The sequence below is a fragment of the Streptomyces sp. BYX5S genome (assembly GCF_054724165.1).
Genome location: NZ_CM138829.1, coordinates 1,538,327 through 1,650,704, shown reverse-complemented (window position 1 = coordinate 1,650,704; position 112,378 = coordinate 1,538,327). Strand labels below are relative to the sequence as shown.

General features: G+C 72.3%; 101 protein-coding genes and 1 pseudogene (2 of these 102 cut by a window edge). 62 read left to right on the top strand and 40 right to left on the bottom strand.

Going from position 1 to position 112,378, the window contains the following annotated elements:
• From ACYBSK_RS07405 to ACYBSK_RS07395, 3 genes are all read right to left on the bottom strand, one after another.
• Window positions 1–983: the 5' portion of a sensor histidine kinase gene (locus tag ACYBSK_RS07405; protein WP_460245563.1), read on the bottom strand. Its footprint begins 295 nt before the window's first position; the window shows 983 of its 1,278 coding nt (coding positions 1–983); the start codon lies at window positions 981–983; the stop codon falls past the left edge of the window.
• 143 nt (window positions 984–1,126) lie between these two features.
• Window positions 1,127–1,405 (bottom strand): PspA-associated protein PspAA, encoded by a 279-nt coding sequence (gene pspAA, locus ACYBSK_RS07400; RefSeq protein WP_457476061.1) that lies wholly within the window; start codon window positions 1,403–1,405, stop codon window positions 1,127–1,129.
• Window positions 1,406–1,421: 16 nt separating this feature from the next.
• Window positions 1,422–2,225, bottom strand: a complete 804-nt coding sequence (locus ACYBSK_RS07395) for a PspA/IM30 family protein (RefSeq protein ID WP_457476060.1) — start codon at window positions 2,223–2,225, stop codon at window positions 1,422–1,424.
• Between the two features lie 224 nt (window positions 2,226–2,449).
• Between ACYBSK_RS07395 and ACYBSK_RS07390 the strand changes: the two genes are divergently transcribed.
• Window positions 2,450–3,076 (top strand): DUF3043 domain-containing protein, encoded by a 627-nt coding sequence (locus ACYBSK_RS07390; protein ID WP_457481676.1) that lies wholly within the window; start codon window positions 2,450–2,452, stop codon window positions 3,074–3,076.
• Between the two features lie 146 nt (window positions 3,077–3,222).
• Window positions 3,223–3,930, top strand: a complete 708-nt coding sequence (locus tag ACYBSK_RS07385; protein ID WP_457481675.1) for a class I SAM-dependent methyltransferase — start codon at window positions 3,223–3,225, stop codon at window positions 3,928–3,930.
• Window positions 3,931–4,292: 362 nt separating this feature from the next.
• Here the strand turns inward: ACYBSK_RS07385 and ACYBSK_RS07380 are convergent, their stop codons facing one another.
• Window positions 4,293–4,517, bottom strand: a complete 225-nt coding sequence (locus ACYBSK_RS07380) for a hypothetical protein (RefSeq protein WP_460245562.1) — start codon at window positions 4,515–4,517, stop codon at window positions 4,293–4,295.
• Window positions 4,518–4,610: 93 nt separating this feature from the next.
• Between ACYBSK_RS07380 and ACYBSK_RS07375 the strand changes: the two genes are divergently transcribed.
• A complete protein-coding gene (locus tag ACYBSK_RS07375; RefSeq protein ID WP_460245561.1) occupies window positions 4,611–5,816 on the top strand; it encodes a bifunctional adenosylcobinamide kinase/adenosylcobinamide-phosphate guanylyltransferase in 1,206 nt (401 codons plus the stop codon).
• A gap of 10 nt (window positions 5,817–5,826) precedes the next feature.
• Here ACYBSK_RS07375 and ACYBSK_RS07370 read toward each other — a convergent pair whose 3' ends face one another.
• Both ACYBSK_RS07370 and ACYBSK_RS07365 read right to left on the bottom strand, forming a co-directional pair.
• Entirely contained in the window at window positions 5,827–6,930 is a 1,104-nt protein-coding gene (locus tag ACYBSK_RS07370; protein WP_460245560.1) for a class I SAM-dependent methyltransferase, read from the bottom strand.
• 8 nt (window positions 6,931–6,938) lie between these two features.
• Complete coding sequence (locus ACYBSK_RS07365; RefSeq protein WP_457476056.1) at window positions 6,939–7,637, bottom strand: beta/alpha barrel domain-containing protein; 699 nt, start codon at window positions 7,635–7,637, stop codon at window positions 6,939–6,941.
• A gap of 199 nt (window positions 7,638–7,836) precedes the next feature.
• On the opposite strand from ACYBSK_RS07365, the gene ACYBSK_RS07360 reads away from it, so the two are divergent.
• The 10 genes from ACYBSK_RS07360 to ACYBSK_RS07315 all read left to right on the top strand — a co-directional run bounded on the left by ACYBSK_RS07360 (window position 7,837) and on the right by ACYBSK_RS07315 (window position 21,436).
• Window positions 7,837–8,916, top strand: a complete 1,080-nt coding sequence (locus tag ACYBSK_RS07360; protein ID WP_457476055.1) for a nicotinate-nucleotide--dimethylbenzimidazole phosphoribosyltransferase — start codon at window positions 7,837–7,839, stop codon at window positions 8,914–8,916.
• 175 nt (window positions 8,917–9,091) lie between these two features.
• Entirely contained in the window at window positions 9,092–9,865 is a 774-nt protein-coding gene (locus tag ACYBSK_RS07355) for an adenosylcobinamide-GDP ribazoletransferase (protein WP_460245559.1), read from the top strand.
• A gap of 143 nt (window positions 9,866–10,008) precedes the next feature.
• Window positions 10,009–11,529: a leucyl aminopeptidase gene (locus ACYBSK_RS07350; RefSeq protein ID WP_457476053.1), complete on the top strand. Its 1,521-nt coding sequence runs from the start codon at window positions 10,009–10,011 to the stop codon at window positions 11,527–11,529.
• A 272-nt stretch (window positions 11,530–11,801) separates the two neighbouring features.
• Window positions 11,802–13,190 carry a dihydrolipoyl dehydrogenase gene (lpdA, locus tag ACYBSK_RS07345; RefSeq protein ID WP_457476052.1) on the top strand — a complete coding sequence of 463 codons (1,389 nt, stop codon included), beginning with the start codon at window positions 11,802–11,804 and terminating at the stop codon, window positions 13,188–13,190.
• Between the two features lie 102 nt (window positions 13,191–13,292).
• On the top strand, window positions 13,293–15,065 hold the full coding sequence (gene sucB, locus ACYBSK_RS07340) for a 2-oxoglutarate dehydrogenase, E2 component, dihydrolipoamide succinyltransferase (protein WP_460245558.1): 1,773 nt from the start codon (window positions 13,293–13,295) through the stop codon (window positions 15,063–15,065).
• A gap of 245 nt (window positions 15,066–15,310) precedes the next feature.
• On the top strand, window positions 15,311–15,934 hold the full coding sequence (locus ACYBSK_RS07335; RefSeq protein ID WP_457476050.1) for a GntR family transcriptional regulator: 624 nt from the start codon (window positions 15,311–15,313) through the stop codon (window positions 15,932–15,934).
• A gap of 236 nt (window positions 15,935–16,170) precedes the next feature.
• On the top strand, window positions 16,171–18,876 hold the full coding sequence (aceE, locus tag ACYBSK_RS07330; protein WP_460245557.1) for a pyruvate dehydrogenase (acetyl-transferring), homodimeric type: 2,706 nt from the start codon (window positions 16,171–16,173) through the stop codon (window positions 18,874–18,876).
• Window positions 18,877–18,986: 110 nt separating this feature from the next.
• Window positions 18,987–19,751: a VOC family protein gene (locus ACYBSK_RS07325; protein WP_460245556.1), complete on the top strand. Its 765-nt coding sequence runs from the start codon at window positions 18,987–18,989 to the stop codon at window positions 19,749–19,751.
• A 64-nt stretch (window positions 19,752–19,815) separates the two neighbouring features.
• Window positions 19,816–20,808 (top strand): helix-turn-helix transcriptional regulator, encoded by a 993-nt coding sequence (locus tag ACYBSK_RS07320; protein WP_457476047.1) that lies wholly within the window; start codon window positions 19,816–19,818, stop codon window positions 20,806–20,808.
• Window positions 20,809–20,920: 112 nt separating this feature from the next.
• On the top strand, window positions 20,921–21,436 hold the full coding sequence (locus ACYBSK_RS07315) for a DUF4240 domain-containing protein (RefSeq protein WP_460246974.1): 516 nt from the start codon (window positions 20,921–20,923) through the stop codon (window positions 21,434–21,436).
• A gap of 117 nt (window positions 21,437–21,553) precedes the next feature.
• Here the strand turns inward: ACYBSK_RS07315 and ACYBSK_RS07310 are convergent, their stop codons facing one another.
• Window positions 21,554–22,441, bottom strand: coding sequence for a TIGR01777 family oxidoreductase (locus ACYBSK_RS07310; RefSeq protein ID WP_457476046.1), 888 nt, complete (start codon window positions 22,439–22,441; stop codon window positions 21,554–21,556).
• Between the two features lie 32 nt (window positions 22,442–22,473).
• Here ACYBSK_RS07310 and ACYBSK_RS07305 point away from each other — a divergent pair, with 32 nt between their 5' ends.
• The 4 genes from ACYBSK_RS07305 (at window position 22,474) to ACYBSK_RS07290 (ending at window position 26,960) form a co-directional block, all read left to right on the top strand.
• A complete protein-coding gene (locus tag ACYBSK_RS07305; protein WP_457476045.1) occupies window positions 22,474–22,977 on the top strand; it encodes a GNAT family N-acetyltransferase in 504 nt (167 codons plus the stop codon).
• Between the two features lie 162 nt (window positions 22,978–23,139).
• Window positions 23,140–24,288: a PP2C family protein-serine/threonine phosphatase gene (locus ACYBSK_RS07300; protein ID WP_457476044.1), complete on the top strand. Its 1,149-nt coding sequence runs from the start codon at window positions 23,140–23,142 to the stop codon at window positions 24,286–24,288.
• 17 nt (window positions 24,289–24,305) lie between these two features.
• A complete protein-coding gene (locus ACYBSK_RS07295; RefSeq protein ID WP_460245555.1) occupies window positions 24,306–25,643 on the top strand; it encodes a hypothetical protein in 1,338 nt (445 codons plus the stop codon).
• 102 nt (window positions 25,644–25,745) lie between these two features.
• The gene (locus ACYBSK_RS07290) at window positions 25,746–26,960 is read left to right on the top strand and encodes a M20 metallopeptidase family protein (protein WP_460245554.1); all 1,215 of its coding nucleotides are present in this window, start codon (window positions 25,746–25,748) and stop codon (window positions 26,958–26,960) included.
• A gap of 188 nt (window positions 26,961–27,148) precedes the next feature.
• Here ACYBSK_RS07290 and ACYBSK_RS07285 read toward each other — a convergent pair whose 3' ends face one another.
• Entirely contained in the window at window positions 27,149–27,943 is a 795-nt protein-coding gene (locus ACYBSK_RS07285) for a peptidoglycan recognition protein family protein (protein ID WP_460246973.1), read from the bottom strand.
• A gap of 108 nt (window positions 27,944–28,051) precedes the next feature.
• On the opposite strand from ACYBSK_RS07285, the gene ACYBSK_RS07280 reads away from it, so the two are divergent.
• Window positions 28,052–29,248 (top strand): MarP family serine protease, encoded by a 1,197-nt coding sequence (locus ACYBSK_RS07280; RefSeq protein WP_460245553.1) that lies wholly within the window; start codon window positions 28,052–28,054, stop codon window positions 29,246–29,248.
• 33 nt (window positions 29,249–29,281) lie between these two features.
• Here ACYBSK_RS07280 and ACYBSK_RS07275 read toward each other — a convergent pair whose 3' ends face one another.
• Complete coding sequence (locus tag ACYBSK_RS07275) at window positions 29,282–29,875, bottom strand: cysteine hydrolase family protein (RefSeq protein WP_457476039.1); 594 nt, start codon at window positions 29,873–29,875, stop codon at window positions 29,282–29,284.
• A gap of 48 nt (window positions 29,876–29,923) precedes the next feature.
• Between ACYBSK_RS07275 and ACYBSK_RS07270 the strand changes: the two genes are divergently transcribed.
• Window positions 29,924–30,952 carry a GlxA family transcriptional regulator gene (locus ACYBSK_RS07270; RefSeq protein ID WP_460245552.1) on the top strand — a complete coding sequence of 343 codons (1,029 nt, stop codon included), beginning with the start codon at window positions 29,924–29,926 and terminating at the stop codon, window positions 30,950–30,952.
• A 21-nt stretch (window positions 30,953–30,973) separates the two neighbouring features.
• Here ACYBSK_RS07270 and ACYBSK_RS07265 read toward each other — a convergent pair whose 3' ends face one another.
• Complete coding sequence (locus tag ACYBSK_RS07265; protein ID WP_457476037.1) at window positions 30,974–31,831, bottom strand: SDR family NAD(P)-dependent oxidoreductase; 858 nt, start codon at window positions 31,829–31,831, stop codon at window positions 30,974–30,976.
• 135 nt (window positions 31,832–31,966) lie between these two features.
• On the opposite strand from ACYBSK_RS07265, the gene ACYBSK_RS07260 reads away from it, so the two are divergent.
• The gene (locus ACYBSK_RS07260; RefSeq protein ID WP_460245551.1) at window positions 31,967–32,605 is read left to right on the top strand and encodes a TetR family transcriptional regulator; all 639 of its coding nucleotides are present in this window, start codon (window positions 31,967–31,969) and stop codon (window positions 32,603–32,605) included.
• Between the two features lie 193 nt (window positions 32,606–32,798).
• Window positions 32,799–34,124 (top strand): NAD(P)/FAD-dependent oxidoreductase, encoded by a 1,326-nt coding sequence (locus ACYBSK_RS07255; RefSeq protein WP_460245550.1) that lies wholly within the window; start codon window positions 32,799–32,801, stop codon window positions 34,122–34,124.
• Between the two features lie 776 nt (window positions 34,125–34,900).
• On the opposite strand, the gene ACYBSK_RS07250 is transcribed toward ACYBSK_RS07255, so the two are convergent.
• Window positions 34,901–36,364: a regulator gene (locus ACYBSK_RS07250; RefSeq protein ID WP_460245549.1), complete on the bottom strand. Its 1,464-nt coding sequence runs from the start codon at window positions 36,362–36,364 to the stop codon at window positions 34,901–34,903.
• A gap of 299 nt (window positions 36,365–36,663) precedes the next feature.
• On the opposite strand from ACYBSK_RS07250, the gene lipB reads away from it, so the two are divergent.
• The 4 genes from lipB to ACYBSK_RS07230 all read left to right on the top strand — a co-directional run bounded on the left by lipB (window position 36,664) and on the right by ACYBSK_RS07230 (window position 39,802).
• Window positions 36,664–37,467 carry a lipoyl(octanoyl) transferase LipB gene (gene lipB / locus ACYBSK_RS07245; protein ID WP_460245548.1) on the top strand — a complete coding sequence of 268 codons (804 nt, stop codon included), beginning with the start codon at window positions 36,664–36,666 and terminating at the stop codon, window positions 37,465–37,467.
• A 122-nt stretch (window positions 37,468–37,589) separates the two neighbouring features.
• On the top strand, window positions 37,590–38,555 hold the full coding sequence (gene lipA, locus ACYBSK_RS07240) for a lipoyl synthase (RefSeq protein ID WP_460245547.1): 966 nt from the start codon (window positions 37,590–37,592) through the stop codon (window positions 38,553–38,555).
• Between the two features lie 280 nt (window positions 38,556–38,835).
• The gene (locus tag ACYBSK_RS07235; protein WP_457476031.1) at window positions 38,836–39,033 is read left to right on the top strand and encodes an SCO2195 family GlnR-regulated protein; all 198 of its coding nucleotides are present in this window, start codon (window positions 38,836–38,838) and stop codon (window positions 39,031–39,033) included.
• Window positions 39,034–39,091: 58 nt separating this feature from the next.
• On the top strand, window positions 39,092–39,802 hold the full coding sequence (locus ACYBSK_RS07230) for a DUF4191 domain-containing protein (RefSeq protein ID WP_457476030.1): 711 nt from the start codon (window positions 39,092–39,094) through the stop codon (window positions 39,800–39,802).
• An 85-nt stretch (window positions 39,803–39,887) separates the two neighbouring features.
• Here the strand turns inward: ACYBSK_RS07230 and ACYBSK_RS07225 are convergent, their stop codons facing one another.
• Window positions 39,888–40,355 (bottom strand): RDD family protein, encoded by a 468-nt coding sequence (locus tag ACYBSK_RS07225; protein WP_457476029.1) that lies wholly within the window; start codon window positions 40,353–40,355, stop codon window positions 39,888–39,890.
• 200 nt (window positions 40,356–40,555) lie between these two features.
• Between ACYBSK_RS07225 and glnA the strand changes: the two genes are divergently transcribed.
• The 3 genes from glnA (at window position 40,556) to ACYBSK_RS07210 (ending at window position 43,242) form a co-directional block, all read left to right on the top strand.
• The gene (gene glnA / locus ACYBSK_RS07220) at window positions 40,556–41,965 is read left to right on the top strand and encodes a type I glutamate--ammonia ligase (RefSeq protein ID WP_457476028.1); all 1,410 of its coding nucleotides are present in this window, start codon (window positions 40,556–40,558) and stop codon (window positions 41,963–41,965) included.
• Window positions 41,966–42,224: 259 nt separating this feature from the next.
• On the top strand, window positions 42,225–42,548 hold the full coding sequence (locus ACYBSK_RS07215; RefSeq protein WP_457476027.1) for a DUF6968 family protein: 324 nt from the start codon (window positions 42,225–42,227) through the stop codon (window positions 42,546–42,548).
• A 181-nt stretch (window positions 42,549–42,729) separates the two neighbouring features.
• Complete coding sequence (locus ACYBSK_RS07210) at window positions 42,730–43,242, top strand: DUF1269 domain-containing protein (protein ID WP_460245546.1); 513 nt, start codon at window positions 42,730–42,732, stop codon at window positions 43,240–43,242.
• Window positions 43,243–43,254: 12 nt separating this feature from the next.
• Here ACYBSK_RS07210 and ACYBSK_RS07205 read toward each other — a convergent pair whose 3' ends face one another.
• The 7 genes from ACYBSK_RS07205 to ACYBSK_RS07175 form a co-directional block, all read right to left on the bottom strand.
• Window positions 43,255–44,046 (bottom strand): ANTAR domain-containing protein, encoded by a 792-nt coding sequence (locus tag ACYBSK_RS07205; protein WP_460245545.1) that lies wholly within the window; start codon window positions 44,044–44,046, stop codon window positions 43,255–43,257.
• A gap of 12 nt (window positions 44,047–44,058) precedes the next feature.
• The gene (locus ACYBSK_RS07200) at window positions 44,059–44,721 is read right to left on the bottom strand and encodes a GAF domain-containing protein (protein WP_460245544.1); all 663 of its coding nucleotides are present in this window, start codon (window positions 44,719–44,721) and stop codon (window positions 44,059–44,061) included.
• Between the two features lie 213 nt (window positions 44,722–44,934).
• Complete coding sequence (locus ACYBSK_RS07195) at window positions 44,935–46,803, bottom strand: CheR family methyltransferase (protein ID WP_460245543.1); 1,869 nt, start codon at window positions 46,801–46,803, stop codon at window positions 44,935–44,937.
• 11 nt (window positions 46,804–46,814) lie between these two features.
• A complete protein-coding gene (locus ACYBSK_RS07190; RefSeq protein WP_457476022.1) occupies window positions 46,815–47,423 on the bottom strand; it encodes a chemotaxis protein CheB in 609 nt (202 codons plus the stop codon).
• A 57-nt stretch (window positions 47,424–47,480) separates the two neighbouring features.
• A complete protein-coding gene (locus ACYBSK_RS07185; RefSeq protein WP_460245542.1) occupies window positions 47,481–48,827 on the bottom strand; it encodes a DUF2252 domain-containing protein in 1,347 nt (448 codons plus the stop codon).
• Window positions 48,828–48,844: 17 nt separating this feature from the next.
• The gene (locus ACYBSK_RS07180) at window positions 48,845–49,345 is read right to left on the bottom strand and encodes a hypothetical protein (RefSeq protein WP_460245541.1); all 501 of its coding nucleotides are present in this window, start codon (window positions 49,343–49,345) and stop codon (window positions 48,845–48,847) included.
• 209 nt (window positions 49,346–49,554) lie between these two features.
• Window positions 49,555–49,836: a hypothetical protein gene (locus ACYBSK_RS07175; protein WP_457476019.1), complete on the bottom strand. Its 282-nt coding sequence runs from the start codon at window positions 49,834–49,836 to the stop codon at window positions 49,555–49,557.
• Between the two features lie 137 nt (window positions 49,837–49,973).
• Here ACYBSK_RS07175 and ACYBSK_RS07170 point away from each other — a divergent pair, with 137 nt between their 5' ends.
• From ACYBSK_RS07170 to ACYBSK_RS07155, 4 genes and pseudogenes are all read left to right on the top strand, one after another.
• Window positions 49,974–50,336 carry an arsenate reductase family protein gene (locus ACYBSK_RS07170; protein ID WP_457476018.1) on the top strand — a complete coding sequence of 121 codons (363 nt, stop codon included), beginning with the start codon at window positions 49,974–49,976 and terminating at the stop codon, window positions 50,334–50,336.
• 157 nt (window positions 50,337–50,493) lie between these two features.
• Complete coding sequence (gene glnII, locus ACYBSK_RS07165; RefSeq protein ID WP_460245540.1) at window positions 50,494–51,525, top strand: glutamine synthetase; 1,032 nt, start codon at window positions 50,494–50,496, stop codon at window positions 51,523–51,525.
• Window positions 51,526–51,887: 362 nt separating this feature from the next.
• Window positions 51,888–52,175, top strand: a pseudogene (locus ACYBSK_RS07160) (winged helix-turn-helix domain-containing protein); the annotation flags it as partial.
• Between the two features lie 55 nt (window positions 52,176–52,230).
• Complete coding sequence (locus ACYBSK_RS07155; protein WP_460245539.1) at window positions 52,231–53,748, top strand: DUF1996 domain-containing protein; 1,518 nt, start codon at window positions 52,231–52,233, stop codon at window positions 53,746–53,748.
• A gap of 37 nt (window positions 53,749–53,785) precedes the next feature.
• Here ACYBSK_RS07155 and ACYBSK_RS07150 read toward each other — a convergent pair whose 3' ends face one another.
• Entirely contained in the window at window positions 53,786–54,247 is a 462-nt protein-coding gene (locus ACYBSK_RS07150) for a hypothetical protein (protein WP_457476015.1), read from the bottom strand.
• A 72-nt stretch (window positions 54,248–54,319) separates the two neighbouring features.
• On the opposite strand from ACYBSK_RS07150, the gene ACYBSK_RS07145 reads away from it, so the two are divergent.
• From ACYBSK_RS07145 to ACYBSK_RS07120, 6 genes are all read left to right on the top strand, one after another.
• Window positions 54,320–57,448 (top strand): alpha-N-acetylglucosaminidase, encoded by a 3,129-nt coding sequence (locus ACYBSK_RS07145; RefSeq protein ID WP_460245538.1) that lies wholly within the window; start codon window positions 54,320–54,322, stop codon window positions 57,446–57,448.
• Window positions 57,449–57,505: 57 nt separating this feature from the next.
• On the top strand, window positions 57,506–58,012 hold the full coding sequence (locus tag ACYBSK_RS07140) for a tetratricopeptide repeat protein (protein WP_457476013.1): 507 nt from the start codon (window positions 57,506–57,508) through the stop codon (window positions 58,010–58,012).
• An 89-nt stretch (window positions 58,013–58,101) separates the two neighbouring features.
• Complete coding sequence (locus ACYBSK_RS07135; RefSeq protein WP_460245537.1) at window positions 58,102–60,030, top strand: hypothetical protein; 1,929 nt, start codon at window positions 58,102–58,104, stop codon at window positions 60,028–60,030.
• Between the two features lie 170 nt (window positions 60,031–60,200).
• Window positions 60,201–61,094, top strand: a complete 894-nt coding sequence (locus ACYBSK_RS07130) for a metal-dependent hydrolase (RefSeq protein WP_460245536.1) — start codon at window positions 60,201–60,203, stop codon at window positions 61,092–61,094.
• Window positions 61,091–62,176: a PDR/VanB family oxidoreductase gene (locus ACYBSK_RS07125; protein WP_460245535.1), complete on the top strand. Its 1,086-nt coding sequence runs from the start codon at window positions 61,091–61,093 to the stop codon at window positions 62,174–62,176. The genes ACYBSK_RS07130 and ACYBSK_RS07125 overlap by 4 nt, the downstream gene beginning before the upstream one ends.
• Window positions 62,177–62,254: 78 nt before the next feature.
• Entirely contained in the window at window positions 62,255–62,959 is a 705-nt protein-coding gene (locus ACYBSK_RS07120) for a TetR/AcrR family transcriptional regulator (protein ID WP_457476009.1), read from the top strand.
• A gap of 313 nt (window positions 62,960–63,272) precedes the next feature.
• On the opposite strand, the gene ACYBSK_RS07115 is transcribed toward ACYBSK_RS07120, so the two are convergent.
• Together ACYBSK_RS07115 and ACYBSK_RS07110 are read right to left on the bottom strand one after the other, a co-directional pair.
• Window positions 63,273–63,620 (bottom strand): 5-carboxymethyl-2-hydroxymuconate Delta-isomerase, encoded by a 348-nt coding sequence (locus tag ACYBSK_RS07115; protein ID WP_460245534.1) that lies wholly within the window; start codon window positions 63,618–63,620, stop codon window positions 63,273–63,275.
• Between the two features lie 125 nt (window positions 63,621–63,745).
• On the bottom strand, window positions 63,746–65,362 hold the full coding sequence (locus ACYBSK_RS07110) for a SpoIIE family protein phosphatase (RefSeq protein WP_460245533.1): 1,617 nt from the start codon (window positions 65,360–65,362) through the stop codon (window positions 63,746–63,748).
• Between the two features lie 215 nt (window positions 65,363–65,577).
• Here ACYBSK_RS07110 and ACYBSK_RS07105 point away from each other — a divergent pair, with 215 nt between their 5' ends.
• Window positions 65,578–66,624 (top strand): LacI family DNA-binding transcriptional regulator, encoded by a 1,047-nt coding sequence (locus ACYBSK_RS07105; RefSeq protein WP_457476006.1) that lies wholly within the window; start codon window positions 65,578–65,580, stop codon window positions 66,622–66,624.
• A gap of 75 nt (window positions 66,625–66,699) precedes the next feature.
• Window positions 66,700–67,536 carry a phosphatase PAP2 family protein gene (locus ACYBSK_RS07100; protein WP_460245532.1) on the top strand — a complete coding sequence of 279 codons (837 nt, stop codon included), beginning with the start codon at window positions 66,700–66,702 and terminating at the stop codon, window positions 67,534–67,536.
• A gap of 39 nt (window positions 67,537–67,575) precedes the next feature.
• Here ACYBSK_RS07100 and ACYBSK_RS07095 read toward each other — a convergent pair whose 3' ends face one another.
• Entirely contained in the window at window positions 67,576–69,150 is a 1,575-nt protein-coding gene (locus ACYBSK_RS07095) for an amidohydrolase (RefSeq protein WP_460245531.1), read from the bottom strand.
• A 144-nt stretch (window positions 69,151–69,294) separates the two neighbouring features.
• The gene (locus tag ACYBSK_RS07090; protein ID WP_460245530.1) at window positions 69,295–70,761 is read right to left on the bottom strand and encodes an APC family permease; all 1,467 of its coding nucleotides are present in this window, start codon (window positions 70,759–70,761) and stop codon (window positions 69,295–69,297) included.
• Window positions 70,762–70,910: 149 nt separating this feature from the next.
• Between ACYBSK_RS07090 and ACYBSK_RS07085 the strand changes: the two genes are divergently transcribed.
• Window positions 70,911–71,519, top strand: coding sequence for a TetR/AcrR family transcriptional regulator (locus tag ACYBSK_RS07085; RefSeq protein WP_460245529.1), 609 nt, complete (start codon window positions 70,911–70,913; stop codon window positions 71,517–71,519).
• A gap of 289 nt (window positions 71,520–71,808) precedes the next feature.
• Here the strand turns inward: ACYBSK_RS07085 and ACYBSK_RS07080 are convergent, their stop codons facing one another.
• Complete coding sequence (locus tag ACYBSK_RS07080; RefSeq protein ID WP_457476001.1) at window positions 71,809–74,835, bottom strand: bifunctional [glutamine synthetase] adenylyltransferase/[glutamine synthetase]-adenylyl-L-tyrosine phosphorylase; 3,027 nt, start codon at window positions 74,833–74,835, stop codon at window positions 71,809–71,811.
• 147 nt (window positions 74,836–74,982) lie between these two features.
• Here ACYBSK_RS07080 and ACYBSK_RS07075 point away from each other — a divergent pair, with 147 nt between their 5' ends.
• Window positions 74,983–75,414, top strand: a complete 432-nt coding sequence (locus tag ACYBSK_RS07075; protein ID WP_457476000.1) for a VOC family protein — start codon at window positions 74,983–74,985, stop codon at window positions 75,412–75,414.
• 38 nt (window positions 75,415–75,452) lie between these two features.
• Window positions 75,453–75,887 (top strand): VOC family protein, encoded by a 435-nt coding sequence (locus tag ACYBSK_RS07070; protein WP_460245528.1) that lies wholly within the window; start codon window positions 75,453–75,455, stop codon window positions 75,885–75,887.
• Here the strand turns inward: ACYBSK_RS07070 and ACYBSK_RS07065 are convergent.
• The gene (locus tag ACYBSK_RS07065; RefSeq protein ID WP_460245527.1) at window positions 75,872–76,399 is read right to left on the bottom strand and encodes a DUF4231 domain-containing protein; all 528 of its coding nucleotides are present in this window, start codon (window positions 76,397–76,399) and stop codon (window positions 75,872–75,874) included. The two genes, ACYBSK_RS07070 and ACYBSK_RS07065, sit on opposite strands and share 16 nt — an antisense overlap.
• A gap of 96 nt (window positions 76,400–76,495) precedes the next feature.
• Window positions 76,496–77,857, bottom strand: coding sequence for a glutamine synthetase family protein (locus ACYBSK_RS07060; protein WP_457475998.1), 1,362 nt, complete (start codon window positions 77,855–77,857; stop codon window positions 76,496–76,498).
• A gap of 235 nt (window positions 77,858–78,092) precedes the next feature.
• Between ACYBSK_RS07060 and ACYBSK_RS07055 the strand changes: the two genes are divergently transcribed.
• From ACYBSK_RS07055 to ACYBSK_RS07045, 3 genes are all read left to right on the top strand, one after another.
• Window positions 78,093–78,800, top strand: coding sequence for a DUF3105 domain-containing protein (locus ACYBSK_RS07055; RefSeq protein ID WP_460245526.1), 708 nt, complete (start codon window positions 78,093–78,095; stop codon window positions 78,798–78,800).
• On the top strand, window positions 78,797–79,435 hold the full coding sequence (locus tag ACYBSK_RS07050; RefSeq protein ID WP_460245525.1) for a DUF305 domain-containing protein: 639 nt from the start codon (window positions 78,797–78,799) through the stop codon (window positions 79,433–79,435). Before ACYBSK_RS07055 ends, ACYBSK_RS07050 begins: the two co-directional genes overlap by 4 nt.
• A gap of 186 nt (window positions 79,436–79,621) precedes the next feature.
• Window positions 79,622–81,565, top strand: coding sequence for a S53 family peptidase (locus ACYBSK_RS07045; RefSeq protein ID WP_460245524.1), 1,944 nt, complete (start codon window positions 79,622–79,624; stop codon window positions 81,563–81,565).
• Window positions 81,566–81,616: 51 nt separating this feature from the next.
• Here ACYBSK_RS07045 and ACYBSK_RS07040 read toward each other — a convergent pair whose 3' ends face one another.
• On the bottom strand, window positions 81,617–83,059 hold the full coding sequence (locus ACYBSK_RS07040; protein ID WP_460245523.1) for an APC family permease: 1,443 nt from the start codon (window positions 83,057–83,059) through the stop codon (window positions 81,617–81,619).
• Between the two features lie 70 nt (window positions 83,060–83,129).
• Here ACYBSK_RS07040 and ACYBSK_RS07035 point away from each other — a divergent pair, with 70 nt between their 5' ends.
• Window positions 83,130–83,558, top strand: coding sequence for a DUF6153 family protein (locus ACYBSK_RS07035; protein ID WP_460245522.1), 429 nt, complete (start codon window positions 83,130–83,132; stop codon window positions 83,556–83,558).
• A gap of 58 nt (window positions 83,559–83,616) precedes the next feature.
• On the top strand, window positions 83,617–85,233 hold the full coding sequence (locus ACYBSK_RS07030; protein ID WP_460245521.1) for a multicopper oxidase family protein: 1,617 nt from the start codon (window positions 83,617–83,619) through the stop codon (window positions 85,231–85,233).
• A 43-nt stretch (window positions 85,234–85,276) separates the two neighbouring features.
• Here the strand turns inward: ACYBSK_RS07030 and ACYBSK_RS07025 are convergent, their stop codons facing one another.
• The 3 genes from ACYBSK_RS07025 to panB all read right to left on the bottom strand — a co-directional run bounded on the left by ACYBSK_RS07025 (window position 85,277) and on the right by panB (window position 88,918).
• Window positions 85,277–86,494, bottom strand: a complete 1,218-nt coding sequence (locus tag ACYBSK_RS07025; protein WP_460245520.1) for an MFS transporter — start codon at window positions 86,492–86,494, stop codon at window positions 85,277–85,279.
• Between the two features lie 124 nt (window positions 86,495–86,618).
• Entirely contained in the window at window positions 86,619–87,626 is a 1,008-nt protein-coding gene (locus ACYBSK_RS07020) for an endonuclease/exonuclease/phosphatase family protein (protein WP_457475990.1), read from the bottom strand.
• 422 nt (window positions 87,627–88,048) lie between these two features.
• On the bottom strand, window positions 88,049–88,918 hold the full coding sequence (gene panB / locus ACYBSK_RS07015; RefSeq protein WP_457475989.1) for a 3-methyl-2-oxobutanoate hydroxymethyltransferase: 870 nt from the start codon (window positions 88,916–88,918) through the stop codon (window positions 88,049–88,051).
• A 183-nt stretch (window positions 88,919–89,101) separates the two neighbouring features.
• Between panB and ACYBSK_RS07010 the strand changes: the two genes are divergently transcribed.
• The 4 genes from ACYBSK_RS07010 (at window position 89,102) to ACYBSK_RS06995 (ending at window position 93,506) form a co-directional block, all read left to right on the top strand.
• Window positions 89,102–90,709, top strand: a complete 1,608-nt coding sequence (locus ACYBSK_RS07010; protein ID WP_460245519.1) for a DHA2 family efflux MFS transporter permease subunit — start codon at window positions 89,102–89,104, stop codon at window positions 90,707–90,709.
• Between the two features lie 84 nt (window positions 90,710–90,793).
• Entirely contained in the window at window positions 90,794–91,462 is a 669-nt protein-coding gene (locus tag ACYBSK_RS07005) for a TetR/AcrR family transcriptional regulator (protein WP_460245518.1), read from the top strand.
• Window positions 91,463–91,641: 179 nt separating this feature from the next.
• A complete protein-coding gene (locus ACYBSK_RS07000) occupies window positions 91,642–92,670 on the top strand; it encodes an ATP-binding cassette domain-containing protein (RefSeq protein ID WP_460245517.1) in 1,029 nt (342 codons plus the stop codon).
• Window positions 92,667–93,506 carry an ABC transporter permease gene (locus tag ACYBSK_RS06995; RefSeq protein ID WP_460245516.1) on the top strand — a complete coding sequence of 280 codons (840 nt, stop codon included), beginning with the start codon at window positions 92,667–92,669 and terminating at the stop codon, window positions 93,504–93,506. The genes ACYBSK_RS07000 and ACYBSK_RS06995 overlap by 4 nt, the downstream gene beginning before the upstream one ends.
• A gap of 51 nt (window positions 93,507–93,557) precedes the next feature.
• Here ACYBSK_RS06995 and ACYBSK_RS06990 read toward each other — a convergent pair whose 3' ends face one another.
• The gene (locus ACYBSK_RS06990; protein ID WP_460245515.1) at window positions 93,558–96,872 is read right to left on the bottom strand and encodes an AfsR/SARP family transcriptional regulator; all 3,315 of its coding nucleotides are present in this window, start codon (window positions 96,870–96,872) and stop codon (window positions 93,558–93,560) included.
• Window positions 96,873–97,040: 168 nt separating this feature from the next.
• Between ACYBSK_RS06990 and ACYBSK_RS06985 the strand changes: the two genes are divergently transcribed.
• Window positions 97,041–97,841: a site-2 protease family protein gene (locus ACYBSK_RS06985; RefSeq protein ID WP_460245514.1), complete on the top strand. Its 801-nt coding sequence runs from the start codon at window positions 97,041–97,043 to the stop codon at window positions 97,839–97,841.
• On the opposite strand, the gene ACYBSK_RS06980 is transcribed toward ACYBSK_RS06985, so the two are convergent.
• From ACYBSK_RS06980 to ACYBSK_RS06970, 3 genes are all read right to left on the bottom strand, one after another.
• Complete coding sequence (locus ACYBSK_RS06980; RefSeq protein WP_460245513.1) at window positions 97,831–98,022, bottom strand: hypothetical protein; 192 nt, start codon at window positions 98,020–98,022, stop codon at window positions 97,831–97,833. The two genes, ACYBSK_RS06985 and ACYBSK_RS06980, sit on opposite strands and share 11 nt — an antisense overlap.
• A gap of 91 nt (window positions 98,023–98,113) precedes the next feature.
• On the bottom strand, window positions 98,114–98,854 hold the full coding sequence (gene npdG / locus ACYBSK_RS06975) for an NADPH-dependent F420 reductase (protein WP_460245512.1): 741 nt from the start codon (window positions 98,852–98,854) through the stop codon (window positions 98,114–98,116).
• Window positions 98,855–98,867: 13 nt separating this feature from the next.
• On the bottom strand, window positions 98,868–99,989 hold the full coding sequence (locus ACYBSK_RS06970) for a sialidase family protein (RefSeq protein WP_460245511.1): 1,122 nt from the start codon (window positions 99,987–99,989) through the stop codon (window positions 98,868–98,870).
• A gap of 155 nt (window positions 99,990–100,144) precedes the next feature.
• Between ACYBSK_RS06970 and ACYBSK_RS06965 the strand changes: the two genes are divergently transcribed.
• Window positions 100,145–100,759: a hypothetical protein gene (locus tag ACYBSK_RS06965; RefSeq protein ID WP_460245510.1), complete on the top strand. Its 615-nt coding sequence runs from the start codon at window positions 100,145–100,147 to the stop codon at window positions 100,757–100,759.
• Window positions 100,760–100,859: 100 nt separating this feature from the next.
• Here ACYBSK_RS06965 and ACYBSK_RS06960 read toward each other — a convergent pair whose 3' ends face one another.
• A complete protein-coding gene (locus ACYBSK_RS06960; protein WP_457475978.1) occupies window positions 100,860–101,081 on the bottom strand; it encodes a hypothetical protein in 222 nt (73 codons plus the stop codon).
• 57 nt (window positions 101,082–101,138) lie between these two features.
• On the opposite strand from ACYBSK_RS06960, the gene map reads away from it, so the two are divergent.
• Both map and ACYBSK_RS06950 read left to right on the top strand, forming a co-directional pair.
• The gene (map, locus tag ACYBSK_RS06955) at window positions 101,139–102,011 is read left to right on the top strand and encodes a type I methionyl aminopeptidase (protein ID WP_457475977.1); all 873 of its coding nucleotides are present in this window, start codon (window positions 101,139–101,141) and stop codon (window positions 102,009–102,011) included.
• 159 nt (window positions 102,012–102,170) lie between these two features.
• Window positions 102,171–102,821, top strand: a complete 651-nt coding sequence (locus ACYBSK_RS06950) for a biliverdin-producing heme oxygenase (RefSeq protein ID WP_460245509.1) — start codon at window positions 102,171–102,173, stop codon at window positions 102,819–102,821.
• Window positions 102,822–103,061: 240 nt separating this feature from the next.
• Here ACYBSK_RS06950 and ACYBSK_RS06945 read toward each other — a convergent pair whose 3' ends face one another.
• Window positions 103,062–103,706, bottom strand: coding sequence for a PhzF family phenazine biosynthesis protein (locus ACYBSK_RS06945; protein ID WP_460245508.1), 645 nt, complete (start codon window positions 103,704–103,706; stop codon window positions 103,062–103,064).
• Window positions 103,707–103,863: 157 nt separating this feature from the next.
• Here ACYBSK_RS06945 and efeO point away from each other — a divergent pair, with 157 nt between their 5' ends.
• Genes efeO through ACYBSK_RS06925 form a run of 4 tightly spaced genes read left to right on the top strand, consistent with a single transcriptional unit; the run spans window position 103,864 to window position 108,185 of the window.
• A complete protein-coding gene (efeO, locus tag ACYBSK_RS06940) occupies window positions 103,864–105,006 on the top strand; it encodes an iron uptake system protein EfeO (protein ID WP_460245507.1) in 1,143 nt (380 codons plus the stop codon).
• Window positions 105,007–105,036: 30 nt separating this feature from the next.
• Window positions 105,037–106,305: an iron uptake transporter deferrochelatase/peroxidase subunit gene (efeB, locus tag ACYBSK_RS06935; RefSeq protein WP_457475973.1), complete on the top strand. Its 1,269-nt coding sequence runs from the start codon at window positions 105,037–105,039 to the stop codon at window positions 106,303–106,305.
• A gap of 6 nt (window positions 106,306–106,311) precedes the next feature.
• On the top strand, window positions 106,312–107,157 hold the full coding sequence (gene efeU / locus ACYBSK_RS06930) for an iron uptake transporter permease EfeU (protein WP_457475972.1): 846 nt from the start codon (window positions 106,312–106,314) through the stop codon (window positions 107,155–107,157).
• A gap of 47 nt (window positions 107,158–107,204) precedes the next feature.
• A complete protein-coding gene (locus ACYBSK_RS06925) occupies window positions 107,205–108,185 on the top strand; it encodes a hypothetical protein (RefSeq protein ID WP_457475971.1) in 981 nt (326 codons plus the stop codon).
• Between the two features lie 79 nt (window positions 108,186–108,264).
• Here the strand turns inward: ACYBSK_RS06925 and ACYBSK_RS06920 are convergent, their stop codons facing one another.
• The gene (locus ACYBSK_RS06920) at window positions 108,265–109,014 is read right to left on the bottom strand and encodes a bifunctional DNA primase/polymerase (protein ID WP_460245506.1); all 750 of its coding nucleotides are present in this window, start codon (window positions 109,012–109,014) and stop codon (window positions 108,265–108,267) included.
• A 139-nt stretch (window positions 109,015–109,153) separates the two neighbouring features.
• A complete protein-coding gene (locus ACYBSK_RS06915) occupies window positions 109,154–109,825 on the bottom strand; it encodes a TetR/AcrR family transcriptional regulator (protein ID WP_460245505.1) in 672 nt (223 codons plus the stop codon).
• 136 nt (window positions 109,826–109,961) lie between these two features.
• On the opposite strand from ACYBSK_RS06915, the gene ACYBSK_RS06910 reads away from it, so the two are divergent.
• Both ACYBSK_RS06910 and ddaH read left to right on the top strand, forming a co-directional pair.
• A complete protein-coding gene (locus ACYBSK_RS06910; RefSeq protein WP_457475968.1) occupies window positions 109,962–110,147 on the top strand; it encodes a DUF6243 family protein in 186 nt (61 codons plus the stop codon).
• Between the two features lie 151 nt (window positions 110,148–110,298).
• On the top strand, window positions 110,299–111,081 hold the full coding sequence (ddaH, locus tag ACYBSK_RS06905) for a dimethylargininase (protein ID WP_460245504.1): 783 nt from the start codon (window positions 110,299–110,301) through the stop codon (window positions 111,079–111,081).
• Between the two features lie 305 nt (window positions 111,082–111,386).
• Here the strand turns inward: ddaH and ACYBSK_RS06900 are convergent, their stop codons facing one another.
• Window positions 111,387–112,378 carry the 3' portion of a small ribosomal subunit Rsm22 family protein gene (locus tag ACYBSK_RS06900; RefSeq protein ID WP_460245503.1) on the bottom strand. Its footprint extends 22 nt past the window's final position, so only the last 992 of its 1,014 coding nucleotides appear in the window; the start codon falls outside the window, past its right edge — the gene reads right to left on this strand; the stop codon is at window positions 111,387–111,389.

Sequence of the window (112,378 nt, the reverse complement as noted above, 5' to 3'; positions counted from 1 at the left end):
TCGGCTTTCGCGTCGGCGCCCGCGTGCTTCTGCACGTTCGTCAGGGCTTCCTGCACGACGCGGAAGGCGGCGAGGTCGACGGCGGCGGGCAGGGCCGGGGCGTCCTTCGCGCGGGCCACCTCCACCGGGAGGCCCGCGTGCCGGAAGGTGTCGACGAGGTCGTCGAGGCGGTCGAGGCCGGGAGCCGGTTCGGTGGGCGCCTCCGGATCCCCGGTCTGCCGCAACAGGCCGACGGTGGCGCGGAGTTCGTTGAGGGCGGAGCGGCTGGCCTCGCGGACGTGGGAGAGCGCCTCCTTGGCCTGGTCGGGCCTGCGGTCCATGACGTGGGCGGCGACACCGGCCTGCACGTTGACCAGGGCGATGTGGTGGGCGACGACGTCGTGCAGATCGCGGGCGATCCGCAGCCGCTCCTCGGCGACGCGGCGCCGGGCCTCCTCCTCGCGGGTGCGTTCGGCGCGCTCGGCGCGTTCGCGGATCGCGGTGACGAAGGCGCGGCGGGAGCGGACCGCGTCGCCCGCGGCCGCGGCCATCCCGGTCCACGCGAAGATCCCCAGGTTCTCCTGGGAGTACCAGGGCAGCGGGCCCGCGAACATGGCGACGCAGGTCAGCACCGCCATCGTCGCGAGTCCCACGCGCCACGTGGTGGGGCGGTCCGTGGTGGCGGCGACCGTGAAGAGCGCGACGACCGCGCACATCACGACGGGGGCGCGGGGGTCGCCGACGACGAGTTCCACGAGGGAGACGGTGGAGGTCGCGGCGAGCACGGGGAGGGGGGCGCGGCGGCGGAACACGAGGGCGGCGGCGCCGAGCAGCATCAGGACGAGGCTGAGGGCGTCCGGGGTTCTGGCACCCCAGGCGTACGTGCCGTCCGGGCCGTGCGGGTCGACGAAGGAGCCCGCGACCATGCAGGTCAGGACGCCCAGCGCGAGGGTGGCGTCCAGGGCCAGCGGATGCGACCCGGCCCACCGTACGAAGGGATTCACCGTCTTCACGCTACCGCGTCCCCCTCCGGCCCCGACCCGGACCGGCGGGAGGGCTGAATCAAGCCTCTGCGGCGATTGAGCAGCGGGGTCCGGGGCGGAGCCCCGCGGCGTCCACCACGGTGGGTGTGCCAGGGGCCGGGACGTTACCCCGGGATCAGGCCGTCGTCGCTGAGCATCTCCCGCACCTCTTCCAACGTCGCACCCGGCGCCGGAAGAATCAGCTCCGACGGCTCCAGCGCATCGTCGGGAAGCGGAGCGCCCAGGCGGCGCACCGCGTCCAGGAGAGCCGTGAGCGTCCGGCGGAACCCCGCCTCGTCACCGCTCTCCATCTCCGCGAGGAGCTCGTCGTCGAGCTTGTTGAGTTCGGCGAAGTGGTCGTCCGCCAACCTCACCTGGCCCTCCCCCATGATCCGGACGATCATGTCGGCCTCCAGCCTTCTACTGCTTGTCGAAGCGCGGCGTACTGGTGTCCTGGGGCTGCTGCGCCTGCTGACCCTGGCCCTCGCCGCCCTCGATCGCCGTCTGCGACGAGGACGGGCCACCGGACAGCTCCGCCTTCATGCGCTGCAGCTCCAGCTCTACATCCGTACCACCGGAGAGCCGGTCCAGCTCGGCCTGGATGTCGTCCTTGGCCATGCCGGAGGGGTCGTCGAGCGCGCCGGAGGCCAGCAGTTCGTCGATCGCGCCGGCCCGCGCCTGCATCTGCGCCGTCTTGTCCTCGGCCCGCTGGATCGCCATGCCGACGTCGCCCATCTCCTCGGAGATGCCGGAGAACGCCTCACCGATCCGGGTCTGCGCCTGCGCCGCGGTGTAGGTGGCCTTGATGGTCTCCTTCTTCGTGCGGAAGGCGTCGACCTTGGCCTGCAACCGCTGGGCCGCGAGGGTGAGCTTCTCCTCCTCGCCCTGGAGCGTCTGGTGCTGCGTCTCCAGGTCGGTCACCTGCTGCTGGAGGGCGGCCCGCCGGGACAGCGCCTCACGGGCCAGGTCCTCCCGGCCGAGCGCGAGCGCCTTGCGGCCCTGGTCCTCGAGCTTCGACGACTGGGACTGGAGCTGTCCCAGCTGCAGTTCCAGCCGCTTGCGGGACGTCGCGACGTCCGCGACCCCCCGGCGTACCTTCTGGAGCAGCTCCAGCTGCTTCTGGTACGAGTAATCGAGGGTTTCGCGCGGGTCCTCGGCCCGGTCAAGGGCCTTGTTCGCCTTCGCGCGGAAGATCATCCCCATACGCTTCATGACACCGCTCATGGGCTTCGCGCGCCCCCTTCTGACAGATCCAGCCGATGGTCCAGCTCCAGCACTGCGACAGAAACCACAGTACGGGTCCTGCCTCTATTACCGCACTGTTCAGGTACGGATGCGCTCATCCCCGAGGACGACTGCTTCCGGCCCCGCTCCGGCGCAAGGAGTAGATGACCCCTGACGAAGGGACGCAGGGTGTTGCCGGATCGTTCCCCACGGGCCTGTGGTGCATGCATGTCCACCACGTACCCTTGGCTTTTGTGTTCCGTAGCCGATCCAAGGACGACAAGGCCCAGGCCGCCCAGGCCCCGGTGAGCCAGTCCAAGCAGCCCCGAGACCCGCAGGCGCCCAAGGGCCGCCCCACGCCGAAGCGCAGCGTGGCCCAGACGCAGCGCCGCAGCGTGGCCAACACCAAGATGTCGCCGAAGGAGGCCCGCGCCCGCTCGCGCGACGAGCGTCGCGCCGCGATGCAGCGCCAGCGCGAAGCGTTGGCCAACGGTGACGAGCGCTACCTGCCGGCCCGTGACAAGGGCCCGGTGCGCAAGTACGCGCGCGACTTCGTCGACTCGCGCTTCGCGATCGCCGAGTACTTCCTGCCGATGGCGGTGATCATCCTCGTCCTGAGCATGATCCGTGTCGGTTCGCTCCAGAACATCGCGCTGCTGCTGTGGCTGTTCGTGATCGTCGCGATCGTGATCGACTCCGCCGTGACCGGTCTGCGTCTGCGCAAGATCCTCGCGGAGAAGTTCCCGAACGAGCGCCGCAAGGGTGCCGTGGCGTACGCACTGATGCGCACGCTGCAGATGAAGCGCCTTCGTCTGCCGAAGCCGCAGGTCAAGCGCGGAGAGCGGCCCTGAGCGCGAACGTCGTGGGCGATCCGTCCGGTGCGGCGGGCCCGGCCGGCGTGCCGGACGCGGCCGGTACGGAGCCCTTCGCCGGTGATGCCGTGCACTCCTGGCTGGACAAGCTGGGCGGGCTGCGCAACATCGTGCGGCAGGAGCTCGTGGCCCGGCAGCTCGACGAGCAGATAGCCGGGCGGTTCCCCGTCGGTCAGCGGCTGCGGGTGCTCGACGTGGGGATGGGCCAGGGCACGCAGGCGCTGCGGCTGGCTCGGGCCGGGCACAAGGTGACCGGTGTGGAGCAGGACCCGGACATGGTGGCCGTGGCGGGCCGGGCGCTCGCCACGGAGCCCGCGGGGGTGCGCGATCGGGTGCGCCTCGTGCAGGGCAGCGGCATGGACACCGGTGTCCACTTCCTGCCGGGCAGCTTCGACGTCGTGCTCTGTCACGGCGTGCTGATGTACGTGGAGGATCCCGACGCGCTGCTCGCCGGTCTTGCGCGGATGCTGGCGCCGGGCGGCCTGCTCTCGCTCGTCGTGCGCAATGGGGACGCGCTCGCGATGCGGCCGGGGCTGGGCGGTGACTGGATCACCGCGTTGGGCGCCTTCGAGACGACGAAGTACACGAACCGGCTCGGGCTCGACGTGCGCGCCGATCGGCTGGGCGCGCTCACGGAGACCCTCGCGGGGATCGGGGCGCCGTTGCACGCCTGGTACGGGGTGCGGGTCTTCACGGATCAGGCTGGGGACGATGCGGGGGTGCCGGAGCGTGGGGAGTTGCAGACGTTGCTCGCCGCGGAGGAGAAGGCAGGCCGCCTCGACCCGTACCGCCGGGTGGCGGCGCTCCTCCACCTCTGCGGAGTCCGCGGCTAGGCGTATCAAGCCCGTGGGGCCCCGACCAACGGTGGCTCGGCCCCATTAAGCCCGTGGGGCCCCGACCAACGGTGGCTCGGCCACATTAAGCCCCTGCGGCGATTGAGCAGCGGGGTCCGGGGCAGCGCCCCGAGGCGTCACCCACGGCACGGTGGTTACGGCCTCGGGGCTCCGCCCCGGACCCCGCGCCTCAAACGCCGGCGAGGCTGGATTTGCCCCCGGCGAAGCTGCATCGCCCCTGCAAGGCTGAAGTGCCCCCAGCACAGCTGAGTCGCCTCCGCGAGGCTGAAGCGCCTCCGGCGAGACTGGAGTGGCACTCCGACCGGGGGGGGGGAACCCGGGGGCGCCTCAGGAGTCGGAGGTCACTCCGGCGCGGACGCATCCTCCGCATGGAGGCTCATCGGGCCGTAGATCTTGGTGTCGTCCTCGAAGAGGGACACCTGGTCCGCTCCCCCGTCGGCCAACTGCTTCCAGTACTCCCCGACCCACGACTCCGCATCGCCCTGCGTGGTGAACTCCTCCGGCTGCACCGCGGGAGACACCTCCGTCCCGTCGGACTTCTCGAACCGCCACGTCCACGCCGCCATGTCAGCCTCCCGGTCTCGGATGTCCGATGTGCCGCTGTCCCCGGAAGCCTATCCGGGCGAGCGTCGATCAAGACGGCGCGGGAGGATCTTCCTGTGGAACTGACACTGCTCGGCACCGGTGGCCCCGAAGGGCTGCCCCGCCCCGACTGCCCCTGCGCCGCCTGCGCGACCGCGCTCGGCCGCGACGCCCGTGCCGCGACGGCGGTCCTGATCGACGGGACGCTGCTGCTCGACCTGACACCGGGCGCCGCGTTCGCCGCCGCCCGTTCGGGCCACAGCCTGGGCGGCGTACGGCAGGTGCTGCTGTCGCATCCGCACGACGGGCCCGCCGTCGAGGTGCCCGCGGGGCTGCCGCAGCCCGGCCGGGTGCCGGACGGCCGGGAGCTGGCGCTGCTGACCGGGCACCGGGTGCGCGCCCTGGCCCTGGACGCGCCGGGCACCGGTTACGAGGTGACGGGTCCCGAGGGCGAGCGGCTGCTGTATCTGCCGCCGGGCACCGCGCCCGCCGGGTTCGAGGAGGTCCGGGCGCCGTACGAGCTGGTGCTCGCCGGTGTCGTCGGGCGGCCGGACGCGCTGGCCAGGCTGCGCTCGGCGGGGGCGATCGGGCCGACCACCGATGTCGTCGCCGTGCACCTCGACCACGACGTGCCGCCGGGTCCTGAGCTGGCGCGACGGCTCGCGGCCGCCGGGGCGCGCGCCGTCCCGGACGGGACGACGCTCGTCGTCGGGGCGTACGAGGACGTGCCCGACGTGCCGCGCAGGACGCTGGTGCTCGGCGGGGCCCGGTCCGGGAAGTCGGTGGAGGCGGAGCGGCGCCTGGAGGCGTTCCCCGACGTGCTGTACGTGGCGACCGGCGGGACGCGCGGCGGGGACACGGAGTGGGCGCAGCGGGTGGCGACGCACCGGGAGCGGCGGCCCGGCTCGTGGCGGACGGCCGAGACCTGCGATCTCGTACCGCTCCTCGACGACCCGGAGGACTCCGCCCCGCTGCTCGTCGACTGTCTGTCGCTGTGGCTGACGTACGCGATGGACGAGGTCGGTGCCTGGGACGACGCCGAGTGGGCGGGCGGCGGGGAGAAGGCGCTGCGCAGGAAGGTGGCGGAGCTGGTCGAGGCCGTGCGGCGCACGCGGCGCACAGTCGTCGCCGTGTCCAACGAGGTGGGTTCGGGGATCGTGCCGGCGACCGCGTCGGGGCGCCGCTACCGGGACGAACTCGGCCGTCTGAACGCGGCGTTCGCGTCCGAGTGCGAGCACGTGCTGCTGGTCGTCGCGGGCCAGGCGCTCGCCCTGCGCGGCTGACGGCGCGGGGTCACGCGTCGGGGTCGCGGCGGGCGATCACCTGGTACGCGTTGGAGAAGCGGCTGCGGCGGACCAGCGGGGCGAGCAGCCGGTCGGCCGCGTGGGCGGCGAGGAGGCCGGGGACCGCCGCGCAGGACAGGGCCTTGCGCAGGACGCGCTGGAGGCCGGTGGGGGCCTTGGTGCGCCAGGGGGCGTCGCCGTCGGGGAGGATCTGGCTCACCAGGAGGGCGACGGCGGCCGTCAGGTCGAGCGGCACGTGCGGCGCGCGGCGGTCGACCGCGACGACGGTGAAGCCGAGGGCGCGCAGTTCCGTACGGAGGTTGCCGAGCGGCACGAAGTGCAGGTGCTGCGGCTGGAAGTACGGCATCCACCACTTGCCGAGGAGCGGCGCGAACCGGCTCTCGGGGTCGGGGAGTTCGATCACCAGATGGCCGCCGGGGCGCAACGCCCGGTGGGCGGCCTTCAGTTCGGCGCGCGGGTCGAGGGAGTGCTCCAGGTGGTGGAACATGCTGAGCACGTCGTACCGGCCTTCGAGGCGCGGCGCGAGGTCGGTGAGGCGGCCGCGGTGGGCCTCCTCCACGCGGCCCGCGCGGCGGGCCTCCTCGACTCCGGCGCCGGTGTCAAGGCCGTCGAACGCGGTGTACGGGAGGACCTCCTTGGCGACGGCGGGGAAGCCGCCGTGGCCGGTGCCGACGTCCAGCCAGCTCTCGGGTTCGAGGCGGGAGGCCAGGGCGCGGACCCGGGCGCGGTGCCGCCTGCCGGAGGGCCGGTCGCCGACGGGCGCGGCGAAGGGCTCGCCGAGGAGCTTTCCGACGAGCGTGTGCACTCCCTCGGTGTGGAGGCTCTCGTGGAAGTCGCGGCCGTAGAAGTCCAGTCCTTCGGTGGTGAGCCGGGGGTTCTGGAACGCGTGGGTGCACGACCCGCACTGGTCGAGGGTGAAGCTGCCGGGCTTGCCCTGGAAGAGGTCGGTGGTCCGCAGCCGGGTGCGCAGCCGTTCGGCCCCGCACCAGGGGCAGTCGGTGCGGCGCGGCTCGTGGAAGCGTTCGGTGCCCCGGGCGAGTTCGGTGAGGTAGGCGGGCCGGCGCTCGGCCACGGCCTGTGCGGTGGATGACATGCGTACGTTCAACTCCTGGCGCTGTGGGGCGAGTTCGTGCTCGGCGTGCGGAGCGGGGGCCTGCCGCTCGCGGTGATCGCGTCCCGTACGGCGCCGACGGCGCGCGCCACGGTCCCGTACCGCTCGGCCAGCAGCGGCAGTCGGTCGTCGAGGACGACGCCGACGGCGCCCGCGAGGGCGGCGGTCGCGGCGGCGCGCGGTCCGGCGCCGCCGCCCGCCCACACCGGGACGGCGTCCCCCGCGCCTTCGACCTCGTCGAGCACGGCGCGCAGCAGCGCGAACGTCGGCAACTCCCCTTCGCCATCGCCCGGTTCACCGTCCCGTACGACGAGTCCCGCGGCGCCCTCCGCGACCGCGTCGCGCGCCTGTCGTACGTCGGTCACCTCGGCGAACACGCACGGGACCTGGACGTCGCCGACGCGCCAGGGGGCGACGGGGCCGAGGAGGACGGTGTGCGGGCCGGTGCCCTCCGGGTCCTGAAGGTCGTCGGGGTGCAGCGCGCACCCGGCGGGGACGCGGACGCCGAAGGCGGCCGGGCACCAGGAGCGCAAGCGCCCGAGGGCCTCGCGGGCGGCGCGACCGCCGCGCCCCAGGTCGAGGACGCCGAGCGCGCCGGCCCTGCTGACGGCGGCGGCGAGCCGGGCGTCGGGCTCCGCGAACGGGGTGACGCCGAGGACGGGCGGGGGCGTCGCGGTGAGCACGGTCAAGGGAGGGAACTCCTGTGGGATACCCGACAATCCTGAACGAATGCGAACGTAAACGATCTGTCGCCCCGTCACCCGTGACACTCCGACGCCGCGTCACCGCATGGCGTAAATCCCCGACGGCGGGCCGCTCGCGGAACACCTTCGTGACGGACGGTGCAGCTGAGGCCAAGCCCCTCCACCGGCCGGTACTGTTCGGCGAATGAGCTCGCTGAATCTCGACGACTTCACCGATCTGATCGAGCGCCCGGACGGCGGGACCCGCCGTGACGCCGAGGAGCGCAGGGCGCGCTTCGCCGTGCCGCCCGGCGCGCTCGGCCGCCTCGACGAACTGGGCGAGTGGCTGAGCGCCGCCCAGGGCGCGGTGCCCGTGCGCACGGTCGCGCGTCCGCGCGTGGTCCTCTTCGCGGGCGACCACGGCGTCGCCGGACTCGACGTGTCGAAGCGGGCGGCCGGTACCGCGGCCGGGCTCGTGCGGGAGGTCGTCGAGGGCGCCTCCACGGGTGCGGTGCTCGCGCGCCAACTGGGTGTCGGCGTACGCGTCGTGGACATGTCCCTGGACTGCGAGCCCGACGCGCTGCCCGAGTCGGTCGACGCGCGGCGCGTGCGGCGTGGCTCCGGCCGCATCGACATCGAGGACGCGCTCACCCTGGAGGAGGCGGAGGCGGCGTTCCGCGCCGGGATGGCGGTCGCCGACGAGGAGGCCGACTCCGGTACGGACCTCGTCGTCCTCGGCGACATCAGCGTGGGCGGTACGACCGCGGCATCGACGCTGATCGCGGCGCTGTGCGGCACCGACGCGTCGGTCGTCACCGGGCGGGGCGGCGACCCGATCGACGACCTCGCGTGGATGCGCAAGTGCGCGGCGGTCCGTGACGCGCTGCGGCGGGCCCGGCCGGTCCTCGGCGACCAGCTCCAGCTGCTCGCCACGGTGGGCGGGGCGGATCTCGCGGCGGCGACGGGGTTCCTGCTCCAGTGCGCGGTGCGCAGGACGCCGGTGCTGCTGGACGGGGTGGTGTCGGCGGCGTGTGCGCTCGTCGGGCAGCGGGTGGCGTTCCGGGCGCCGGACTGGTGGCTCGCGGCGCACGCGAGTGGCGAGCCGGCGCAGGCGAAGGCGCTCGACCGCATGGCGATGGAGGTGCTGCTCGACCAGGACGTGCGGGTCGGCGGGGGTGCGGGTGGGTTGTTGGCGTTGCCGTTGGTGCAGGCGGCGGGGGTGCTGGCCGCGGAGTTGCCGGAGGCGACCAAGCCTGCGGCGGAGGAGCCGCCGGAGATCGTGTGACCTCGGCCTCCGGCCCGGTGCGCCCTCCGTTGCCCACGCCGCGGGGCTCCGCCCCGGACCCCGCTCCTCAATCGCCGGAGGGGCTTGATTGGGCCCCGCTCCTCAATCGCCGGAGGGGCTTGATTGGGCCGGACCGGCGCCGGAGCCGATGGAGTGGGGCGGGTAATCTCGCCCGGTGTCCGAAACAAGTTCTCGCGCCTCCGTGCCGGACGGCATACGTTTCGCGTTCGGGACGTTGACCGTGATCCCCGTGAAGGTCGGGCGCTGGGACCGGGGCGCCGCCCGCGTGGGGATGTTGTGCGCGCCCGTGGCCGGGCTGGTCGTCGGGGTCGGCGCCGCCGCGGTCGGCACGCTGCTGACGGTTCTCGGCGCGGGTGCGCCGCTCGCCGCCGTGGCCGCCGTCGCCGTGCCCGCCGCGCTCACCCGCGGTCTGCACCTGGACGGGCTGGCCGACGTCGCCGACGGCCTCGGCAGCGGCAAGCCCGCCGAGGACGCGCTCAGGATCATGAAGCAGTCGGACATCGGGCCGTTCGGGGTGGTGACCCTGGTCCTGGCGCTGCTGGCCCAAGTCGCCGTACTGGCGCAGCTGTTCGCCGAGTCGTGGGCGCGCGGCGCGCTCGCCGCCGTGCTGTCCGCCGTCACCGCCCGCCTCGCCCTCACCTTCGCCTCCCGCACCGGCGTCCCGGCCGCCCGCCCGGAGGGCCTCGGCGCGGCGGTCGCGGAGACCGTGTCCCGGCGTGCCGCGCTGATCGCGGGCGCGGTGGTGGTCGCGGTGGCCGCCGCGTTCTCGGTGCCGGGCGCCCTGGCCGTCGTCCTGGGCTGCGGCGCCGCCGAACTGCTCGCGCGCCGCTGCGTGGCCCGCTTCGGCGGGGTGACCGGCGACGTCTTCGGCGCCGTCGCCGAGACCGCCGCGACGGCCGCCCTGGTGGCGCTCGCCGTCCTCGGCTGACCCCGGCCCGGCCCCGGGGCGGCAGGGCGTACCTGGACGGAGCAGTACAAGAACGACGGGCGTAGGCTCGCCCCGGGCGGGCCAACTACCCCCGGCCCCGGCGAAGAAGCCGGTACACCCGATGAAAGAGAGACCTCACCACCGTGACTGCTCTGACTCTCAGCACCGCCGCCGCGGCCGGCCTGCGCGCCGACGCGATCGTCGTCGGCGTCGTGAAGGGCGCCAAGGGCCCGGTCGTCGCGCACGGCGCGGAAGCCGTGGACAAGGCGTACGACGGCAAGCTCGGCACCGTCCTGGAGACCCTCGGCGCCAGTGGCGGCGAGGGCGAGGTGACCAAGGTCCCGGCGCCGTCCGGCTTCAAGGCGCCCCTCGTGCTGGCGGTCGGTCTGGGCGGCGAGCCGGAGAAGGACGCCGCGTACGACGCCGAGGCGCTGCGCCGCGCCGCCGGTGCCGCGGCCCGTGCCCTCGCCGGTGCGAAGAAGGCCGCGTTCGCGCTGCCCGTCGACGACGCCGAGGACGCCGGTGCGATCGCGGAGGGCGCGCTGCTCGGCGCGTACTCCTTCGACGCCTACAAGGAGTCCGCGAAGGACCCGAAGAACGGCAAGGCGCCGCTCGCCGAGGTCGCGATCCTCGGCGGCAAGCCCCGCGACAAGGCGTACAAGGCGGCCGTCGAGCGCGCCCTCGCCCTGACCGAGGAGCTCAACCGCGCCCGCGACCTGATCAACACCCCGCCGAACGACCTGAACCCGGAGTCCTTCGCCGCCGTCGCCCAGGCCGCGGCCAAGGAGCACGGCATCAAGGTGCAGGTGCTCGACGAGAAGGCCCTGGAGAAGGGCGGCTACGGCGGCATCCTCGGCGTCGGCGCCGGTTCCGCCTCGGGCCCGCGTCTGGTGAAGCTCTCGTACAAGAGCTCCAAGGCGAAGAAGCACCTGGCCTTCGTCGGCAAGGGCATCACGTACGACTCGGGCGGCATCTCGCTGAAGCCGGCCGGTCACAACGAGACGATGAAGTGCGACATGGCCGGCGCCGCCGCCGTGTTCGCCGCGGTCGTCGCCGCCGCCCGCCTCGGCCTGGAGGTGAACGTCACCGGCTGGCTGGCGCTCGCCGAGAACATGCCGTCGGGTTCGGCCACCCGCCCCGGCGACGTGCTGCGCATGTACTCGGGCAAGACGGTGGAGGTGCTGAACACCGACGCCGAGGGCCGCCTCGTGCTCGCCGACGCCATCGCCAAGGCCTCCGAGGAGACCCCGGACGCGATCGTCGACGTCGCCACGCTGACCGGCGCGATGATGCTGGCGCTCGGCTCGCGCACCTTCGGCATCATGGCCAACGACGACGCCTTCCGCGGCTCGGTCCACGAGGCCGCCGAGGAGTCCGGCGAGCCGGCCTGGCCGATGCCGCTGCCGACGCACCTGCGCAAGGGCATGGACTCGTCGACCGCCGACATCGCCAACATGGGCGAGCGGATGGGCGGCGGCCTCGTCGCCGGTCTGTTCCTGAAGGAGTTCGTCGGCGAGGGCATCACGTGGGCCCACCTCGACATCGCGGGCCCGGCGTTCAACGAGTCCGCCCCGTTCGGTTACACGCCGAAGGGCGGCACGGGCACGGCGGTCCGTACGCTGGTCCGCCTCGCGGAGCGGACGGCCGCCGGAGACCTCGGCTGACCTGAGGTCGTCACTGTTCAGCCCCCGGTGCCCGGCACCGGGGGCTGTTCGCTTTGGACGAAATCCGCGGGTTCGTCCTCGCTTGTCACAGCTGTTTCCGGTGTAACAGCCGTCTCACCCACCAGCCCGACGTCCCGCCCGCCTCCGACAAGTGCGAGGATGGGGTACGGCAGGACAGGGCCCTGACCCAGGGCCGAAGAACGAGCGGCCGAACACCCCGCCGCCCGGTCGTCGGAGACCGGCGTACGGCGCACATGCATGGAGGACGTGACGTGGCGAACGACGCCAGCACTGTTTTCGACCTAGTGATCCTCGGCGGTGGCAGTGGCGGTTATGCCGCGGCCCTGCGCGGAGCGCAGCTGGGCCTGGACGTCGCCCTGATCGAGAAGAACAAGCTCGGCGGCACCTGCCTGCACAACGGCTGCATCCCGACGAAGGCCCTGCTGCACGCCGGCGAGATCGCCGACCAGGCGCGCGAGGCCGACCAGTTCGGCGTGAAGGCCACCTTCGAGGGCATCGACATCGCGGCCGTCCACAAGTACAAGGACGACGTGATCTCCGGCCTGTACAAGGGCCTCCAGGGTCTCGTCGCCTCCCGCAAGGTGACGTACATCGAGGGCGAGGGCAAGCTCTCCTCGCCGACGTCCGTCGACGTGAACGGCCAGCGCGTCCAGGGCCGCCACGTCCTCCTGGCGACCGGCTCCGTGCCGAAGTCGCTGCCGGGCCTGGAGATCGACGGCAACCGCATCATCTCCTCGGACCACGCGCTGAAGCTGGACCGCGTCCCGCAGTCCGCGATCGTCCTGGGCGGCGGCGTCATCGGCGTCGAGTTCGCGAGCGCCTGGAAGTCCTTCGGCACCGACATCACGGTCGTCGAGGGCCTCAAGCACCTCGTCCCGGTCGAGGACGAGAACAGCTCGAAGCTGCTGGAGCGCGCGTTCCGCAAGCGCGGCATCAAGTTCAACCTCGGCACCTTCTTCGAGAAGGCCGAGTACACGCAGGACGGCGTCCGCGTGACCCTCGCCGACGGCAAGACCTTCGAGGCCGAGGTCCTCCTGGTCGCCATCGGCCGCGGCCCGGTCTCCCAGGGCCTCGGCTACGAGGAGCAGGGCGTGGCCATGGACCGTGGCTACGTGCTCGTCGACGAGTACATGCAGACCAACGTGCCGACCATCTCGGCCGTCGGTGACCTGGTCCCGACCCTCCAGCTCGCGCACGTCGGCTTCGCCGAGGGCATCCTGGTGGCGGAGCGGCTGGCCGGCCTGAACCCGGTGCCGGTCGACTACGACGGCGTGCCGCGCGTGACCTACTGCCACCCGGAGGTCGCCTCCGTCGGTATCACCGAGGCCAAGGCCAAGGAGATCTACGGTGCGGACAAGGTCGTCGCTCTGAAGTACAACCTGGCGGGCAACGGCAAGTCCAAGATCCTGAAGACCGCGGGCGAGATCAAGCTCGTGCAGGTCAAGGACGGTGCCGTGGTCGGCGTCCACATGGTCGGCGACCGTATGGGCGAGCAGGTCGGCGAGGCCCAGCTGATCTACAACTGGGAAGCGCTGCCGGCCGAGGTCGCCCAGCTCGTCCACGCCCACCCGACGCAGAACGAGGCGCTCGGCGAGGCCCACCTGGCCCTCGCGGGCAAGCCGCTGCACTCGCACGACTGAGCAGCCTCGCCCCGCCCGTCGCGACTGGGCGCGACGACCGACCACACAGACTTCCGCACTGCGTTGCCGCGCATTGCACATCGTTAAGGAGCAACAGAAACCATGGCGGTTTCCGTATCCCTTCCGGCGCTCGGTGAGAGCGTCACCGAGGGCACTGTCACCCGCTGGCTGAAGGCGGAGGGCGAGCGCGTCGAGGTCGACGAGCCGCTGCTCGAGGTCTCGACCGACAAGGTCGACACCGAGATCCCCTCCCCCGCCGCCGGCGTTCTGGCCTCCATCAAGGTCGCCGAGGACGAGACGGTCGAGGTCGGCGCCGAGCTGGCCGTCATCGACGACGGCTCGGGCGCTCCGGCCGCCGAGTCCGCCCCGGCCCAGGAGGCCCCGGCCGCCGAGGCCGCTCCGGCGCAGGAGGCCCCGGCCCCCGCCGCCGAGCCGGCTCCGGCCGCTCAGGAAGCCCCCGCCGCCCCGGCCGGTGGCGCCTCCGGCACCGACGTCGTGCTGCCCGCGCTGGGCGAGTCGGTCACCGAGGGCACCGTCACCCGCTGGCTGAAGGAGGTCGGCGAGGAGGTCGCGGAGGACGAGCCGCTGCTCGAGGTCTCCACGGACAAGGTCGACACCGAGATCCCGTCGCCGGTCGCGGGCGTGCTGCTCGAGGTCGTCGTGGGCGAGGACGAGACCGCCGAGGTCGGAGCCAAGCTCGCCGTCATCGGTGCCCCCGGTGCCGCCCCGGCCGCCGCCGCTCCCGCCGCCCCGGCCGCTCCGGCCCCGGCGCAGGAGGCCCCGGCCCAGCCCGCTCCGGCGCCGCAGGCCCCCTCGGCCCCGGCTCCGCAGCAGCAGGAGACCCCGGCGCCCGACCCGGCTCCGGCCGCCCCGGCCCCGGCTCCGGCCCCGGCCGCCCCGAAGGCCCAGCCCGCCCCGGCCGCTCCCGCCGCGCCGGCCGCCCCGGCCGACGAGGGCGCGTACGTGACCCCGCTGGTGCGCAAGCTCGCCGCCGAGCACGGCGTGAGCCTGTCCACCGTCAAGGGCACCGGCGTCGGCGGTCGCATCCGCAAGCAGGACGTCATCGCCGCCGCCGAGGCCGCCAAGGCGCAGGCTCCGGCCGCCGCCGCCCCGGCCGCCGCGAAGGCCGCGCCGACCCTGGAGGCCTCGCCGCTGCGTGGCCAGACGGTGAAGCTGCCGCGCATCCGCAAGGCCATCGCGGACAACATGCACAAGGCGCTCCAGGAGCAGGCTCAGCTGTCCTCGGTCATCGAGGTCGACATCACCAAGCTGATGAAGCTCCGCAACAAGGCCAAGAACGGGTTCGCCTCGCGCGAGGGCGTCAAGCTCTCCCCGATGCCGTTCTTCGTCAAGGCGGCCGTCCAGGCGCTGAAGGCCCACCCGGTCATCAACGCGCGCCTGAACTACGACGAGGGCACCATCACCTACTTCGACTCCGAGAACGTCGGCATCGCCGTCGACTCGGAGAAGGGCCTGATGACCCCGGTCATCAAGGGCGCGGGTGACCTCAACATCGCGGGCATCGCGAAGAAGACCGCCGAGCTGGCCGACAAGGTCCGCACCAACAAGATCGCCCCGGACGACCTGTCCGGCGCGACCTTCACGATCTCCAACACGGGATCGCGCGGCGCCCTCTTCGACACCGTCATCGTCCCGCCGAACCAGGTCGCCATCCTGGGCATCGGTGCCACGGTCAAGCGCCCGGTCGTCGTCTCCGACCCCGAGCTCGGTGACACGATCGCCGTCCGTGACATGACGTACGTGACGCTCTCCTACGACCACCGTCTGGTGGACGGCGCGGACGCCGCCCGCTACCTGACCACGGTCAAGCAGATCCTGGAGGCCGGCGAGTTCGCCGCCGAGCTGGGTCTGTAAGCACGACCCGCACCACGAAGGCGCCCCCGTCCGGAGCAACTCCGGGCGGGGGCGCCTTCGTGTGCCCGGGTGCGTAGCCGTACGCTCCGCCGGGCACGCCCTTCTGTAGCCGACACCCGACAACCGCTCTCTGTAACCGGCATCACCCGGCGCAAGCACGACCGCACCCCGTCTGGCCAGGGCCGCGGCCGTATTGTCTAAGGGTCCCCGCCGACCCACCGGGTCCACCCTGCCAAGGAGCCCCCATGACCGCGCCCGTCGTCCACTCGCTTCGCGATCAGATCCGCGAGCACATCGTCGAGGGGATCGTCAGCGGCCGCTGGAAGCCGGGCGAGCGCATCGTGGAGCGGCGGATCGCGACCGAGCTGGAGGTCTCGCAGACCCCGGTGCGGGAGGCGCTGCGGGAGCTGGAGTCGCTGCGGCTGATCGAGTCGGCGCCGAACAAGGGCGTGCGTGTACGGAATCTGAGCGCGGCGGACCTGGAGGAGTCCTACCCCGTCCGAGCGGGCCTGGAGGCCATCGCCGCCGAGCTGGCGGCCGACCGCCTCGCCGCCGACTGCTCGGCCCTGGAGCCCCACGTGGAGGCGCTCTACCGGGCCGACCAGGAGGCGGACGGGACCGCGCAGGTGCGGCACACGGTGGGCTTCCACCGGGAGCTGGTGCGGGCGGCGGACAACTCGGTGCTGCTGCACACCTGGGAGGGCCTCGGCATCGAGGTGTTCACGGCGCTGTCCATCCGCTGGCTGGGCACGGTCCAGCAGTCGTACGCGGAGGAGCACGCGGACCTCGTCGCGGCGTTCCGGCGCCGGGACCCGGAGATCGCGGCGCTGGTGAAGGCGCACGTCCTGGGGTGTGCGCCCCGCGCATGAGGCGTCACAGCGCGCAGCCCTTGACCAGGCACTGCGTGCCCTGAACTGCGAAATCAAGCGACACCCTGTGCCGACTTTCTCGATCTGAAGAGATTTTGCAGGTGAATCCTTTGATCGATCATCGATCAGGGAGTTACAGTCGCCGACGGGCCTCCACAGAGACCCAGCCCTGTCCTGCCAAAGACAAAGGGCACCCCCACCCCACCCCCTTCGACTCAGGAAGGCGTGCGGCGACTATGACCGACCCCATGCGCATCCAGCCGAGCGAGCTCGACCAGCTCCCGGACCGCGACCCCGAGGAGACCGCCGAATGGCGGGCCTCCCTGGACGCCGTCACCAAGGCGGCCGGGCCGCACCGTGCCGCGTACCTCATGCGGCGCACCCTGGAAGGCGCCGAAGCGGGCGGCCTGGCGCTGCCGAAGCTTCTTGAGACGGACTACCTCAACTCCATCCCCACCGCCGCCGAGCCGGAGTTCCCGGGCGACGAGGAGATGGAAGCGAAGATCACCGCGTACAACCGCTGGAACGCGGCCGCGATGGTGACCCGTGGTTCGAAAGCCGGCGTAGGCGGCCACATCGCCACCTTCGCCTCGGCCGCCTGGCTCTACGAGACCGGCTTCAACCACTTCTTCCGCGGCAAGGAGGGAGACGGCTCGGGCGACCAGCTCTACATCCAGGGCCACGCCTCGCCCGGCATCTACGCCCGCGCGTTCCTCGACGGCCGCCTCTCCGAGCAGCAGCTCGACAACTTCCGCCGCGAGGCGGGTGGCAACGGCCTGCCGTCGTACCCGCACCCGCGCCGCCTGCCCTGGCTGTGGGAGTTCCCGACGGTGTCCATGGGCCTCGGCCCGCTGTCCGCGATCTACCAGGCGCGGTTCAACCGCTACCTGTCGGCGCGCGGCATCAAGGACACGTCGAACTCGCACGTCTGGGCGTTCCTCGGCGACGGCGAGATGGACGAGCCCGAGTCGACCTCGGCGCTCACGCTCGCCGCCCGCGAGGGTCTGGACAACCTGACCTTCGTCATCAACTGCAACCTGCAGCGCCTGGACGGCCCGGTCCGTCCGAACTTCCGCGTGGTGCAGGAGCTGGAGGCCCAGTTCCGCGGCTCCGGCTGGAACGTCATCAAGTCCATGTGGGGCAACGCCTGGGACGAGCTCTTCCAGCTCGACACCACCGGCGCCCTCCTGCGCCGCCTGCGCGAGGTCCCGGACGCCCAGTTCCAGACGTACCAGACCCGCGACGTCGCCTACATCCGCGAGAACTTCTTCGGCACCGACCCGGCGCTGGTCGAGCTCGCGAAGGTCCTGTCCGACGACAAGATCTCCGAGTGCTTCCACATCTCGCGCGGCGGCCACGAGCCCCGCAAGGTGTACGCGGCGTACAAGGCGGCCGTCGAGACCAAGGGCAAGCCGACCGTCATCCTGACGCAGACGGTGAAGGGCTTCACGCTCGGCAAGGGCTTCGAGTCCAAGAACGCCAACCACCAGATGAAGAAGCTGACGATCGACGAGTTCAAGGACATGCGTGACCTCCTTGACCTCCCGATCCCGGACAGCAAGTTCGAGGACGGCGTCGTCCCGTACGCCCGTCCCGCCGAGGACTCCCCCGAGCTGCGCTACCTCGCCGAGCGGCGCGCCGCCCTCGGCGGCCCCGCCCCGGCCCGCCGTACGCAGCCGCTCACGCCGCTGCCCGCCCCCGCCGACAAGGCATTCGCCTCGTTCGACAAGGGCTCCGGCTCGCAGTCCGTGGCCTCCACGATGGCGCTCGTACGCCTCCTGAAGGACCTCGTACGGGACAAGACGTCCGGCAAGCGCTGGGTGCCGATCATCCCCGACGAGGCGCGCACCTTCGGCATGGAGTCGCTGTTCCCGTCGCTCGGCCTGTACTCGCCCAAGGGCCAGACGTACGACCCGGTCGACCGCGACCAGCTCATGTACTACAAGGAGTCCGAGTCTGGCCAGATCCTCAACGAGGGCATCAACGAGGCCGGCTCCCTCGCGGACTTCATCGCCGCCGCCACGTCGTACGCGACGCACGGCGAGCAGATGATCCCGCTGTACATCTTCTACTCGATGTTCGGCTGGCAGCGCACCGGCGACCAGTTCTGGCAGCTCGCCGACCAGATGGGCCGCGGCTTCGTCGTCGGCGCCACCGCCGGCCGCACCACGCTGACCGGTGAGGGTCTCCAGCACGCGGACGGCCACTCGCCGATGATCGCGGCCACCAACCCGGCAGCCCTCTCCTACGACCCGGCGTTCGCCTACGAGATCGCGGTCATCATGAAGGAGGGCCTGCGCCGTATGTACGGCGAGGCCAAGCCGGGCGAGGACCAGGACGTCTTCTACTACCTGACCGTCTACAACGAGCCGATGCCGCAGCCCGCCAAGCCGGCCGTCGACGGTCTCGACGAGGCGATCGTCAAGGGCCTCTACCGCTTCAACACGGCGGAGACCGCGGGCGTGAACGTGGCGGCGGCGAACGCCCCGCGCACCAACCTCATCGGCTCCGGTACGGCGATCCACTGGGCGCTCAAGGCGCAGCAGCTGCTCGCCGAGGAGTGGGGCGTGGCCGCCGACGTGTGGTCCGCGACCTCCTGGACCGAGCTGCGCCGCGACGCGCTGGAGGCCGACGAGGCGCTGCTGAACGGCGAGGAGCGGATTCCGTTCGTCCGCCAGGCGCTCCAGGGCGCCGAGGGCCCGGTGCTCGCCGTGTCCGACTACATGCGCCAGGTCCCCGACCAGATCGCGCAGTGGGTCGAGCAGGACTACACCTCGCTCGGTGCGGACGGCTTCGGCCTCTCCGACACCCGTGAGGACGCCCGCCGCTACTTCGGCGTCGACGCCGAGTCGATCGTCGTCGCGGCCCTCGCCCAGCTCGCCCGCCGCGGCGAGGTCAAGGCGACGGCCGTGAAGGAGGCGCGCGAGCGCTACGGCCTGTAGCACCCGCACGTTCACGGGCTCAGCGTGCCCCGTCCCGATTGCCGGGGCGGGGCACGCGTGCGTGAATGGACGCGTCGTCGCCGAGGCCGTCCGCAGGAGGCGCAGTTCCCGTGAAGATCTCCAAGACTCCGTCCGCGCCCTGCTGGGCCGATCTGTCGACCACCGATCCGGAGGCGGCCCGGTACTTCTACGAGGCCCTGTTCGGCTGGCGCACGCGCCCCAGCGACGACCCCGCGGTGGGCGGGCACGGCACCTTCAAGCTCGACAGCCCGGACGGGCCGAAGGTGGCCGGGGTCGGCCCGGTGCTGCGCCCCGGACAGCCCGCGGCCTGGCTGCCCTACTTCCAGTCCAGCGGCATCGACGCGGTCACCGCGCGCGTGAGCGGCAACGGCGGCCGGGTCGTCTCGGGCCCGATCGGTGTTCCCGACGAGGGCCGGCTCGCGGTCTGCCAGGATCCGGCGGGCGCGGCGTTCGGGCTGTGGGAGCCGCGGGAGCACGCCGGGTTCGAGGTGGTGAACGTGCCGAGCAGCTTCTGCTGGTTCGAGCTGCTCACCCGGGACGGGCCGGGCGCGGTGGACTTCTACCAGTCGGTGCTCGGCTGGGGCACGAAGGCCGACGAGGGCTACACGGAGTGGTCGGTGGCCGACGAGCCCTTCGGCGGCATGGTCGACATGTCGACCGGCGACTTCCCGCCCGAGGTGCCCTCGCACTGGAACCTGTACGTGGCCGTGGACGATCCGGACGCGGTGGCGGAGCGCTGCGCGGAGCTGTCGGGGCAGGTCCTGGTGGCGCCCACGACGATCGCGCCGGGCCGGTTCGCGATGCTGGCGGATCCGCAGGGCGCGGCGTTCTCGGTGATGCGGTTCGCGGCGTGACGGGTCGCGCGTCGCGCGGACCGGGGGCAGGTGCGTTGTCAGTGGGGCGGTTCATGATGTCGGTATGCGTGCCGCCCGCCTGATCAAGATGGTGCTGTTGCTCCAGTCCCGGCCGTCCATGACCGCGGCCGAGCTGGCGCGCGAGCTGGAGGTGTCCGAGCGGACGGTGACGCGGGACGCACAGGCGTTGTCGGAGGCCGGGGTTCCGGTCTACGCGGACCGGGGGCGGGCCGGCGGGTACCGGCTGATCGGCGGGTACCGCACGCGGCTGACGGGGCTGGCGCGCGGCGAGGCGGAGGCGCTGTTCCTGTCGGGGGTGCCGGGGGCGCTGCGGGAGATGGGCCTGGAGGACGCGGCGTCGGCGGCGCACCTGAAGGTGTCGGCGGCCCTCCTCCCGTCGCTGCGGGACGCGCCGCGGGCGGCGGCGCAGCGGTTCCATCTGGACGCGCCGGGCTGGTTCCAGGAGCCGGAGACACCCGAGCTGCTGCCCGCGGTCGCGGAGGCGGTGTGGGACGACCGGGTGGTGCGGGTGCGGTACCGGCGCTCGTCGCTCGGCCGGGCGGAGGACGTGGAGCGGGAGCTGGAGCCGTACGGGCTCGTGCTCAAGGCGGGGGTCTGGTACCTGGCGGCGGCGGTGCGCGGGGCGGACGCCTTCCGGGTGTACCGGGTCGACCGGTTCACGGCCGTGGAGCCGGGCGACGAGCGGTTCGAGCGGGGCGAGGGCGAGGACGCGTTCGACCTTCCGGCGTTCTGGGAGGAGCGGGCGGAGCAGTTCGCGCGGGCACTGCTGCGGGCGGAGGTGGTCCTGCGGCTCACGCCCGCCGGAATACGTCAGCTGCCGTACGCCACGGACGCGGCGTCCGCGCGGGAGGCGCTGGAGTCGGCGGGGGCGGCGGACGCGGAGGGGCGGGTGACGGTGACGCTGCCGGTCGAGTCGGAGGGCGTGGCGTACACGCAGCTCATGGGGCTCGGGCCGGAGGTGGAGGTGGTGGCTCCGGAGGCGTTGCGGCAGCGGTTCGCGCAGGCCGCGCGGCGGATGCGGGAGTGGTACGGGTGAGGGGGCCGGTGCCGGGCGAGGGGTGCCGTCGGCATGTGCATGCATAACGAAGTGGAGCACCTCGCGCGCTCGGCGTGCGCCCCATCGGTCCAGGGCCGATGCTGGTCCCGTGATGGACGAGACGGAGTTCTGGGAGATCGTGGACAGCACGCGTGAGGCCGCGGGTGGCGACCCCGAGGACCACGCCGAGCTGCTCGTCGAGCGGTTGCTGCGCACCGACCCCGACTCCGTGCTCGACTTCGCCCGCCACTTCGAGTTCCGCTACAACCGGGCGTACCGGTGGGATCTGTGGGGTGCGGCCTGGGTGCTGCTCGGCGGGGCGAGCGACGACGCGTTCGACTACTTCCGGTGCTGGCTGATCGGTCAGGGGCGGGAGATCTTCGAGGGCGCGCTCCACGACCCCGACTCCCTGGCCGAACTCCTCGACGACTTCGACGACGAGGTCGACGGGGACGGCGAGGAGATCGGCTACGCGGCGGACGAGGCGTACGAACAGCTGACCGGGGTGGTGGCCCCGGACCTCGACATCCCCCCGCCCCCGCCGGAGCCCCAGGGCACCCCCCTGGACTTCGAGAACGAAACCACCATGCACCACACCTACCCCCGCCTCACCGCCCGCTTCACCTGACCAGCTTGAGCTGCGGCTTTTCAGCCCCTCCGGCGCTTGAGGAGCGTCTTTTCAGCCCCTCCGGCGCTTGAGGAGCGGGGTCCGGGGCGGAGCCCCGGGGGTTGGGAGCGGGTGGCGTCAGGCCGCCCGGATGGCCTCGGCCACGCCCGGGTGGGCGAAGTCGAACCCCGCCTCAAGGAGCCGCGTCGGCACCGCCCGCGTCGACCCGAGCACGTCACCCGACATCTCGCCGAGGGCCACCCGCAGCGCCACCGCCGGCACCGGCACCACCGCGGGCCTCCGCAACACCCGCCCCATCGCCTCCGTCACCTCCCGGTTCGTCGCCGGCTGCGGCGCCGTGAGGTTGACCGCCCCGGACACCCCCTCCGCCTCCAGGAGGAACCGCAGCGCCGCCACGTGGTCGTCCAGCGCGATGAACGACCAGTACTGACGCCCGTCCCCCATCCGCCCCCCGAGCCCCGCCTTGAACAACGGGAAGAGCTTCGCCCACGCGCCCCCGCCCCGCGCCACGACGAGCCCGGTGCGCGCGAGGACCGTACGGATGCCCGCCTGGTGGGCGGGCGCGGCCGCGGCCTCCCACTCGACGCACACCGACGGCAGGAACCCCTCCCCCGCGGGCGCCGTCTCGTCGACGGTCCGGCTGCCCGTGTCGCCGTAGTAGCCGATCGCGCTGCCGTTGAGGAAGACCCGCGGCGGGGTGTCGAGTCCGGCCGCCGCCCGCGCGAGCGTCTGCGTACCGAGGACCCGGCTGTCCCGGATCTCCCGCTTGTACGCGGCCGTCCACCGGTGGTCGCCGACCCCCGCCCCCGCGAGGTTGACGATCGCCTCGCAGCCCGCGAGCCCCGCCGCGTCGACCCGCTCGGCCTTCGGGTCCCAGCGCACCTCGTCGGAGGCCCGTGGCGCCCGCCGCACCAGGCGCGCCACCTCGTGTCCGTCGTCGGTCAGGGAACGGACGAGCGCCGTTCCGATGAGTCCTGAGGCACCGGCCACCGCAATACGTGTCATGGGCCCATCCTGCCGCTCGTACAGTGAGCCGCATGTCAGACTCCAACAGCTCGGGGCCCCGGATACGGTTCGCGGTCGCCGGGGACGAGGCGGCGCTGGGCAGGCTCGACCGGGAGACCTGGTCGTATCTGCACGCGGTGAAGCCGCTGGACCCGCCGCCGTACCCGCCGTTCTTCAACGAGCGTTTCGGCCCGCGCGACCATCTCGTCGCCGAACTCGACGGCCGTCTCGTGGGCTACATCCGCATCGGCTTCCCCACGCCCCTGGAGTCGAACGCGCACGTGCGCCAGATCCTCGGCCTCGCCGTCGCCGACGCCGCCCGCGGGCGGGGCGCGGGCCGCGCCCTGGTGCGCGGCGCGATCGACGTGGCGCGGCGGCAGGGCGCCCGCCGGATCACGCTGCGCGTCCTCGGGCACAACACCCCGGCGCGGACGCTGTACGAGGCGGAGGGCTTCGCCGTCGAGGGCGTGCTGCCCGAGGAGTTCCTGCTCGACGGGGCGTACGTGGACGACGTGCTGATGGGGCAGCCGCTGTAGCCGGGGCCGGGGCGCGGCCGTGTGGCGGCGCGGTCACGGCGTGCGACACGCGGCGACTCGTAGCAGGGTGATTCGGTACCCCCATCCACCCTCATCCACCTCGATCCACTCGATTCACCTCCATCCACCCCCGTCGCGGTACCGAGAGGAGCCGAGGCCCGCATGTCCTGGCCCGTGTCGCGTCGCAGGGACGAGGCGCAGCGCGCCTGGCTGCGCGGCGCGCCGCCGCCGCGCTGGGTGCGCTGGCTGCCGGTCGTGCTGCTGGTGGCCCTGTACGCGTTGCAGGCCGCCACGCGGCACCGTTTCGAGCTGGCGTTCCTGCTGGGCGCGATCCCGCCGCTCGCCGCACTGACGTACGGGCCCGCGGTCACGGCCCTGTTCGGCGGCTGCGTCGTCCTGCTCCTGAACCTGCCGCGGATCGGGTTCGGTCGGCCCGGCAACAGCGATGTGCTGACCGTGGCGTTCGTCGCCGTCCTCAGCGTGATCATCGCGTGGGCGCGCAGCCGCAGGGACGAACAGCTGGTCACGGTGCGCACGGTCGCGGAGGCCGCCCAGTTCGCGGTGCTGCCGCCGCTGCCGGAACGGGTGGGCGCCGTGCGCTGCGCGGGCCTGTACCGGGCGGCGCACCGCGGCGCCCTCGTCGGCGGCGACCTCTTCGACGTGCGCCGGGGCCCGGCCGGGGTGCGGGCGGTCGTCGGCGACGTCCAGGGGCACGGGCTCTCGGCGGTGGGCACCGTGGCGGGGCTGCTCGGCGCGTTCCGGGAGGCGGTGCTCGACCAGCCGGACCTGGAGGGGGTGGCGGCCCGGCTCGACCGCCGGCTCGTCGTGGACACGTCGGAGGACCAGCACGCGGAGCTGTTCGCGACGGCGGTGCTGCTCGAATTCCCCGACCCCGCCCCCGGCGAACCGCCCGTGGTGCGCGTCGTCAGCTGCGGTCACCCGCATCCGCTGCTGCTGCGCGAGGGGCGGGTGACCGAGCTGGACGTGCCGTCGGGGGCGCCGCTGGGGCTCGGCCTCGCGGAGGTGGCGCCGCCGGAGCCGCTGACGGTCGAGCTGCGCCCCGGTGACCGGCTGCTCGCCCTCACCGACGGGGTGACGGAGGCGCGGAACCCGGCCGGCGAGTTCTATCCGCTGGCGGAGCGGCTCCCCCAGTTCGCGGGCGAGGACCCGGCCGGGCTCACGGACGCGGTGTGGCGCGACGTGATCCGGTTCGCCGGGTCGGTGCGGGACGATCTGACGCTGCTGGTCTTCGCACCGCTCACTCCCGTCGCGGGCGCCACACCGACCCCGGACGTGCCTCGCGGGACGTGAGGTGTGAACGTAGGCGCATGAAGAACCCGGGACTCCCGCGCCGCCAGGGACACCGCCGCGCCGTGGCCACCGCCTCCGCACTGCTGCTGCCGCTCGTGCTCTCCGCCTGTTCCGACGACGACGGGGCGACCAATCCGCCCCCGACCGCCTCGCCCGCCGCGACGGCGAGCGGTGCCCGCTGTGCGACGCAGCGGCCGGCCGAGGACCGCGGCGCGGACGCCGAACCGCGCGCGAAGGCCGCGTACACGGTCGCCGACGAGACCGTGCGGGCGACGGCGAAGAAGCAGTTCAAGACGGTGGAGCCGGACGAGTCCGCGCTGCTCGTGGAGGGCTCGGGGAAGCTGTCGACCCGCGACGGGAAGTTCATCAAGCACGGCGGCACGTCGTCCCTGACGGCCTCCGAGGGGCACGGCCTGAACGCGGCGGCCCTCGCCCGCGACGGCGGCACCCTCACGATGTCCGGCGGCCGGATGTCCACCACGGCCAGGGGCGCGACCGCCGTCTTCGCGTCGGGCGAGGACGCGCGGGCCGTGCTCAGCTCGGGCGGCATCAGGACGCACTCCGCCTCCTCGCACGGGGTGGCGGCCGCGCACGGCGGCGAGCTGGAGCTGACGTACGTGGAGATCGACACGGCGGCCGCGCAGGCGGCACCGGTGGCGGTGGGGCCCGGCGGCGGGAAGGTCACGGTGTCCGGCGGCACGATGACCTCGGCGGGCTGCGGGTCCCCGGGGGTGCAGACGGCGGGCGACGTGTCCCTGTCGCAGACGCTGTTCGACCTGGCCAACTCGGAGGCGTTCTCCGTGGAGGCCGACGGTTCGCTGTCCCTGAAGGACGTACGGGCGTCCGCGGCGGCGGGCGGGGTGGTGCTGCGCGGCGACGGCGACACCGCGTTCCGGATGACGGACGGGGCGCTCCAGGTCTCCGACGGGGACATCTTCTCCGTACGGCAGTCCGACGCGGACATCGAGCTGAGCGGGGGCGCCGAGGTCAAGACGAAGGACGGCAAGCTGCTGCGCGTCAAGGACGGCGGGACGGCGACGTTCACGGCGGACGGCGAGAAGCTGAAGGGCAGCGTGGCCGTGGCGAAGGGGTCCACCGCCGACCTCGACCTGAAGGGGTCCACCAAGCTGGACGGGAAGATCGTGGGCGCGGCGACGCTGAAGCTCGGCCCGAGAACGCAGTGGTCCGTGTCCGGGGACTCGGCGCTGAAGAGCCTGACGCTGGCCGACGGCGCGAAGGTCTCCGACGTGCTGGTGGGCAACGGCCACACGGTGACGTACGACAAGGCGTCCAGTCCGGACCTGCGCGGCAAGAAGTACCGGCTGGAGGGCGGCGGCACACTGAAGCCGGCGTAGCCCCCGGCGGGGCCGCGCCGGTGCTGTTCGTACGGCGGCGCACGACGGACCGACCGCACGCACCACACGTACGACTCGCTTACGCGGAAAGGGACTTCACGCATGCTGAACGCATTCCGGGAGCGCGCCGAGGCCATCGCCCCCGAGCTGACCGCGCTGCGGCACGCACTGCACCGCGAGCCGGAGACCGGCCTCGCGCTGCCGCTGACGCAGGCGAAGGTGCTCACCGCGCTCGACGGGCTGCCGCTGGAGATCACCAGGGGCAGGGCGCTCGGCTCGGTCACGGCGGTCCTGCGCGGCGGCCGCCCCGGCCCGGCGGTGCTGCTGCGCGGCGACATGGACGCGCTGCCGCTCCAGGAGCTGGCGGACGTCCCGTACCGGTCCCGGATCGACGGCGTGATGCACGCGTGCGGCCACGACCAGCACACGGCGATGCTGGTGGGCGCGGCGCGGCTGCTGTGCGAGCGGCGGGCGGAGCTGCCGGGGACGGTCGTCTTCATGTTCCAGCCCGGTGAGGAGAGCCACGACGGCGCCCGGCACATGATCGAGGAAGGGGTCCTGGAGGCGGCCGGGCAGCCGCTGGTGGGCGCGTACTCGGTGCACGTGGGGTCGAACGGGCCGGAGTGCGGCACGTTCAGCGCCCGCGTCGGCACGCAGACCGCGGGCAACGCGGAGCTGAGGGTCGTCGTGCGCGGCAGGGGCGGCCACGGCTCGGCCCCGCACTCCGCGGCCGATCCGGTGCCGGTGGCGGCGGAGATGGTGCTGGCGCTGCAGAACCTGGTGACGCGCGCGGCGTCCGTCTTCGACCCGGTCGTGCTGACCGTCGGCGTGTTCCGGGCGGGTACGAAGCTCAACATCATCCCCGGCACCGCCGAGTTCGAGGCGACCGTCCGCTCCACCTCCCCGGAGGCCATGGCCGACTTCCTGCCGCGCGCGGTGCGCCTGGTGAAAGGCATCGCGGAGGGCTGGGGCATGGCGGCGGACGTCGACGCGCACGAGGGGTACCCGGCGCTGATCGCGGCTGAGGAGGCGGTGGAGCTGGGCCGCGAGGTCGTCGACGAGCTGTACGGGAACGACAGCTGGCGCTACGACGAGCACCCGATCATGGCGTCGGAGGACTTCTCCCGCGTCACCGCGGTCGCCCCCGGCGTCCAGCTCGGCCTGTCCGCCCGCCCCGCCGAGGTCCCCGAGGAGACGGCCCCCTTCAACCACTCCCCGTACGCGGTCTACGACGACGCGGCGCTGCCGCGCGGGGCGGCGGTGCTGGCGGGGATGGCAGCGAGACGGCTCACCCGGTCGACTCCCAGCGGCACTTGAGCAGCCTTTTAGCCCCTGCGGCGCTTGAGCAGCAGGGTCCGCCCTTCCACCTGCGGCGATTGAGCAGCGGGGTCCGCCCTTCCACCTGCGGCGATTGAGCAGCGGGGTCCGCCCTTCCAGCCCCTGCGGCGCTTGAGCAGCGGGGTCCGGGGCGGAGCCCCGCGGCGCAGGACACGGGGCCGGCACGCTCAACGGCGCTTTTGCAGCGCCGCCGCCCGCTCCCTGATCTCCGGGAGCTTCCCCATCAGGGCGAGGCCGGGACAGAACGTCTCGTAACCGTCCCGGTGCCCGGAGATCGCGAAGAACTCGTGGGCCGTGCCGGACCGGAAGCGCGCCAGGTCGTTGCTGGACACCAGCCGCACGCGGGAGCGCGCGTCGACCCCGGCCAGGCCCAGCTTCCACGCGGCGACGGCGGCGATCGCGTCGGTCATCTCCTTCGGCACCGGCGTGCCCTCGGTGAACGTGCCGATCGCGGCGATCCCCGCCGTGTCCTGGTTGAAGCCCTGCGTGTGCGCGCCGACGACGGGCCGCTCGGCGCCGCCCGCCCGCCCCTCGTAGACCGTTCCGCAGCGGTCGACGAGGAAGTTGTAGCCGATGTCGTCCCACTCCTTGCCGCCCGCCGCGCCACCGCCGGCCTGCCCCGCGTACAGGTGGCGGACGATGCGCGGCGCGTCCGCGCAGTCGTAGTCGTTCGGCGAGTCGGTGTGGTGCAGGAAGACGGCCCGGACGCGGTCGCCGTAGCGGACCGGGTCGCGGTGGTACGTGTCCGCGCCCGCGAGCCACCGCGCGCGCGGCACGATCCGGGGGCGCGCCACCGGCGCGTGCCGGGCCACCGCGGCGGCCCGCTTCACCGGCACGGCCGCGGCCGGCAGCTCGCCGCGGGCCGTGGCGCCGAACCGGTCGGGCCCCGGCCGGTCGACCGCCACGGCGCACACCGCGACGAGCCCGAGGGCCAGGGCCACGGGCAGCCAGCGCAACACCATCCGCACGACACGCACGCCTCCCACCCTGGGGCCGCTCAGGCCTGTGCGGTCAGCCACAGTGGGCCAGGTGGCGGAACCATCGGGGACCGGTGGGCGTTTCTTACCGGTATGGACCTCCACATACTCGACGTGCTGCTGCTCGTGGTGGCCCTCGCCTACGCCGTCTCCGGCTACCGGCGCGGTCTGCTCGCGGGCTGTGTCTCGCTGGCCGGGTTCGTGGGCGGCGCGGCCGTCGGCGTGTGGCTGCTGCCGTATCTGATGGAGACGGTGACGCCGGGCACCACGTCGGCGACGGTCGTCGCGGTGCTCACGGTGCTGGTGCCGGCGGTCGCCGGGCACGGGCTCGCCGGGCTGCTCGCGGCGCGGGTGCGCGGCGGGATGTCGCACGCGCCGGGGCCTCTGCGGGTGGCCGACGGGGTGGGCGGCGGCGCGGCGAGCGCGGTGGCCGTCCTGGTGGTGGCGTGGGTCGCGGGCAGCGTCCTCGTCGCCTCCTCCTCCACGGTCCTCAACCAGGCGATCCGGAACTCGTCGGTGCTCGGCGCGGTGCAGGACACCATGCCGTCGACGACCCCGTCCTGGTTCTCGCAGGCCACGGGCGCGCTCACGTCGGCGGGCTTCCCGCAGGTCTTCGACCCGTTCGCGAGCGAGCCGTCCGCCAGGGTGGCCAAGCCCTCCGGGGACAACGTGACGGCGAAGGCGACCAGCGCCGCCCAGCGCAGCAGCGTCAAGGTGGAGGGCGCCGCGGGCACCCAGGGCCGCGAGGGCAGCGGCTTCGTCTACAGCTCCGAGCGCGTCATGACCAACGCCCACGTGGTCGCGGGCATCGACGACCCGACGGTCCGGGTGGGCGGCACGGGCCGCGCGTACGAGGCGAAGGTCGTCCTCTTCGACCCCGACAAGGACGTGGCGGTCCTCTACGTCCCCGGCCTGACCGCCCCGACCCTCCGCTTCGACGACTCCGCGCGGCGCGGTGACGCCGCCGTCGTCGCGGGCTATCCGCAGGACGGCGGCCTCGACCTCCAGGCGGCCACGGTCGACGACACGATCAAGGCGGCGGGCCAGGACATCTACGGCTCCGGCAACGTCACCCGCGACATCTACTCGATCCGCTCCACGGTCCTGCCCGGCAACTCCGGCGGCCCGCTGCTCGACACCGACGGCGAGGTCTACGGCGTGGTGTTCGCCCGGTCCACGACGGACGACGGGACGGGGTACGTCCTGACGGCGGACGAGGTGTCCTCCGACGCGCGCCGCGCGGCCACGGCGACGACGCCGGTGGACACCGGGTCGCTGGTCTCCTCGTAGCCGTACGAGGGCGGGGCCGGGGCCGCGCGCGGGTCAGGCCAGGGACTTCCCCGTCGGGACGACCACCCCGTACAGGTCCCCGATCGTCGCCATCGCCCCGAGGTGCAGCTGCTCGGCGGGCACCTCGGCGCCGCCGACGGAGGCCAGCGGCCGCGTCGCGCAGGCGTCGGCGACCACGGTCGGCCTGTTGCCGCGCAGGAACGCGCCCTGCGCGGTGAACTGCACGCACATGTGCGACATGAACCCGATGACCACGAGGTTCTCGTGTCCCGCGGCGTCCACGCGCTCCCCGAGGTCGGTGCCGACGAACGCGTCCGGGGCGGGCTTGACCACGACGGCCTCGCCCTCGACCGGGGCGACGTCGGGGTGGATCGCGCCGATCTCGGCGCGGACGTCGTACGCGGAGCCCTCGCCGCCGTCGTGCTGGACATGGATGACCGTGGCCCCGGCGGCGCGGGCCCGGCCGAGGAGGTCGGCGGCGTTGTCGAGGGCGGCCCGCCAGCCGTCCAGTTCCATCACGCCGCGGGTGTAGGTGTTCTGGTAGTCGACCAGGATCAGCGTCGCGTCGGCGAGCGAGGCGGGCGTGTCGTCGAGGCCGTTGAGGGTGCGCAGAGTCGTTGAAGGCATGTCTGGAACGCTACGAGCGGAGCCGTCATGTCGGCAATGACGGCTAACATGCAGATTCGGACATGCCCAAGGAGCGGAGTCATCGTGAGCGGCGCGAGCGCCACCGAACGGATCGTCGTCATCGTCCTCTTCGACGGCGTCGACACGCTCGACGTGACGGGCCCGCCCGAGGTGTTCGCGCTGGTCCGCCGCGAGGGCGACACGAGCTACCGGGTGCTCCTCGCCGCCGAGACCCCGGCCCCGGTCACCACGTCCGCGGGCGTCCGGGTCCTGCCCGACGTCACCTTCGACGACGCCGCCCGCCTCAGCATCGACACGCTGCTGGTGCCGGGTTCGGTCGAGGCCGACCCGGAGCGCGGGGTGCGGGCCCTCGCGGAGCCCGAAGTGGTCGAGCGGGTACGGGTGCTGGCGGGCCGGGCCCGCCGGGTCGCGTCGGTGTGCGTGGGGGCGCATCTGCTCGCGGCGGCCGGGCTGCTCGACGGCAAGCGCGCCACCACCCACTGGTCGACCGCGCGCCAACTCGCCGACGAGCACCCGGAGATCGACGTCGACCCCGACCCGATCTTCATCCGCGAGGGAGACATCTGGACCGGCGCCGGGATCAGCTCCTGCCTCGACCTGTCCCTCGCCCTGGTCGCCGACGACCTCGGCGAGCAGACGGCGCTCCAGGTGGCCCGGCAGCTGGTGATGTACCTGAAGCGGCCCAGCGGCCAGAGCCAGTTCAGCGTGCCGCTGGCGCAGGCCTCCACGACGCGGCGCGTGGACGACCTGCGGCTGCACATCACCCGGCACCTCGACGGACCGCTCACCGTCGCGGACCTCGCCGCGCACGCCCATGTCAGCGAGCGCCAGCTGACCCGGATCTTCAAGTCCGAACTGGGCACGACCCCGAGCGCGTACGTCGAGTCGGCCCGTGTCGAGCGGGCCCGGCAGCGCCTGGAGTCCAGCGACGACACGCTCGACCGGATCGCGTCGGCGTGCGGATTCGGCACGACCGACACGCTGGTACGGGCGTTCCGTCGGCAACTCGACACGACACCGACGGCGTACCGGCACCGCTTCCGCGTATCCGTATAGGGGTGCGGTAGCGGTACCGGCTCAGTAGTGGGTGCCGCCATCGATGCGGATCTCCGTACCGGTGATGAACTTCCCGTCCTCGGAGGCGAGCATCGCGACGACGCCCGCCACCGACTCGGGCCCGGCGAAGCCCTCGCCGAGCGCGGGCGACAGCTTGGCGAAGAGGCTCCAGTCGGTGTCCTCGGGCAGGCCGGGCCCCCGGCTCTGCCCGCTCATCCCGGAACCGTCGGTCATGCCGGACGCGATGGAGCCGGGCTGCACGGCGGTGAACCGGACGCCCCGCTTGCCGTACTCGGCGGCCAGCGCGTGCGTCATGGACTGGATGCCGCCCTTGCTCGCCGCGTACGCCGCCATGTACGGGTGGGCGAACATCGCGGACGTGGAGCTGAAGTTGACGACGGCCGGGGACTCGCCCAGGAGCAGCGCCGGTATCGCCTCGCGGATCATCAGGAAGGTGCCGGTGAGGTTGACCGCGAGCACCTGGTTGAACTCGGCGAGCGTCGTCTTCTCGGTGTGCGAGGAGCGCAGGATGCCGGCGGCGTTGACGAGTACGTCGAGACCGCCCAGCGTCCGCACGGCGGTGGCGACGGCGTCGCGCACGGACGCCTCGTCGGCGATGTTCACGACGACCGTGGTGAGGCGCTCGGCGTCGGCACCCGCCTTGGCGAGGGTGTCGGCGAGACCGGCCTCGCTGACGTCGGCGGCGACGACACGGCCGCCCTCCGCGAGCATGCGCAGGACGGTGGCCTGCCCGATGCCGGAGCCGCCGCCGGTGACGAGGGCGCGGCGCGCTTCGTAGCGGTGGAGGTGGTTCGGCCGGTGCTGGCTGGTCGGGGTGGTGTGACCGGTATCCCTGGTCTGGTTGGTCTGGCTGGTCATGGTGTCTCCTCGGGTTGCTGTGTGCGCCACCGCACGGCGTTCACCGTACGCCTCCGGTGGCACGTTTTGCCATAACGGCGTTACGTGCCACTTCATTCCCGTCGCGGCGCTCCCGGTGCGGTTACGCTTCGTCGGATGACCGAGCCCAGAACGCCCCCTTCGCCGACGCCCTCCCTGACCGAACGCCGTAAAGCGGCGACGCAGCTCGACATCGCCCGCGCGGCGATGGAGCTGTTCACCGAGAAGGGGCCCGACGCCACCACGGCCGAGGAGATCGCGCGCGCCGCGGGGGTCGCGCTGCGCACCTTCTACCGCTACTTCCGCAACAAGCAGGACGCGGTCGGCCCGCTGCTCGCCTCCGGCGGCGACCGCTGGCGCGAGCTGCTGGCCGCGACGGAGCCGGGGACCCCGCTGCCGGAGGCCCTCGAATCGGCGGCGGTCACCTCGCTCTCCCCCGCGGACGCGGAGGCGGAGGACGCGCTGGCCCGCACGCGGACCCTGCTGCGCGCGGCGCAGGACGACGCGGCCCTGCGGTCGGTCTGGTACCGGGTCAACCAGGAGTCCGAGGAGCGGCTGCTGCCCGTGGTGGCACACCTCGCGGGCCCCGACGCGGATCCGCTGGAGGTCCGGCTGACGGCGGCCGCGGCGACCGACGCGATCCGAGTGGCGCTGGAGCTGTGGGCCACGACCGACGCGAAGAGCTCCGGCCCGGACTCCCCCGCGGCACTGGCGGCCCGAGGGCTGCGCCACCTGACGGCGGGGCGCACGCCGTAAAGCGGAACGGGATCGTGCGACCGGCGTGCCCCGTGCCGACCCCCGCGCGCGACTGACCGTGGCTCACGGCCCGTGCCTACGCTCGGGAGCCTTGAGGTTCAAAGACTCCAAGGTTCGAACTCAGGTATCCCGAGGGCGCGTTGGGGGCATCACGCCCCCGGACGTCAGCCACCCGACCCGCCGGAGGCCCACCGTGCTCGACCCAGCAGACGCCGCATCGGGAGCCATTGTCGTCGTGGGCGCGGGGGTCGCCGGCCTCTCGGCGGCCCACCACCTGACCAGGGCGGGCCTGCGCCCGCTCGTCCTGGAGGCCGCCATGGGCGTCGGCGGCCGCATGTCGACGGAGAAGGTCGACGGGTTCCGCCTCGACCGGACCGGTCAGCCGTTGTGCACGTCGTACCCCGAACTGCGGCGCGTCCCCGCGCTCGCGCCGCTCGTCCTGCGCCGGTTCTCGCCCGGCGTTCTCGTGCACAGCGAGGGCCTGCGGCACCGGGCGGGCGAGCCCACCGGGCCCCGGCGCACAAGGGGCGCACTCAACGCGGCACGCGCCTTGGCGAGCGCCCCTCGGGCTCCGCGGGGGACGCGTCCGCCGCTGGGCAGTCCGCTGGACCACGCGCGCCTGGGCGCGGCGCTGGCCCGCCTGGCGGCGACTCCCCCGGCCCGGCTCCTGGCCCGCCCCGAACTCCCCATGGGCCAGGCCCTGCTGGACCGCGGCATGCCCCCGGCGACCATCCACGGCTTCATCCGCCCGCTCCTGTCGGCGCTGCTCGGCGACCCGGACCTCACGACCTCCAGCCGCTGCGCCGACCTGGCGCTGCACGCGTACGCGGCGGGGCGGCTCGCGGTGCCGGAGGGCGGCGCGGACGCGGTGCCGGAGCTCTTGGCGGCGGGGCTCGCGCCGGGCACGGTGCGGACGGGGGTGCGGGTGACGTCGGTGTCGACGACATCGGTCACGACGAAGGAGCTCGGCGAACTCACCTGCCGGGCGGTGGTGCTGGCAACGGGCGCGCACGACGCCGCCCTGCTCCTCCCCGGGCTGCGGGTCCCCGCCTTCCACGAGGTGACGGTCGTGCACCACGCGGTGCCCGAGCCGCCGCTCGCCGAGCCCGCGTTGCTGCTGGACGCGGATCGGCTCGGGCCGGTCGCGCACACGTCGGTGATCAGTCAGGTGGATCCGTCGCGGGCGCCGGCGGGCCGTGCGCTGGTCTCCTCCACGGTTCTCGGGCCGCCGCCCACGGACCGCGAACTGCGTTCCCAACTCGCCGCGCTGTACGGCACGTCGACCTCCGACTGGGAGTGCTTGGCCGTGCACCACGATCCGTACGCGGTACCGGCGATGCCGTCCCCGCACGACCCGCGGCGGCCGGTCCGCCTGCTCGACGGGCTGTACGTGTGCGGGGACCACCGGGACACCAGCACGGTGCAGGGTGCGCTCCACTCGGGCCGTCGCGCTGCCCACGCCCTCCTCACGGACCTGAGCATCGACGCCCCCGCCACCCCGGCCACCACGGCGGCCTGACCCCCCATTCCGCGCCCGCCTCCGTGGCACAACTCCGGGGGCGGGCGCCCCCATCTCCCCCCCCCCACCACAGGGCCTGCCTGCCCCCTCCGACACCCCGCACCACCTCAACGCCACGGGGCCGACCCCACCCGGCACCACCCCCACGCCACGGGGCTCCGCCCCGGACCCCGCTCCTCAATCGCCGGAGGGGCTCAATTGCCCCGGCCCCCGCCGCTTTGCGGCGCCCCCGCACCCCGCCTTGGGCAATCTGCCGCCAGGGGCGGCAGGGTGGGCAAGGCGGCGCACGGTGCCGCGCAACGAAACGGGGACGTGCCCACGGCGCCGCAGCGGCACGGTGGGGCTGGAGCCCCCGGAGGGGGCGGGAGGGTGGGAAGTAGCCGAGGCAGCGGCACAGGCAGCAGTGCCAGCACGTTCCCGGCACGGAAGCCACTGCCGGAGCGCCAGCACCTCTCCGCCGCGGGAGCCACAGGCGCCGACCCCCGTGCGGCACCTCGACCCCGGTGGGGCTGGAGCCCCCGGAGGGGGCGGGAGGGTGGGAAGTGGGCGAGGCGGCGACACAGGCAGCAGGGCCCCCGGCGCGGGAGCCACAGGCGCCGCCCCTCACCCCCGGCGGGCCGAAGCGGCCAAGGCAGCCGACGGGGTCCGGGATACGCGCCACGCACCGTGGACGTCGACCACGTTCCGCCCCGCACCCCGCCCCAGCGCATCCTCACCCACCCCGGCAAACCCGGCACCGACACCGGCACCGGCACCCCCACCCGGCCAGGACCACCTCACCCCAACGCCGCCACCCTCTCCCGATACCCCCGGACGGGCCCCGCATCGCGATACGGCTCGAGTCGCCGCTCGAACTCCCGCACGTACTCGTGCGCCCGCACCGACCGCATCTCCGCCGCCGCCACCGCCGCCTCCGCCCCGAGGGAGCACGCCGAGTCGAGTTCGCCGAGGCCCAGCCGCGCCGACGCGAGCACCACCCGGCAGAACAGCCGGCTGCGCGCGAACCCCGGCGCCCGCAGCTGCAACGACCGCTCCGCGTGCTGCGCCGCCGCCCGGTACTGCTGAAGGTCCCGGTGGCAGTGCCCGAACTCGTCCGCCAACTGCGCCTCGTCGAAGAACCGCGCCCACGGCGGCACGTCGTCCCCGGTCCGCACCGCGCCCAGCGCCCGCTCGGCCCGCACCAGCGACGCCGTACAGGCCCGCACCTCACCGAGCACCCCGTGCCCGCGCGCCTCCGCGGCGTGCAGCAGCGCCTGCACCACGGGCGGCGCCGCCGAGCCCACGCCCTGCTGCGCGACCCGCGCGAGCTGCACCGCCTCCCGCCCGTGCCCGAGGTAGACGGCCTGCCGGCTCATGGTGACCAGCACGTACGACCCGTACATCCGGTCCCCCGCGGCCTGCGACAGCCGCAGCGCCTGCACGAAGTACCGCTGGGCGAGCCCGTGCGCCGCGATGTCGTACGAGGTCCAGCCCGCGAGCCGCGTGAGGTCGGCGACCGCGCAGAAGAGGCGCCGCCCGTGCTGCTCCCCGTACGCCCCGCGCAGCATCGGTTCGGCCTCGTGCTCCAGGTACCGCACGAGGGCCTGCCGCGCGTGCCCGCCCCCGTACGCGTGGTCGAGCGCCCGGAACAGTTCGCCCACGGAGCGCAGCGCCGCGATGTCACCGGCGGTCACCCGGTGTCCGGGCCCGCGCTCGGTCCCTCCGCGCTGGCGCGGCACGGCGGCGCCCACGGCCTCCAGGACCGGCGCGGGCCGCCCCTGCACCGGTACCCGCGGCAGCTGCTCGCCGCGCGCGACCCGGTCGTCGGCGCGGCCGATCAGCCAGTCCCGGCTGGGCACGACCAGCCCGGCGGGGGTGAACGCGATCTTGCGGAGTTCGGCGTGGCTGCCGGAGTCCTTGCGCCACAGTCCGCTGACGATGTCGACGGCCTCCTCGGGCGACGCGGCGAACTCCAGGCCCGCGTAGACCGGCGCGCACGCGTCGAGCCCGAGGTCCTGCGCGGACAGGCGGCGGCCGAGGCGGCGTGTGAACACCTCGGCGATCAGGGCGGGGGTGGTCCCCCTGGGCTGCTGTCCACGCAGCCATCTGGTCACGGACGTCTTGTCGTACCGCAGGTCGAGGCCGTGCTCGAGTCCCAGCTGGTCCACGCGGCGCGCGAGGCCCGCGTTGGAGAAACCTGCCTCCGCGATGAGCGCGGCGAGCTGGCGGTTCGGGGTGCGCTGCGGAGGTCGTTCCGTCATGCTGTGCGATTGCCTTCCGGGCCCTGGGAAGCGATAAAGGGGGGCCATGGAGTGCCCCCCTTTGTGTCGCTGTTCCCTTATGGAACGGCGTGCTCCGTGACCGGTTCCCGCTCACGGACGGCGCTGAAATTATCACGCAGCGCACACGGCGTCCCCCAATCAGCCCAGCCGAACCACTCCTTCATCCGATCGTGTGACAAACCGCGTGAGGGGTGGACGGCGGGCGCTCCATCGCGGAGCCGTACAGTTGCTGCGGGCGCGTTATATGCACGGTGAAGGTTCTTAGGGAGGCACTTGCCGTGAGTGAGTTCCGGTTCGTCCGCATGGGCTTCGGTGCGGACATGGTCGATTACCAGCTCGCCTGGGACGAGCAGCGCCGTGTGCACGCCGCGCGGTTCGCCGACGAGGTGCCCGACACCTGTCTGCTCCTGGAGCACCCGCCCGTCTACACCGCCGGCCGCCGCACCGCCCCCGAGGAGCGCCCGCTCGACGGCACCCCGGTCATCGACGTGGACCGCGGCGGGAAGATCACCTGGCACGGCCCGGGTCAGCTCGTCGGCTACCCGATCCAGAAGCTCCCGCGCCCGGTGGACGTGGTCGCGCATCTGCGTCGCCTGGAGGACGCGATGATCGCGGTCTGCGCCGAGTTCGGCATCGAGGCAGCGCGCGTGGAGGGCCGGGCCGGCGTGTGGGTGCTCGGCGACCCCATTGAGCAGCGGACCAACCTGGGCGGCCTGTCGCTCGACTTCAACCCTCGGCTCAGCAGTGAGGACGAGGAGTTCGACCACCGGCTCGTCGGCCCCGAGTACGCCCCGTCGAACGCCGGTCAGCGCCACGAGGACCGCAAGATCTGCGCGATGGGCATCCGCGTCGCCAAGGGCGTCACGATGCACGGCTTCGCGCTGAACGTGAACCCGGACACCTCGAACTTCGACAAGATCATCCCGTGCGGCATCCGCGACGCGGGCGTGACCTCCCTCTCGTACGAGCTCGGGCGCGAGGTCACGATGGACGAGGTGCTGCCGATCGCGGAGAAGCATCTGCAGAGCGTGCTGGGGAACGCGGACCTCAAGCCCCGCACCGTCGAGAAGGCCTCGGTCTAGGGCTTGTCGTCAAATCCGGGGAATGCACCCCACAGGCCACCGGTTGACCACCCGTGAGGGCCACGAACATCACGGGCGTACCCTGATGTACGCCGAGGAATCAAAGCTTTAGGGAGCCGGTCGTGTCCGCAGTCGCACCCGACGGACGCAAGATGCTGCGCCTGGAGGTCCGTAACGCTCAGACCCCCATCGAGCGCAAGCCCGAGTGGATCAAGACCCGGGCGAAAATGGGTCCCGAATACACCAAGATGCAGAACCTCGTGAAGTCCGAGGGCCTGCACACGGTCTGCCAGGAGGCGGGCTGTCCCAACATCTACGAGTGCTGGGAGGACCGCGAGGCGACCTTCCTCATCGGTGGCGACCAGTGCACCCGGCGCTGCGACTTCTGCCAGATCGACACGGGCAAGCCCGAGCCGCTCGACCGTGACGAGCCGCGCCGCGTCGGCGAGTCCGTCGTCACGATGGACCTGAACTACGCCACGATCACCGGCGTCGCCCGCGACGACCTGGACGACGGCGGCGCCTGGCTGTACGCGGAGACGGTGCGCCAGATCCACCGCCAGACCACCAACCGCCCCGAGGGCCGCACCAAGGTCGAGCTCCTCGCCCCCGACTTCAACGCGAACCCGGAGCAGCTGGCCGAGGTCTTCTCCTCCCGCCCCGAGGTCTTCGCGCACAACGTCGAGACGGTCCCGCGGATCTTCAAGCGGATCCGTCCGGGCTTCCGTTACGAGCGTTCGCTGAAGGTCATCACCGAGGCCCGCGACTTCGGCCTGGTCACGAAGTCGAACCTGATCCTCGGCATGGGCGAGACCCGCGAGGAGGTCAGCGACGCGCTGCGCCAGCTGCACGAGGCGGGCTGCGAGCTGGTCACCATCACGCAGTACCTGCGCCCCTCCGTGCGGCACCACCCCGTGGAGCGCTGGGTCAAGCCGCAGGAGTTCGTGGAGCTGAAGGAAGAGGCCGAGCAGATCGGTTTCTCCGGTGTCATGTCGGGCCCGCTGGTCCGCTCCTCGTACCGCGCCGGCCGGCTGTTCCAGATGGCCGTGGAGAAGCGTGGCGCGTACGTGGCCTCGCAGGCCGTGTGACCAGGGCCACGCGTGAATCGTGAACAACTGAATCATGAACGTGTGAATTCAGGCACAAGAAGCTACTGACAAGTAGCGTCCGATAACGCGCGGCCCCGACGATCCCCGCAGATGGGGGGCATCGTCGGGGCCGCGTCGTCGTTCGCGGCGCGAGCCCCGAGGCTTCATGGGTGTTTGACCGTCCGGTCACGCCCTGGTAACACCAATCAGTGACTCTGAAATCACGCCTCGTACACCCCGTGCCAACGCCGTGATCAGCCTCCGAGGGGGGACCTCAGCCATGCAGGCCGCGCCCGTTCGCGCCACCGCCATCCCGACCGTCACCGACGCTCTGCGCGCCGTGGAGTCGCTGCTCATGAGCAGCGGCCAGCGCACCGCTCGCCGCAACGCCTGGACCTCCGTCCTCGAGGACCGCCGCCGCGCCAAGGACCGGGTCGAGGCGCAGCGCGTCCTGGACGCCGTCGCCGCGCGGGGCTGAGCGAACCCGGAGCCGACGCGGGTTCTTCCCGCTGCCCCGGCCACGTAGACTTCAGGACATGGCGAGGAAGGAAACTGCAGCGGACGCTGCAAACACCGGGCGACTCAAGCAGATCGCTCAGACCTACAAGATGACCCGCAGGGTCGATCCCAAGATCGGTCTTGTACTCGCGGCTGTGGGAATCGTCACCTTCGGTGTCTTCCTCGCGATCGGCTTCTTGATCGGTCACCCCATCTATCTCGGAATTCTCGGCTTCCTGCTCGCTTTCCTCGCGATGGCGATCATCTTCGGACGCCGGGCCGAGAAGGCGGCCTTCGGGCAGATGGAGGGACAGCCGGGCGCGGCCGCGGCCGTGCTCGACAACATCGGACGCGGCTGGACGACGACCCCCGCGGTCGCGATGAACCGCAGCCAGGACGTGGTGCACCGCGCGGTCGGCAAGGCCGGCATCGTGCTCGTCGCGGAGGGCAACCCGAACCGGGTGAAGTCGCTCCTCGCGGCCGAGAAGAAGAAGATGGCCCGCATCGTCTCCGACGTCCCGGTCCATGACTTCGTGGTCGGCACCAGCCAGGGGCCCGAGGGAACGGTTCCTCTGAAGAAGCTCCGTACGACGATGCTGAAGCTCCCGCGCGTGCTGACCGGTCCCCAGGTGACCGCGACCAACGACCGGCTGAAGGCCATGGGCGACCTGATGTCGAACATGCCGCTGCCGAAGGGCCCGATGCCGAAGGGCATGAAGATGCCGAAGGGCGGCGGCCGCATGCGGTGACGCGCCGCTTGCCCATCCGAACCGTGGCGGGCCGGAACCTTTCGAGGTTCCGGCCCGCCGTTGTCGTTCGTGTACGTCCGAAACGTCAGATGCGGACCTCGACGGACTTCGCGAGGCGGTCGTGGAGGCCGCGGCCGTCGCGGTCCCAGACGAGGGCGGGGACGGCGAGGCACAGCAGGACCGTGCGGAGCAGCACGCGGCCGGGGCCGAGGCGGCCGCCCGCCTCGGAGACGACGCGCAGGCCGAACAGGCGCTTGCCGGGGGTGCAGCCGATGGTGCCGACCGTGAGCAGGCTCAGGACGAAGAAGATGAGCAGCGCCCAGTTCCCCGTCGCCTGGTTGTAGCCGTGCGTGAGCAGGCCGTATGCGATCAGCATGCACAGCGCCCAGTCGACGGCGATGGCTCCGATGCGGCGGCCGGGGCGCGCGATGGAACCGGGCCCGTGCTCGGGCAGACCGAGCTGTTCCCCGCGGTAACCGAGGTCGGCACCCGCCCGTTCCATGGCCTCGCGGGGCCCGGACAGCCACGATCCCATTGCTTCCCTGTTGTCCACGCATCCACGGTACTGCGCCGCGCTGCTGACCCCGCCTTGACCCCCGCTCCGGTTAACTTGGGCGAAACAAATGGGTCATGCTTGAGAAATCACGCCTGCATATCGTCAGGTTCCAGCGTGTGCCACCGCACTGGCCGCGCGATCGAGCTGCCAAGCGCCGCAACCCCGCCCCTCCCCAGGGTGGGAGTAGGAGGAGTTGGATGTTCCAGAACGCCGATGACGCCAAGAAATTCATCGCGGACGAGGACGTCAAGTTCGTCGACGTACGCTTCTGCGACCTGCCGGGTGTGATGCAGCACTTCACGGTGCCGGCTGAGGCGTTCGACGCTGCCGAGGAGCTCGCGTTCGACGGCTCGTCGATCCGCGGTTTCCAGGCGATCCACGAGTCCGACATGGCGCTGCGCGCGGACCTGACCACCGCCCGTGTGGACCCCTTCCGCCGCGACAAGACGCTGAACGTCAACTTCTTCATCCACGACCCGATCACGGGCGAGCAGTACTCCCGTGACCCGCGCAACGTGGCGAAGAAGGCCGAGGCGTACCTCGCCTCCACCGGCATCGCCGACACCGCGTACTTCGGCCCCGAGGCCGAGTTCTACGTCTTCGACTCGGTGCGCTTCGAGACCTCCGCCAACCGTTCGGTCTACGAGATCGACTCCGAGGCGGGCGCCTGGAACACGGGCGCGGTCGAGAACAACCGCGGTTACAAGGTGCGCTACAAGGGCGGTTACTTCCCGGCCCCGCCGGTCGACCACTTCGCCGACCTGCGCGCCGAGATCTCCCTGGAGCTGGACAAGGCGGGCCTCAAGGTCGAGCGCCAGCACCACGAGGTGGGCACCGCCGGCCAGGCCGAGATCAACTACAAGTTCAACACGCTGCTCGCCGCGGCCGACGACCTGATGCTCTTCAAGTACATCGTGAAGAACGTCGCGTGGCGCAACGGCAAGACCGCGACCTTCATGCCGAAGCCGATCTTCGGTGACAACGGCTCGGGCATGCACGTCCACCAGTCCCTGTGGTCCGGTGGCGAGCCGCTCTTCTACGACGAGCAGGGCTACGCGGGCCTGTCGGACACCGCCCGCTATTACATCGGCGGCATCCTCAAGCACGCCCCGTCGCTGCTCGCCTTCACCAACCCGACGGTGAACTCGTACCACCGCCTGGTCCCGGGCTTCGAGGCTCCGGTCAACATGGTGTACTCGCAGCGCAACCGCTCCGCGGCCATGCGTATCCCGATCACGGGCTCGAACCCGAAGGCCAAGCGCGTCGAGTTCCGCGCGCCGGACCCGTCGTCGAACCCGTACCTCGCCTTCTCGGCGCTCCTGATGGCCGGCCTCGACGGCGTCAAGAACAAGATCGAGCCGGCCGAGCCGATCGACAAGGACCTCTACGAGCTGGCTCCCGAGGAGCACGCGAACGTCCAGCAGGTCCCGACCTCGCTCCCCGCGGTCCTCGACGCCCTCGAGGCGGACCACGAGTACCTCCTGTCGGGCGGCGTCTTCACGCCGGACCTGATCGAGACGTGGATCGACTACAAGCGCACCAACGAGATCGCCCCGATCCAGCTGCGCCCGCACCCGCACGAGTTCGAGCTGTACTTCGACATCTAAGATCGCCGCAGGTCAGAGCGGGTTTCGCTCCCCTGGGTCGTCTCTGGGCCGTCGGCCGTGTTCTTCCTCTCCGGGAAGGCACGGCCGACGGCCCTTTCCTGTCTCCCCCACTCGCAGGTGCCCCTTCCGACGAGCCGCCCCGCGATGGGTCTCGGGAGGAACCTTGAAGCGGTGGGCGAGCCCGGTACGCGGGAGCGTTCGCGGGTCCTGAGCGCGGGCCGGATCATGGGCAGGGGCCGACTGGACGAGTGGAGCGGACGTGGCTGATGACGGACTCGGCGAGATCATGGCGAGCCGTACGATCGACGCGGTGTACCCCGACGGGCGCCGGGTCGCCTTCCGTGTTCAGGTGGGACAGCCGCGTCCGCCCACGGGGCAGGAGGAGCCCTGGGGATGTCCGTGCCGGATCGAGGGCCTGGACGACTCTCGGGCGCGGACCATCTACGGCGTGGATTCCCTGCAGGCACTCACTCTGGCCCTCGAATTCCTGCGCCGCGTGCTGACCGCTGCCGCGTCCGATGACGCACTGACCTTCCATTGGGGCGACGAGCAGGCGCTGAATGTCACCGACGTTCTATGGTGACGGCACTCGTCATCCACAGAGCCAGGACGCTGCGCTCGTCGCCGAAGGCCCGGTCTCCCTTTGAGGGAGGCCGGGCCTTCGTGTGTGGCCGGGGAGGCAAGAGCCCGACGGGCGTAATCGGTGCAATCGCCTTAAACTCGGGCAAGTCGCACACGCTGATCAGCCTCGGAGGAGTGCCGCCATGAGCAATCTGTTCGTCGTCGCCTACGACGACCTCGCCACCGCCAACCAGGTCCGCGCCCGGCTCCTGGAGATGTCGAAGGAACACCTCGTCGAGCTGGAGGACATCGTCGTCGTCGAACGGCGGGAGTCCGACGGGAAGATCAAGCTGCACCAGGCCGTGAACCACACGGCGATGGGTGCCACCGGTGGCGCGCTGTGGGGCGGTGTCATCGGGATGCTGTTCCTCGTGCCGTTCCTGGGGGCCGCGGTGGGCGCCGCCACCGGGGCGGCCGGCGGGGCCGTCACGGACACCGGGATCAACGACAACTTCATGAAGGAGCTCAGCCAGAATCTGCGGCCGGGCGCCGCCGCGCTCTTCGTGCTCGTCAAGCAGGCCGCCCGCGACAAGGTCGTGCCCGAGATCGCCCAGTACGGCGGTCAGCTGGTGCAGACGTCGCTGAGCAACGACGAAGAGGACGCGCTGCGCGAGATGCTTCAGGACGGGCAGGCGAAGGCCGACGCGCCGGCGTAGCGGCTGCGGGTGTCACGAACGAGGGCGGCGGCCGTCCGGTCCGGGTGACCGGGTGGCCGCCGTCCTCGTTCCGTTCAGCTTCAGGAGTTCGCCCCGGCCCTCCGTGACCTCGCGGGCCACATCGGCCAGTTTGCGGCGGCGGGAACGCGCGTAGCCGCGCAGGTGCGCGAAGGCCTCGTCGAGGGAGAGGCCGTGCCGCGCGGCGAGCATGCCCTTGGCCTGTTCCACGACGACCCGGCTGGACAGCGCGTGCTCCAACTGGCCCGAAAGGACCCGGCTCTCGCTCAGCTCGCGCTGGAGGGAGAGCGTGTCCCCGGCGGCCTCGGCGAAGACCCGGACCACGGCGAGGGCCTCCTCGTCGAGCGGTTTGTCGGGCGCCCCGAAGAGGAGCAGTGCGCCGAGGGCCTCCTCGTCCCCCGTGCCCCGCAAGGGCAGCGCGGTGACGCGGCCGAAGCCGAGGGCCCGGGTCCGCGCCGCCCAGTTCGGCCAGCGCTGCCGCGCGGAGCGCAGGGTCACGTCGACGTCCACGAGCGCGCTTCCCGTGGCGCGGGCGTCCTGGCCGGGGCCCTCCCCCCGGACGACGGAGTCGGCGGCCAGCGCGTGCAGCGCGGCATCGGTGCCGTGGGTGAGGGCGGGGCCGCGGGTACCGGGCAGGTACCAGACCGTCGCCCCGCGTGCGTGGAAGAGCTTCCTGCCCCCCTCGGCGAGAGTGGCGAGGAGTCCGGTGACATCGAGGGGGTCGCGTGCGGCTCTGCTCGTCAACTGGGCGAAAACCGCCGCGACTTCCTGCTCTCGCAGCGTCACGTTGGAGGCCTCTCAATTGAGTCGGAGTCGTCCCTGAACGATATCCCGGGCGATGTCGCCGACGGGGCGGCTGTCCACGAAGGCGCGTACTTTGACCAGTTCCAGTGCATCCGATATGCGGCAGCCCAGTTGGACGGCCACCATGCCCGCGGCCTGGTGGACCTCGGCGCGGTAGTCGATACCGCCGAACAGGCCGGGCACCGCGTCCGCGCCGAGGAAGACGTTGCGGGTCAGGGAGTCGGCGACCTGGGCCACGGTCGCGGTGGAGGTGGCGCCCTTCCGCAGCCCGAAGGCCGCCAGAGCTCCGATGCAGCCGTCAGTGGCCCGCAGAGGTACGGCCACCACCTGGCCGATTCCGAGCTGCTCGACGGCCGGACCGTAGCCGGGCCAGCGGACCGCGAGGCCGTCTTCTGCCTCGACGACCGCGCAGTCCCCCCTTACCGCGTCGCGCGCCGGGCCCTCGCCGAGTACGTACTCCAGGTCCTGCGCGGCACGGGCGGGTTCGTCGGACGAGGCGGTCGCGATCTGGTTGCGGTGCGCGTCGACGAGGGTGACGGCCGCGCTGTCGGTCCCGCAGGCCTCCGCGACCCCCGTCATGAACAGCGGAGGCCGCCCTCCCGTGTCGGCCCAGCGGTCGGCGCGACGGGCATGGGACTCGAGGAGCTGGGCGGTCACCTCGTGCCGCCTCGCGCTCGCCCGGTGGATGTGCGCAAGGCGATCGTGCAGGCTGTTCGGGTCCGTCGAGGCCAGGCGTTCGTACTTGCACGCGAGCCTCAGGTCGCGTGCGGCCCTCTCGCGCGCGCGGGCCGCTCGCTGCCAAACGGCCGCGCCCTGTTCCGCCGAGCTGCCCCCGAGGGTCATGCCCTCAGCGTACGCCTGTGGAACGGATCAGGTGGCTCCGTTGCCACGACCTTCTTCCATCAGGAGCACGACGCCACCGCGGTGCCCGTCGAACGGGCTGCAATGGACGGTGCACGTGATGCCGCGGCCGATTCGGTTGACGGCCTCGATCACCACGGGTTCACCGCGGCTGCGGGTCCGCACGCACTCGCTCACGGCCTGTCGCAGCGGCGCGGTGGGCAGCCCGAAGTCGAGGTCGAAGAACGGCTCGTCGACCACCTCCTCCTGGCGCAGCCCCCACAGATCGGCGGCGCCGCGGTTCCAGCTCTTGACCTTGAGGTCCCGGTCGAGGACGACGATGGCCGCCGCGATGGAGGTGAGGACCCCCTCGAGGAAGGCGCGCGTCTCGTCGAGCTCGTCGCTGCGGATGCGCATTTCCTCGTTCATGGTCTCCAGTTCCTCGTTGCCGGACTGGAGTTCCTCGTTCGTCGTCTCCAGCTCCTCGTTGGTGGACTGGAGTTCCTCGTTCGTCGTCTCCAACTCCTCGATGGAGGACTGGAGTTCCTCGTTCGTCGTCTCCAACTCCTCGTTGGTGGACTGCAGTTCCTCGTAGGCGGTCTCCAGGTCCTCCCGCACACGCTTGACCTCGGCCTTGAGCTGGGTGGTCACGGTCACGTCGGTGAACGCGATGTTGGTGGCCGCCGGCGCTCCGCCGACACCGACCAGCGGCTGGACGACGATGTCGTAGTACTGGACGTCCTCGCCGACCCTGCGCTCCGCCCCGTTGACCCGCAGGGTGCGGCGCTCGTGCGTGGCCTGGTCGATCAGTGAACGCAGTTCGACCGGCCGGTAGGAGATCTCGAGGTCCTGGAAGGGGCGGCCGATGTCGTTCGCCGTGAGGCCGAACTGGATGCGCGCGTGATTGTTGATGAGGACGACGATGCCCTCGGCGTCCACCGCCAGGGAGGCACCCGGCGCGGCGTCGAGGATCAGGTCACGCAGCTGACGGTTGCGCGCCATGTTCTGCATCTCACTGCCCAGGTTCGAGCGCAGCTTGACCGGGGCCGGCTGGTAGGGAGCGGCGGACTCGCCCGCTCGGCGGCGGAAGATGCGCTGGCGCATGCTGACCACGTCGAAGCGGTCGGCGTCGTTGAGCAGCATCTCGGCCTTGCCGAGGAAGAGGAAGCCGCCCTCGCGCAGCGCGAAGTGGAACCGGTCGATGATCTGGGTCTGCGCCTCGACGTTGAAGTACATCAGCGTGTTGCGGCAGACCAGCAGGTCGAGGCGGGAGATGGGGGCGTCGCGGGTGATGTCGTGGCGGCCGAAGATGACGCGGCGGCGCAGATCCGGACGGAAGCTGTAGCGCGCCCCGTTCTGCTCGAAGTACTTCTCGCGCAGTTCCTCGGTGAGCGGCTCCAGGGTCTTGGCCGGGTAGAGGCCGGAGCGGGCGTCGCGCAGGGCCTCGTCGTCGACGTCGGTCCCGTAGATCTTGACGCGGTGGAGCGTCTCGTCGATGCCGAGCGCCTCGGCGAACATGATGGCCAGCGAGTACGCCTCCTCGCCGCTGGAGCAGCCCGCGCTCCACACCCTGATCTCGTCCTCCGGGCCGTGCTCGGCCAGCACTTCGGGGATGACCTCGTGCTGCAGATACGTCCAGGCGTCCGCGTCACGGAAGATGGACGTGACGTTGATCAGGATGGTGTTGAAGAGCGCGCTGAATTCATCGGCGTTCGTCTCCAGCTGGTCACGGTACTCGGAGTACGAGTCCAGACCGACGTCGGTCATGCGCTTGCGGATGCGCCGTCCCAGGGAGGAGCGCTTGTAGCCGGTGAAGTCGAAGCCGCGGGCGTCCCGCAGGAAGCCGAGCAGTTCCTCCAGCTCCTGGTCCGTCTCCACGTCGCGACGTGCCTCGCTCATCACTGCCTTACCTACTGCCTCTTGGTGTCGACGAGTCCGCGGATCACCGCGGGTATCTCCGTCAGAGGTAGCACGAAGTCCACTGTCCCCGTACCCTCAGCGGCCTCCGGCATGCCCCGGAACTCCGCGGTGCGCGGGTCCTGGGCGATCACGGTACCGCCGCGGGACTTCACCGCGTCGACACCCATGGCCCCGTCGTTTCCCGTGCCGCTCAGGACGACGGCGATGGCACGGGACCCGTAGGCCCCGGCGACGGACTCGAAGAGCAGGTCGGCGGAGGGGCGCAGGAAGTGGACCAGTTCGCTCCGGGAGAGGCTGAGCGTGCCGTCCGGGCGGACAAGGAGGTGGCGGTCGGGCGGAGCGATGTAGACGGTGCCGGCGCGGGCCGGCTCGCCCTCCTCCGCGAGTTTGACGGCGAGGTCGGTACGGCGGTCGAGGATCTCCGCGAGAACGGTGCGGTGGCGGGGGTCCAGGTGCTGGACGACGAGGACGGGCACGGGCAGGTCGGGGCCGAGCCCGTCGAGGACGGCGGCGATGGCGTGGATACCGCCCGCGGACGCGGCGACCGCGACGACGCTGAAGCTGTCGTCCGAACGGTCGGCGCTGGAGGGTGACGGCACCCCACCAACCCTAGAGCGCCGCGAGGAAGGCAGCTACAAACGTGCGCCGAACGGCTGTCACACGCCGGGCGTCGCCGTCAGCACACCGGCCGATATCGCACCCCGCAGCGTCTCGACATCGCGGACGCTCTGGTCGGCGTAGTGCAGCGCGAACGCGGCGACGGCGCGGTCGAAGCGGTCCTTGCCGCCGAGGTAGGCGGCGATGGCGATGCGGTCGCCGGAGCGGGCGTGGGCGCGGGCGAGGGCGGCGCCGCACAGCCGGCCGTACGCGAGGAGTTCGTCGGGCGGCATGGCGGTGACGTCCGCGGAGCCCTTCATGTCGCGCAGCTGACGCCAGTAGAAGGAGCGGCCCTGGGGGCCCGTCATCCAGCCGAGGAAGATGTCGCTCGCCGCCTGGAGCAGCCGCTGCCCGGACACGACGCGGTGGCCCGGGTGGATGTACGGGCCGTGGTACGGCATGTGCTCCTCGACGACGGACCGGTTCGCCTCCTTGATCTGGAGGAAGAGGGGGTCGTCGGCGTCGCGGCCCGCGAGCAGCACGATGAAGCAGCGGGTGCCGACGCTGCCGACGCCGACGACCTTGCGGGCGGCGTCGACGAAGCGGTAGCGGTCGAGCAGCCGGCGGCGGTCCTCGGCGAGCGTGGAGCGGTAGTCGCCGAACATCTTGCGGACGGCCGCGGCGTCGGTGATGCCGGCCGGTTCGAGGAGCGGCGGGTCGACGCGGATGCGGCGGCGGCCGTCGCGGGTGGTCTCGGTGAGCTTGTCGAGGGCGTGCAGGCTGGTGCGCCGGGTGGCCTGGTTGAGGGTGTGCTCGGCGCGGCGGCGGTGCCGGGTGGAGCGGATCAGCGGGAGCAGGGCGTGGGCGTCGATGCGTTCGTACCAGACGGCGAGTTCGCCGAGGGAGGCGAGGCGGCGCATGTGGGTGCGGTAGGCGGTGACGGAGGCGTGCGCGGCCTGGTGGGCCTGGCGGTCGGAGTGGCCGTTGTCGCGGGCGGCGACGGCGATGGAGGCGGCGAGGCGTTTGACGTCCCATTCGAAGGGGCCCGGGTAGGTCTCGTCGAAGTCGTTGAGGTCGAAGAGCAGGGCGCGGTCCGGCGCGGCGTACAGGCCGAAGTTCAGCAGGTGGGCGTCGCCGCAGAGCTGGACGGTCAGTCCGGTGTGCGGGGTCGCCGCGAGGTCGCCCGCCATCACGGCGGCGGCGCCGCGCAGGAACGCGAAGGGGCTCGCGGCCATTCGTCCGTAGCGGATGGGCAGCAGGTCGCGGAGGCGGTCGGCGCCCTGCCGTTCCAGGGTCACGACGGGGTCGGGGCGGTCGGCGGACGGGATCCACGGGCCGTGCGCGGAGCGGGGGCTGTGGCCCCGGGCTCGTCTTCCCACGGCGGCGCGTTCGGCGGGGCTGCTCATGGCGGGCGCCCCGTCGGTCAATGACGCAGGGCGCGGGAGACCTCGGCGGTGACGTCGCCGTCGAGGGAGTGGGTGCTGCGGGCGGTGGCGTCCTTGGAGTCGCCGCCGGGCACGTCGTTCACGTTGAGGACGACGGTGTCCACCAGCTTGCCGTCGCCGTTCTTGAAGCCGATCTGGACGACGTACGACTTGGTGCCGGACGTGCCGTTGTCGACGGTGACGGGCACGGTGGCGCGGTTGCCGTCGGAGTCCACGTCGCCGAGTTCCACGTCGCTCTTGGCGTCGACGCCGTCCTTGAAGTCGTCGAACTTCCGCTGGGCCTCCGCCGTCGCCGACGCCACGACGTCCGAGGCGCGCGACGCGGCCGAGGAGGCGGCGGACGCGGCCTTCGACGCGGCGCTGGAGGGGGTGTCGTCGTCGGAGCAGGCGGTCGCGGTGGCGGCCAGGGCCGCCACGCAGAGGGCGGCGGCCGTCGCGCGTACGGTCGTCGTCCGTCCGCCTCGTCGTACGTTCGTCATCGTCGACACCTCCGCTCGACCGACACCCTGCGTCGCCTCAGTCAACGGTGGGGGGTGCGGTGGGCGCATGCCAAGGGGGGCAAACAGGTGATGTGCCCTGCGCGTGCGCCTGCGGTCCGACGGGGGCGGGGTCGCGGGGCGCTGCCCCGGACCCCGCGCCTCAATCGCCGGCGGGGCTTGATGTGCCGCCGGCGGGGCTTGATGCCTGGTCAGCGGCTGTAGCGCATCAGGGCGCGGACCATGTGGCACGTCGTGTCGGACGGTGGGTGGATGCCGATGAGGTCGGCCGTGGCGCGGATCTTGCGGTTGTGGGCCTGGTTGGGGAGGTAGACGCCGGAGTCGAGCAGGGCTATCGCCAGGCGCATGGCCTTCAGGCGGCGGTTGTGGGTGATGTACCAGTCGCGGGGGCGCCCCGCGGGCAGTGGCCTCTTCGCGAGTGGGGTGTACGGCAGATCGAGCAGCATCGGAGCGGCGGCAGCGGGCACAGGCATCCTCCTGTCGCGGTCGTCCAAGGGCCCCCGTAGCCCTCGAACACTGCTTCTATTCTACTGCCGACCACTGACAAAAGCCGCTGGCCAGAGCCGACTTGAGGGTCGCCGCAGGGCTTCACTCGCGTACCGTTGCCCCCATGGAGATCTGGATCAACCCGGCCTGCTCGAAGTGCCGCGGCGCGCTCACCCTGCTCGATGCGGAGGGCGCCGACTACACGGTGCGCCGCTACCTGGAGGACGTGCCGTCCACCGACGAGATCCGCGCCGTGCTGGAGCGGCTCGGGCTCGAACCGTGGGACATCACCCGCACCCAGGAGGCCGCCGCGAAGGAGCTCGGCCTCAAGGACTGGGCGCGCGACGCGGACAGCCGGGACCGGTGGATCGAGGCGCTCGCCGCCCACCCGAAGCTGATCCAGCGCCCGATCATCACGGCCGACGACGGCACGGCGGTGGTGGGCCGCAGCGAGGAGGCCGTCCGGGACGCACTCGGCCGCCGCTGACCCGGATCGCGCGCCGGATCGCATACAGCCTCATGCGCCACGTCACACCGCACGGCACGCCAGGTAACACGGGGTTCACAAACGAGCAACGGGCGGGAAATGCCCTGGTGACAGGCTTCCGGGCAGTTCGAGACCCGCGTGAATGAGGATGTGGCCCGTGACCTTCAAGGCTGAGTACATATGGATCGACGGCACCCAGCCGACGGCCAAGCTGCGTTCGAAGACGAAGGTCATGGCGGGCTCCCCGCAGGGCCTGGACACGCTTCCCCTCTGGGGCTTCGACGGCTCCTCCACCAACCAGGCCGAGGGGCACGCCTCCGACCTCGTGCTGAAGCCGGTCGCCCAGTACCCGGACCCGATCCGCGGCGGTGACGACATCCTCGTCATGTGCGAGGTCCTGAACATCGACATGACGCCGCACTCCTCGAACACGCGGGCCGCGCTCACCGAGGTCGCGGAGCAGTTCGGCTCCCAGGAGCCGATCTTCGGCATCGAGCAGGAGTACACCTTCTTCGAGGGCGACCGCCCGCTCGGCTTCCCGGTCGGCGGCTTCCCCGCCGCGCAGGGCGGCTACTACTGCGGCGTCGGCACCGACGAGATCCACGGCCGTGACGTCGTCGAGGCGCACCTGGAGAACTGCCTGAAGGCGGGCCTGGCCATCTCCGGCATCAACGCCGAGGTCATGCCCGGCCAGTGGGAGTTCCAGGTCGGCCCCGTGGGCCCGCTGGAGGTCTCCGACCAGCTGTGGATCGCGCGCTGGCTGCTCTACCGCACCGCCGAGGACTTCAACGTCTCCGCCACCCTCGACCCCAAGCCGGTCAAGGGCGACTGGAACGGCGCGGGCGCGCACACCAACTTCTCCACCAAGGCCATGCGCGAGGGCTACGACGCGATCATCACCGCGTGCGAGTCGCTCGGCGAGGGCTCGAAGCCGCTCGACCACGTGAAGAACTACGGCGCCGGCATCGACGACCGTCTCACCGGTCTGCACGAGACCGCCCCGTGGGACGAGTACAAGTACGGCGTCTCCGACCGCGGCGCCTCGGTCCGCATCCCGTGGCAGGTCGAGCGGGACCGCAAGGGCTACATCGAGGACCGCCGCCCGAACGCCAACGTCGACCCGTACGTCGTGACGCGCCTGCTCGTCGACACGTGCTGCTCCGCGCTGGAGAAGGCCGGCCAGGTCTGACCGGGACCGGCCGCGACCGACGGGTCCGGCCGCGGCCGCTTTCGGCCACCTGAACACCGGGAGGGTGTCCACTTCGTGTGGGCACCCTCTCGTTCGCGTGACGCATCTGTTTCAATGAGTGCATGGCCAGCACCGACCGGAACAGCAGCTCGCGGGGTCGTCGTCACGACCTCGAGCCGTTCTGGCCGTCCCGTCAGCACCACGACTTCGACCGTGAGTGTCGTCGCGTGAGGAACGCGCGGGCCCTCCAAAACCGTTGACCGCCACGGCCTTCGGTCCGCGCGCACGACGTACGTCCTCCATCGACGACTCCTCGCGCGAAAGAGCTGACCATGGCTGCTGACACCCTGCTGACCGACACCCTCATCGACGTCGACACCGCCTGCCGCACGGTGCACGTCGCCGGGCGCCAACTCGACCTGACGTACCTGGAGTTCGAGCTGCTCGCCCATCTCGTCGCGCACCCGCACCGGGTGCACACCCGCGACCAGCTCGTCCACACCGTGTGGGGCTACGGGCACGTGGGCGACGGCCGCACCGTCGACGTCCACGTCGCCCGGCTGCGGCGCAAGCTGGGCGCCGAGTACCGGGACACCATCCGCACGGTGCGCCGGGTCGGCTACAAGTACGCGCCGCCCGGCCGCGGTTGAGGTGAATTCCGGGGGCCGATTGAACAGGGTCGGCCCCCGGTGCGTACGTAGTCCCATGGGACGCACCTCACGGAAACGGCGCTCGACGCTCACGACGCGCATGACCATCGCGTCGGCCGCACTGCTCCTGGGCGGAGGTGGGCTGGTCGCGGTCAACGTGTACGCGTCGGCCCAGGAAGACTCCGCCGACGGGCAGGGCGCGGGCAGCGGGACGCAGCAGACGCAACAAGTGGCCACCATCGACTGCCCGGACGTCGGCACACAGCTGTCCGACGTCCCGGACGGCGCACGCGGCCGGGTCGACGGTGAACTCGCCACGCTGGACAGCCAGATCACGCAGGCCTATCAGCGGCTGGCCTCGACACGGGACGCCGCCGCGCGGGACCCGCAGTTCGTGCGGAACAGCATCCTGCAACCGCTGAAGCAGAAGCGGACCGCCGTACTGGACCGCATCCGTCTGGAGATGGAGCGCCGCGGCGGACAGGCCCCCGACGGCATGAACGACATGGCCGAGTGCACCGCCCAGCCGAAGGACGGCACCCAGCAGCCGCCCAACGGCGGCGACCAAGGCGGCGACCAGGACGGCGGCGACCAGGGCCAGGACCAAGGCGGAGAACAAGGCGGCGGCGACCAGCAGCAGCCGGGCAACGGCGGGCAGGCCGGCAACGGCCCCGTGGCCGCCGACTTCGCCGACATCACCAAGGTCCAGCCCAACGTCCAAAAGCCCCGCAACGCCAGGGGCGCCTCCACCGGCACCTTCACCACCCGCTGCGGCGTGAACGACAACAAGAAGTTCAACACCGACAACATCATCGTGGCGCCCGGCGTCAGCAACGGCGCCCACCACCTGCACGACTACGTCGGCAACCAGGACAACGACGCCTTCTCCAGCAACGACGACCTCGCGAACGCCGACACCACCTGCCAGAACCAGGCCGACAAGTCGACGTACTACTGGCCGGTGCTGCGCCTCCAGGACGGCACGCAGGACTTCGACGCCAACAACGACGGCGGCGGCAAGGAGGGCAACGTCGGAAAGATCCTGCGGGCCCAGAAGGCGAGCATCAAGTTCGTCGGCAACCCGCGGAGCAAGGTCGTCCCGATGCCGAAGTTCCTGCGCATCATCACCGGTGACGCCAAGGCCTTCACCAACGGCACGGCCAACGCCAACGCGCACTGGAGCTGCACCGGCTTCGAGGACCGTCAGTTGACGGACAAGTACCCACTGTGTCCCGAAGGTTCCAAGGTCGTGCGCAGCTTCGCGTTCCAGAGCTGCTGGGACGGGCAGAACATCGACAGCGCCAACCATCGCACACACGTGGCATTCGCCGACCAGGCCGGCAACTGCCCGCAGAACTTCAAGGCCATCCCGCAGCTGAAGATGCGCCTGGTGTACGACGTACCGGCACCGACGATCGAGAACGGTCAGGTGACGAATCCGTTCGCGGTCGACGGCTTCCCCGAGCAGCTGCACAAGCCGATCACGGATCATGACGACTTCATCAACGTGTTCGACGACCAGACCATGCGTGAGGTCGCGGACTGCATCAACAAGGGCGATCGCTGCGACTGAGCGGCGACCGCCCCCTTGTGGCCGCTGCGCGGCCGGTTCAGCGGTGACCTTCGTACCCGGAGAGCGCACCCGCCTCGTGACCCCCACCACCGCTACTCCCCGAGTGGTGCGAGGCGGGCTTCTCCAGGGTCCCGCCGAGCCGGCCGCGCAGCTTCGTGAGCTGCGCGGCGCCGCCGACCGCGATCCACCTGGGTCCGACGAGATAGACGCCGCCGTAGTCGTTGGCCTGGTCGAACCACTCGGCCTGGCCCTTGTCGGTGGTGAAGGTGGCGAGGACGTAACGCCCCTTGCCGCTGCCGCAGTTGGCCTGCCGGATGTCGGCGGCGTCGGTCTGGATGTCGGGGCGGCAGCCCGCCTCCTTCGCGAGGTGCTCCAGGCTCCCGGAGGCCGTACGGGGGATCTTCGGCGCGTCGTCCTCCCGGGCGCCGTCGGAGCCGCCCGAGCCGCATCCGGTCGCCGCCGCGAGCAGCACGGCCGCGGCCACCAGCATTTTCCTCATTGCGCTCTCCTGTCCCGAAAGTTCCGTTGCTACCGTGCGCCGCACCCACCGCGACGCAAGGGGGATACACGTATGTCCGCACCATCGCGACGCACCGTCCTCGGCACGACGGCCGCCCTCGGCCTCGGCACGGCCCTGGGGACCGGCACTCCGACCGCACAGGCGGCTCCCGAACCGGACGCCGCGAGGGAGGTGACGGCCCCTGATACGGCTGCGGCGCGCGAGGCACTCAACCGGCAACTGCCCCATCACGCGGACCAGTTCAGACTCAGACTGCTGGCCGCGAGCGGCACGGAGGACCGTTTCCGGGTGACCGGGACGAGAGGCCGCATCACCGTGTACGGGACGACCCCGGCGACGCTGCTCGCCGGGGTCCACTGGTATCTGAAGTACGCGTGCGGCGCGCACATCGCCTGGAACGGCGCGCAGTTGGACCTTCCGGACCTGCTCCCGGCCCCCTCGAAGACGCTGGAGCGCACCACTTCACTCCCCCACCGGTTCGCGCTCAACGACACCAACGACGGCTACACGGCGCCGTTCGCCGACTGGTCGTACTGGGAGCGCGAGATCGACATCCTCGCGCTGCACGGCTGCAACGAGGTCTTCGTCGCCGCGGGCATGGAGGCCGTCTACCACCGCGTACTGAAGGACTTCGGCTACAGCGACGCGGAGGCACGGGCCTGGCTGCCCGCCCCGTCCCACCAGCCGTGGTGGCTGCTCCAGAACCTGCACTCCTACGGAGGGCCACTGTCGCCCGAACTCATCGCCCGGCGGGCCGAGTTGGGAAGACGCATCGTCGGGCGGCTGCGCGCGCTCGGCATGAGACCGGTGCTGCCCGGCTACTACGGGCACGTGCCGAAGGGCTTCGTGGAGCGCAACGGCGGCGACGCGCGCGTCGTGCCGCAGGGCGTGTGGCACGGCTTCGAGCGGCCGGACTGGCTCGACCCGCGCACGACCGCCTTCGCCGACGTCGCCGCCTCGTTCTACGGCCATCAGAAGGACCTGTTCGGGGAGCTCGACGCGTTCAAGATGGACCTGCTGCACGAGGGCGGCACGGCCGGTGACGTGCCGGTCCCGGACGCCGCGCGCGGCGTCGAGGCGGCGCTGCGCACGAACCGGCCGGGCGCGACGTGGGTGATCCTCGGCTGGGAGGCGAACCCGCTGCCCGAGCTGATCGACGCGATCGACAAGACGAAGATGCTGATCGTGGACGGGGTCTCCGACCGGTTCACGTCCGTCACCGACCGCGAGAAGGACTGGGGCGGCACCCCGTACGCGTTCGGGACCATCCCCAACTTCGGCGGCCGTACGACGATCGGGGCGCGCACGCACATCTGGGAGCAGAAGTTCTTCGCCTGGCGCGACAAGCCGGACAGCGCGCTGGCCGGTACCGCGTACCTGCCGGAGGCCACCGACCGCGACCCGGCCGCGTTCGAGCTGTGGTCCGAACTGGCCTGGACGGACGCCGCTCCGGACCGCGCGGCCTGGTTCGCCGGGTACGCCGACTTCCGCTACGGGCGCCGCGACGCATCGGCCCGCGCCGCCTGGCGGGCGCTGCACGACACCGCGTACCAGCACCGGGCGGTGGAGCGCTCCGACCCGCACGACTCGCTGTTCGCGGCCCGCCCCGACCTGTCGGCCGACCGCGCCTCGTACTACGCGCCGCGCGCCCTCGCCTACGACCCGGCCCGCTTCGACGCGGCGCTCACCGGTCTCCTCGGCGTGGCCGGGGACCTGCGCCGCAGCGCCGCCTACCGGTACGACCTCGTCGACGTGACACGGCAGGCCCTGGCGCACCGCAGCCGCCAGTTGCTGCCGCAGCTGAAGGCGGCGTACGCGGACCGGGACCGGGCCACGTTCACGGCGCTGTCGACGCTGTGGCTGCGCCTGATGCGGCTCTCCGACGACGTGACGGGCACCCACGCGGCGTTCCTGCTGGGGCCCTGGATCCGGGACGCGCGGAACCTCGCGACGAACGACGCCGAACGCGCCGAGTTCGAGCGCTGCGCCAAGGTGCTCATCACCGTGTGGGGCGACCGGGCCACGTCCGACCCCGGCAACCTCCACGAGTACGCCAACCGTGACTGGCAGGGCCTGATGGCCGACTTCTACCTGCCGCGCTGGCAGAAGTGGCTCGACGAGCTGTCCGACGCGCTCGCCGCGGGCCGGGAGCCCGCGAGGATCGACTGGTTCGCCTTCGAGGAACCCTGGACGCGCGAGCGCAAGGACTACCCGCTGCGCCCCTACGGCGACCCGTATCGGACGGCGGCGCAGGTGCGCGACGTCCTCGCGCGCGCCCCCTACCAGGGGTCGGTCACGGTCACCGCGGAGCCGCCGGCCCTCCCGCCGGGCGGGCACGCGCGCGTGACGGCCACGTTCCGCAACGTCAACGGGCTGCGCGCGACGGGCCGCGTCGACTTCCGCCTCACGGGCGTCGACGCCGACCCCGCAGGCGCGACGCACCTGGACAGCGTTCCGGCGGGCGGCGAGGGCGCGGTGGCGTGGCGGGTGAACGCGCCGGGCACCCCGCTGGACGAGCCGCTGCGGCCGCTGCCGTACACGATCGACGTCCAGTACGGTCCGGCCGGTGAGAGACGGGTGCGCTCGGTCCGCAAGGGGACGCTGTTCGAGGCGGGGCCGCTGGGCGAGGAGTGGCGGACGTACACCAACAACGCGGCGGTGTTCGGGCAGCTCGGCGACCGGTACGCCATCGACGGCGGCGGCGCGGACCTGTGGAAGGGCACGGCCGAGTTCGGGACGCTGTACCGGGCGAACGCGTTCCGGGACGGCTCGGTGGCGACGGTGCGGGTGGACGCGCAGGCGGTGACCGGGCCGTGGGCGCGCGCCGGGATCATGGTCCGCAACTCCATGGGCGACAACGGGTCGTTGGGCTTCGCGAACCTCGCCGTCACGCCCGCCAACGGCGTCGTCCTCTCCTACGACAGCACGGGCGACGGCACCCTCGACACGTACAAGCGGATCACCGGGATCAAGGCGCCGGTGCTGCTGCGGCTGAGCCGGGCCGGTGACACGTACACCGGGCAGTGCTCGACGGACGACGGGGCGACGTGGCGGACCGTCGCGACGGTGCCGTCGCCGCGGCTCGCCTCCGCGCAGGGCGTCGGGATGTTCATGAGCGCCACGAACGGCGGGAACGGGGCGCGGGGCACGGTGGAGTTCAGCGGCTGGAAGCTGGGCTGAGCGCGCACTTCCCGATACTGCGGTGACACCGGGGCGCGGCTGTGTGAGAGTGCCCCGGTGAGCAACGAGAACAGTGACTGGGAAGCGCGGATCGCGGCCGCGTGGGCGACGCTCGACGACTACGACGCGTCGGACGCGGGCGCGTTCCGCGCGCTCGTCGACGGCCTCGTCGACGAGCTGCCGGCGGGCAGCCCGGTCGCGCCGTTCGAGCGGGCCTGCGCCTACGACTCGACCGGCCACTCCGACAAGGCGGTCCCGTTGTACCGGGAGGCGCTGCGGCTCGGCCTGACCGGCTACCGGGGCCGCCGCGCCAGGATCCAGCTGGCCAGCTCCCTGCGCAACGTCGGCCGGCCGGAGGAGGGCGTGGCCCTACTCGAACCGGAGTTGACCGCTCCCGGCGACGAACTGGACGACGCGGTGCGGGCGTGCCTCGCGCTGTGCCTGTCCAGCCTGGGCCGGGACCGGGAGGGCCTCGCCCTGGTGCTGGGCGCGCTGGCGCCCCATCTGCCCCGCTACCAGCGGTCGATGGCGAACTACGCCAAGGCCCTCGCCGCGTCCGAGTAGTCCTGGCGGGGCGCGCGGGACGGGCCGGTGAGCGCGCGGGACTGTGACCATCCCACGATTCGCTCGTTCTGCTGAACGTGCAGTCAAAGGTGCAACAGGAAACCACGCCCCCGCCCGCAGGGCCGGCCGCCGTCATCGACGTCGAGCAGGCCGAGGCCGCCCTGATCGAGCACTACCCCCGACTGGTCCGTCTGGCCTACCTCGTGCTGCCGCCCGGCCTCGGGCGCAACCGGCGGGTGCTGACCGCCCACGCGGTCGCCCAGCGGGCGCTGCCCCGCGGCCGCACGGCGAACGCTCCGGCGGCCGTCCCGGCGCCCCGCGACGCCGCGGGCCGCACCGGCGACCCCGGGTACGCCTACGTACGCCTGAAGGTGCTGCGCGCCGCGCTGGAGGCGGGGCTGCCGCTGCGGCGGGCGGCCTGGCCGAAGCGGGCGCAGCTGCCGCCGGTGCTGCCGCAGGTGTGGGGCCTTCGGCTGTTCCCGAAGTCGGGCGGCGCCGATGAACTCGCCCTGGACCAGCGGCTGTCGGCGCTGAGCGGACCGGGGCGCGCCGCGTACGTGCTGCGCGGTCTGGAGCGGCTGGACGACGACGCCGTCCGCGCGGCCCTCGTCGAGGCGGGCTGCGCCGAGGAGGACGCGGCCGGCGCCCTCGCGGAGGCGCGCGGCGCGACCGAGGCGGACGTCGCGGCGGGCGGGGCCGGAGCGGCGCTCCTCGAATCACCCGAGTTCGACCCGTGTTCGCTGCACGCGCGGCCCACCGATCTGATGCGCCGCCGCCAGCACCTGAAGGCCGCGATCGCGGCGGTCGCGGCGACGCTCGTGTGCGGCGCGCTGCTCGGTCTGCCGGGCGACGGCTGGGCCCCGGACGGGGCCGCCGCGCCGCCGTACGCGCAGAACCCGGCGGCCCAAGCGGCCCTGAAGCCGGGAAAGTTGACGAAGGTGTCGCCGACCGCGTGGAAGACGTCGGACCGCACCGACTTCTCGGTGTGGCCCGCGCGCGGCTCGCTCACCGGCGACAAGGAGCTGCTGCGCAGGGCGCTCGCCGTGTGGGCGCGGCCCGGCGAATCCGTGGAGGTCTCGGCGACCCCCGGCACCCCGGCCGGCGCCCCGCCGGGACCGCCGCAGCTGCTGTACGCGGGCGAGCTCGACCAGGCCCGCGTCGTGCTGCTCTACGACGGGCTGCGCATCGTGCGCTACGCCGAGCCGAAGAGCGGTACGACCGGGGCGGCGCTCGACTTCGCACGGGTCGACGGGGCGAGCGGGGCGGGTGCCGGGGCCGTGGTGATGGACCGGGCCGACGGCAACGTCCGCTACCTGACCGCACCGTGGGTGACCCGCGCCGCCACCCGCGACCTGCTGAAGCCGTCCGCCGCGGCGCGGCCCCTGGCGCGCACGCGGGACGGGGTGACGGCGCCGTTCCCGAGCCCGGCGCTGGCGTCCTCCTGCACGTCGTGGAACGCGCTGTCCCTCACGGATGCGGACGGCACCCGGCTCAGCACCGACCTCGGCGAGCTGGTGCCCGCGCACCTCACGGCGGGCAGCCCCGGCGCGCCCCGCGAGGCGCGCGCCGCGGACTGGGCCCCGTCGGCGTGTTCCCTGACGGCGGCGCGATCGCACGGGGTGCGGTCCGTCAACGCGTGGGCGTACGCGCGGCAGGAGCTGCCGGAGTCCAACGGGACGGCCCAGTGGCTGTGCACGCGGGCCGAGACGTGGCGGGGCACGGGGCCCCGGACCCTCGCGCTGTTCCGGGCGCCGGGGGCGGGTGCCGCGGTCGTCGCCGCGAAGTCGGAGACGTCGCCGGCGTGCGGGGCGCGGGAGCCGAGGGTGTTGGCGGGTGTGCGGTGGAAGTCGCGGGGCGGGGCCTGGTACCTGGTGGCCGCGGGGAGCGGCGTGCGGTCGGTGGCGGCGGCCGGGCGGGAGGCGCACGGGGAGGTGCTCGCGGTGCCGGTGGCGCGGGGTGCGGAGGTGACGCTCAGTGGGCGGGCGGCCGGTGGGGCGCAGGTGCGGCCCCTGAAGTAGCCGACGCCGCGGGGCTCCGCCCCGGACCCCCGCTGCTCAAGCGCCGCAGGGGCTTGAATGAGCTCGATCGCCGCCGATGGCTGCTGGGGGCGATCGCGGCGCGCTGCTTGATCGGGAAAAGTGGTGCGCGAGGGGTGTTCGTCGACGCTACCCGTCAGTACATTGACGCCATGTCTAATACGCGCGTCCCGTTGAAGGCACGCCAGGTCTCGTTCGCCTGGGACCGGACTCCGCTGCACTGGCTGCCGGACGACCCGTTCACCACGCACACGATCAACGTCCTGCACCTGCTGCTCCCTGCCGGGGAACGCTGGTTCGTGCACGTCTACAAGCAGGTGCTGCCGTACATCACGGACGAGCGGCTGCGGGAGGACGTCATCGGGTTCATCGGCCAGGAGGCCATGCACTCGCAGGCGCACGACGAGGTGCTGCCGCATCTGCGGGAGCAGGGGCTCGACCCGACGCCGTACACGGCGCAACTCGACTGGTTCTTCGAGAAGTTGCTCGGTGACCGGACGCTGCCGCCGGGCAAGGCGCGGCAGTGGTGGCTGATGGAGCGCGTCGCGCTGATCGCGGCGATCGAGCACTACACGGCGTTCCTCGGCAACTGGGTGCTCAACGCGGACGAGCTGGACCGGCGGGGCGCCGATCCGACGATGCTGGACCTGCTGCGGTGGCACGGGGCCGAGGAGGTCGAGCACCGGGCGGTGGCCTTCGAGCTGTTCGAGCACCTCGACGGGAGCTACCGGCGCCGGGTGCGCACGTGGGCGACGGCCTTCACCGCGCTGGTCTTCCTGTGGCAGCGCGGCGCGCGGTTCTTCATGGAGAACGATCCGACGCTGATCGACGGCAAGGCGAGCTTCGGGCAGTTCTACCGCGGCGGCAAGCGGGGCGTGCTGCCGACGACGGGGGCGATGGCGCGCTCCATCCCCCGCTATCTGAGCCGGAGTTACCACCCGGACCAGGAGGGCGACACCGCTCAGGCCGTCGCCTACCTCGCCTCCTCCCCCGCCGCGGTGGCCGCCGAGGCCCGGGAGGCCGCGCGTCACGGAGCCGCCCGGTGAACGCCCGGACGCTGCGCCGGGCGGCGCTCGTCGGCGGGGCCGTGGTCGTCGCCCGGCGCGCGCTGCGGGGGCGGGTGCGGCGCTCACCGCTGTGGCCGATGCCCGCCCTGGAGGAGCCGACGTCGGGGCGGCCGCGGGCGCGGGCCCTGAAGCTGCTCGTGACGCGGTGCGAGCGGGTGGCGGACGGGGTCGTCGAACTCCGCCTGGAAGGACAGGGGTTGACGCTGCCCGCGTGGCGGCCGGGCGCCCACGTCGACCTGGTGCTGCCCTCCGGTCTCGTCCGGCAGTACTCGTTGTGCGGGGACCCCGAGGACACGTCCTCGTACACCGTCGCCACGCGGCTCGTGCCGGAGGGCGAGGGCGGGCGCGGTGGGTCGCGCGAGGTGCACGAGCGGGTGCGGGTGGGTGCGGAGGTGGAGGTGCGCGGGCCGCGCAACCGCTTCCCGCTCGACGCCGACGCCCCGGCCTACGTGTTCGTCGCGGGCGGCATCGGGGTGACGCCGATCCTGCCGATGCTGCGGGAGGCCGAGGCGCGCGGCGCGCGGTGGACGCTGCTGTACGGGGGCCGGACGCGGGCGTCCATGCCGTTCGTGGAGGACGTGGAGAAGCTGGGCGGCGCCGTCGCGGGGCGGGTCGCGGTCGTGGCGGAGGACACGGACGGGCGGCCGGACGTCGCGGCGGCGCTGGCGGACGCGGTGCCGGGCACGGCCGTGTACTGCTGCGGGCCCGAGGGGCTGATGGCGGCCGTGGAGGCGGCGCTGCCGGAGCACTGCACGCTGCACACCGAACGGTTCACGCCACGCAATTCCGCCGAGGGCAACGGCCCGTTCGAGGTCGAGCTGCGGCGCAGCGGCACGGTGGTGGAGGTGTCCGCCGACTCGACGGTGCTCGCCGCGGTGCGGTCGGCGGTGCCGGGCGTGGCGTACTCCTGCGAGCAGGGGTTCTGCGGGACGTGCCAACAGCGCGTCGTGGAAGGGGAGATCGAGCACCGGGACGAGTTGCTCACGGATGCGGAGCGCGGCGACTCCATGCTGATCTGTGTGTCGCGGGCGCGGGGCGAGCGGCTGGTGCTGGACCTGTAGCGGGTGCGGGGCGGTGCCGTGCGCGGGGCGTCCCGGGGTCCGGCGGGGAGGCCGGATCCGCTCGGTAGAGTGTTCGGCATGACTACCGGGGTGCGGCGCAGGTTGGGAGTCGAGGAGCGGCGGCGGCAGCTGATCGGGGTCGCCCTCGAACTGTTCAGCAACCGCTCCCCCGACGAGGTCTCCATCGACGAGATAGCGGCCGCCGCGGGAATCTCGCGGCCGCTGGTGTACCACTACTTCCCGGGCAAACTCAGCCTGTACGAGGCGGCGTTGCGGCGGGCGGCACAGGATCTCGCCGAGCGGTTCGAGGAGCCGCAGGAGGGGCCGCTGGGGGCGCGGCTGCTGCGGGTGATGGGCCGGTTCTTCGACTTCGTCGACGAGCACGGGCCGGGGTTCTCGGCGCTGATGCGCGGCGGCCCGGCGGTGGGGTCGTCCACGACGAACGCGCTCATCGACTCCGTGCGGCAGGCGGCGTACGTGCAGATCCTGGCGCATCTGCGAGTGGTGGCGCCGTCCGCGCGCCTCGAACTCGTGGTGCGTTCGTGGATCTCGCTCGCGGAGTCGACGGCGCTGATCTGGCTGGACGGGCGGCGCATCCCCCGCGAGGAGCTCCAGCTGCAACTGGTCCACGACTTCGCGGCGCTGGCGGCGGTGAGCGCGACCCACGACGAGGAGATGGCGGCCCTCCTGCGCGCCCTGCTCACCGACGAACCGGCCGACGGCCCCTTCGCCACACTGACCGCCCGCCTCACGTCCCTCGTCCCGAGCCCTTCCAGCGCTTGAGCCCCTCAGGGGCGGGGCCCCGTGGCGGTACCGGGGCCGGGCTCGTTCAAAGGTGCTGCCCGCACCGGGGTGCCGCCTTGCCCACCCTGCCGCCCCTGGCGGCAGATTGCCCAAGGCGGCGGTGAGACGTCCGCCCGTCCGCCGCCGGGCATTTTCAGCTCTCCGGCGTTTGAGGAGCGGGGTCCAGGGCGGAGCCCCGATCCTTCAAGCCCCTCCGGCGATTGAGGAGCGGGGTCCGGGGCGGAGCCCCGATCCTTCAAGCCCCTCCGGCGATTGAGGAGCGGGGTCCGGGGCGGAGCCCCGGGGCGTGAGGTCAGGCGCCCAGGGCCGACCGGTAGGACGGGGTGAGGTCGCGGACCTCGGCGGAGAGGTGGACGCCCGCGGGCTCCTTGATGTGGTGCGGGAGAGCCGCGAGGATCGCCTCCGCAAGCGCCACCTTCGCCTCCTCCGTCCGCCCGGCCAGCAACGCCACCTCGACATGCACGACCGCCGCCGGCCCGTCCCCCACCACCGTCACCCCGACCCGCCGGAACCGCGTCTTGCAGGCCGCGACCCGCGCGGCCACCGTGTCGACGGCGGCCTGGTGCACCGACGCGGCGAGCCCTTCCCGGTCGAGCCGGTCGTCGAGTTCCGCGGAGTGGTCGACGGTGATCTGAGGCATGGACGTACTCCGTAGCGTCGTGGGTGAATGCGTGTCGGCGCTCACCTTCGCCCGAAGTCCCCCGCCCGCACAATCACGTCCCGCCCAACGGACACCCCCGGCTCCCACCCCGGCCCGCACCCGCGTCACACCGGATCCCGCCGCAGCGCGAGGAGCGCGATGTCGTCCGCCCGGTCCCGCCCGAAGCGCGCGAGCAGCGCGTCGCACAGCGCGCCCGGCTCGGCCGGGGCCGACGACGCCGCCTGCCGCAGCTCCTCCATCGACACCGACAGGTCGACGCCCCGCGTCTCCACGAGCCCGTCCGTGACCATGAGGAGCCGGTCCCCCGGCGCGAGTTCGACGACGGAGGGTTCGGGGTGCGGCAGCCCGAGCCCGAGCAGCGGCCCCGCCGCCTCGACGTAGGCGACCTCGCCGTCGACCGGCACGACCAGCGACGGGATGTGCCCCGCGTTGGCCACCCGCGTGCGCCCGGTCACGGGGTCGACGAGGGCCAGGCACAGCGTGGCGGTGAGCGTCGGGTGGTAGTGCTGGAGCAGCCGGTCGAGCCGGGTCGCGAGCCGGTCGGGGCGCGGGTCGTCGAGGCAGTAGGCGCGCAGCGCGTGCCGCAGCTCGACCATGACGGTGGCCGCGTCGAGCGAGTGCCCCACGACGTCCCCGACGCCGACGAGCACCCCGTCGGGCGTCGGCAGCGCCGCGTAGAAGTCCCCGCCCATCTGCACCTCTTGGGAGGCGGGCTCGTAGCGGAAGTCGATGTCGACGCCGGGGAAGGGCGGCAACTCGGCGGGCAGGAACTTGCGTTGCAGCGTGTGGGCGACGTGGCGCTCCTGCTCGTACCGGACCAGGGGTTCCACGGCGAGCGAGATGGCGCGGGCGAGCTGGGCGACGAGCGGCGCGATCCGCCCGTCGGGGTCCGGGAAGCCGGGCGTGGCCAGGCACACGGCGCGCCGCCCGTCGCGGGTGCGGGCGAGCGTGAGGCGGGCGCCGCCGCGCCCGAAGTACGCCTGCGGCCAGGCGGACGCGGGCTGCACCGTGGTGCGCACCCCGCCGGGCCCGCAGCTGATCTGCCGCACCAGCCCGACGGCCCGCTCGCGCGCGGAGGCGTCCGGCGCGGTGGTCCGGGGCGTGGACCGGGACATCCCGCTGTGCACGGCGCCGTGGTCGCCGAGGACGAAGACGGCGGCGTCGCCGCCGGTGAGCCGGGACGCCGCGGCGGCGGCCGTCCGCGCGAGCTCGGCGAGGCTGCGCGCGCCCTGGACGTCGACGACGGTCTTGGACAGCAGCGTCAGATGGTCGAACCGGGCCTGGCTGGACGTGAGTTCACGCGCGCCGCGCAGCGCGGCCCGCACCACGGCGCGGATCTCCTCCGGCTCGGCGGGCACCGCGAGGTACGCCTCGCCGCCCGCGTCGAGCGCCTGGCAGCGGTCCTCGGGGCCGGAGGGGCGGGCGGAGAAGTGCACGACGGGGATCCCGGCGAGCGAGGGCAGCGCCTTGACCCGGCGGCACAGCTCGAACCCGCTGAGGTCGGGCAGCCCGACGTCCACGAGCGCCAGATCGGGCAGCGCCCCGGAGCGCAGCCGCACGTCGAGCTCGACCAGGGCCTCGCCGGCCGTGCCGACGGTGATCACGACGTGCCCGGCCCGGCTCAGCACGGCGCCCAGCGCGTACCGGCTGGCGGCGCTGTCGTCGACCACCAGGACCGTGCATCCGACGTCGGTCCCTGGTCCCTGAACCTTGGCGTTCACGAGACGGCCCCTCGGGAGGCAAGTACGGTGCGTGCGGGCCCCCTCGGCCCGCACCCTCACCAAGCTACCGCCGGGCAGCCCCGTCGCGACCCGTCCTTCGACCGGTTCACCGTTCCGGGTGGCCGGGCCAACGCGGCTTGCCCGTCCGGCACTTCCCCGTCCGGCACTTCCCCCTTCGGTGGGCAATGCGGCAAGTGACGGGTAAGGTCCCGTCCGTGACCGCACGCCTTGCCGACATCGCAGCCCAAGCGGGGGTCAGTGAAGCGACCGTCAGCCGCGTGCTCAACGGGAAGTCGGGGGTCGCCTCGGCCACCCGTCAGTCCGTCCTCGCCGCGCTCGACGTGCTGGGCTACGAGCGCCCGGTGCGCCTGAAGCAGCGCAGCGCCGGCCTGGTCGGCCTCATCACCCCGGAACTCGAGAACCCGATCTTCCCCGCGCTCGCCCAGGTCGTGGTGCAGGCCCTGACCCGGCAGGGGTACACGCCGGTCCTGGCCACCCAGACGCCGGGCGGCTCCACGGAGGACGAGCTGACGGAGATGCTGGTCGACCGCGACGTCAGCGGCATCATCTACGTCTCCGGGCTGCACGCCGACACCACCGCGGACACGGGGCGCTACGAGCGGCTGCGCGGCCAGGGCGTCCCCTTCGTCCTCGTCGACGGGTACGCGCCCGCGGTCGCGGCCCCCTTCATCTCCCCGGACGACCGGGCGGCGGCCCGGCTCGCGGTCACCCACCTGCTGTCGCTGGGCCACACCCGGATAGGGCTCGCCGTCGGGCCGCGCCGCTTCGTGCCCGTGCAGCGCAAGATCGAGGGGTTCGTGCGCGCGATGGCGGAGCGCCTCGACCTGAGCGCCGACGCCATAGAGCGGGACCTCGTGCAGCACTCCCTGTACACCCTGGAGGGCGGGCAGGCGGCGACGGCGGCGCTCCTCGACCGGGGCTGCACGGCGGTGGTGTGCGCCAGCGACATGATGGCGCTGGGCGCGATCAGGGCGGTGCGCGAGCGCGGCCTGGACGTGCCGGGGGACGTCTCCGTGGTCGGTTTCGACGACTCTCCGCTCATCGCGTTCACCGATCCACCGCTCACCACGATCCGCAAGCCGGTGCACGCGATGGGCCAGGCGGCGGTGCACACGCTGCTGGAGGCGGTGGGCGGCACGCCCGCGCCGCCGAGCGAATTCGTGTTCATGCCGGAGCTGGTGGTGCGGGGGTCCACGGCCGCGTCAGCAGCGGTTTCCGTAGGGGTCAGACCTCGTCCGTAGGGCGTAGCGGGTGCGGCCGGGACCCGCCCAGGGGATGATCGGTCGGGGGGCCGGAATCTGGCAGACTCTGTGTCTATGGGTGAAACGACCGTGACGACACGTGAAGGCCGAAAAGGGGCCACCACCTCACCCATCGCGGAAGACCGCGCGGGGCGTCGCCTTCGGGTGCCGCGGCGTCCGCGTCTCTGGTTCGAGATCCTGCTGATCGCGGTGAGTTACTACACGTACTCCCTGATCCGCAACGCGGTCCCGGAGCAGAAGGAGCAGGCGCTGCGCAATGCCGACTGGATCTGGCGGGCGGAACACAGCCTGGGGATCGCCGTCGAGCAGACCGTCAACCATGCCGTGAACTCGGTGAGTTGGCTCATCGTGGGCATGAACTACTACTACGCGACACTGCACTTCGTCATCACGTTGGCCGTCCTGGTGTGGCTGTTCCGCTGCCATCCCGGGCGCTATGCGGCGACACGCCTCGCTCTGTTCGCGACGACGGCGGTCGCTCTGGTCGGTTACTACTTCTATCCGCTGGCGCCGCCGCGCCTGATGAACGGCGCCGGTTTCATCGACACGGTCGCCGTCCACGGCACCTGGGGCTCGATGGCCTCGGGCAACCTGAAGAACATGTCGAACCAGTACGCGGCGATGCCGTCCATGCACATCGGCTGGTCGCTGTGGTGCGGCGTGACGATCTTCGCGCTGGCCTCGGTGCCGTGGGTGCGGGTCCTCGGGCTCGTGTACCCGGCGCTGACGCTGGTGGTCATCGTGGCGACGGCGAACCACTTCTGGCTGGACGCGGTGGGCGGCCTGGTCTGCCTGGCGTTCGGCTTCGCGGTGGCGCGGGTCTGGTACGGGACGCTGCCGTACGCGCTGCCGCGCCTGGTGCCCGCGCCGCTGCTGCCCGCGAAGGTGTGAGCGGGGCGGCGCCCACGGGTGCCGCCCCGCCGCACCGCCTCATTCGCCGCGGTGCGTGATCCGGCCGTCGGTGACGGTGAGCCGGACGGGGGCGTCGGCGATCTCGTCGGCGGGGGCGGCGACCGGGTCGACGCCGAGCACGGTGAGGTCGGCGCGCAGACCGACCGCGATCCGCCCCGCCCGCGCGGCCTGTCCCGCGGCGATCGCCGCGTGCGAGGTGACGCCCTCCAGCGCCTCCAGTCCGGTGAGCCCCTGCGCGGGGCCCGCCGCGCCCTCCGGGACCCGCGCCATGGCGAGCACCCTCCGGGCGTCGTAGGGGGCGATCGGCCAGTCCGAGCCGAGCGCCAGCACGGCGCCCGCGTCCCACAGGTCACGGGTGCGCCAGGCGCGCGCGGCCCGGGTGTCGCCGAGCCGCTTGGACCACTCGTCGCTGTGGTCGCCCTTCGTGTACGCGGTGTGGGGCGGCTGCATGGAGGCGGTGACGCCGAGCGCGGCGAACCGCGGGAGCGTGTCGTCGGGCACGGACTCGATGTGCTCGATGCGGTGCGCGCCGCGGCCGCTCGCGCCGAGCGCCTCCACGGTGTCGAGGGCGTGCCGCACGGCGGCGTCCCCGATGGCGTGCGTCGCGGTCCGCACCCCGGCCGCGTGCAGATGCCGTACGGCGTCGCTGTACGCGGCCGGGTCCGGCCAGAACGCGTCCGTCCCCTGACCGTGGCAGTCGGGGTGCTCCAGCCAGGCGGTGCCGCCCTCGACGGTGCCGTCCATGAAGAACTTGACGCCGCCGACCGTCCAGCGCCGCCCGCCGAGCTTCTGGAGCGCGACGAGCTCGTCCAGCCCGTCCCCGTCCACGCCCGGCATGCACCACGGCGAGACGGTCAGCCGCAGCGGCAGGTCCGTCTCCTCCTCGACGGCGGCGAGCAGGTCGAGTCCCGAGCCGTCCATGACGTGGGCGCCGGTGAGGCCGGTGGCGGCCATGGCGCTCAGCAGCTCGACGAGTCCGGCGCGGCGGTCCTGGTACGAGGGCCGGGGCGCGGCCTCGTACACCAGGTCCATGGCGGCGTGCTCGACGAGGTGCCCGGTGGGCCGCCCCTCGGCGTCGCACACGATCTCGGACCGCTGGGCGAAGGAGCGGGGCCCGGTGACGCGGGCGGCGGCGAGGGCGGCGGAGCTGACGAGGGCGGAGTGGCCGTCGTAGAGGCGCAGGAAGGCGGGGGTGCCGTCTAGCGCGTCCTCGATCAGTTCGCGGTGGATCGGCCGGCCCCCGAAGGCGTTGTGGTCGAGCCCCCAGCCGATGACCCAGCCGTCGAGGCGGGCTGCTGTGCGCAGGGCGGCGCGGAGTCCGTCGAGGTCGGTGACGCCGGTGAGGTCGGCTCCGGTGGCCATCTCCAGACCCCACACGGGGTGGCTGTGCGCGTCGACGAAGCCGGGGGTCACGTGGGCGCCGCGGAGGTCCAGCCGTTCGGTGCCGGGTCCGGACCAGTCCCGTACGAGGTCGTGGGTGTCACCCACGGCGACGATGCGGCCGCCGGCCACCGCCACGGAGGTGGCCTTCGGCCGGTGCGGGTCGAGGGTGTGGAGGTGGGTGTCGGTGAGGAGGAGGTCGGCGGATGCCATGGTGCGGTGAACTCCGTTTCTGTTCGCCGGGTGCGGTCCTGCGGTGGTCCGGTTCTTTGCGCAGTTCCCCGCGCCCCTGGGGGATGGAGCCTCTGCGGCGATTGAGCAGCGGGGGGCGGGGCGGAGCCCCGGGGCGTGGGAGGGCTACTGGCCGAAGCGGGCGTACGTGGTGGGGCGGGAGCGCCGCAGGCGCCAGGCGAGGGCGAGGCCGAGGACGAAGACGGCGGGGGCGACCGCCATGAGGATCCAGTTGACCAGCGGGGACGCCCCCGTGAAGAGGTCGATGTGCGTGGCCACCAGACCGATCGCCACCGCGAGCAGCACCGTCGCCACCACCGGCGCCACCACCGTCCGCACCACCCCCTCCGCATGCGTGATCCGCCGGAAGAAGAACGGCACCGCCAGCGCCGCGAGCAGCTGAAGCGCCATCAGGCCCAGCATCCCGGGCGTGTTGACCCACAGCAGCAGCTGGTCGTACGGGTCCGCCCCCACCGCCCAGAAGCCGAGCACGACGACCGCCCCGAGAACGGTCTGCGCGAGCCCGGCCACGTACGGCGAACGGTGCTTGGGGTGGATGCGGGCGAGCGCCCGCGGCAGCACCCCCTCGTCCGCGAGAGCGAGCGCGTACCGGTTGATCGCGTTGTGGAAGGCGAGCAGCGAGGCGATGACGCTCGTGACGATGAAGACGTGCATCAGGTCCGCCGCCCACCCGCCGACGAACGTGGTGATGGCGGTGAAGAAGAGGTTCGCCGGGTCGTCGCCCGCGGCCGCGACCACGTGCGCGTCGCCGAAGGACTGGATGGCGATCCACACGGTGAAGGCGTAGAAGAGGCCGAGGAAGGCGACCGCGATGTACGTGGCGCGCGGCACCGTACGGTGCGGATCGCGGGCCTCGCGCCGGTAGATGACGGTCGACTCGAACCCGGTGAACGCGGCGAACGCGAACGCGAGGACGGCGGCGGTGCCGGGCACGAGGACGTTGTCCGGCGCGAAGGACGCGGCCGAGAGACCGTGCGCGCCGCCCTTGAGGAGCACCCCGCCGGCGAGGAGGACGAGGATGCCGGTCTCCGCGATCAGCAGCACGCCGAGGACCTTGGCGCCGAAGTCGATGGAGCGGTAGCCGCCGTACCAGATCAGGGCGAGCCCGGCGAGGGAGACCGGCAGCCACGGCACGTCCGCGCCGAACAGGGAGTGCACGGTGTCCTGGGTGGCGGAGCCGAGGAGTCCGTAGACGCCGATCTCCATGCCGTTGTAGCCGACCATCGCGAGCAGCGCAGCCCCGATCCCGGCGGGCCGGCCGAGGCCCTGGGTGATGTACGAGTAGAAGGCGCCGCCGCCGGTGACATGGCGGCTCATCGCGGTGAAGCCGACGGCGAAGACGGCGAGGGTGATGCCGGCGAGCAGGTAACCGGCGGGCGCTCCGACACCGCCGAGGGCGATGGCGATGGGGGCGACGCCCGCCATGACGGTGAGCGGGGCGGCGGCGGAGACGACGAAGAACGCGATGTCGGACGTGCCGAGGGTGCCCGTGCGAAGGCTGGGCGGCGCGCTCGGCGGGGCGGCGGCGTCGGCGGCGGCGTCGGCTCCGGTCTTCGGGGAGGTCGCGGACATGCGTGAGGAAGCCCTTCTGGCGGCAGGCCCGCACTGCGGACGGGCGTAAATCTAAAGGCTTTTGGTTTTCGCAATGTAACCTCCCGTTGGGCTCACGGGAAGACCCGATTTTTCGCAGCACGACGCGCGGCACGACAGGAGGGACCGGGATGGGACGGCCACGCACACCCCTCCTCGACCGGGAGCGGATCGCCACGGCGGCGCTGGAGATCGTCGACGAGAACGGCGAGTTCAGCGTTCCGCAGGTGGCACGCAGGCTCGGGGTGCAGGCGGGATCGCTCTACCACCACGTGGACGGCCGCGACGACATCGTGGAGCTGCTGCGCGAGCGGGTCTGCTCCGCGATCGACGAGGCGCCGCTGACCTCGGGGCTCCCGTGGGACGAGGCGATCGCCGGGTGGGCCCGCTCCTACCGCGCCGCCTTCGCCGCGCACCCGAAGGCGATCCCGCTGCTGACGACGCATCCGGTCCGCGCGCCGCGGGTGCTGGCGCAGTACGAGCTGGGGGTGGCGCTGCTGCTGGAGGCGGGGTTCGCGCTGCCGGACGTGATGCCGGTGATCATCGCTCTGGACAACATGGTGCTGGGTTCGGCGCTGGACATGGCGGCGCCCGACACGATGTGGGAGCCGTCGGAGGAGGGCGCGACGCCGCTGCTGGAGCGGGCGCTCGGGGCGGGGCCCGAGGGCCGTACCGACGCGGCGTTCGAGCTGGCGCTCGCGGGGTTCGTGGCGCATTGCCGGGCGCTGCTGGAGGCGTAAGGGCCACGTAGGGGCGGTGGGACGTTGGTCCCGGCGGTTCGCGACGGACGGCATCCGCCGTGGGGCGGCGGCGCGGGGGATCGTCGTGGCCGGCCCCGGTACCGCCGCGGGGCTCCGCCCCGGACCCCGCTCCTCAAGCGCCGGAGGGGCTGAAGATGCCCGGCGGCGGACGGGCGGACGGCTCCCCGCCGCCTTGGGCAAACTGCCGCCAAGGGCGGCAGGGTGGGCAAGGCGGCACCCCGGCGCGGGCAGCGCCCTCGGAGAGGCCCGGCCCCGGTGTCGGCTGAGGTCAGCCCCCGTAGAAGCGGTCCTCCACCACCGCCCGCGCCCGCCGCGTCGTACGCCGGTAGTCGTCGAGCATGTCGCCGACGTGACCGGGGTCGTACCCCAAGTAGCGCCCGACCGCGCCGAGTTCACGCCCGTCCGAGGGAAACGTGTCGCCCGCCCTCCCCCGCACCAGCATCACGGCGTTGCGCACCCGCGCGGCCAGTACCCACGCCTCGTCGAGGATCGCGGCGTCCTCCGCGGAGATCAGCTCGGCGGCGCACGCGGCGGCGAGGGCCTCGCGGGTGCGGGTGGTCCGCAGCCCCGGTTCCGCCCAGCCGTGCCGCAACTGGAGCAACTGCACCGTCCACTCGACGTCGGACAGCCCGCCCCGGCCCAGCTTCGCGTGCAACGTGGGGTCGGCCCCGCGCGGCAGCCGCTCCGACTCCATGCGCGCCTTGAGGCGGCGGATCTCGCGCACCGCGTCGTCGCCGAGCCCCTCCGCCGGATACCGCAACGGGTCGATCAGCTCGATGAACTCCCGCCCCAACTCCTCGTCCCCGGCGACCGGTTGCGCCCGCAGCAGCGCCTGCGACTCCCACACCAGCGACCAGCGCCGGTAGTACGCCTCGTAGGACTTCAGGGTCCGCACCAGCGGCCCGGACTTGCCCTCGGGGCGCAGGTCCGCGTCGATGAGCAGCGGCGGATCGGCGCTCGGCAGCGCGAGCAGCCGGCGCATCTCGGAGACCACCTTGTTCGCCGCCTGCGCGGCCTCCTGGTCGCTGACGCCCTCACGGGGTTCGTGCACGAACAGCACGTCGGCGTCGGACCCGTAGCTCAGCTCGTGCCCGCCGAAGCGGCCCATGCCGATGACGGCGAACCGGGTGGGCAGGGTGTCGCCCCACCCGTCCCGGACGACGGCCCGCAGCGTCCCGTCGAGCGTGGCGGCGGTCAAGTCCGAGACGGCGGCGCCCACTTGGTCGACGAGCGCGCCCTGGTCGGCGACGGCGGGCGTGTCCTCGGTGCCGTACGAGGCGATGATGTCGGCGGCCGCCGTGCGCAGCAGCTCACGGCGGCGCAGCGCACGCGCCGAGGTGACGGCCTGCTCGCCGCCGTCCGAGCGCCGCACCGCCGCGAGCACCTCCTGCGTCAACTGGGCGTGCCCGCGCGGCTCCAGGCCCCGCTCGTCGCCGAGCAGCGCGACCGCCTCGGGTGCGCGCATGAGGAGGTCGGGGGCGAGGCGCCCGGCGGACAGGATCCGCGCGAGGTTCTCGGCGGCGGCGCCCTCGTCGCGCAGCAGCCGCAGGTACCAGGGCGTCTTGCCCAACGCGTCTGACACGTTGCGGAAGTTGAGCAGCCCGGCGTCCGGGTCGGCGGAGTCCGCGAACCAGGCGAGCAGCACCGGCAGCAGCGTCCGCTGGATGGCGGCCTTGCGGCTGACGCCGGAGGCGAGCGCCTCCAGGTGGCGCATCGCGGCGCTGGGGTCGGCGTAGCCGAGCGCGACGAGACGTTCGCGGGCGGCGTCCGCGCGCAGCCGGGTCTCGCCGGGGCCGAGCCCGGCGACGGCGTCGAGCAGCGGCCGGTAGAAAAGCTTCTCGTGCAGGCGGCGCACGACGGACGTGTGCCGCTTCCAGGCCCGCTTGAGGTCGGTGATGGGTTCGGTGCGCATGCCCATCGAGCGGCCGATGCGGCGCAGGTCGGCGTCGTCCTCCGGCACCAGGTGGGTGCGGCGCAACTTGTACAGCTGGATGCGGTGTTCGAGCGTACGCAGGAACCGGTAGGCGTCGTCGAGCTGTACGGCGTCGACCCGCCCCACGTAGCCGCCGTCGGCGAGCGCGGCGAGGGCGTCGAGGGTGGTGCCGCTGCGCAGCGCGGCGTCGGTGCGGCCGTGCACCAACTGCAGGAGCTGCACGGCGAATTCGACGTCCCGCAGGCCGCCGGGGCCGAGCTTCAGCTCGCGCTCCATCTCGCCCGCCGGGATGTTCGCGACGACCCGCTTGCGCATCTTCTGCACGTCGGGGACGAAGTTCTCCCGCTCGGACGCCTGCCACACCATCGGCGACACGGCCTCGACGTACTCCTCGCCGAGCTCGGGGTCGCCGGCGACGGGCCGGGCCTTGAGCAGCGCCTGGAACTCCCAGGTCTTGGCCCACCGCTGGTAGTAGGCGAGGTGCGAGGAGAGCGTCCGCACGAGCGGCCCGTTGCGCCCCTCGGGGCGGAGGTTGGCGTCGACGGGCCAGATGGTGCCCTCGACGGTGGTGTCGGAGCAGATCCGCATCATGTGCGAGGCGAGCCGGGTGGCGGCCTGGATCGCCTTGCCCTCGTCGGCGGAGGAGTCGGCGGGCTCCGCGACGAAGATGACGTCGACGTCGGACACGTAATTCAGTTCGTGGCCACCGCACTTGCCCATCGCGATCACGGCGAGCCGGCACAGCGCGGCGTCGCCGGGCGCGGCCGAGCGGGCGATGGCGAGGGCCGCGCGCAGCGTCGCCGTCGCGAGGTCGGCGAGTTCGGCGGCGGTCTCCGTTATGTCGGTGGTGCCGCACACGTCGCGGGCGGCGATGGACAGCAGGCAGCGCCGGTAGCCGATGCGCAGCGCGTCCTCGTCGGCGGCGTCGGCGAGTTCCCGTTCGAACTCCTCGACGCCCGGGTGCAGATCGCGCGGCTCGTACGTGACGAGGGCCCGCCAGTCCTTCGCGTGGCGGGCGAGGTGGTCGGCGAGCGCCTCGGAGGCGCCGAGCACGCCGAGCAGCCGGTCGCGCAGCGGCTTGGCGGCGATGAGCGTGTCGAGCAGTTCGCGCCGCCCCGTCTCGTCCTCCTGCGCCTCGACGAGCCGGACGAGGCCCAGGAGCGCCAGGTCCGGGTCGGCGGTGGCGCCGAGGGCGTCGAGGAGCAGCGGGTCGGTGCGCACGGCGGACAGACCGGGGGCGTCGAGCAGCCGCTCCGCGGCGGACGGATCGGTGAAGCCGTGCCGCAGCAGGCGCGTGAACGTACTGCTGCGGCGGCCACCCGTCTCCCACCACCGTCCGCCTTCGTGCGGCACCGACATCATGGCCCGGCCTCCTGTTCGATCAACGGTGGCCTTGAGCCTACTGCGCGGTGCGCGGCGCCGATGGGTCGAGCGGGCGCGGCGCGGGTCGCCGAAGCGGAAGGGGCGCGTTCCCTCGCCAAGCCGTGGGGTGCGTCGTACGGTCCGGCCATGGAATGGACCCTTGAGGTAATCGTCGTTCCGGTCTCCGACGTGGACCGTGCCAAGGACTTCTACGCGAACAAGGTGGGCTTCAAGGTCGACCTCGACAGCCAGGTCGCCCCCGGCATCCGCATCGTGCAGCTGACCCCGCCCGGCTCCCGCTGTTCCGTCTCGCTCACCGAGGGCCTGCCGGGCGCGCCCGGCCAGCAGCCCCTGGCCCCCGGCACGCTCACCGGGCTCCAGGTCTGCGTCACCGACATCGCGGCGGCCCGCGAGGAGCTGCTGGCGCGGGGTGTGGACGTGAGCCCGGTGCAGCACGCGGGGCCGCAGGGGTGGCAGGAGGGGCGCGGCGAGGTCTGGAACTCGTTCATGTTCTTCCGGGATCCGGACGGCAACGGCTGGACGGTCCAGGAGGCCCCGGCCCCGCTGGCGCAGCGCTGACCGGTGCGGAATGTTCCGTTCGCGCCTACGTTGACCTCATGGACATGACCCTGGAAGTGATCCCGCTCCCCGTCACGGACATCGACCGCGCGAAGGCCTTCTACGTCGACAAGGTGGGTTTCCACTGCGACGTCGACCGCGAGCTGATGCCCGGCAGCCGCATCGTCCAGCTGACCCCGCCGGGCTCGGGCTGCTCGATCGTCCTCTCCGCAGGCGTCCCCATCCCGACCGGCACCCCCTCCCCCGGCACGTACCACGGCCTCCAGCTGGTCGTGACGGACATCAAGGCCGCCCGCGACGACCTGACCGCCCGCGGCGTCGACGTCTCGGAACCGGTCTCCTTCGGCCCCGACGACGGCGGCACCTTCATGCACTTCACCGACCCGGACGGCAACGGCTGGGCCATCCAGGAATACCGCAAGCGGGCGTCGGTGCCGCTGCGGGACGCGCTGGGCACTCAGAGCGCCGACTGACCGTCGTCCGAGGCCGGGGCCTGGGCAGGGGCGGCCATCGTCCTGCCCATCGCCGACCAGCCGTCGAGATCGTTGCCGAGGACGGCGTCCAGCTTGGCCGCCAGCTCCCGCGCGAGCGCCCCGGGCTCCTCGCCCGACGCCGCGCGCAGGTACATCTCACGTTTGAGCTGCTGAAGACTCGCCAGCGTCACGGACCGCAGCTGCCACAACTCCTGGTCGCGAAACAGGTTGTTCCGCGCCGCCAGAATCGCGGCGAGCCCGGCCAGCACCGTGCTCGCCAGCCCGAACCACGGGTACTTCCAGGCGGCGCTGGCGACCCCGAGAACGGCGATCGCCGCGTTCAGCCCGGCCATCAACGTGATGACCTGACCGACCCGCTCCTTGGACAGCTGCCGGATCCGCGCGTATTCCGTGTCGTACCAGGCCAGGTAGTGCGCCACGACGGCAAGCGCATCGACCCCCTCGGGCGGATCGGGCGGCACGTCCATGCCCCCCGGCTTCAGCAGAGCCATACGCCGCCCCCATCAGTCCTCCGGCTACGGAAACGGGGCCCGCGGCAACCGCCGCGGGCCCCGTCGCCCGATGGTGAGACCGGCCGTCTGCCTTGGCTAGAGCACCGGCAAGTTCTTCCGCAGCTCGAACGCCGTGACCTCCGAGCGGTACTCCTCCCACTCCTGCTTCTTGTTCCGGAGGAAGAAGTCGTACACGTGCTCCCCCAGCGTCTCGGCGACCAGTTCGCTGCGTTCCATGAGGGAGATCGCCTCGCCGAGGTTCTGGGGGAGGGGTTCGATGCCCATGGCGCGGCGTTCGGCGTCGGAGAGGGCCCAGACGTCGTCGTCGGCGCCCGGGGGGAGTTCGTAGCCCTCTTCGATGCCCTTCAGGCCTGCGGCCAGCAGGACCGCGTAGGTCAGGTACGGGTTGGCGCCGGAGTCGATGGAGCGGACCTCGACGCGGGCCGAGCCCGTCTTGCCGGGCTTGTACATCGGGACGCGGATGAGGGCCGAGCGGTTGTTGTGGCCCCAGCAGATGTACGAGGGCGCCTCGCCGCCGGCGCCCGCGGTGCGCTCGGAGCCGCCCCAGATGCGCTTGTAGGAGTTGACCCACTGGTTCGTGACCGCGGAGATCTCCGCCGCGTGCTTCAGCAGGCCCGCGATGAAGGAGCGGCCGACCTTGGAGAGCTGGTACTCGGCGCCCGACTCGTAGAACGCGTTCCGGTCGCCCTCGAAGAGCGAGAGGTGCGTGTGCATGCCCGATCCCGGGTGTTCCGAGAACGGCTTCGGCATGAAGGTGGCCTGGACGCCCTGTTCGAGCGCGACCTGCTTCATGACCAGACGGAACGTCATGATGTTGTCCGCCGTGGAGAGCGCGTCCGCGTAGCGCAGGTCGATCTCCTGCTGGCCCGGCGCACCCTCGTGGTGGCTGAACTCGACCGAGATGCCCATGGATTCGAGCATCGTGATCGCCTGGCGGCGGAAGTCCATGCCCACGTTCTGCGGGGTGTGGTCGAAGTAGCCGGAGGTGTCGGCGGGCACCGGGCGGGTGCCGTCCAGCGGCTTGTCCTTGAGCAGGAAGAACTCGATCTCGGGGTGGGTGTAGAAGGTGAAGCCGAGGTCGGAGGTCTTCGCGAGGGCGCGCTTCAGGACGTAGCGCGGGTCCGCGAAGGACGGCGAGCCGTCGGGCATCAGGATGTCGCAGAACATGCGCGCCGTACCGGGCGCCTCCGCGCGCCACGGCAAAACCTGGAACGTGCCCGGATCCGGCTTGGCGATCATGTCGGACTCGTAGACCCGGGCGAAGCCCTCGATCGCGGAGCCGTCGAAGCCGATGCCCTCGTCGAAGGCCTGTTCCAGCTCGGCCGGGGCCACGGCCACCGACTTCAGGAAGCCCAGCACGTCCGTGAACCACAGACGTACGAACCGGATGTCGCGCTCCTCCAGGGTCCGGAGCACGAATTCCTGCTGCTTGTCCATCTCTCGCTTCCACCCATCCTTGCTGGTCAGGCCTACAGCTCCCACGCCGTCCAGAGGGCCTGGTCACATCCCACCACACGCCCGTTTCCGGCGCGTTGCCGACCTTGATCGTCCTTGATCGGCCGGTGTTGTGTTCATAGTGCCTGCTGCACCCCTCATGCCCATAGTGCCCGCCCTCCGCGGGCCTGCGCGATCGTCCCCCCGGGCCGGCCTGCCCGCACTACGATCAACGGCCATGGGGTCCGATGAGAACACGCCCAGCGGCAGCTCGCGCCGGGATCGTATACAGCAGATGCGCCGCACCGAGCAGGCCCGCGAGCGGCGTGGCCGGATCACGCTCGTCGCACTGAGCGCCGTCGTCGTGGCGGCCCTCGTCGGGGGCGGTGTCTGGCTCGTGACGAAGGACGACGGCGGGTCCGGGGACGTGGCCGGTTCCAGCAGCGCTTCCGGCGGGTCCGACGGCAAGCCGCCCGCCTCCCGCGCGCCCGGCCACTTCTCGTACGCGAAGAACGGCGTCGGCACCTGGAGCGGCAAGCTCGGCCGCGACCACGTCGCCACCGAGGTCGCCTACCCGATGACACCGCCGGTGGGCGGCGACCACGACCAGGCCTGGATGAACTGCAATGGCGACGTGTACGACCAGCCCCTGCGCGACGAGAACGCGGTGCACTCCCTGGAGCACGGCGCGGTCTGGGTGACATACAACGACAAGGCGACCGGCAAGGACGTGGAGGCGCTCGCCGCGAAGGTGGAGCGGACGCCGTTCTCACTGATGAGCCCGCTGGAGGGGCAGAAGGATCCGATCATGCTCAGCGCCTGGGGGCACCAGCGGACCGTGAAGAGCGCCTCCGACCCGGCCGTCGACGCGTTCTTCGCCGCGTACGTGCAGGGCAAGCAGACCCCCGAGCCGGGCGCCCCCTGTACGGGTGGCCTGGCGAAGTGAGGCGCCGTACGGCCGGGTGGCTGACGTCGGCCGTCGTGGGGGCGCTCCTGGCGGGCGGCGGGGCGGTCTCGTGCTCCCCCGGCGCGGAGGACGACGGTGACGCGAAGGGACAGAAGGCGCCGGGCGGCGGGTCCGCGGACGCCGGGTTCGCGCGCGACATGTCCGTGCACCACCAGCAGGCCGTCGAGATGTCGTTCATCGTGCGCGACCGCACGAAGGACGAGGAGGTGCGCCGCCTCGCGTACGACATCGCGCAGACCCAGGCCAACCAGCGCGGCATGCTGCTCGGCTGGCTCGATCTGTGGGAGCTGCCGAAGGTGTCGGCGAAGCCGCCGATGGCGTGGATGGGGATGGGTGACGCCCCGGCGGGCGAGGACGGGGCGCTGATGCCGGGGATGGCCACCGACGCGCAGTTGGAGCGGTTGCGTGCCGGCAGCGGGCGGACGGCCGAGGTGCGGTATCTGCGGCTGATGGTCGCGCACCACAAGGGCGGCGTGCACATGGCCGAGGGGTGCGTACGGCGCTGCGAGGTCCCGGCGGAACGGCGGCTCGCCCGCGGCATGGTGGCGGCGCAGGAGTCCGAGATCGAGCTGATGACGGGGCTGCTGAAGAAGCGCGGCGCGACCGCGGAATGACAGCTCATGCACTCAAACCGGTTGATTGCGACCGGAGTTGGACCGACTTGACGTTGTCTTGATCGTCTCATTTCCCTCGCGTGAACGGTTGTTGGCGAGAGTGGCCCCCAACGGGTGCATCACACACGCATCTCGGCGTTACCCCGCACCCCAGCGTCTCCCGCACCTCTATCCAGGGGGTTCCCCATGAGATCCAACCGTGGCGCACGCCGCACACGCCGCACCAGAGCCGGCCTGAGCATCGCGGCCACCCTGCCGCTGCTCGCCGGCGCCCTCGCCCTCGCCGCCCCGGCGCACGCCCAGCAGAGCGGCCGCGACCCGCTCTCCGGCACGAAGCCGCTGTGGGCCACCGGCTCCGCCGACCAGGGAGACACCGCGGACGGCGGCAGGGTCACCGCGCGCGTCTACCTCGCCGGGCGGGACGCCAAGGGCCTCGCGGCGTACGCGAAGGCCGTCTCCGACCCGCCGTCGAAGCAGTACCAGAAGTATCTGAGCGCCAAGGAGGCGCGCAGCCGCTTCGGGGCGACCCGCGAGCAGATAGCCGGGGTCACGGCCTGGCTGAAGTCATCCGGCCTGACCGTGACCGGCTCCACCGCGCGCTACCTCTCCGTGTCCGGCGACGTCGCCGCCACCGAGAAGGCCTTCGGCACGCAGCTGCACGACTACACCAAGGGCAAGCACACCTACCGCGCCCCGTCCGCCGCCGCCACCGTCCCGGCCTCCCTCGACGGCGCCGTGCTCACGGTCACCGGCCTCGACAGCGCCCCGCACAAGGCGACGAAGCAGGACCAACTGCCGCCGCCGAGCGCCGTGTTCCGCAACGCGGGCCCGTTCTCCACGTACTACGGATCGAACACCGCGACCACGCTCCCGGACGCGTACGGCACCAAGGTCCCCTACGCGCCGAAGGGGTACACCGGCAAGCAGCTGCGCGCCGCGTACGGAGCGGGCAGGGCGACCGGCAAGGGTGTGCGGGTCGCGATCACCGACGCGTACGCCTCGCCGACCATCGCCAAGGACGCGGCGACGTACGCGAGGAAGCACGGGGACGCGCCCTACAACAGCGGGCAGTTGAAGCAGGTGCTGCCGAAGAAGTACACGAGGACCGAGGAGTGCGACGCGGCCGGCTGGTACGGCGAGGAGACCCTCGACGTCGAGGCCGTGCACGCGACGGCGCCCGCCGCGAACATCACGTACGTGGGCGCGGCCTCCTGCTACGACGACGACCTGCTCGACTCGCTCGGCACGGTCGTCGACAAGCACCTCGCCGACATCGTCTCCAACTCCTGGGGCGACATCGAGGCCAACCAGACGCCCGAACTGGCCGCCGCCTACGACCAGGTGTTCCAGCTGGGCGCCGTCGAGGGCATCGGCTTCTACTTCTCCTCCGGCGACAACGGCGACAACGTCGCGTCCACGGGGACGAAGCAGGTCGACACGCCCGCCAACTCGGCGTGGGTGACGGCGGTCGGCGGCACCTCGCTCGCGGTCGGCAAGGGCGACACGTACCAGTGGGAGACCGGCTGGGGCACGCTGAAGTCCAACCTGGCGGCGGACGGCGGGAGCTGGACCGACTTCCCCGGCGCGTACACCTCGGGCGCGGGCGGCGGCACCAGCGCCACCGTGGCGCAGCCCGACTACCAGAAGGGCGTCGTGCCGGACGCGCTGGCGGGCGCGAACGGCGGCGCCCACCGCGTCGTTCCGGACATCGGCGCCATCGCCGACCCGAACACCGGCTTCCTGGTGGGCCAGACGCAGACCCTGCCCGACGGCTCGCTCGGCTACGACGAGTACCGCATCGGCGGCACCTCGCTCGCCGCGCCGGTGATCGCGGGCGTGCAGGCGCTGGCGCAGCAGACGGGCGGCGGCAAGGCGCTCGGCTTCGCCAATCCGGCGATCTACGACCGGTACGGCACGGCGAAGTACCACGACGTCGTGGACAGGCCGACGGGCAAGGACCTCGCCGTGGTCCGCGTCGACTACGCCAACAGCTACGACGCGTCGGAGGGGCTGCTCACCTCGGTGCGCAGCCTCGGCAAGGACGCCTCCCTCAAGGCCGTCAGGGGCTACGACGACGTGACGGGGGTCGGCTCGCCGGCTCCGGGTTACGTGAACTCGTACCGCCGCTGACCGAAGGACGCCCTGGTGGTCCGGGTGGGCGCTCACCCGGGCCACTGGGGCTCACGCGTCCCGGTGGTCCGGATGGATCCAGCTGGGCTTGCGGAACGTGAGGAACGCGACGGGCGCCGCGATGCCGAGGACGAGCAGCCCGCCGCCCACGATCAGCAGATAGCGCCACAGCGGCCCGGTGTCGTACTGGTCCGGCGGTACGAACCCGATGACGAGCGCGAGCACCGAGGCCACGAACCCGACGCCCGCGACGGCGGTGACGGCCGGGACGACGAAGCCGCGCGGCACGTGCGGCTGCGTGCGCCGCAACCGCACGACGGCCACGAACATCAGCAGGTACGCCACCAGGTAAATCTGGATGGTGATGACGGAGAACATCCAGTACTGGCTGGAGACGTTGTCGCTGAAGGCGTAGAGCACGCCGATGAGGGTGGTCAGGACGCCCTGCGCGACCATGACGTTCTGCGGGACGCCGTACTTGTTGAACTTCTGGAGGAACGGCGGCAGATAGCCCTCCTGCCGGGACAGCAGCACGAGTCCCTTCGCGGGTCCCGCGAGCCACGTGAGCATGCCGCCGAGCGCCGCGCACACCAGCATCACGCCGACGATCCGCGTCAGCCAGCCGACCCCGAAGTGGTCGAAGAACGCCTGGAACGCCTGCATCAGACCGGCGGTCAGGCTGAGTTGCTCGGCGGGCATCACCCAGCTGATGGCGAGCGCGGGCAGGATGAAGATCAGCAGGACGAGGCCGGTGGCGAGGAAGATCGAGCGCGGGTACTCGGCGCGCGGGCTGCGCAGCGACGACACGTGGACGCCGTTCATCTCCATGCCCGCGTACGACAGGAAGTTGTTGACGATGAGGACGAGGCTGGCGAGGCCCGTCCACGGCGGCAGCCAGTGGTCGGCGGTCATCGGGGCGGCGGACGGGTTGCCCTGCCCGAGGAAGACGATCCCGAGGACGACGAGCACGACGCCCGGGACGAGCGTGCCGATGACGAGCCCGAGCGACGACAGGCCCGCGATGGTCCTCGTCCCGCGCGAACTCACGTACACGCCCGCCCAGTACAGGACGACGATGCAGATCGCGACGTACAGGCCGTTCTCGGCGAGGCTCGGGTGGATGACGTACGCGAAGGTGGACGCCACGTAGGCGAGCAGGCTCGGGTAGTACGCGATGGTCATGGCGAACTGGCACCACACGGCGATGAACCCGAGCGGTTTGCCGAGCGCCTCGCTGACCCAGCGGTAGATGCCGCCCGTCCAGCCGGAGGCCAGTTCGGCGCCGACGAGGGCGGTGGGCAGCAGGAAGACGACGGCCGGGAGCAGGTAGAGGAAGACCGCGGCGAGTCCGTAGAGCGCCATGGAGGGCGAGGGCCGCAGGCTGGCGACGGAGGCCGTGGTCATCAGGCCGAGGGTGACCCAGGAGATGAACTGGCGGCGGGTGCCGTCGTCCGCGGCCATTCCTGTTCGCCCTGAATCGTCCGCAGTCGTCATGCGCCAATGATCAGTGCGTGACGGGGAGGGCGCACCTCGCGGGATACTGGGCGGGGGTAGGGTGCGCAGCATGGCGAGGAGGGCGGGCGGAACGGGGCGTGGGCAGCGGCTGCTGCTGTTCGCCGCGCTGCTCTTCGGGATCGTCTGCATGCACACGTTGGGGCATCCGTCGGAGCACGGGTCGGGGCTCGACGGGGCGATGCCGAGCGCGCACGTCGCGATCGCCGGGCACGACTCCCCGCACAGCACCGCCACCACCACGACCGCCGTGCACGAGCGCCCCGACTCCCCCGGCCACGGCGGCATGGACCCGCTGAACGTGTGCCTGGCGGTGCTCGGCTCGTTCACGTTGCTCGTGCTGCTGACGGCGGTGGTGCTGCGACCGCAGCTCACGGCGGTGGCGCCGGGCCCGCGCGCCCGGGGACTCGGATGCGCCCAGCGGCCGAACCCGCCCCCGCCCCGAAGACTCCTCTCCCAGCTGTCGGTACTGCGCATTTAGGCCTGCGCCCGCTTCCGCACGCCTGAATCCACCCTCATCGACAGCGAGGTGCACACCCATGCGCAAGGAGACTCCGCGCACCACCACACGCCGCACCGTGCTCGGCGCGGCCATCGCCGCGGCCGGGACCGGCGCCCTGGCCTCCTGCTCTTCCGGTTCACCGTCGGGCCACGGCGGCCACGGCGCGAACGGCGCCGCGCCGCGGGGCTACGTCGACCCCGTGGGCCGGGAGGTCGCCGCCGCCGAGCAGAGGCGCGGCTCGGGCGGCCGGGTCCGCGAGGTGCGGCTCACGGCCGCCGCGACCCGGCTCGACCTGGGCGCGCGCACCGTCACGTCCTGGTCGTACGGCGGCGAACTGCCCGGCGAGGAGGTCCGCGTCACCGCGGGCGACACCCTCGCCCTCACGCTCGCCAACCACCTGCCCGAACCCACGTCCCTGCACTGGCACGGCATCGCGCTGCGCAACGACATGGACGGCGTACCGGGCCTGACCCAGAAGTCGATCGCGCCTGGCGCCGACTTCACGTACCGCTTCAAGGTCGCGCACCCCGGCACGTACTGGTTCCACCCGCACTCGGGCACGCAGCAGGACCGCGGCCTGTACGCGCCGCTGATCGTGGAGGACCCCAAGGAGCCGCTCTCCTACGACAAGGAGTGGGTGGTCGTCCTCGACGACTGGGTCGACGGGGTGGACGGCTCGACACCGGACGCCGTGCTGGAGGAACTGCGCGCGGGGATGGGCCACGGGGGCGGCCACTCGGGCCACGACATGCCGGGGATGCACGGCATGTCGATGAGCGCGCCCCGCGAGGAGACGTCACCCGCGCCCTCGAAGGGCGGCCCGCCCCGCATGATGATGGGCGCGTCGAGCGATCTGCTGGGCGGCGACGCGGGCGACGTGAAGTACCCGTACTACCTGGTCAACGGCCGTACGCCGGACGCCCCTTCGGCCTTCCAGGCCCGCCCCGGAGACCGCGTCCGCATCCGGTTCGTCAACGCGGGCGGCGACACGGCGTTCCGCGTCGCGCTCGGCGGCCACGAGATGACGGTGACGCACACGGACGGCTTCCCGGTGCGGCACGCGAGGACGGACGCGCTGCTGCTCGGGATGGGCGAGCGCTACGACGTGCTGGTCACGGTCGGCGACGGGGTGTTCCCGCTGACGGCGCTGGCGGAGGGCAAGAAGGCGTCGGGGATGGCGGTGCTGCGTACGGGTCCGGGCGCGGCGCCGAAGGCCACGGTCCGCCCTTCGGAGCTGGACGGCCGTCTCCTCACGGCGGACAGGCTGCGCGCGGACGACTCGGTGGCCCTGTCCTCCCGCGAGCCGGACCGCACGGTGCGGCTGCGGCTGACCGGCGGGATGGCGAGGTACGACTGGGCGTTCGACAAGAAACCGTACGACCCGGATCAGCGCCATCCGGTGCGGGCGGGTGAGCGGGTGCGCCTCGTCTTCGCCAACTCGACGTCGATGTGGCACCCGGTCCACCTGCACGGCCACACGTTCTCCCTGGCGAACGTCGCGGGCGGCCCCCGCAAGGACACGGCGGTCGTCCTCCCGAACGGCACGCTCACGGTGGACTTCGACGCGGACAACCCGGGCCTGTGGATGGTCCACTGCCACAACGTGTACCACTCGGAGGCGGGGATGATGACGGTCCTGGGGTACCGGGCCTGACCGCGGTGGGGCGGGGCACCGGCCGGTGCCCCGCCCGCCTGCTTCAGTGCCGCGCCGACTCGTGCTCGTCCGTCGGTACGTGCGTGGCCACCAGGCGACCGGCCTTCGTCGTGGCACGGCCGCGGTCCACCGCGTACGCCACCGAGGCGACGCCCAGGCCGAGGACGACGAGGGCGGCGCCCGCCACCGCGGGGGACGTCGCGCTGAAGCCAGCCGCCAGGGCGAGGCCGCCGATCCAGGCGCCGCCGGCGTTGGCCAGGTTGAAGGCGGCCTGGTTGGCGGAGGAGGCGAGGGAGGGCGCCGCCGAGGCCTTCTCCATGACCATCAGCTGGAGGGGCGAGGCGGAGGTGAAGGCCGCCATGCCCAGCAGCAGCACCGCGAGCGCCGCGCCCACTTCCGTGCGCATCAGCAGCGGGAAGAGCAGCAGCACCACGCCGAGCGAGGCCATGCCACCGAACTGCGTGGCCCGCAGCGAACGGTCCGCGAGGCGGCCGCCCATCAGGTTGCCGACCGTCGCGCCCACTCCGAACAGCGCGAGCAGCATCGTCACGCTCGACTCCGCGAATCCGGCGGCGTCCGTGAGCATCGGTGTGATGTAGCTGTAGGCCGAGAACAGGGCGCCCATGCCGACCACGGTCGTGGCGAGCGCCAGCCAGACGGGCAGCGAGCCCAGGGCCCGCAGCTCGCCGCGCACCCCCACCGCCGTGCCGTGCCCGTGGTCGGCCGGGACGAACGCGAGCAGGCAGGCGATGGCGGCGAGGCCGATCACGCTGACCGCGAGGAAGGTGGCCCGCCAGCCCAGGTGCTGGCCGACGGCCGTGCCGACGGGCACCCCGACGATGTTGGCGATGGTCAGGCCGAGGAAGACCATGGACACCGCGCGGGCCTTGCGCTCCGGCGCGACGAGCGAGGTGGCGACCACCGCGCCGACGCCGAAGAACGCGCCGTGCGGCAGTCCGCTGACGAACCGGGCGAGCATGAGCGAGTGGTAGTCGGGGGCCGCCGCCGAGACCGCGTTGCCGACGACGAAGAGGACCATCAGGCCGATGAGGACCCGGCGGCGCGGCAGCCGCGCGGTGACCGCGGCGAGCAGCGGCGCGCCGATGACGACGCCGAGCGCGTACGCGGAGACGAGGTGCCCGGCGGAGGGGATCGAGATGTGCAGGTCGTCGGCGACGTTGGGCAGCAGGCCCATGATGACGAACTCGGTCGTGCCGATGCCGAAGGCGCCCACGGCGAGCGCGAGCAGGGCGAGGGGCATGGAGCAACTTTCGGATAGCGACGGCGTACGTACGGGAGAAATAAGTTTACGTGCGGAACAAAGCCTGGACCGTCGACTATTCCGTGAGGTTAAAGCGCCGTGACAAGTGGTGGACCGCTGGGCGTCAGACCTCGACCCGCGCCGCGATCGGCAGGTGGTCGCTCCCGGTCCGCGGCAGCGACCACGAGGAGACCGGCTCCACGCCCTTGACCATGATCTGGTCGATCCGGGCCATGGGGAAAGCGGCCGGCCAGCTGAATCCGAAGCCGGAGCCCGCCGCGCCCTGCGTGGAGCGCATCTGCGCGGTGACCCCGTTCAGGGCGCGGTCGTTCATCGTGCCGTTGAGGTCGCCGAGCAGGACGACCTTGCCGAGGGTCTCGTCGGCGATCGCCTCGCCGAGCGCGTCCGCGCTCTCGTCGCGCTGGCTCGCGGTGAACCCGGAGTCGACCTTCACCCGCACCGACGGCAGGTGCGCGACGTACACCGCGACCTTGCCCGCGGGCGTCGCGACGGTCGCGCGCAGCGCCCGCTTCCAGCCGAGCTTGATGTCGACGGCCCTGGCGTCCGACAGCGGGTACTTGCTCCACAGGCCGACCGTGCCCTGGACCGTGTGGTACGGGTAGGCGTCCGCGAGCGTCTCGCGGTACGTCGGCAGCGCCTCGGTCGTCACCTCCTCCAGGGCGATGACCTGCGCCCCGGACGCGGCGACGTCCTTCGCGGTGCCGGCCGGGTCGGCGTTCTCCGCGTTGACGTTGTGCGTGACGACGGTGAGGTCGCCGCCGCTGCCGGTCTTGTCGGTGAGCAGCCCGCCGAAGAGGTTGAACCAGACGATCGCCGGGGCCAGCACAGCGATCACGGCGGTCGCCGACCTCCGGACGAGGCCCAGGACCAGCAGCACCGGGACGAAGAGGCCCAGCCACGGCAGGAAGGTCTCGGTCAGGGAACCGAGGTTGCCGACGGTGTTGGGGATCTGGGCGTGCAGCACCATGACCAGTGCGAGGAGGATCGCCAGGACCGCGAGGACGATGCCGCGGCGCCAGTAGCCGGGGTCGTTGCGCAGCCTGCGGGCCTGGCGTCGGAGCCGGGCTCCCGGTCCGGTGCTGTTGTCGCCGCCGTTGTACGCCTGCGCCATGCCCTTGTCGCCTCACTGCCTGCCGTGCCGCTGCCCCCGCCCGAAACAGTAGGCGATGAGCAGGGGGTTTCCGTGCGTCTACTGTCACGGGGACGTGTGCGGTGGCTCTCCGAGTTCCGGGTCGCTGCCCCAAACCCCACCCTGTGACAAAACCCGCACACCGTTACACCTCCCCTCCGAGGCGAGCCCCGCCATCTAAGCCCCTGCCTTTCAAGCCCCTGCGGCGTTTGAGCAGGTCTTTCAAGCCCCTGCGGCGATTGAGCACGCGGCTCCCGGGCCGACCCCCGGGGCTCCGCCCCGGACCCCGCTGCTCAAACGCCGCAGGGGCTTGAAACGCGCAACCACCCCACCGGATGACCCGCGGAGCGCAGCGCGGCCCGCCGATGGGGGAAGTCGGCGGGCCGCGGTCGTACCGGGTTGGCTCAGTGGACGGAGTGCTCCTCCTGAGGGAACGTTCCGCCGACGACGTCCTCCGCAAACGCCTTCGCCGCATCGGACATCACACCCCGCAGATCCGCGTACTGCTTCACGAAGCGCGGCATCTTCCCACCCGTGAGGCCCAGCGCGTCCGTCCAGACCAGGACCTGCGCGTCCGTACCGGCCCCCGCCCCGATCCCGACGGTCGGAATGTGCAGGGTCCGCGTGACCTCGGCCGCCAGCTCCGCCGGCACCAGTTCCAGGACCACCGCGAACGCACCCGCGTCCTGCACGGCCTTGGCGTCGCGCAGCAACTGCTGCGCCGCCTCCTCGCCGCGCCCCTGCACCCGGTAGCCCTGGGTGTTCACGGACTGCGGGGTGAGGCCGATGTGCGCCATGACGGGGATACCGGCGTCGACGAGGAGCTTGATCTGGTCGTGGGAGCGTTCGCCGCCCTCCAGCTTCACCGCTTGGACCCCGGCCTCCTTCACCAGGCGCATCGCCGAACGCAGCGCCTGCGTCGGCCCCTCCTGGTACGAGCCGAAGGGGAGGTCGCCGACGATCAGGGCGCGGGAGGTGCCCCGTACGACCGCCGCCGACAGCAGCACCATCTGGTCGAGGGTCACCGGCACCGTCGTGTCGTACCCGAGGTGGCAGTTGCCCGCCGAGTCGCCGACCAGCATCACGGGGATCCCGGCCTCGTCGAAGACCGACGCCGTCATCGCGTCGTACGCCGTGAGCATGGGCCACTTCTCGGCCCGCTCCTTGGCGAGTCCGATGTCCCGCACCGTGACACGGCGCGTGCCCTTGCCTCCGTACAGCGCGTTCGAGCGAGGTTCCTTGCGGGCAGCCGAAAGCTCTGTCTGTTGCGTCATCGCAACGGCTCCATTCATGTCGTCTCGAGGCGCCCTCACGGCGTCCCCGGATCACCTCCATGGTGGCACCGCGTGCCGCTCCCGCGCCAGGCCCCCGGCGCTCCGGTAAAGCCTCGGCAAGGCTTTCCCCGTTACTTTCAATACGAGACGGTTCCGTATCGAAATGGGTCTAGGGTCGGTCCCATGACCTCTCCTGCCGCCTTCGAGGACTCCCGGGTTCCCCGGATACCCGAGTCCGTGCACCGCCGCCGCTGGGCGATCCTCGGCGTGCTCATGCTGAGCCTGCTGATCGTCGTCCTCGACAACTCGATCCTGAACGTCGCGATCAAGACGATCTCGACCCCCGAGCCCATCGGCATCGGCGCCTCGCAGAGCGAGCTCGAATGGGCCATCAACGCGTACACGCTCGTCTTCGCCGGTCTGCTGTTCACCGCGGGACTGCTCGGCGACCGCATCGGGCGCAAGAAGGTCCTCATCGGCGGCCTCGTCGTCTTCGGCATCGGCTCCGCGCTCGCCGCCGAGTCCGGCACACCGGCCCAGCTCATCGCGTTCCGCGCGGTGATGGGCCTCGGCGCCGCCTTCGTCATGCCGGCCACGCTCGCCGTCCTGATGAACGTCTTCGAGCGCGACGAGCAGCCGAAGGCCATCGGCATCTGGGCCGGCGGCGTCGGCCTCGCCATCGCCATCGGACCGATCACCGGCGGCCTGCTCCTCGACCACTTCTGGTGGGGCTCGGTCTTCCTCGTGAACGTGCCGATCGTGATCATCGCCATCGCGCTGATGCTCGCGCTCGTCCCCGACTCCAAGGACCCGAAGCCCGGCCGCATCGACCTCGTCGGCGTCGCGCTGTCCATCGTCGGTCTCGTGCTGCTCGTCTACGGGATCATCAAGGGCGGCGACGAGGGCGACTTCACCGGCGCCTCCGTGCTCGGCACCATCGCCGCGGGCCTCGCCGTCCTGGTCGCCTTCGTGCTGTACGAGAAGCGCAGCGACCACCCGTCGTTCGACGTCAACTACTTCAAGGACAAGGTGTTCTCGGCCGCCATGGCCGGTATCGCGCTCGTCTTCTTCGCGATGATGGGCGTCACGTTCTTCGCCTCCTTCTACATCCAGAGCGTGCGCGGCTACTCGCCGTTGCAGACCGGCGCGTTCCTGCTGCCGCTCGCCGCCGCCCAGCTGATCTTCGCGCCGCGCGCCCGGCTCGTCGTCGACCGGCTCGGGGTGCGCGTCACCACGACCGGCGGCCTGGTGCTGCTCGCGGCCATGCTCGCCGCGTTCACCCTGCTCGACCAGGACACCCCGATCTGGATCATGGAGGTCATCTTCTTCTTCATGGGTACGGGGATGGCCCACGTCATGACGCCGACCAGCGTGGTCATCATGCAGTCGCTGCCGCGCGAGAAGGCGGGTTCGGCCTCCGCGCTCAGCAATACGTTCCGCCAGGTCGGCGGCGCCCTCGGCATCGCCGTGCTCGGCTCCGTGCTGTCCACCGCGTACAAGAACGGCATCGAGGACCAGCTGCTGCCGCTGCCCGCCGGGCTCCGCGACGCGGCGGGCGCCTCCATCGAGGCCACGCTCGGCGTCGCTCAGAAACTCGGGCCGCGCGGCGAGGCGCTGGTCGGCGCGGCCAACGACTCCTTCGTGCACGCCATGCACATCACCGCCCTGTGCGGTGCGGGGGTCGCGCTGCTGAGCGCCGTCCTCACCGGCCTGTTCCTGCCCCGCAAGCCCAAGGACCCGCCCGCCGGGCAGAGCGGCGAGCAGCCGGAGACGGTCGGCGCGGGCCACTGATCCGGCACTGACCGGCCGGTTGAGAGAATGCGCCGGGGCCGGCCGCGGCGGCGGGCCCCGGGGCGTGGTGAAAGGCGGAGTGCGGTGGACGCGGGCACGGAACGGGCCGAGCGGCAGTCGCGGCGGCGCAGGACCTCCGGGGACCCGGCGCCGACCGTGCCCGCGCGGGGGCGTCCGCGCAGTGAGGCCGTCGAGCAGGCGATCATCGAGGGCGTCATCCAGCTCCTCGAACAGGGCGTGCCGCTCACCGAGCTGTCCATCGAACGCATCGCCCGCACGGCCGGGGTCGGCAAGGCGACGATCTACCGGCGGTGGAGCGGCAAGGAGGAACTCTTCGTCGACGTCGTCGCCACCATCGAGGAACCCGACCCCGCGGACCTGCCCGGCACCTCGATGCGCGACGACCTCGTCCGGCTCCTGGAGCACATGCGCAGACGCGGCCTCAACATGCGCACCTCCGCGCTGCTGCACAACGTCCTCGCGCAGATGAAGACCCTGCCGAAACTCTGGGACGCGTACCACGAGCTGGTGGTCGATCCGCGGCGGCGGGCGACGCACGACGTGGTGCGCAGGGGCGTCGCGGAGGGTGAGCTGCCGGCGGGCACGGATGTGGAGTTCGCGGCGGATCTCTTCACCGGCCCGATGCTGCTGCGCACGGTCATGCGCTCCGACGCGCCCCTCGCCGAGGACCTCCCCGAACGCATCGTCGACACCATCCTGACCGGCCTCCGCGCAGGCCCCTGCGGCGATTGAGCAGGCCTTTCAAGCCCCTGCGGCGATTGAGCAGGCGGCTCCCGGGCCGACCCCCGGGGCTCCGCCCCGGACCCCGCTGCTCAAACGCCGCAGGGGCTTGAAAGCAAGATGTCGGCGCCGGCCACACCATGTCGGTCAGCTGTCGGCGGCCTGTCGGTGACGCCTGACACCTTGAGGTCATGACGCGAACCGACAAGAACCCCGCCAGCGGCCCCCCGGTCGCCGTGTCCGTCCGGGGCCTGGTCAAGCACTACGGCACGACCAAGGCCCTGGACGGCGTGGACCTGGACGTCCACGAGGGCACCGTGATGGGCGTACTCGGCCCGAACGGCGCCGGCAAGACCACCCTCGTCCGCTGCCTGTCCACCCTGATCACCCCCGACGCCGGCACGGCGGTCGTCGCCGGCTACGACGCCGTGCACCAGCCCCGCCAGCTGCGCCGCGTGATCGGCCTCACCGGCCAGTACGCCTCCGTGGACGAGAAGATCTCCGGCCGCGAGAACCTGTACATGATCGGGCGGCTCCTCGACCTCTCCCGCAAGGAGGCGAAGGCCCGCGCCGACGGCCTCCTGGAGCGGTTCAGCCTCACCGACGCCGCCACCCGCCCCGCCAAGACGTACTCCGGCGGCATGCGCCGCCGCCTCGACCTCGCGGCGTCGATGATCGGCCGCCCGCACGTCCTGTACCTGGACGAGCCGACGACCGGCCTCGACCCCCGTACCCGCAACGAGGTGTGGGACGAGGTGCGGAGCATGGTGCGCGACGGCGTCACCGTCCTGCTCACCACCCAGTACATGGAGGAGGCCGAGCAGCTGGCCTCCGAGCTCACCGTCATCGACCGCGGCCGGGTCATCGCCGAGGGCGGCATCGAGGAGCTGAAGGCGAAGGTCGGCGGCCGCACCCTGCGCATCCGCCCGGCCGACCCGCTGGAGCTGCGCCCGCTCGCGAACGCCCTGGACGACCTCGGCATCACCGGCATCGCCACCACCACGGTGGACGCCGAGTCCGGCACCGTCCTGGTCCCGGTCCTCAGCGACGAGCAGCTCACCGCCGTCGTCGGCGCGGTCACCGCGCGCGGCATCACGATCGCCTCGATCGGCTCCGAACTGCCCAGCCTGGACGAGGTGTTCCTGTCCATCACCGGCCAGAAGGCGTCCGTCTGTGAACCTCAGGACGCCCGGCCCGAACTCCAGGAGGCCGCCGTATGAGTGCCACCACCCTGAGCCCCACCGCGGCGGTCCCCACGATCACCGTCGAGGCCGACCCCAAGATCGGCCTGCGCGGCCACCTCCGGCACACCGGCGCACTGATACGCCGCAACCTGCTGTGGATCCGCAACGACCCGGAGTCGATGTTCGACGCCGTGCTGATGCCGATCGTCTTCACGCTCCTGTTCGTGTACGTCTTCGGCGGCTCCATCGGCGCCGCGATGGGCGGCGGCCAGGACGCGTACGTGCAGTACGTGATCCCCGGCATGATCGCGATGATGAGCATGAACATCGCGCAGGGCGTGGGAACCGGCTTCAACGAGGACTTCCACAAGGGCATCATGGACCGGTTCCGGACGCTGCCCATCGGGCGCGGTTCGGTCCTCATGGCCAAGGTCTCCGTCGAGCTGCTGAGGCTGCTCGTCGCCACCACGATCCTGATGATCGTCGCGCTGCTCGTCGGCTTCGACATCACCAACTGGGGAGGTCTGCTCGCCGCGTTCGGGCTGACCGCGCTGTTCGGTTCCTCCATCATGTGGATCTTCCTGACGCTCGGCGTCACCATGAAGACCGCGCAGGCCGTGCAGGCCATGGGCTTCCTGGTGATGATGCCGTTGCAGTTCGGCTCGTCGATCTTCGCGCCGACGCAGTCGATGCCGGGCTGGCTCCAGGCGTTCACCGACTGGAACCCGATGTCGACGCTCGCCGACGCCTGCCGCGGCCTGATGGTCGGCGGCCCCGCCGCCCACGACGTGTGGGTGACGGTCGCCTGGTCGCTGCTGATCACCGCCGTGATGGCGCCGGTCGCGATCCGCAAGTTCACCAAGCAGAGCTGACCCCCTGCGGACCCCGGTCCCGGCGGTTCAGACGGTTCGACGCGTCATACGTCACAGCAGGGCGGTGGCCTCCTCCAAGGAGAGGCCGCCGCCCTCCTCGTACGCCCGGTCGTACGCCACCGGATCGAGCCCCGCGCGGACGGCCCTCTCGGCGTCCGCGCGCCAGTCGCGTTCCAGCAGGGCGGGCCGGTGGCCCTCGGGGGTCGCCGCGTCGGCGGCGCCGAGGAGCCGCGCGGCGTCGCGTGCGTCGCCCTCCCCGGCCCGCTGGGCCAGGGCGCGGGCCGCCGTGACCAGATGGAGCCCCACCAGGTGCGGCATGACGAGCACGGACAGCGGGTCCTTCGCGACCTGGAGGCAGGTGCGCACGTTCGTGACGGCGTCCTCGGTCCGCCCCTCGACGACGTCGATCATCGCCTCCATGCCGATGGTCATGCCGTGGAAGAACCCGACCTGCGCGACCCTGAACTCGGCGCGCAGCAGCTCCAGTTGCTCACGAGCCTCGGTGGCGCGGCCGACCGAGACGAGGTAGGAGACCAGGAACAGCCGGGCCGCGGGCCGGGACTCGTTGGTGTGCCGGCGGCCGTCCGCCAGCGACTCCCACAGCAGCGCCTCGCCCTCCTCGGCGTCCCCCTGCTCGATGCGCGCCTGCCCCAGCCGGACCTGGAGGATCGTCGCCTGGGAGTGCGCGCCCATGCTGACGGCGACCTCGCGGGCCCGCGTGTAGTCGTCGGCCGCGTCCTGGAACCGGCCGAGCTTCTCGTACGCCTCCCCGCGCGCGGACAGCGCCTCGGCCGTGCCCCACTCGTCGCCGAGGCGGCTGAACAGGGCCAGCGACTCGTCGGCGTCCGCGAGTCCCTCCTCGGCCCACTCGGTGCGGTTGGCGAAGATGTTGGCCCGCATCTGGAGGATGAGGGCCAGCTCCCAGTCGTAGCCGAGTTCGCGGCAGGTGCGCGTGGACACGTCGGCGAGTTCCTGAAGCCGCTCCATGTCGCCGGTCATCAGGACGGCGAAGTACCAGATGTTGCCGGGCGGGCGGCAGGCCTGCGGGAGGTCGGCGCGGTAGGTGTCGATGACGGCGCGCAGCCGGGCCTGGCCCTCATCGGTCTGCCAGCGGTCCATCTCCATGTCCATGTAGCCGAGCCGGCACAGATGGACCTGGCGGCGCGCTTCTTCGAGGAGCTCGCCGGTCAGCGGGGGCGGTACGTCGGTGCAGCGCTGGAACACGGGCGGGGCGGGGCTGCCGGGACCGGCGAACGGGTCCGGGCCGAGCGCAGCCGCCTCCCCCGTCCACGTACGGGCGTCGACGCGCAGGTCCCGCATCTGCCAGAACCAGGACAGGGACAGCACGAGGCAGTACGCCTCCTGCTCGTCGCGGGCGGCGACGGCGTGCCGCAGGGCCGTGCGCAGGTTCTCGTAGTCCCGCTCGATGCGGGCGATGGCGGCGCGCTGGCCGCCGCCGCGGAGCAACGGGTCGGTGGTGCGGGCGAGTTCGCGGTAGTACGCGAGGTGGGCGCGCTCGGCGTCCGCGCGGTCGCCGGACTCGTCGAGGCGGTCCCCGGCGTACTCCGAGACGGTTTCGAGGAGCCGGTAGCGCATGCCGCCGCCGTGCTCGTCGTCCTCCGGGGCGGCGACCACGAGCGACTTGTCGACGAGGGAGGCCAGGGTGTCGAGCGCGTCCGGGCCGCAGACCGCCTCGGCGGCGGGCAGGTCGCAGCCGCCGCTGAACACGGAGAGACGGGCGAGGGTGGCGCGCTCGGGCCCGTCGAGCAGTTCCCAGGACCAGTCGACGACCGCGCGCAGCGTCTGCTGGCGGGGCAGGGCGGTGCGGGCGCCGGAGGTGAGCAGGCGGAAGCGGTCGTCGAGGCGGTCGGCGATCTGGCGGGGCGTGAGCATGCGCAGGCGCGCCGCGGCGAGTTCGATGGCGAGCGGCAGGCCGTCGAGGCGGCGGCAGATCTCGCTGACGGCCTCCGGGTCCTGGTCGGGAGCGAACCCGGGCCGGACGGCGGCGCCGCGCTCCCCGAACAGCCGCAGCGCGTACGGCTCCGGGAGAGGTTCGACGGGGTACAGCGACTCACCCGGTACGCCGAGGGGTTCGCGGCTGGTGGCGAGGATCGTGACGCCGGGGCAGTGCGCGAGGAGGTTCTCGGCGAGCGCGGCGGCGGCGTCGACGACGTGCTCGCAGTTGTCGAGAACGAGGACGAGTTGCCGCCCCTCGCAGTGCTCCACGAGGCGTACGAGAGGGTCGTCGCCCTGGCGGTCGCCGACGACGCGGAGCTCTTCGGCGCCGGCGCCGCGCAGCACCGTCTGCCGGGCGCCGAGGGCGCTGACGACGGCCTCCGGGACGGCCGCCGGGTCACTCACCGGAGCCAGCTCGGCGAGCCACACCCCGTCCGGGGCGGATGCCGGTGCGAGGCCCTCCGCGGCCTCCTGCGAAAGCCGCGTCTTCCCGGCGCCGCCGGGCCCGAGCAGCGTCACCAGCCGCCCCCGCCCGAGCTCCCCCCGAATGGCCTCAAGATCCCCCTCCCGCCCAACGAACGAGGTAAGCCGCACCCGCAAATTCCCCACCAGCCCACCTTCCTGCGGCTTTTCAAGCCCCTGCGGCGATTGAGCAGCGGGGTCCGGGGCGGAGCCCCGTGGCGTGGGGGCCGCGGGGGCCAGCAACTCCTGGTGCAGCGCAAGAAGTTCCGGCCCGGGGTCCACCCCAAGCGCATCCGCCAACCCCCGCCGCACCCCCTCGTACGCCACCAACGCCTCCGCCCCCCGCCCCGCACCCCGCAACGCCCTCAACCGCAACACCTGCAACGGCTCATCCAACGGATGCACCTCACACAGGGACGTCAGCTCCGGCAGCGCCTCCGACGCACGGTCGAGTTCCAGATACGCGGCAAGCCGCGCCCGCCGCGCGTCCAGCCACCGCGCGTCCCACCGCACCGCCTCCACCCCCCGATCGGGAAGATCGGCGAGCACCGGCCCACGCCACAGCGCGAGCGCGTCGTCGAGGAGGTGGAGCGCCTTGCCCGCGTCCCCGTCCGCGAGGGCCCGCACCCCGTCCCCGGTCAGCCGCTCGAACCGGAACAGGTCGACGTCGTCGGCGGTGGCGGCCAGCCGGTAGCCGCCCTCCGCCGAGGCGACCGTCTCCGCCCCCAACGCCCTGCGCAGCCGCCCGACCAGCGCCTGCAACGCCCCCGCCGCGTCCGCGGGCGGCTCGTCGCCCCACACCTCGTCGACGAGAAGGGACAGGGGCACCACCCGCCCGGCCCGCAGCGCGAGCACCGTGAGCAGGGCACGCAACCGCGCCCCACCGACCGGGACGGCCGTGCCGTCGTCGTGGACTGCCTGGGTGGTGCCGAGGATGCGGTAGCGCACGCGTCCATTCTCCCCGCTGCCCGGACGCACCCGCGCCGGACACCTGGCCCGACCGGAACTCCCGCCGTATCGCGACACGTTTCCCGCAGACAGCGAGTACCTTCGGTGGGCCGGTCAACCGGCCGTTCACCGTCAGTCAGCCCCAGCCAGCCCCGGGAGTTCCACCCCATGACAACCGCCACCGCACGCCGCGGCGACAACAGGATCAGCCCCGTCTTCCTCAGCATCGCCGCGATCACGGCGGTGGCCGGGTGGGCGGTGTGGACGGACTTCGCCTCCGCGCCGGGCTTCGCCGTGTTCCTGTTCGTGACGGGCGCGTGGGTCGTCTCGCTGTGTCTGCACGAGTACGCGCACGCGCGCACGGCGCTGCACAGCGGCGACATCTCGATCGGCGCGAAGGGCTACCTGACGCTGAACCCGCTGAAGTACACCCACGCCCTGCTCAGCATCGTGCTGCCGGTCATCTTCGTGATCATGGGTGGTATCGGTCTTCCCGGTGGCGCCGTCTTCATCGAGCGCGGGCGGATCCAGGGGCGGTGGAAGCACAGTCTGATCTCGGCGGTGGGGCCGCTGACGAACGTGCTGTTCGCCGTCGTGTGCACCGCGCCGTTCTGGCTGGACGCGCTGGACGGGGTGCCGGACACCTTCCGGTACGCGCTCGGGTTCCTCGCCCTGCTCCAGGTGACGGCGGCGATCCTGAACTTCCTGCCGGTGCCGGGCCTGGACGGGTACGGCGTGATCGAGCCGTGGCTGTCGTACAAGGTGCGGCGGCAGGTGGAGCCGTTCGCGCCGTTCGGGCTGCTCGCGGTGTTCGCCGTGCTGTGGATCCCGGAGATCAACCAGTGGTTCTTCGACGCGGTCGACTGGGTGCTCGGCGTGCTCGGCGTCCACGAGTGGGACACGTACTGGGGCCAGCAGTTCTACCGGTTCTGGCAGGGCACGCCGGAGATCCCGACGTTCACGCAGTGACGTTCCGCGCGGCCCGCTTCTCCAGCTTCGCCCTGCGGACGTAGAACCACGTCATGTTCGACGTGATGCCCGCGATCAGCACCCAGACGATGCCGAGGAAGCTGCCCTCGACGAAGGAGACCACGGCCGCCGCGACGGCGAGCACGCAGACGACGAGTGCGAACAGTGCGATGCGGGGCATGGGGGTTCGGCTCCAGACGGCGGCGCGACGGGTAGTACGCCGACCAGTGTCCCCCATGCCCCGCGAGCGCCGGAAGGCACCCCGTACGTGGCTATACGTCGGTTACGCGCAGACCGGCGTGCGCCTTGTAGCGGCGGTTCACCGAGATCAGGTTGGCGACGAGCGATTCGACCTGGTGGGCGTTGCGCAGCCGGCCCGCGAAGATGCCGCGCATGCCGGCGATGCGTCCGGCGAGCGCCTGGACGATCTCCACGTCGGCGCGCTCCTCGCCGAGGACCATCACGTCGGTGTCGATCTCGTCGACCTCGGGGTCGGCGAGGAGGACGGCCGACAGGTGGTGGAAGGCGGCGGTGACGCGCGAGTCCGGGAGCAGGGCGGCGGCCTGCTCGGCGGCGCTGCCCTCCTCGGGCTTCAGGGCGTACGCGCCCTTCTTGTCGAAGCCGAGCGGGTTGACGCAGTCGACGACGAGCTGGCCCGCGAGGTCTTCGCGGAGGGCTTCGAGGGTGGCGCCGTGGCCGTCCCAGGGCACGGCGACGATCACGATGTCGCTGCGGCGGGCGCACTCGGCGTTGTCGGCGCCCTCGATGCCCAGGCCGTGCTGATTGAGTTCCTCGGCGGCCGACCGGGCGCGCTCGGCGGCGCGGGAGCCGAGGATCACCTTCTGGCCCGCGCGGGCGAGGCGGTAGGCGAGGCCCTTGCCCTGCGGGCCGGTGCCGCCGAGGACACCGACGACGAGGCCGGAGACATCGGGCAGGTCCCAGGGGTCCTTGGCCGGAGCCTTCTGGCCACCCTGGCCACTGTTGCTGCTCTGGCTGCTTTCGGTAGAGGTCATGCGGCGACCCTACTCAGGCGTACGGACCGGTGAGCGCCGCCACCGGGATCCGCCGGAACGTGATCGTCCCGTACGCGGAGAAGTCCCCGGTCTCGTAGAGCAGGCCGACGGTGTCCTGATCGACGCGTACCAGGTCGGAGTAGGCGGCGGGCCGTCCGTCGACGGTGTGGGCCGTGTGCCAGGTCACACCGCCGTCGAGGCTGCGGCGGACCGTCATCAGGGCGCGGAAGCCGGGGTCGGCGGGGCCCGAGTACAGCAGGACGTCGGGGTCTCCGAGGTGCAGGACGCTCCCCTCGACGACGGGTCCGGGCAGGCCCGCCTGCGGGCGGAAGGGCGGGTCGAGGTGTTCGCCGCCGTCGGCCGAGTGGGCGTCGGCGCGGGTGCCGGGGGCCGGGGAGTCGTTGCGGGTGTTGAAGTAGAGCCGCCCGTCGGGGAGTTGGGCGGCGGTGGTCTCGTTGGCGTTGATGTAGCCGTCGGGGGCGGCGGCCCCGTCGTCGACGTAGCCGATCCGCCAGGTCGCGCCGTCGTCGTCGCTGAGCAGGCAGTGGCCGCCGTTGTACGTACCCTCGGTGCCGGTGTCCGTGCCGGTGGGCGGCAGTGAGTGGTTGGCGGGGACGACGACGCGGCCCTCGCGGGTCAGGACGGCGTGGCCGGGGGTGGTCGCGTACCAGCGCCAGTTCGCCTTCTTCGTGGTGGCGGTGACGTCCCGGCCCGGCGCCCAGGTGAGGCCGTGGTCGTCGCTGTGCGTGACCCAGACGCGGCGGCCGTCGGCGGCGGAGACCCGGCCGCGGCGGATGGCGTCCTCGGTCGCGGCGGCGGCGTTGCGGACGTGGACGAGCAGGACGCGGCCGGAGGCGAGCGCGACGGGGGCGGGGTTGCCCGCGAGGTCGTCGCCGTGGGCGACGGCGGCCTGGAGCGGGCCCCACGTGCGGCCGCCGTCGGTGGAGCGGCGCAGCACGATGTCGATGTCGCCGTAGTCCTCGCGGGAGTCGCGGCGGCCCTCGCAGAAGGCGAGGAGCGTCCCGTCGTGCGCGGTCACGGCGGCGGGGATGCGGAAGCTCGCGTAGCCGTCCTCCCCCGCGCGGAACGGGACGGAGGCCTGCGGGGGCTCGGGGCGTGCGGAAGTGGCGGGCATGCGCACCATGCTTCCCGGCAAAGGTAACTTCGCGTGAACTCCGGCTTACCGTGGCGGAGTTGAGCGTCCCAGGGAAGGTTCTGGGTGTGCCCCGAACGGGCGGTCTTGCCGTGAACCGGGCGAACGGGCGGGTCACGTGAGGCACCATGCGCCCCATGGACGCCGTACGAGTGGCACTGCTGCGCGAGGTGCTCGCCGGGACCGAGTGGCCTGCCGCCACGCGTCGTTTCGCCGGGGCGCTGCGGTCCTCGGTGGCCGCGCACGGGGGCGGGCTGCTGCTGGTGGGGACGCCGAGTTACGAGCCGTGGCATCTGGCGGCGCACCTGGTCGACGAGGCGGCCTGGTCGGGGACGCCCGAGCTGGCGCCCACCCTGGTGCGGCACGCGGCGCGGCCCGGCGATCCCGCGCATCTGGCGGTCGGGCTCGGGCGGCTCGAGGCGGCGCGGCGGGGCGAGACATTGCTCGTGGTGGCGCCGGACGCGGCGGGGGCGGCGCTGCTGGAGCGGGTGCACGGGGCGCGGCGGGCGGGGGCGACGGTGCTGGCGCTCGACGCGGGGGCCTCCGGCGGGGGGTCGGATCTGCATGCGCTGGCGCACGACGGGCTGAGTGTGCCCCGGGAGACCGATCTCGATCTGGACACGGTGCAGCATTTGGTGAGTGCGGCGGCCGGGGAGAACGCGGTGAGTGCTCCGCGGGGGCGGCGGGGGTTCCGGGACCGGCTGTCCCGGCTCGCGGATCTTCTGACCTCACCGCCGCCGGCCCGCTGGTGACCTCACGGTGACCCGCACGGGGCTCCGCCCCGGACCCCGCTGCTCAATCGCCGCAGGGGCTTCAAAGACCTCCTCAATCGCCGGAGGGGCTTGAGGTGGGTTAGTCGTCGGAGCGGGGCTCTCGGTTCCACTTCGGGTCGGTGTCCCATTCGAGGTTGCGTTCGCGGGCCGTTTCCATGGCGTGCTGGGCCTCTTCGCGGGAGGCGTAGGGGCCGAAACGGTCCTTGTTGGGGCACTCGGGGCCCTCTTCGACCTTCTTGTGCTCCAGGCAGTAGTACCACTCGCCCGGCTTTCCGACCGTGCGCTTCTTGAACAGTGCCACAGCGGCTCCTCTCCTCTCGGCCATGCTCCCCTACGCGCGCTCGTTACACTCGCTGGCATGTCTGGCCAGTCGCAAACGTCGCCCACCCTGCTCGTTCCCGGGGAGATCACCCCCATGCGCGCCGTGCCCGGGAACATCCGGCGCCCCGAGTACGTCGGCAAGCCCGCGCCGACCCCGTACAAGGGCCCGGAGGTGCAGACCCCGGAGACCGTCGAGGCGATGCGGGTCGCCGGGCGGATCGCCGCGCGGGCGATGGCGGAGGCGGCGAAGGCGATCGCGCCGGGCGTCACCACGGACGAGCTGGACCGCATCGCGCACGAGTACATGTGCGACCACGGCGCGTACCCGTCGACGCTCGGCTACCGCGGCTTCCAGAAGTCGCTGTGCACGAGCGTCAACGAAGTGATCTGCCACGGCATCCCGGACTCCACGGTGCTGCGCGACGGCGACATCATCAACCTCGACGTCACGGCGTACATCGGCGGGGTGCACGGCGACAACAACGCCACGTACCTGGTGGGTGACGTCGACGAGGAGTCGCGGCTGCTCGTCGAGCGGACCCGCGAGTCGCTCGACCGCGCGATCAAGGCCGTGAAGCCGGGGCGCCAGATCAACATCATCGGGCGGGTCATCGAGTCGTACGCCAAGCGCTTCGGGTACGGCGTCGTACGGGACTTCACCGGGCACGGCATCAACTCGTCGTTCCACAGCGGCCTGATCATCCCGCACTACGACTCCCCGCACGCGACGACCGTGATCCAGCCCGGCATGACGTTCACGATCGAGCCGATGCTGACGCTCGGCACGTACGAGTACGACATGTGGGAGGACGGCTGGACCGTGGTCACCAAGGACCGCAAGCGGACGGCCCAGTTCGAGCACACGCTCGTGGTCACGGAGACCGGCGCGGAGATCCTCACGCTGCCGTAGCCGACGCCTCGCGCACGGAGGAGCCCGCCCCTGCTGGGGCGGGCTCCTCCGTTTGTGTTCCCTTGATCGGAAAACCGGGTAGGTTTTTACCGACAGGATGTCGGGAAAGCTGTTATCTTAGGCAAGCCTAACCTAATTAATCTCTTCGGCGGAGGCCTCATGGACACCCCGTTCTCCACCCTGATCCGCACCGCCTCGCACGAGCAGCACACCGAGGCGGAGACGTCGACGTTCATGAGCGACCTGCTCGGCGGGGCGCTGGGGGTGGAGGCGTACGCGCGGTACACGGAGCAACTGTGGTTCGTCTACAGGGCACTTGAGGGCTCCGCGGAGCGGCTCGCCGAGGACCCGGTCGCGGGTCCGTTCATCCAGCCGGAGCTGGCGCGGGTGCCGGAGCTGGAGCGGGACCTGGCGCATCTGCGGGGTGCGGGGTGGCGGGAGACGGTGTCGGCGCTGCCGCAGACCGCGGCGTATGCGGCGCGGGTCGAGGAGTGTGCGGTGGCCTGGCCGGCGGGGTACGTGGCGCACCACTACACCCGTTACCTGGGGGACCTGTCCGGTGGGCAGATCATTCGGGACCGGGCGGAGAAGACGTGGGGGTTCGCGCGCAAGGGGGACGGGGTGCGGTTCTACGTCTTCGAGGGCGTGGGGAATCCGGCGGCGTTCAAGCGGCGGTACCGGGAGCTTTTGGATGGGATTGCGGTGGACGAGTTGGAGAAGCAGAGGGTTGTCGCGGAGTGCAAGGCGGCGTTCGCCCTGAACACGGGGGTCTTCCGAGCCCTCGGCGAAGAATTCCGCTCCGCCGCCTAACCCCCGGGGCTCCGCCCCGGACCCCGCTGCTCAATCGCCGCAGGGGCTTGAGAGGCCTCCTCAATCGCCGGAGGGGCTCTAAAAAACCTGCTCAATCGCCGCAGGGGCTTGAAGGGGCCGGGCACGATCGAGCCCCTCCGGCGATTGAGGAGCGGGGTGCGGGGCGGAGCCCCGGGTTGTTCAGCCTCTCCGGCGATTGAGGAGCGGGGCCGGGGGCGGGGCCACGGTCTCCGGTACGGGTCACGTGGTGAGGTGGGGGCGGCCGCCGATTTCGATGAGGCCGTCCGGTTGGGGGGCCGTGAGGATCTGGGAGCCGCGCCCCTGGCGGATGTTGAGCGCGCGGTCGAGGTACGCGGTGAGCACCAACGCCGCCGCCCCGGTCGCCTCGTCCTCCACGATCCCGTCCCCCCGCCCGGGAAACGCCCGCGCCCGCACCCGCCCCGCGGCCTCGTCCTCCCACGCCCACGCGTAGATCCACTCCCCCTCCGGAGGAACCGGCAGCGCGTCCACCTCGGCCGCCGACCCGTACTGCCGCAGCGTCCGCCCCGGCGCCCACTCGGCCCGCGCAGCGATCCACGTGAACTCGCCGTCCGCGCGCGCCGTGACGACCCCCGCGGGCACCACGAGCTCGGGGACGTCGAGCAGCCAGGCCGTGCCGACGCACGGGTGCCCGGCGAACGGCAGCCGCGCGCTCGGCGTGTAGATGTCGATGACACCGCGCTCGGGGTCGTCGACGAACACGGTCTCGCTGAAGCCCAGCTTCGCGGCGAAGGCCTGCCGCTCGTCCCGGCCGGGGATCCGGGAGCCGTCGCGGACGACGCCGAGCTCATTGCCGTACCGGCCGTCGGGGGCACAGAAGACGCGCACCACGTCGTAGTCGTTCATGTCGGCAGTCAACCACGCGCACCGCACCGCTTGACCAGCCCTTGACCGGGGCCTGACTTCTCCATGGGCGGCACTGAGGTAAGCCTCATATAAGTTAGGCCCGCCTTAGTCGAACCTGTGCACCACCTGTGCCTACGGCTGTACTCCTGGAGCCCGCATGCGCGCCGCCCGACTCACCCTTTCCACCGCCGTCGCCGCGGTGGCCGCCCTGACCGCCGTCACGGGCTGCACCGAGAAGAGCGACGCCAAGAGCGCCGGTTCCGGTGCCATCGAAGTGACCGCCGACGACGACAGCTGCACGGTGTCGAAGACCCGGTTCCCCGCGGGACACGTCGAGTTGGCGGTCGAGAACAAGGGGTCGCGGGTCACCGAGGTGGAGATCCTCTTCCCGGACGACCGGATCGTCTCCGAACGCGAGAACATAGGCCCCGGCACCCGGCACAGCCTCACCGCCGAGGTGAAGAGCGGCGACTACCGCATCGCCTGCATCCCCGGCATGAAGGGCAAGGGCCACCGCCAGGACGTGACGGCGACCGGCGGGCGGGCCGCGAAGCGCGACCCGCGCCTGGACAAGGTGGTCGCCTCCTACCGCGCGTACGCGCAGACCCAGGCCGACGAGACGCTGCCGAAGGTGAGGACCTTCACGGACGCGGTCCGCGACGGCGACCTGGACGCCGCGAAGAAGGCGTACGCGCTCTCCCGCATCGGCTGGGAGCGCACCGAGCCGGTCGCCGAGTCCTTCGGCGACATCGACCCGAAGGTCGACGTACGGGCCGACGGTCTCGAAGAGGGCCAGAAGTGGACCGACTGGCACCGCCTGGAGAAGGCGTTGTGGAAGGACAAGAAGCTCGGTGAGGAGGAGAAGGCACTCGCCGACCGGCTCGACAAGGACCTCAAGGACTGGCAGCAGCGGGTCGGCAAGGCCGAGATCACGCCCACCTCGATGGCCAACGGCGCCAAGGAACTCCTCGACGAGGTCGCCACCGGCAAGGTCACCGGCGAGGAGGAGCGCTACTCGCACACCGACCTCGTCGACTTCAAGGCCAACGTCGAGGGCGCCGAGAAGGCGTACGCGCTGCTGAAGCCGGTCGCCTCGGAGAACGACGCGGCGCTCACCAAGGAGCTCGACAAGCAGTTCGCCGCGCTGGACGAGCTGCTCGACAAGTACCGCGAGGACAAGAGCGGTTACGCGTTCACCTCCTACGACAAGGTCGGCAAGGCGGACCAGAAGGAACTGTCCGACGCCGTCAACGCGCTCGCCGAGCCGCTGTCGAAGCTGGCCGCGGCCGTCGTCGGGTAACGCGAGCGCGAGCACCACAGGAGACCTGCCATGACGGACAACTCCCCTTCCCCCTCCCGTCGTTCACTGCTCACCGTCGGCGGTGCCGGGCTCGCGCTCGGCGCCGCGGCCGCGGGCGGCGCCGTCGCCCTGGCCGGGTCCGGTGACGACGGCGCGGCGATGCGGCCCGCCGGTGACGCGGGCGGCGCGGTGCCCTTCCACGGGGCGCACCAGGCCGGGATCGCCACGGCCGTGCAGGACCGGCTGCACTTCGCCGCGTTCGACGTGAAGACGGACGACCGGGCCGAGTTCGTGCGGTTGCTGAAGGACTGGACGCGGGCGGCGGCCCGGATGACCGAGGGGCACACCGTCGGCGAGGGCGCGTACGGCGGGCTCGTCGAGGCGCCGCCGGACGACACCGGGGAGGCGCTCGGCCTCAAGCCGTCCCGGCTCACGCTGACGATCGGCTTCGGCCCGTCCCTCTTCGAGGAGCACGGCAGGGCCCTCGGCATCGCGGACCGGCGGCCCGAGGCGCTCGTCGACCTGCCGAAGTTCCCCGGCGAGAACCTGGAGAAGACCCGCAGCGGCGGCGACCTGTGCGTCCAGGCCTGCGCCGACGACCCGCAGGTCGCGGTGCACGCCATCCGCAACCTCGCCCGCATCGGCATGGGCAAGGTCGCCATCCGCTGGTCGCAGCTCGGCTTCGGCAAGACGTCGTCGACGACGCCGGACGCGCAGACCCCTCGTAACCTCATGGGCTTCAAGGACGGCACCCGCAACATCGCGGGCACCGAGCAGGACCGCCTCGACCGGCACGTGTGGGTGGACGCCGCGGACGCCGGGTGGATGAGGGGCGGCTCGTACCTCGTCGCCCGCCGGATCCGGATGAACATCGAGACCTGGGACCGTACGTCGCTCCAGGAGCAGGAGGACGTGTTCGGCCGGGACAAGGGCGAGGGCGCGCCCGTGGGCAAGGCGAAGGAGCGCGACGAGCCGTTCCTGAAGGCGATGAAGCCGGACGCCCACGTGCGGCTCGCGCACCCCGACTCCAACCACGGGGCGACGCTGCTGCGCCGCGGCTACTCGTTCACCGACGGCACCGACGGGCTCGGCCGGCTCGACGCGGGGCTGTTCTTCCTCGCGTACCAGAAGGACGTGCGCACGGGGTTCGTCCCGGTGCAGCGCAGCCTCGCGACGGACGCGCTCAACGAGTACATCCAGCACGTCGGTTCGGCGGTGTTCGCGGTGCCGCCCGGGGTGCGGGACGAGAAGGACTGGTGGGGCCGCGGCCTCTTCGAGCAGAAGCAGAAGGGGGCGTGAGCCACGATGTTCGCGAACTATCTGATCGGGCTGCGTGAGGGCCTGGAGGCCAGCCTCATCGTGTGCATCCTCGTCGCGTACCTGGTGAAGACGGAGCGGCGGGACGCGCTGAAGCCGGTGTGGGCCGGGATCGGTGTCGCCGTCCTGGTGTCGCTCGGGTTCGGGGCGGGCCTGGAGTTCGGCTCGCAGGAGTTGACGTTCCAGGCGCAGGAGGCGCTCGGCGGTTCGCTGTCGATCATCGCGGTGGGCCTGGTGACGTGGATGGTGTTCTGGATGCGGCGCACCGCCCGGCACCTGAAGGCGGAGCTGCACGGGAAGCTGGACAGCGCGCTCCGGATGGGCACGGCGGCGCTGGTCGTGACCGCGTTCCTGGCCGTCGGCAGGGAAGGCCTTGAGACCTCCCTCTTCGTATGGACGGCCGTGCACGCCACCAGCAACGGCACCACGGACCCGGTGTTCGGCGCGCTCCTCGGGCTCGCCACCGCGGTGGTCCTCGGCTGGCTGTTCTACCGGGGCGCGCTGCGCATCAACCTGGCGAGGTTCTTCACGTGGACCGGCGGCATGCTGGTCGTCGTGGCGGCGGGCGTCCTCGCGTACGGCGTCCACGACCTCCAGGAGGCCGGCTTCGTCGGCGGTCTGAACGACCTGGCCTTCGACGTCAGTTCCACGATCGCGCCCGACGGCTGGCTCGGCACGCTGCTCAAGGGCGTCTTCAACTTCCAGCCCGATCCGACGGTCCTCCAGGTCACCGTCTGGTTCGTCTACCTTGTCCCCACCCTCGCCCTGTTCCTCGCGCCGCCCGGACTGTTCTCCCGCAGGGTCGCGGCAGTGCGTGCCTCTTCTTCCCGGTAGGGTTCGGGCCCGAAGGGGCGCGGGGAGCGGAAGGTGAAACGAACGTCATGAGCGAGGCCAGGAACAGGTTCGGCCGGCCCGTCGCGGCGGCTGCCGCCGCGGTCGTGCTGTCCCTCACCGCGAGCGGCTGTGTGACCGTGCACGGTGAGCTGGAGATCGTCCCGACGACCACGAAGGCGCAGGCGGCGCGCGCCCTCGACACCTTCGTCGACGCCTACAACAAGGCGGACGAGACGTACGACCGGGAGGCCGACGCGAAGTACGTCACCGGGGCGCTCGGCGCGATCGACGCCGCCAAGATGAAGGCGGGCCGCGCCCTCCACCCGGACGGCAACCCGAAGCACGCGCCGCTGAAGCTCACCGATACGCGGATCACGGTGCCGAAGAAGGCGGGCTGGCCGCGCTGGTTCGTTACCGACTCGGCCAACAGCCGGGTCCCCGGCTACCGCTGGGTCATGGTCTTCACCCACAACACCGAGAAGGCGCCGTGGGCGGTGTCGTACCTGTCGCTGCTGCGCAACGGCACCGTGCCCAAGTTCAAGACGGACAAGGACGGTTGGGGCGAGGCGGTGAAGCCGGACGCGTCCGGGCTCGCGCAGCGTCCCAAGGACATCGGCGAGCGGTACACCCAGTACCTCAAGAAGGGTGGCGAGACGTTCGCGGAGGGCCCGCACACCACGCGGTGGCGCGCGACCCGCGAGAAGGTGGCCTCGCGGCCCGGTCTCGCCATCCAGTTCATCGACGAGCCGCTGAACTCCGGGGACTACGCGCCGGTGGCGCTGCGCACCGCGAACGGCGGGGCGCTCGTCTTCTTCACGACGCGCCGCTACGAGAAGCTGACCGCGTCGCCCGGGAGCAATCTGCCGACGATCGGGGCGGATGTGAAGGCGCTCATGACGGGCGACGCGAAGCAGTCGGCGATGTACGGGTACGTGTCGGGGCAGGCGGCGATCGACCCGCCGGGGGCGTCGGAGAAGGTCAGCGTCGTCTCGCGGGTCGAGGGGATCACGACGGCCGAGGGCAGCTGAGGGTCCGCCCGTCCGTCGTCGCGGTCGCGGGGCGCTGCCCCGGACCCCGCTCCTCAATCGCCGGAGGGGCTTGAATGGGTTACGGCCAGGCGGAGGTGAAGTCGGGTTCGGCGCCCACGTAGCGGGCGCAGGCGTCCGTGAGGGATTCGAGGAGGGTGAGCGGGTCCGGGAGGGGGTGCTCGGGGCCGCGGATCCAGGTCACGGACCGCTCACCCGGCAGCCGGGCCGGCGGCACCAGCACGTACGAGCCGCGGCAGTGCCAGCGCAGACCGGGGTGCTCGTCCATGGTCTCGGGATGGCAGTCCAGCTCGCACGGCCACCACTCGTCCTCCTCGTCCGGCGTCCCGCGCGTGGCCGTGAAGAACAGCATGCGGTCGCCGCCGGACTCGGCGACGGGGCCGACCTCGACGCCGGAGGCCAGCAGCCGCTCCAGCGCCTCGTGCCCGGCCTCCAGCGGGACGTCGAGCACGTCGTGGACCATGCCCGTCGCGGTGATGAAGTTGGCCTGCGGCTGGTGCCTCGCCCAGCGCTCGATCTGCGAACGGTCCGTCGTGGACTGGGTCTGCCAGGCGAAGGAGACGGGGTGCCTGCCGGGCGTCGGACAGCCCACGCGGTTGCAGGAGCACCGGTAGTCGGCGGGGTACGCGGCCGGGGCCAGCGGCAGCCCGGCGGCGGCAGCGGCGAGCAGCAGGTCCTCACGGTCCGCGTCGGGTGCCCCGGTGTCCTTCGGGCCTCGCGCGGCCCGCAGCCACCGTGAGATCAGGCCGCCCCCCTCGCGCCCCGCCGTACCGCCGTGCCCGCCGAATAGGCGGCCCTGCTCCGTGCCCATCAATCCCCTCACCATCGCCGTCAAGCCGTCGCTGTCGGCCGAGTCCGGATGAACCTTGGACCAAAAGTGTCCCACCATCCTGCTCCTCGGGTGGCCACAGTCCACATCCGGGGTGGGTGAGGGCGCGCGGGGCCGGTTCTCAGGGGCGGCGGCCGCCGATTCCGTAGAGGGCGTACTCGACGATCGTGTCCGCGTACGCGTGGTCGAGCGGGCCGGTGTTCTGGAGCCAGCGCTGGGCGAGCGGTCCGGAGAACAGGTCGCGGGCGACGACCGGGTCGACCTCGGCGCGGACCTGGCCGGCCTCCTGCGCGGCGCGCAGCCTGGCGGCGTACAGGTCGAGGCCGGGCATGAGGAGTTTGGCGACGAAGTCCTCGGCGAAGTCCCGGTTGGCGAGTCCTTCTGCGGCGAGGGCGCGGGCCGGGGCCTCGAAGCGGGGGTCCTTGAGCTCGTCGACGGTGGCGCGCAGCACCAGCTTGAGGTCGGCCTCGATGTCGCCGGTGTCGGGCAGGGCGTCGAAGTCGAGCGGGTAGTCCGGGTGGTTCTCGGCGGCCGCCTCCTGGTTGCGCTCGCCGAGGTCGATGAAGGCCTCCATCAGCACTTCGGCCTTCGAGCCCCACCATCGGTAGATCGTCTGCTTGCCGACACCGGCGCGGGCGGCGATGCCCTCGATGGTGGTGCGCGGGTAGCCGATCTCTCCCACGAGGGTGAGGGCGGCGTCGTAGATCGCGCGGCGGGAGCGTTCGCTGCGGCGGGCGGCGTCGGGGGCGGCCTTCTTCGACGACTGGCTCTTCGTGGATGACGTGGATGACATGGTTCGAATGTAGCAGCGAGCGAGCCGAGACGGTCCGTCTTGTTCGGGGTTGACAAGACGGACCGTCTCGCGCACAGTGGAGCACGTCAACCCAACGAGACGATACGTATCGTCGCACCGTCCGAGGAGGACACCCATGACCCGAGGTGGAGCAGGCGGCATGCTGGGCGTCGGCGGCGCCCGCAGCAACATGTCCCGCAAGGCGATGCGCGGCGGCGGCCGCGGCGGGCGCGTCGGCGGCGGGGGCGTCGACCCCGTGGCGCAGAAGCGTGAGCTGCTGCGCCGACTCCAGGAGAGGCGCGGCACGCACGACGCGTCGTGATCAGGGCCGGCCGTGAACCACCCGTTCGGTTCACAGCCCCGAGGGCTCCTCCGACCGCACCATGGGCTTCACCCAGTCCTGCGGTCATGAGGAGCCCTCATTGCGTAATCCGCGCCTTGTCGAACGTCGCGCCACACCCCGGCGCTATCTCATGTGCCCACCGGCACACTTCAAGGTCACCTACTCGATCAACCCGTGGATGGACCCGGCGAAACCCGTCGACGTGCCGCTCGCGGTCGCCCAGTGGGAGGACCTCGTCGGCCGCTACCGCGCGCTCGGCCACACCGTGGAACTGCTCGCCCCGCGGCCCGGCCTCCCGGACATGGTGTTCGCGGCGAACGGCGCGACCGTGGTGGACGGGCGGGTGCTCGGCGCCCGGTTCGCGCATCCGCAGCGGGAGCCGGAGGCCGCGGCGCACCTGGAGTGGTTCCGGGCGCACGGCTACGCGGACGTGCGCGAGCCGGTGCACGTCAACGAGGGCGAGGGCGACTTCGCCGTCACCGCGTCCTACGTGCTCGCGGGGCGGGGCTTCCGGGCCTCGCCGCTGTCGCACGGGGAGGCGCAGGAGTGCTTCGGGCGGCCCGTGATCGGCCTCGACCTGATCGACCCCCGCTTCTACCACCTGGACACGGCGCTGGCCGTCCTCGACGACGCGGACGACTCCGTCATGTACTACCCGGGGGCGTTCTCGGCGGGGAGCCGGGAGGTGTTGCGGCGGATGTTCCCCGATGCGGTGGTGGCTTCGGAGGAGGATGCGGTGGCCTTCGGCCTGAACGCGGTGTCGGACGGGCGCAATGTGCTGCTGCCGCAGGGGGCGGTGGGGTTGTTCGGGGCGCTGCGTGAACGGGGGTTCGTTCCGGTCGGGCTCGACCTGGGCGAGCTCCTGAAGGGCGGCGGAAGCGTCAAGTGCTGCACCCTGGAGCTCCGCCCCTGACCCCTTCCTCCGCACCCTCACGACGGGTGGGCCCTCCCCCCTGCCACGGGTGGGCCATCCAAGCCCCTGCGGCGATTGAGCAGGCCTTTTGAGCCCCAGGCGCCGGGTGACCCCATCAAGCCCCTGCGGCGTTTGAGCAGGCCTTTAAGCCCCTGCGGCGATTGAGCAGGCGGCTCCCGGGCCGAACCCCGGGGCTCCGCCCCGGACCCCGCTCCTCAATCGCCGGAGGGGCTTGAGGGTTGACCGGAGGGGCTTGATGGTTGACCGGAAGGGCTTGAGGGGATGGCCGGAGGGGCTGAAAAGGGTCACCCGCCAGACGGGCTTGAAGGGCCGGACGGGGGCGTGAACGGGGCGCCCCAGTCCGTCTTGCGGGCCTCGCGGTACGCCGCACCGTGCCGCTTCGTCACCGTGACCCGGTCCAGGCGACCAGCCGCTTCGCAGAGGTCGAGCAACACCTGCCCCTTACGAATCTGCGGCTTGCGCACGACCCGCGCGGGCGCCGGCGTCACGGGGAACCGGGTCGCGGCGACGTAGGCGAACTTCTCGTCCTCGTACGCCAGCGACCCGCCCTTGACCTGGCGGTGGAGCGAGGAGCGCGCGACCCGCGCCGAGAAGTGGCACCAGTCCGTGCCCGGCACGATGGGGCACGCCCCGCTGTGCGGGCAGGGCGCGGCGACGTGGAACCCGGCGGCGACGAGCCGCTCGCGGGCCTCGATGACGCGCGCGTACCCGTCCGGCGTGCCCGGCTCGATGATCACGACGGCCCCCGTGGCGGAGCCCACCGCCGCGTCGACCACGGCCGCGCGGTCGGACTCGGTCAGCTCCTTCAGCACGTAGGAGACCGTCACGAGGTCCGCCCCGGGCGTCCCACCCACGCCGATCCGCCCCCGCTCCCACCGCACGCACCGCACCAACTCCGGCTCGGAGGCGGCCAGTTCACGGCCGAGGTCGAGCGCGGGCTGCGACCAGTCGACGACGGTGGTGGGCCGCTCCCCCGGCCACACGTCGCGCGCCGCCCACACGGCGGCCCCGGTGCCGCCCCCGATGTCGAGGTGGTCGGCGGGCTTCCAGTCCGCCACGTCGGCCAGCGCGTCGAGCGCGGAGCGCACCGCCTCGAACGTGGCCGGCATGCGGTACGCCGCGTACGCCACGACGTCCGCCCGCTCCCGCAGGATCGGGGCGTCGGTCGGGGTGGTGCCCCGGTAGTTGGCGATGAGCCGGTCGACGGCCTTGGCCGCCTGCGTGGGCGGGAGGCCGTCGAGGAGCCCGGCGAGGGCCGTGCGGAGGGTGTCGGAGG

What these genes read in the sequence shown, in the direction of transcription:
- pspAA (WP_457476061.1), bottom strand. Translation starts at nt 1,405, where the DNA reads ATGATCGTCCGGATCATGGGGGAGGGCCAGGTGAGGTTGGCGGACGAC.
- ACYBSK_RS07395 (WP_457476060.1), bottom strand. Translation starts at nt 2,225, where the DNA reads ATGAGCGGTGTCATGAAGCGTATGGGGATGATCTTCCGCGCGAAGGCG.
- ACYBSK_RS07390 (WP_457481676.1), top strand. Translation starts at nt 2,450, where the DNA reads ATGCATGTCCACCACGTACCCTTGGCTTTTGTGTTCCGTAGCCGATCC.
- ACYBSK_RS07380 (WP_460245562.1), bottom strand. Translation starts at nt 4,517, where the DNA reads ATGGCGGCGTGGACGTGGCGGTTCGAGAAGTCCGACGGGACGGAGGTG.
- ACYBSK_RS07370 (WP_460245560.1), bottom strand. Translation starts at nt 6,930, where the DNA reads ATGTCATCCACCGCACAGGCCGTGGCCGAGCGCCGGCCCGCCTACCTC.
- ACYBSK_RS07360 (WP_457476055.1), top strand. Translation starts at nt 7,837, where the DNA reads ATGAGCTCGCTGAATCTCGACGACTTCACCGATCTGATCGAGCGCCCG.
- sucB (WP_460245558.1), top strand. Translation starts at nt 13,293, where the DNA reads ATGGCGGTTTCCGTATCCCTTCCGGCGCTCGGTGAGAGCGTCACCGAG.
- ACYBSK_RS07335 (WP_457476050.1), top strand. Translation starts at nt 15,311, where the DNA reads ATGACCGCGCCCGTCGTCCACTCGCTTCGCGATCAGATCCGCGAGCAC.
- aceE (WP_460245557.1), top strand. Translation starts at nt 16,171, where the DNA reads ATGACCGACCCCATGCGCATCCAGCCGAGCGAGCTCGACCAGCTCCCG.
- ACYBSK_RS07320 (WP_457476047.1), top strand. Translation starts at nt 19,816, where the DNA reads ATGCGTGCCGCCCGCCTGATCAAGATGGTGCTGTTGCTCCAGTCCCGG.
- ACYBSK_RS07315 (WP_460246974.1), top strand. Translation starts at nt 20,921, where the DNA reads ATGGACGAGACGGAGTTCTGGGAGATCGTGGACAGCACGCGTGAGGCC.
- ACYBSK_RS07310 (WP_457476046.1), bottom strand. Translation starts at nt 22,441, where the DNA reads ATGACACGTATTGCGGTGGCCGGTGCCTCAGGACTCATCGGAACGGCG.
- ACYBSK_RS07305 (WP_457476045.1), top strand. Translation starts at nt 22,474, where the DNA reads ATGTCAGACTCCAACAGCTCGGGGCCCCGGATACGGTTCGCGGTCGCC.
- ACYBSK_RS07300 (WP_457476044.1), top strand. Translation starts at nt 23,140, where the DNA reads ATGTCCTGGCCCGTGTCGCGTCGCAGGGACGAGGCGCAGCGCGCCTGG.
- ACYBSK_RS07295 (WP_460245555.1), top strand. Translation starts at nt 24,306, where the DNA reads ATGAAGAACCCGGGACTCCCGCGCCGCCAGGGACACCGCCGCGCCGTG.
- ACYBSK_RS07290 (WP_460245554.1), top strand. Translation starts at nt 25,746, where the DNA reads ATGCTGAACGCATTCCGGGAGCGCGCCGAGGCCATCGCCCCCGAGCTG.
- ACYBSK_RS07285 (WP_460246973.1), bottom strand. Translation starts at nt 27,943, where the DNA reads ATGGTGTTGCGCTGGCTGCCCGTGGCCCTGGCCCTCGGGCTCGTCGCG.
- ACYBSK_RS07280 (WP_460245553.1), top strand. Translation starts at nt 28,052, where the DNA reads ATGGACCTCCACATACTCGACGTGCTGCTGCTCGTGGTGGCCCTCGCC.
- ACYBSK_RS07275 (WP_457476039.1), bottom strand. Translation starts at nt 29,875, where the DNA reads ATGCCTTCAACGACTCTGCGCACCCTCAACGGCCTCGACGACACGCCC.
- ACYBSK_RS07270 (WP_460245552.1), top strand. Translation starts at nt 29,924, where the DNA reads ATGCAGATTCGGACATGCCCAAGGAGCGGAGTCATCGTGAGCGGCGCG.
- ACYBSK_RS07265 (WP_457476037.1), bottom strand. Translation starts at nt 31,831, where the DNA reads ATGACCAGCCAGACCAACCAGACCAGGGATACCGGTCACACCACCCCG.
- ACYBSK_RS07260 (WP_460245551.1), top strand. Translation starts at nt 31,967, where the DNA reads ATGACCGAGCCCAGAACGCCCCCTTCGCCGACGCCCTCCCTGACCGAA.
- ACYBSK_RS07250 (WP_460245549.1), bottom strand. Translation starts at nt 36,364, where the DNA reads ATGACGGAACGACCTCCGCAGCGCACCCCGAACCGCCAGCTCGCCGCG.
- ACYBSK_RS07235 (WP_457476031.1), top strand. Translation starts at nt 38,836, where the DNA reads ATGCAGGCCGCGCCCGTTCGCGCCACCGCCATCCCGACCGTCACCGAC.
- ACYBSK_RS07230 (WP_457476030.1), top strand. Translation starts at nt 39,092, where the DNA reads ATGGCGAGGAAGGAAACTGCAGCGGACGCTGCAAACACCGGGCGACTC.
- glnA (WP_457476028.1), top strand. Translation starts at nt 40,556, where the DNA reads ATGTTCCAGAACGCCGATGACGCCAAGAAATTCATCGCGGACGAGGAC.
- ACYBSK_RS07210 (WP_460245546.1), top strand. Translation starts at nt 42,730, where the DNA reads ATGAGCAATCTGTTCGTCGTCGCCTACGACGACCTCGCCACCGCCAAC.
- ACYBSK_RS07195 (WP_460245543.1), bottom strand. Translation starts at nt 46,803, where the DNA reads ATGAGCGAGGCACGTCGCGACGTGGAGACGGACCAGGAGCTGGAGGAA.
- ACYBSK_RS07185 (WP_460245542.1), bottom strand. Translation starts at nt 48,827, where the DNA reads ATGAGCAGCCCCGCCGAACGCGCCGCCGTGGGAAGACGAGCCCGGGGC.
- ACYBSK_RS07180 (WP_460245541.1), bottom strand. Translation starts at nt 49,345, where the DNA reads ATGACGAACGTACGACGAGGCGGACGGACGACGACCGTACGCGCGACG.
- ACYBSK_RS07175 (WP_457476019.1), bottom strand. Translation starts at nt 49,836, where the DNA reads ATGCCTGTGCCCGCTGCCGCCGCTCCGATGCTGCTCGATCTGCCGTAC.
- ACYBSK_RS07170 (WP_457476018.1), top strand. Translation starts at nt 49,974, where the DNA reads ATGGAGATCTGGATCAACCCGGCCTGCTCGAAGTGCCGCGGCGCGCTC.
- ACYBSK_RS07155 (WP_460245539.1), top strand. Translation starts at nt 52,231, where the DNA reads ATGGGACGCACCTCACGGAAACGGCGCTCGACGCTCACGACGCGCATG.
- ACYBSK_RS07150 (WP_457476015.1), bottom strand. Translation starts at nt 54,247, where the DNA reads ATGAGGAAAATGCTGGTGGCCGCGGCCGTGCTGCTCGCGGCGGCGACC.
- ACYBSK_RS07145 (WP_460245538.1), top strand. Translation starts at nt 54,320, where the DNA reads ATGTCCGCACCATCGCGACGCACCGTCCTCGGCACGACGGCCGCCCTC.
- ACYBSK_RS07130 (WP_460245536.1), top strand. Translation starts at nt 60,201, where the DNA reads ATGTCTAATACGCGCGTCCCGTTGAAGGCACGCCAGGTCTCGTTCGCC.
- ACYBSK_RS07120 (WP_457476009.1), top strand. Translation starts at nt 62,255, where the DNA reads ATGACTACCGGGGTGCGGCGCAGGTTGGGAGTCGAGGAGCGGCGGCGG.
- ACYBSK_RS07115 (WP_460245534.1), bottom strand. Translation starts at nt 63,620, where the DNA reads ATGCCTCAGATCACCGTCGACCACTCCGCGGAACTCGACGACCGGCTC.
- ACYBSK_RS07100 (WP_460245532.1), top strand. Translation starts at nt 66,700, where the DNA reads ATGGGTGAAACGACCGTGACGACACGTGAAGGCCGAAAAGGGGCCACC.
- ACYBSK_RS07095 (WP_460245531.1), bottom strand. Translation starts at nt 69,150, where the DNA reads ATGGCATCCGCCGACCTCCTCCTCACCGACACCCACCTCCACACCCTC.
- ACYBSK_RS07090 (WP_460245530.1), bottom strand. Translation starts at nt 70,761, where the DNA reads ATGTCCGCGACCTCCCCGAAGACCGGAGCCGACGCCGCCGCCGACGCC.
- ACYBSK_RS07085 (WP_460245529.1), top strand. Translation starts at nt 70,911, where the DNA reads ATGGGACGGCCACGCACACCCCTCCTCGACCGGGAGCGGATCGCCACG.
- ACYBSK_RS07080 (WP_457476001.1), bottom strand. Translation starts at nt 74,835, where the DNA reads ATGATGTCGGTGCCGCACGAAGGCGGACGGTGGTGGGAGACGGGTGGC.
- ACYBSK_RS07075 (WP_457476000.1), top strand. Translation starts at nt 74,983, where the DNA reads ATGGAATGGACCCTTGAGGTAATCGTCGTTCCGGTCTCCGACGTGGAC.
- ACYBSK_RS07070 (WP_460245528.1), top strand. Translation starts at nt 75,453, where the DNA reads ATGGACATGACCCTGGAAGTGATCCCGCTCCCCGTCACGGACATCGAC.
- ACYBSK_RS07065 (WP_460245527.1), bottom strand. Translation starts at nt 76,399, where the DNA reads ATGGCTCTGCTGAAGCCGGGGGGCATGGACGTGCCGCCCGATCCGCCC.
- ACYBSK_RS07060 (WP_457475998.1), bottom strand. Translation starts at nt 77,857, where the DNA reads ATGGACAAGCAGCAGGAATTCGTGCTCCGGACCCTGGAGGAGCGCGAC.
- ACYBSK_RS07055 (WP_460245526.1), top strand. Translation starts at nt 78,093, where the DNA reads ATGGGGTCCGATGAGAACACGCCCAGCGGCAGCTCGCGCCGGGATCGT.
- ACYBSK_RS07045 (WP_460245524.1), top strand. Translation starts at nt 79,622, where the DNA reads ATGAGATCCAACCGTGGCGCACGCCGCACACGCCGCACCAGAGCCGGC.
- ACYBSK_RS07040 (WP_460245523.1), bottom strand. Translation starts at nt 83,059, where the DNA reads ATGACGACTGCGGACGATTCAGGGCGAACAGGAATGGCCGCGGACGAC.
- ACYBSK_RS07035 (WP_460245522.1), top strand. Translation starts at nt 83,130, where the DNA reads ATGGCGAGGAGGGCGGGCGGAACGGGGCGTGGGCAGCGGCTGCTGCTG.
- ACYBSK_RS07030 (WP_460245521.1), top strand. Translation starts at nt 83,617, where the DNA reads ATGCGCAAGGAGACTCCGCGCACCACCACACGCCGCACCGTGCTCGGC.
- ACYBSK_RS07025 (WP_460245520.1), bottom strand. Translation starts at nt 86,494, where the DNA reads ATGCCCCTCGCCCTGCTCGCGCTCGCCGTGGGCGCCTTCGGCATCGGC.
- ACYBSK_RS07020 (WP_457475990.1), bottom strand. Translation starts at nt 87,626, where the DNA reads ATGGCGCAGGCGTACAACGGCGGCGACAACAGCACCGGACCGGGAGCC.
- panB (WP_457475989.1), bottom strand. Translation starts at nt 88,918, where the DNA reads ATGACGCAACAGACAGAGCTTTCGGCTGCCCGCAAGGAACCTCGCTCG.
- ACYBSK_RS07010 (WP_460245519.1), top strand. Translation starts at nt 89,102, where the DNA reads ATGACCTCTCCTGCCGCCTTCGAGGACTCCCGGGTTCCCCGGATACCC.
- ACYBSK_RS07000 (WP_460245517.1), top strand. Translation starts at nt 91,642, where the DNA reads ATGACGCGAACCGACAAGAACCCCGCCAGCGGCCCCCCGGTCGCCGTG.
- ACYBSK_RS06995 (WP_460245516.1), top strand. Translation starts at nt 92,667, where the DNA reads ATGAGTGCCACCACCCTGAGCCCCACCGCGGCGGTCCCCACGATCACC.
- ACYBSK_RS06985 (WP_460245514.1), top strand. Translation starts at nt 97,041, where the DNA reads ATGACAACCGCCACCGCACGCCGCGGCGACAACAGGATCAGCCCCGTC.
- ACYBSK_RS06980 (WP_460245513.1), bottom strand. Translation starts at nt 98,022, where the DNA reads ATGCCCCGCATCGCACTGTTCGCACTCGTCGTCTGCGTGCTCGCCGTC.
- npdG (WP_460245512.1), bottom strand. Translation starts at nt 98,854, where the DNA reads ATGACCTCTACCGAAAGCAGCCAGAGCAGCAACAGTGGCCAGGGTGGC.
- ACYBSK_RS06970 (WP_460245511.1), bottom strand. Translation starts at nt 99,989, where the DNA reads ATGCCCGCCACTTCCGCACGCCCCGAGCCCCCGCAGGCCTCCGTCCCG.
- ACYBSK_RS06965 (WP_460245510.1), top strand. Translation starts at nt 100,145, where the DNA reads ATGGACGCCGTACGAGTGGCACTGCTGCGCGAGGTGCTCGCCGGGACC.
- map (WP_457475977.1), top strand. Translation starts at nt 101,139, where the DNA reads ATGTCTGGCCAGTCGCAAACGTCGCCCACCCTGCTCGTTCCCGGGGAG.
- ACYBSK_RS06950 (WP_460245509.1), top strand. Translation starts at nt 102,171, where the DNA reads ATGGACACCCCGTTCTCCACCCTGATCCGCACCGCCTCGCACGAGCAG.
- ACYBSK_RS06945 (WP_460245508.1), bottom strand. Translation starts at nt 103,706, where the DNA reads ATGAACGACTACGACGTGGTGCGCGTCTTCTGTGCCCCCGACGGCCGG.
- efeO (WP_460245507.1), top strand. Translation starts at nt 103,864, where the DNA reads ATGCGCGCCGCCCGACTCACCCTTTCCACCGCCGTCGCCGCGGTGGCC.
- efeB (WP_457475973.1), top strand. Translation starts at nt 105,037, where the DNA reads ATGACGGACAACTCCCCTTCCCCCTCCCGTCGTTCACTGCTCACCGTC.
- efeU (WP_457475972.1), top strand. Translation starts at nt 106,312, where the DNA reads ATGTTCGCGAACTATCTGATCGGGCTGCGTGAGGGCCTGGAGGCCAGC.
- ACYBSK_RS06925 (WP_457475971.1), top strand. Translation starts at nt 107,205, where the DNA reads ATGAGCGAGGCCAGGAACAGGTTCGGCCGGCCCGTCGCGGCGGCTGCC.
- ACYBSK_RS06920 (WP_460245506.1), bottom strand. Translation starts at nt 109,014, where the DNA reads ATGGGCACGGAGCAGGGCCGCCTATTCGGCGGGCACGGCGGTACGGCG.
- ACYBSK_RS06915 (WP_460245505.1), bottom strand. Translation starts at nt 109,825, where the DNA reads ATGTCATCCACGTCATCCACGAAGAGCCAGTCGTCGAAGAAGGCCGCC.
- ACYBSK_RS06910 (WP_457475968.1), top strand. Translation starts at nt 109,962, where the DNA reads ATGACCCGAGGTGGAGCAGGCGGCATGCTGGGCGTCGGCGGCGCCCGC.
- ddaH (WP_460245504.1), top strand. Translation starts at nt 110,299, where the DNA reads ATGTGCCCACCGGCACACTTCAAGGTCACCTACTCGATCAACCCGTGG.